Annotated in this window: 117 protein-coding genes and 1 pseudogene (1 of these 118 running past the window's edge); 93 read left to right on the forward strand and 25 right to left on the reverse strand. The window is 52.2% G+C overall.

The features are described 5' to 3' along the window. The coding region (locus BSZ31_RS16845) for a hypothetical protein (protein ID WP_168426855.1) at positions 1-427 on the reverse strand (427 nt) is incomplete at its 3' end. 2 nt (positions 428-429) lie between these two features. Continuing rightward, positions 430-1125, reverse strand: a complete 696-nt coding sequence (locus BSZ31_RS05195) for a heavy metal response regulator transcription factor (RefSeq protein WP_105029761.1) — start codon at positions 1123-1125, stop codon at positions 430-432. Positions 1126-1293: 168 nt separating this feature from the next. On the opposite strand from BSZ31_RS05195, the gene BSZ31_RS05200 reads away from it, so the two are divergent. The 9 genes from BSZ31_RS05200 to BSZ31_RS05240 all read left to right on the forward strand — a co-directional run bounded on the left by BSZ31_RS05200 (position 1294) and on the right by BSZ31_RS05240 (position 10438). Beyond that, positions 1294-1623 carry a hypothetical protein gene (locus BSZ31_RS05200; protein WP_105027843.1) on the forward strand — a complete coding sequence of 110 codons (330 nt, stop codon included), beginning with the start codon at positions 1294-1296 and terminating at the stop codon, positions 1621-1623. 158 nt (positions 1624-1781) lie between these two features. Next, entirely contained in the window at positions 1782-2291 is a 510-nt protein-coding gene (locus BSZ31_RS05205) for a plastocyanin/azurin family copper-binding protein (RefSeq protein ID WP_105027844.1), read from the forward strand. Between the two features lie 36 nt (positions 2292-2327). Further along, complete coding sequence (locus BSZ31_RS05210) at positions 2328-2690, forward strand: copper-binding protein (protein ID WP_240605655.1); 363 nt, start codon at positions 2328-2330, stop codon at positions 2688-2690. A gap of 15 nt (positions 2691-2705) precedes the next feature. Beyond that, positions 2706-2912, forward strand: coding sequence for a hypothetical protein (locus tag BSZ31_RS05215; protein WP_105027846.1), 207 nt, complete (start codon positions 2706-2708; stop codon positions 2910-2912). A 12-nt stretch (positions 2913-2924) separates the two neighbouring features. Beyond that, positions 2925-3698 carry a patatin-like phospholipase family protein gene (locus BSZ31_RS05220; protein WP_168426856.1) on the forward strand — a complete coding sequence of 258 codons (774 nt, stop codon included), beginning with the start codon at positions 2925-2927 and terminating at the stop codon, positions 3696-3698. A 227-nt stretch (positions 3699-3925) separates the two neighbouring features. Further along, positions 3926-4243 (forward strand): hypothetical protein, encoded by a 318-nt coding sequence (locus BSZ31_RS05225; RefSeq protein WP_146106606.1) that lies wholly within the window; start codon positions 3926-3928, stop codon positions 4241-4243. Positions 4244-4335: 92 nt separating this feature from the next. Then, the gene (locus BSZ31_RS05230) at positions 4336-5661 is read left to right on the forward strand and encodes a TolC family protein (protein WP_168426857.1); all 1326 of its coding nucleotides are present in this window, start codon (positions 4336-4338) and stop codon (positions 5659-5661) included. Then, positions 5658-7307, forward strand: a complete 1650-nt coding sequence (locus BSZ31_RS05235) for an efflux RND transporter periplasmic adaptor subunit (RefSeq protein ID WP_105027850.1) — start codon at positions 5658-5660, stop codon at positions 7305-7307. Before BSZ31_RS05230 ends, BSZ31_RS05235 begins: the two co-directional genes overlap by 4 nt. Further along, complete coding sequence (locus tag BSZ31_RS05240; protein WP_105027851.1) at positions 7304-10438, forward strand: efflux RND transporter permease subunit; 3135 nt, start codon at positions 7304-7306, stop codon at positions 10436-10438. The genes BSZ31_RS05235 and BSZ31_RS05240 overlap by 4 nt, the downstream gene beginning before the upstream one ends. Here BSZ31_RS05240 and BSZ31_RS05245 read toward each other — a convergent pair. Then, positions 10435-10710 (reverse strand): cupin domain-containing protein, encoded by a 276-nt coding sequence (locus BSZ31_RS05245; RefSeq protein WP_105027852.1) that lies wholly within the window; start codon positions 10708-10710, stop codon positions 10435-10437. The genes BSZ31_RS05240 and BSZ31_RS05245 overlap by 4 nt on opposite strands. A gap of 84 nt (positions 10711-10794) precedes the next feature. On the opposite strand from BSZ31_RS05245, the gene BSZ31_RS05250 reads away from it, so the two are divergent. The 19 genes from BSZ31_RS05250 to BSZ31_RS05340 all read left to right on the forward strand — a co-directional run bounded on the left by BSZ31_RS05250 (position 10795) and on the right by BSZ31_RS05340 (position 25361). Then, entirely contained in the window at positions 10795-11310 is a 516-nt protein-coding gene (locus tag BSZ31_RS05250; RefSeq protein ID WP_105027853.1) for a hypothetical protein, read from the forward strand. 154 nt (positions 11311-11464) lie between these two features. After that, on the forward strand, positions 11465-12193 hold the full coding sequence (gene phnF, locus BSZ31_RS05255; RefSeq protein ID WP_105027854.1) for a phosphonate metabolism transcriptional regulator PhnF: 729 nt from the start codon (positions 11465-11467) through the stop codon (positions 12191-12193). A 16-nt stretch (positions 12194-12209) separates the two neighbouring features. Continuing rightward, positions 12210-13154: a phosphate/phosphite/phosphonate ABC transporter substrate-binding protein gene (locus tag BSZ31_RS05260; RefSeq protein WP_105027855.1), complete on the forward strand. Its 945-nt coding sequence runs from the start codon at positions 12210-12212 to the stop codon at positions 13152-13154. A gap of 11 nt (positions 13155-13165) precedes the next feature. Next, a complete protein-coding gene (locus tag BSZ31_RS05265; protein WP_105027856.1) occupies positions 13166-13969 on the forward strand; it encodes a phosphonate ABC transporter ATP-binding protein in 804 nt (267 codons plus the stop codon). Between the two features lie 26 nt (positions 13970-13995). After that, positions 13996-15021: a phosphonate ABC transporter, permease protein PhnE gene (gene phnE, locus BSZ31_RS05270; protein ID WP_105027857.1), complete on the forward strand. Its 1026-nt coding sequence runs from the start codon at positions 13996-13998 to the stop codon at positions 15019-15021. 10 nt (positions 15022-15031) lie between these two features. Next, positions 15032-15502 carry a phosphonate C-P lyase system protein PhnG gene (gene phnG / locus BSZ31_RS05275; RefSeq protein ID WP_105027858.1) on the forward strand — a complete coding sequence of 157 codons (471 nt, stop codon included), beginning with the start codon at positions 15032-15034 and terminating at the stop codon, positions 15500-15502. Continuing rightward, positions 15495-16058: a phosphonate C-P lyase system protein PhnH gene (gene phnH, locus BSZ31_RS05280; protein WP_105027859.1), complete on the forward strand. Its 564-nt coding sequence runs from the start codon at positions 15495-15497 to the stop codon at positions 16056-16058. Before phnG ends, phnH begins: the two co-directional genes overlap by 8 nt. Beyond that, entirely contained in the window at positions 16058-17188 is a 1131-nt protein-coding gene (locus BSZ31_RS05285) for a carbon-phosphorus lyase complex subunit PhnI (protein ID WP_105027860.1), read from the forward strand. The genes phnH and BSZ31_RS05285 overlap by 1 nt, the downstream gene beginning before the upstream one ends. Beyond that, complete coding sequence (locus tag BSZ31_RS05290; protein ID WP_168426858.1) at positions 17175-18113, forward strand: alpha-D-ribose 1-methylphosphonate 5-phosphate C-P-lyase PhnJ; 939 nt, start codon at positions 17175-17177, stop codon at positions 18111-18113. The genes BSZ31_RS05285 and BSZ31_RS05290 overlap by 14 nt, the downstream gene beginning before the upstream one ends. Next, positions 18110-18940, forward strand: coding sequence for an ATP-binding cassette domain-containing protein (locus BSZ31_RS05295; protein WP_105027861.1), 831 nt, complete (start codon positions 18110-18112; stop codon positions 18938-18940). The genes BSZ31_RS05290 and BSZ31_RS05295 overlap by 4 nt, the downstream gene beginning before the upstream one ends. Before the next feature lie 15 nt (positions 18941-18955). Next, positions 18956-19666 carry a phosphonate C-P lyase system protein PhnL gene (gene phnL, locus BSZ31_RS05300; protein WP_105027862.1) on the forward strand — a complete coding sequence of 237 codons (711 nt, stop codon included), beginning with the start codon at positions 18956-18958 and terminating at the stop codon, positions 19664-19666. Next, on the forward strand, positions 19663-20862 hold the full coding sequence (locus BSZ31_RS05305; protein ID WP_105027863.1) for an alpha-D-ribose 1-methylphosphonate 5-triphosphate diphosphatase: 1200 nt from the start codon (positions 19663-19665) through the stop codon (positions 20860-20862). The genes phnL and BSZ31_RS05305 overlap by 4 nt, the downstream gene beginning before the upstream one ends. Beyond that, on the forward strand, positions 20855-21421 hold the full coding sequence (gene phnN / locus BSZ31_RS05310; protein WP_105027864.1) for a phosphonate metabolism protein/1,5-bisphosphokinase (PRPP-forming) PhnN: 567 nt from the start codon (positions 20855-20857) through the stop codon (positions 21419-21421). Before BSZ31_RS05305 ends, phnN begins: the two co-directional genes overlap by 8 nt. Beyond that, a complete protein-coding gene (gene phnP, locus BSZ31_RS05315; RefSeq protein ID WP_105027865.1) occupies positions 21412-22179 on the forward strand; it encodes a phosphonate metabolism protein PhnP in 768 nt (255 codons plus the stop codon). The genes phnN and phnP overlap by 10 nt, the downstream gene beginning before the upstream one ends. Then, the gene (locus tag BSZ31_RS05320) at positions 22176-23024 is read left to right on the forward strand and encodes an EamA family transporter (RefSeq protein WP_105027866.1); all 849 of its coding nucleotides are present in this window, start codon (positions 22176-22178) and stop codon (positions 23022-23024) included. Before phnP ends, BSZ31_RS05320 begins: the two co-directional genes overlap by 4 nt. A 45-nt stretch (positions 23025-23069) precedes the next feature. After that, positions 23070-23381 carry a PepSY domain-containing protein gene (locus BSZ31_RS05325; RefSeq protein ID WP_105027867.1) on the forward strand — a complete coding sequence of 104 codons (312 nt, stop codon included), beginning with the start codon at positions 23070-23072 and terminating at the stop codon, positions 23379-23381. Between the two features lie 5 nt (positions 23382-23386). After that, positions 23387-24055, forward strand: coding sequence for a response regulator transcription factor (locus BSZ31_RS05330; RefSeq protein WP_105027868.1), 669 nt, complete (start codon positions 23387-23389; stop codon positions 24053-24055). Then, positions 24052-24783, forward strand: coding sequence for a HAMP domain-containing protein (locus BSZ31_RS05335; RefSeq protein ID WP_105027869.1), 732 nt, complete (start codon positions 24052-24054; stop codon positions 24781-24783). The genes BSZ31_RS05330 and BSZ31_RS05335 overlap by 4 nt, the downstream gene beginning before the upstream one ends. Beyond that, positions 24759-25361, forward strand: coding sequence for an ATP-binding protein (locus BSZ31_RS05340; protein WP_105027870.1), 603 nt, complete (start codon positions 24759-24761; stop codon positions 25359-25361). The genes BSZ31_RS05335 and BSZ31_RS05340 overlap by 25 nt, the downstream gene beginning before the upstream one ends. Here BSZ31_RS05340 and BSZ31_RS05345 read toward each other — a convergent pair. Together BSZ31_RS05345 and BSZ31_RS05350 are read right to left on the reverse strand one after the other, a co-directional pair. Next, entirely contained in the window at positions 25358-25702 is a 345-nt protein-coding gene (locus BSZ31_RS05345) for a PepSY domain-containing protein (RefSeq protein WP_105027871.1), read from the reverse strand. The two genes, BSZ31_RS05340 and BSZ31_RS05345, sit on opposite strands and share 4 nt — an antisense overlap. 84 nt (positions 25703-25786) lie before the next feature. Then, a complete protein-coding gene (locus BSZ31_RS05350) occupies positions 25787-30763 on the reverse strand; it encodes a PAS domain-containing protein (protein ID WP_105027872.1) in 4977 nt (1658 codons plus the stop codon). A gap of 74 nt (positions 30764-30837) precedes the next feature. Here BSZ31_RS05350 and BSZ31_RS05355 point away from each other — a divergent pair, with 74 nt between their 5' ends. Continuing rightward, positions 30838-31713, forward strand: a complete 876-nt coding sequence (locus BSZ31_RS05355) for a DMT family transporter (RefSeq protein WP_105027873.1) — start codon at positions 30838-30840, stop codon at positions 31711-31713. Positions 31714-31816: 103 nt separating this feature from the next. On the opposite strand, the gene BSZ31_RS05360 is transcribed toward BSZ31_RS05355, so the two are convergent. From BSZ31_RS05360 to BSZ31_RS16850, 5 genes are all read right to left on the reverse strand, one after another. After that, a complete protein-coding gene (locus BSZ31_RS05360; RefSeq protein ID WP_105027874.1) occupies positions 31817-32383 on the reverse strand; it encodes a fasciclin domain-containing protein in 567 nt (188 codons plus the stop codon). 146 nt (positions 32384-32529) lie between these two features. Further along, positions 32530-32979, reverse strand: a complete 450-nt coding sequence (locus BSZ31_RS05365) for a histidine phosphatase family protein (RefSeq protein WP_105029763.1) — start codon at positions 32977-32979, stop codon at positions 32530-32532. A 219-nt stretch (positions 32980-33198) separates the two neighbouring features. Further along, positions 33199-33960, reverse strand: coding sequence for a TerC family protein (locus BSZ31_RS05370; protein WP_105027875.1), 762 nt, complete (start codon positions 33958-33960; stop codon positions 33199-33201). 80 nt (positions 33961-34040) lie between these two features. Next, the gene (locus tag BSZ31_RS05375; RefSeq protein WP_146106607.1) at positions 34041-36965 is read right to left on the reverse strand and encodes an ATP-binding protein; all 2925 of its coding nucleotides are present in this window, start codon (positions 36963-36965) and stop codon (positions 34041-34043) included. After that, positions 36920-37111 (reverse strand): hypothetical protein, encoded by a 192-nt coding sequence (locus BSZ31_RS16850; protein ID WP_105027877.1) that lies wholly within the window; start codon positions 37109-37111, stop codon positions 36920-36922. Before BSZ31_RS16850 ends, BSZ31_RS05375 begins: the two co-directional genes overlap by 46 nt. Before the next feature lie 197 nt (positions 37112-37308). Between BSZ31_RS16850 and BSZ31_RS05385 the strand changes: the two genes are divergently transcribed. From BSZ31_RS05385 to BSZ31_RS05520, 28 genes and pseudogenes are all read left to right on the forward strand, one after another. Then, a complete protein-coding gene (locus BSZ31_RS05385) occupies positions 37309-37833 on the forward strand; it encodes a YgjV family protein (RefSeq protein WP_168426860.1) in 525 nt (174 codons plus the stop codon). 305 nt (positions 37834-38138) lie between these two features. Next, positions 38139-41839 (forward strand): annotated as a pseudogene (metH, locus tag BSZ31_RS05390) (methionine synthase). A 131-nt stretch (positions 41840-41970) separates the two neighbouring features. Then, positions 41971-43275 (forward strand): hypothetical protein, encoded by a 1305-nt coding sequence (locus BSZ31_RS05395; protein ID WP_105027879.1) that lies wholly within the window; start codon positions 41971-41973, stop codon positions 43273-43275. 103 nt (positions 43276-43378) lie between these two features. Continuing rightward, positions 43379-45505 (forward strand): flagellar biosynthesis protein FlhA, encoded by a 2127-nt coding sequence (locus tag BSZ31_RS05400; protein ID WP_146106608.1) that lies wholly within the window; start codon positions 43379-43381, stop codon positions 45503-45505. A gap of 2 nt (positions 45506-45507) precedes the next feature. Beyond that, positions 45508-46455 carry a hypothetical protein gene (locus BSZ31_RS05405; protein ID WP_105027880.1) on the forward strand — a complete coding sequence of 316 codons (948 nt, stop codon included), beginning with the start codon at positions 45508-45510 and terminating at the stop codon, positions 46453-46455. Continuing rightward, positions 46452-47855, forward strand: a complete 1404-nt coding sequence (locus tag BSZ31_RS05410; RefSeq protein ID WP_105027881.1) for a FliI/YscN family ATPase — start codon at positions 46452-46454, stop codon at positions 47853-47855. Before BSZ31_RS05405 ends, BSZ31_RS05410 begins: the two co-directional genes overlap by 4 nt. Before the next feature lie 112 nt (positions 47856-47967). Beyond that, entirely contained in the window at positions 47968-48270 is a 303-nt protein-coding gene (locus BSZ31_RS05415; protein WP_146106609.1) for a hypothetical protein, read from the forward strand. Further along, positions 48267-49508 (forward strand): FliM/FliN family flagellar motor C-terminal domain-containing protein, encoded by a 1242-nt coding sequence (locus BSZ31_RS05420; RefSeq protein WP_105027883.1) that lies wholly within the window; start codon positions 48267-48269, stop codon positions 49506-49508. Before BSZ31_RS05415 ends, BSZ31_RS05420 begins: the two co-directional genes overlap by 4 nt. Next, positions 49489-50145, forward strand: a complete 657-nt coding sequence (gene sctR, locus BSZ31_RS05425; protein WP_105027884.1) for a type III secretion system export apparatus subunit SctR — start codon at positions 49489-49491, stop codon at positions 50143-50145. Before BSZ31_RS05420 ends, sctR begins: the two co-directional genes overlap by 20 nt. Before the next feature lie 3 nt (positions 50146-50148). After that, positions 50149-50412 carry a type III secretion system export apparatus subunit SctS gene (sctS, locus tag BSZ31_RS05430; protein WP_105027885.1) on the forward strand — a complete coding sequence of 88 codons (264 nt, stop codon included), beginning with the start codon at positions 50149-50151 and terminating at the stop codon, positions 50410-50412. After that, complete coding sequence (locus tag BSZ31_RS05435; protein WP_105027886.1) at positions 50405-51205, forward strand: EscT/YscT/HrcT family type III secretion system export apparatus protein; 801 nt, start codon at positions 50405-50407, stop codon at positions 51203-51205. Before sctS ends, BSZ31_RS05435 begins: the two co-directional genes overlap by 8 nt. Then, positions 51202-52248, forward strand: coding sequence for a flagellar biosynthesis protein FlhB (locus tag BSZ31_RS05440; protein ID WP_105027887.1), 1047 nt, complete (start codon positions 51202-51204; stop codon positions 52246-52248). Before BSZ31_RS05435 ends, BSZ31_RS05440 begins: the two co-directional genes overlap by 4 nt. A gap of 50 nt (positions 52249-52298) precedes the next feature. Then, positions 52299-52721: a hypothetical protein gene (locus tag BSZ31_RS05445; RefSeq protein WP_146106610.1), complete on the forward strand. Its 423-nt coding sequence runs from the start codon at positions 52299-52301 to the stop codon at positions 52719-52721. Beyond that, on the forward strand, positions 52718-53509 hold the full coding sequence (sctJ, locus tag BSZ31_RS05450; RefSeq protein ID WP_105027889.1) for a type III secretion system inner membrane ring lipoprotein SctJ: 792 nt from the start codon (positions 52718-52720) through the stop codon (positions 53507-53509). The genes BSZ31_RS05445 and sctJ overlap by 4 nt, the downstream gene beginning before the upstream one ends. Further along, entirely contained in the window at positions 53502-54194 is a 693-nt protein-coding gene (locus BSZ31_RS05455; protein ID WP_105027890.1) for a hypothetical protein, read from the forward strand. Before sctJ ends, BSZ31_RS05455 begins: the two co-directional genes overlap by 8 nt. Positions 54195-54199: 5 nt before the next feature. Then, complete coding sequence (locus BSZ31_RS05460; protein ID WP_105027891.1) at positions 54200-54856, forward strand: HrpE/YscL family type III secretion apparatus protein; 657 nt, start codon at positions 54200-54202, stop codon at positions 54854-54856. After that, positions 54853-56586: a type III secretion system outer membrane ring subunit SctC gene (gene sctC, locus BSZ31_RS05465; RefSeq protein ID WP_105027892.1), complete on the forward strand. Its 1734-nt coding sequence runs from the start codon at positions 54853-54855 to the stop codon at positions 56584-56586. Before BSZ31_RS05460 ends, sctC begins: the two co-directional genes overlap by 4 nt. A 31-nt stretch (positions 56587-56617) precedes the next feature. Further along, a complete protein-coding gene (locus BSZ31_RS05470) occupies positions 56618-57787 on the forward strand; it encodes a hypothetical protein (RefSeq protein ID WP_146106611.1) in 1170 nt (389 codons plus the stop codon). Further along, positions 57787-58137 (forward strand): hypothetical protein, encoded by a 351-nt coding sequence (locus BSZ31_RS05475; RefSeq protein WP_105027894.1) that lies wholly within the window; start codon positions 57787-57789, stop codon positions 58135-58137. Before BSZ31_RS05470 ends, BSZ31_RS05475 begins: the two co-directional genes overlap by 1 nt. Further along, the gene (locus BSZ31_RS16690) at positions 58130-58642 is read left to right on the forward strand and encodes a hypothetical protein (protein ID WP_146106612.1); all 513 of its coding nucleotides are present in this window, start codon (positions 58130-58132) and stop codon (positions 58640-58642) included. The genes BSZ31_RS05475 and BSZ31_RS16690 overlap by 8 nt, the downstream gene beginning before the upstream one ends. Further along, on the forward strand, positions 58630-58974 hold the full coding sequence (locus BSZ31_RS05485) for a hypothetical protein (protein ID WP_105027896.1): 345 nt from the start codon (positions 58630-58632) through the stop codon (positions 58972-58974). The genes BSZ31_RS16690 and BSZ31_RS05485 overlap by 13 nt, the downstream gene beginning before the upstream one ends. 5 nt (positions 58975-58979) lie before the next feature. Continuing rightward, positions 58980-59198: a hypothetical protein gene (locus tag BSZ31_RS05490; RefSeq protein WP_105027897.1), complete on the forward strand. Its 219-nt coding sequence runs from the start codon at positions 58980-58982 to the stop codon at positions 59196-59198. A gap of 12 nt (positions 59199-59210) precedes the next feature. Beyond that, positions 59211-59402 (forward strand): hypothetical protein, encoded by a 192-nt coding sequence (locus tag BSZ31_RS05495; RefSeq protein WP_105027898.1) that lies wholly within the window; start codon positions 59211-59213, stop codon positions 59400-59402. A 36-nt stretch (positions 59403-59438) separates the two neighbouring features. Further along, complete coding sequence (locus BSZ31_RS05500; RefSeq protein ID WP_105027899.1) at positions 59439-59657, forward strand: hypothetical protein; 219 nt, start codon at positions 59439-59441, stop codon at positions 59655-59657. Positions 59658-59722: 65 nt separating this feature from the next. Further along, positions 59723-60832 (forward strand): hypothetical protein, encoded by a 1110-nt coding sequence (locus tag BSZ31_RS05505; protein WP_105027900.1) that lies wholly within the window; start codon positions 59723-59725, stop codon positions 60830-60832. A gap of 169 nt (positions 60833-61001) precedes the next feature. Further along, a complete protein-coding gene (sctE, locus tag BSZ31_RS05510) occupies positions 61002-61823 on the forward strand; it encodes a type III secretion system translocon subunit SctE (protein WP_168426861.1) in 822 nt (273 codons plus the stop codon). 49 nt (positions 61824-61872) lie between these two features. Further along, a complete protein-coding gene (locus BSZ31_RS05515; protein WP_146106613.1) occupies positions 61873-62430 on the forward strand; it encodes a hypothetical protein in 558 nt (185 codons plus the stop codon). A 13-nt stretch (positions 62431-62443) separates the two neighbouring features. Next, positions 62444-63136 (forward strand): hypothetical protein, encoded by a 693-nt coding sequence (locus BSZ31_RS05520; RefSeq protein ID WP_146106614.1) that lies wholly within the window; start codon positions 62444-62446, stop codon positions 63134-63136. Positions 63137-63263: 127 nt separating this feature from the next. Here the strand turns inward: BSZ31_RS05520 and BSZ31_RS05525 are convergent, their stop codons facing one another. Continuing rightward, positions 63264-64778 carry a class I SAM-dependent methyltransferase gene (locus BSZ31_RS05525; protein ID WP_105027904.1) on the reverse strand — a complete coding sequence of 505 codons (1515 nt, stop codon included), beginning with the start codon at positions 64776-64778 and terminating at the stop codon, positions 63264-63266. On the opposite strand from BSZ31_RS05525, the gene BSZ31_RS05530 reads away from it, so the two are divergent. From BSZ31_RS05530 to BSZ31_RS05560, 7 genes are all read left to right on the forward strand, one after another. Continuing rightward, a complete protein-coding gene (locus BSZ31_RS05530) occupies positions 64779-65990 on the forward strand; it encodes a hypothetical protein (protein ID WP_206018551.1) in 1212 nt (403 codons plus the stop codon). It abuts the gene before it with no gap. Beyond that, positions 65987-66748 (forward strand): flagellar motor protein MotB, encoded by a 762-nt coding sequence (locus BSZ31_RS05535; protein ID WP_105027906.1) that lies wholly within the window; start codon positions 65987-65989, stop codon positions 66746-66748. The genes BSZ31_RS05530 and BSZ31_RS05535 overlap by 4 nt, the downstream gene beginning before the upstream one ends. Positions 66749-66900: 152 nt before the next feature. Beyond that, positions 66901-67503, forward strand: a complete 603-nt coding sequence (locus BSZ31_RS05540) for a spermidine synthase (protein ID WP_168426862.1) — start codon at positions 66901-66903, stop codon at positions 67501-67503. Between the two features lie 104 nt (positions 67504-67607). Further along, positions 67608-68792, forward strand: coding sequence for an acyl-CoA dehydrogenase family protein (locus tag BSZ31_RS05545; protein ID WP_369907261.1), 1185 nt, complete (start codon positions 67608-67610; stop codon positions 68790-68792). Further along, positions 68785-70776 (forward strand): biotin carboxylase N-terminal domain-containing protein, encoded by a 1992-nt coding sequence (locus BSZ31_RS05550; protein WP_105027908.1) that lies wholly within the window; start codon positions 68785-68787, stop codon positions 70774-70776. Before BSZ31_RS05545 ends, BSZ31_RS05550 begins: the two co-directional genes overlap by 8 nt. Before the next feature lie 34 nt (positions 70777-70810). Then, complete coding sequence (locus tag BSZ31_RS05555) at positions 70811-71941, forward strand: acyl-CoA dehydrogenase family protein (protein ID WP_105029766.1); 1131 nt, start codon at positions 70811-70813, stop codon at positions 71939-71941. A gap of 252 nt (positions 71942-72193) precedes the next feature. Further along, entirely contained in the window at positions 72194-73879 is a 1686-nt protein-coding gene (locus tag BSZ31_RS05560; protein ID WP_105027909.1) for a hypothetical protein, read from the forward strand. A gap of 93 nt (positions 73880-73972) precedes the next feature. Here BSZ31_RS05560 and BSZ31_RS05565 read toward each other — a convergent pair whose 3' ends face one another. The 3 genes from BSZ31_RS05565 to BSZ31_RS05575 all read right to left on the reverse strand — a co-directional run bounded on the left by BSZ31_RS05565 (position 73973) and on the right by BSZ31_RS05575 (position 77341). Then, positions 73973-75601, reverse strand: coding sequence for an acyl-CoA carboxylase subunit beta (locus tag BSZ31_RS05565; protein ID WP_105027910.1), 1629 nt, complete (start codon positions 75599-75601; stop codon positions 73973-73975). Positions 75602-75695: 94 nt separating this feature from the next. Then, positions 75696-76604 carry an SDR family oxidoreductase gene (locus BSZ31_RS05570; protein WP_240605656.1) on the reverse strand — a complete coding sequence of 303 codons (909 nt, stop codon included), beginning with the start codon at positions 76602-76604 and terminating at the stop codon, positions 75696-75698. Between the two features lie 107 nt (positions 76605-76711). Continuing rightward, on the reverse strand, positions 76712-77341 hold the full coding sequence (locus BSZ31_RS05575; protein ID WP_146106616.1) for a hypothetical protein: 630 nt from the start codon (positions 77339-77341) through the stop codon (positions 76712-76714). A 172-nt stretch (positions 77342-77513) separates the two neighbouring features. Here BSZ31_RS05575 and BSZ31_RS05580 point away from each other — a divergent pair, with 172 nt between their 5' ends. Continuing rightward, on the forward strand, positions 77514-78203 hold the full coding sequence (locus BSZ31_RS05580) for an SDR family NAD(P)-dependent oxidoreductase (RefSeq protein WP_105027913.1): 690 nt from the start codon (positions 77514-77516) through the stop codon (positions 78201-78203). Between the two features lie 24 nt (positions 78204-78227). Here the strand turns inward: BSZ31_RS05580 and BSZ31_RS05585 are convergent, their stop codons facing one another. After that, positions 78228-78848 carry a TetR family transcriptional regulator gene (locus BSZ31_RS05585; RefSeq protein ID WP_105027914.1) on the reverse strand — a complete coding sequence of 207 codons (621 nt, stop codon included), beginning with the start codon at positions 78846-78848 and terminating at the stop codon, positions 78228-78230. Between the two features lie 122 nt (positions 78849-78970). On the opposite strand from BSZ31_RS05585, the gene BSZ31_RS05590 reads away from it, so the two are divergent. From BSZ31_RS05590 to BSZ31_RS05605, 4 genes are all read left to right on the forward strand, one after another. After that, on the forward strand, positions 78971-80245 hold the full coding sequence (locus BSZ31_RS05590; RefSeq protein ID WP_168426863.1) for an efflux RND transporter periplasmic adaptor subunit: 1275 nt from the start codon (positions 78971-78973) through the stop codon (positions 80243-80245). Positions 80246-80255: 10 nt separating this feature from the next. Further along, positions 80256-83420, forward strand: coding sequence for an efflux RND transporter permease subunit (locus tag BSZ31_RS05595; RefSeq protein ID WP_105027916.1), 3165 nt, complete (start codon positions 80256-80258; stop codon positions 83418-83420). Continuing rightward, positions 83413-84858 carry an efflux transporter outer membrane subunit gene (locus BSZ31_RS05600; RefSeq protein ID WP_168426864.1) on the forward strand — a complete coding sequence of 482 codons (1446 nt, stop codon included), beginning with the start codon at positions 83413-83415 and terminating at the stop codon, positions 84856-84858. The genes BSZ31_RS05595 and BSZ31_RS05600 overlap by 8 nt, the downstream gene beginning before the upstream one ends. Before the next feature lie 146 nt (positions 84859-85004). Continuing rightward, complete coding sequence (locus tag BSZ31_RS05605) at positions 85005-85340, forward strand: YegP family protein (protein WP_105027918.1); 336 nt, start codon at positions 85005-85007, stop codon at positions 85338-85340. A 50-nt stretch (positions 85341-85390) separates the two neighbouring features. On the opposite strand, the gene BSZ31_RS05610 is transcribed toward BSZ31_RS05605, so the two are convergent. Next, complete coding sequence (locus tag BSZ31_RS05610) at positions 85391-86005, reverse strand: DUF1508 domain-containing protein (protein ID WP_105027919.1); 615 nt, start codon at positions 86003-86005, stop codon at positions 85391-85393. Beyond that, on the reverse strand, positions 86006-86437 hold the full coding sequence (locus BSZ31_RS05615) for a putative toxin-antitoxin system toxin component, PIN family (RefSeq protein ID WP_240605765.1): 432 nt from the start codon (positions 86435-86437) through the stop codon (positions 86006-86008). 128 nt (positions 86438-86565) lie between these two features. Here BSZ31_RS05615 and BSZ31_RS05620 point away from each other — a divergent pair, with 128 nt between their 5' ends. The 7 genes from BSZ31_RS05620 to BSZ31_RS05650 all read left to right on the forward strand — a co-directional run bounded on the left by BSZ31_RS05620 (position 86566) and on the right by BSZ31_RS05650 (position 92125). Continuing rightward, positions 86566-87528: a metal-dependent hydrolase gene (locus BSZ31_RS05620; protein ID WP_206018553.1), complete on the forward strand. Its 963-nt coding sequence runs from the start codon at positions 86566-86568 to the stop codon at positions 87526-87528. 82 nt (positions 87529-87610) lie between these two features. After that, a complete protein-coding gene (locus BSZ31_RS05625; protein ID WP_146106618.1) occupies positions 87611-88015 on the forward strand; it encodes a hypothetical protein in 405 nt (134 codons plus the stop codon). A 63-nt stretch (positions 88016-88078) separates the two neighbouring features. Further along, complete coding sequence (locus tag BSZ31_RS05630) at positions 88079-88363, forward strand: hypothetical protein (protein WP_105027921.1); 285 nt, start codon at positions 88079-88081, stop codon at positions 88361-88363. After that, positions 88360-89784 carry a TolC family protein gene (locus BSZ31_RS05635; protein WP_105027922.1) on the forward strand — a complete coding sequence of 475 codons (1425 nt, stop codon included), beginning with the start codon at positions 88360-88362 and terminating at the stop codon, positions 89782-89784. The genes BSZ31_RS05630 and BSZ31_RS05635 overlap by 4 nt, the downstream gene beginning before the upstream one ends. 17 nt (positions 89785-89801) lie before the next feature. Beyond that, positions 89802-91214, forward strand: coding sequence for a multicopper oxidase family protein (locus BSZ31_RS05640; RefSeq protein WP_105027923.1), 1413 nt, complete (start codon positions 89802-89804; stop codon positions 91212-91214). 24 nt (positions 91215-91238) lie between these two features. Then, positions 91239-91733, forward strand: coding sequence for a plastocyanin/azurin family copper-binding protein (locus BSZ31_RS05645; protein WP_105027924.1), 495 nt, complete (start codon positions 91239-91241; stop codon positions 91731-91733). Between the two features lie 20 nt (positions 91734-91753). Next, positions 91754-92125 carry a copper-binding protein gene (locus BSZ31_RS05650; protein WP_105027925.1) on the forward strand — a complete coding sequence of 124 codons (372 nt, stop codon included), beginning with the start codon at positions 91754-91756 and terminating at the stop codon, positions 92123-92125. 11 nt (positions 92126-92136) lie between these two features. On the opposite strand, the gene BSZ31_RS05655 is transcribed toward BSZ31_RS05650, so the two are convergent. The 3 genes from BSZ31_RS05655 to BSZ31_RS05665 are packed head-to-tail and all read right to left on the reverse strand — an operon-like array spanning position 92137 to position 95213. Then, on the reverse strand, positions 92137-92901 hold the full coding sequence (locus BSZ31_RS05655) for a histidine phosphatase family protein (protein ID WP_105027926.1): 765 nt from the start codon (positions 92899-92901) through the stop codon (positions 92137-92139). Positions 92902-92907: 6 nt separating this feature from the next. After that, the gene (locus BSZ31_RS05660) at positions 92908-93984 is read right to left on the reverse strand and encodes a phosphotransferase family protein (RefSeq protein ID WP_105027927.1); all 1077 of its coding nucleotides are present in this window, start codon (positions 93982-93984) and stop codon (positions 92908-92910) included. Next, on the reverse strand, positions 93984-95213 hold the full coding sequence (locus tag BSZ31_RS05665) for an acyl-CoA dehydrogenase family protein (RefSeq protein ID WP_105027928.1): 1230 nt from the start codon (positions 95211-95213) through the stop codon (positions 93984-93986). The genes BSZ31_RS05660 and BSZ31_RS05665 overlap by 1 nt, the downstream gene beginning before the upstream one ends. An 84-nt stretch (positions 95214-95297) precedes the next feature. Between BSZ31_RS05665 and BSZ31_RS05670 the strand changes: the two genes are divergently transcribed. The 4 genes from BSZ31_RS05670 (at position 95298) to BSZ31_RS05685 (ending at position 98304) form a co-directional block, all read left to right on the forward strand. After that, the gene (locus BSZ31_RS05670) at positions 95298-96431 is read left to right on the forward strand and encodes an SMP-30/gluconolactonase/LRE family protein (RefSeq protein WP_105027929.1); all 1134 of its coding nucleotides are present in this window, start codon (positions 95298-95300) and stop codon (positions 96429-96431) included. Positions 96432-96446: 15 nt separating this feature from the next. Further along, positions 96447-96950: a Dps family protein gene (locus tag BSZ31_RS05675; RefSeq protein ID WP_105027930.1), complete on the forward strand. Its 504-nt coding sequence runs from the start codon at positions 96447-96449 to the stop codon at positions 96948-96950. An 89-nt stretch (positions 96951-97039) separates the two neighbouring features. Next, positions 97040-97588 carry a sigma-70 family RNA polymerase sigma factor gene (locus BSZ31_RS05680; RefSeq protein WP_105027931.1) on the forward strand — a complete coding sequence of 183 codons (549 nt, stop codon included), beginning with the start codon at positions 97040-97042 and terminating at the stop codon, positions 97586-97588. Continuing rightward, positions 97585-98304, forward strand: coding sequence for an anti-sigma factor domain-containing protein (locus tag BSZ31_RS05685; protein ID WP_105027932.1), 720 nt, complete (start codon positions 97585-97587; stop codon positions 98302-98304). The genes BSZ31_RS05680 and BSZ31_RS05685 overlap by 4 nt, the downstream gene beginning before the upstream one ends. Before the next feature lie 63 nt (positions 98305-98367). Here the strand turns inward: BSZ31_RS05685 and BSZ31_RS05690 are convergent, their stop codons facing one another. After that, positions 98368-100062: a DUF4394 domain-containing protein gene (locus BSZ31_RS05690; RefSeq protein WP_105027933.1), complete on the reverse strand. Its 1695-nt coding sequence runs from the start codon at positions 100060-100062 to the stop codon at positions 98368-98370. Positions 100063-100150: 88 nt separating this feature from the next. Next, a complete protein-coding gene (locus BSZ31_RS05695) occupies positions 100151-100861 on the reverse strand; it encodes a Crp/Fnr family transcriptional regulator (protein WP_105027934.1) in 711 nt (236 codons plus the stop codon). A 141-nt stretch (positions 100862-101002) separates the two neighbouring features. Between BSZ31_RS05695 and BSZ31_RS05700 the strand changes: the two genes are divergently transcribed. Next, a complete protein-coding gene (locus BSZ31_RS05700) occupies positions 101003-101524 on the forward strand; it encodes a DUF962 domain-containing protein (protein ID WP_105027935.1) in 522 nt (173 codons plus the stop codon). 28 nt (positions 101525-101552) lie between these two features. Here the strand turns inward: BSZ31_RS05700 and BSZ31_RS05705 are convergent, their stop codons facing one another. Then, complete coding sequence (locus BSZ31_RS05705) at positions 101553-101885, reverse strand: DUF1840 domain-containing protein (protein WP_105027936.1); 333 nt, start codon at positions 101883-101885, stop codon at positions 101553-101555. 90 nt (positions 101886-101975) lie between these two features. Here BSZ31_RS05705 and BSZ31_RS05710 point away from each other — a divergent pair, with 90 nt between their 5' ends. Genes BSZ31_RS05710 through BSZ31_RS05720 form a run of 3 tightly spaced genes read left to right on the forward strand, consistent with a single transcriptional unit; the run spans position 101976 to position 105204 of the window. Then, complete coding sequence (locus BSZ31_RS05710; protein ID WP_105027937.1) at positions 101976-102518, forward strand: hypothetical protein; 543 nt, start codon at positions 101976-101978, stop codon at positions 102516-102518. Continuing rightward, complete coding sequence (locus tag BSZ31_RS05715) at positions 102518-103828, forward strand: nitrate/nitrite transporter (protein ID WP_105027938.1); 1311 nt, start codon at positions 102518-102520, stop codon at positions 103826-103828. Before BSZ31_RS05710 ends, BSZ31_RS05715 begins: the two co-directional genes overlap by 1 nt. Before the next feature lie 2 nt (positions 103829-103830). Further along, the gene (locus BSZ31_RS05720) at positions 103831-105204 is read left to right on the forward strand and encodes a heterodisulfide reductase-related iron-sulfur binding cluster (RefSeq protein ID WP_168426865.1); all 1374 of its coding nucleotides are present in this window, start codon (positions 103831-103833) and stop codon (positions 105202-105204) included. Here the strand turns inward: BSZ31_RS05720 and BSZ31_RS05725 are convergent. Continuing rightward, entirely contained in the window at positions 105192-106769 is a 1578-nt protein-coding gene (locus BSZ31_RS05725) for a YifB family Mg chelatase-like AAA ATPase (protein ID WP_105027940.1), read from the reverse strand. The two genes, BSZ31_RS05720 and BSZ31_RS05725, sit on opposite strands and share 13 nt — an antisense overlap. A gap of 108 nt (positions 106770-106877) precedes the next feature. Further along, positions 106878-107108: an accessory factor UbiK family protein gene (locus tag BSZ31_RS05730; RefSeq protein ID WP_105027941.1), complete on the reverse strand. Its 231-nt coding sequence runs from the start codon at positions 107106-107108 to the stop codon at positions 106878-106880. 211 nt (positions 107109-107319) lie between these two features. On the opposite strand from BSZ31_RS05730, the gene BSZ31_RS05735 reads away from it, so the two are divergent. From BSZ31_RS05735 to BSZ31_RS05775, 9 genes are all read left to right on the forward strand, one after another. Continuing rightward, entirely contained in the window at positions 107320-108081 is a 762-nt protein-coding gene (locus tag BSZ31_RS05735) for a TorF family putative porin (RefSeq protein ID WP_105027942.1), read from the forward strand. Between the two features lie 71 nt (positions 108082-108152). Further along, positions 108153-108491, forward strand: coding sequence for a P-II family nitrogen regulator (locus BSZ31_RS05740; protein ID WP_008248258.1), 339 nt, complete (start codon positions 108153-108155; stop codon positions 108489-108491). 21 nt (positions 108492-108512) lie between these two features. Continuing rightward, a complete protein-coding gene (locus BSZ31_RS05745) occupies positions 108513-109967 on the forward strand; it encodes an ammonium transporter (protein ID WP_105027943.1) in 1455 nt (484 codons plus the stop codon). Positions 109968-110130: 163 nt separating this feature from the next. Then, positions 110131-111420, forward strand: a complete 1290-nt coding sequence (gshA, locus tag BSZ31_RS05750) for a glutamate--cysteine ligase (protein WP_105029769.1) — start codon at positions 110131-110133, stop codon at positions 111418-111420. Beyond that, positions 111417-112379: a glutathione synthase gene (gene gshB / locus BSZ31_RS05755; protein WP_105027944.1), complete on the forward strand. Its 963-nt coding sequence runs from the start codon at positions 111417-111419 to the stop codon at positions 112377-112379. The genes gshA and gshB overlap by 4 nt, the downstream gene beginning before the upstream one ends. After that, positions 112379-112843 (forward strand): PTS sugar transporter subunit IIA, encoded by a 465-nt coding sequence (locus BSZ31_RS05760; protein ID WP_105027945.1) that lies wholly within the window; start codon positions 112379-112381, stop codon positions 112841-112843. The genes gshB and BSZ31_RS05760 overlap by 1 nt, the downstream gene beginning before the upstream one ends. Then, entirely contained in the window at positions 112812-113081 is a 270-nt protein-coding gene (locus tag BSZ31_RS05765) for an HPr family phosphocarrier protein (protein WP_105027946.1), read from the forward strand. Before BSZ31_RS05760 ends, BSZ31_RS05765 begins: the two co-directional genes overlap by 32 nt. A 3-nt stretch (positions 113082-113084) precedes the next feature. After that, entirely contained in the window at positions 113085-114836 is a 1752-nt protein-coding gene (gene ptsP, locus BSZ31_RS05770) for a phosphoenolpyruvate--protein phosphotransferase (RefSeq protein ID WP_105027947.1), read from the forward strand. 90 nt (positions 114837-114926) lie between these two features. Next, positions 114927-115343 carry the 5' end (the start) of a homoserine O-acetyltransferase gene (locus BSZ31_RS05775; protein ID WP_105027948.1) on the forward strand. The gene runs 720 nt beyond the window's last position, so only the first 417 of its 1137 coding nucleotides appear in the window; it begins with the start codon at positions 114927-114929; its stop codon lies beyond the right edge, outside the window.

Here is a 115343-nt window from a genome sequence, read left to right on the forward strand (position 1 = left end):
TTCCTGAAATGAAGTTCAGAAAACGTTCGTCGTCTACGGTGCTTACCGCCAGTTCAACCCGTTTGGCTTGCAGTTGGGGAAGTTCGGTTTCAAACACTTGAGAGAATTCCCGAACAGATCCCTCTCCGTTGAAGAACACCTCTGGCCCGAACATGCGATTGCCCTGGCTGTCAACAACGCGGGCTTGGGTTCGACCTTGCCCTCCCAACACTTCTTCCAGGCCATGTTTCACGTCTTCGGGTGAATATTCGGCAGTAGGTTTTAGTAAAAGGTGTTCAACTGCATGAAGCGCGCGGTTGGCGGTTTCTTCCTGTTGCTTGGCTTGCCAAAAGTGGATGCAGCAATACACAAGCACTGCGAGTAAAACCACGCCCAGTACACTGACGGAGCTGGTCAAACCGATGGTGGCTCTGGAAATTGATTTCACGGTCACTCCTTGCCCTGCGCCCGAATCTCAAGAACATACCCCATGCCCCGAATGGTATGAAGCAGCGGAATTTCGTAAGGGTCGTCCAGCTTGATCCTCAACCTGCGAATGGCCACATCGATCACATTGGTTTCGCTGTCAAAATGCATGTCCCAAATCAGTTCTGCAATTTCGGTGCGGCTAATCACTTCTCCCTTGCGGCGAAGCAGCAGCCACAGCAATGAAAATTCCTTGGCCGTTAGCCGCAAATCCTTGCCGCCGCGTTTGGCCGTGCGGCGCACCGCATCCAACTCCAGGTCCAGCAGGGTCAATACGGTTGTTTGGCTCTCTGCTGCAACTGTTGAAGTTCGGCGCCCCAGGGCGTGAAGCCTGGCCACCAGCTCGGCAAACGCAAAGGGTTTCACCAGGTAGTCATCTGCACCGGCCTTCAGGCCGCTCACCCTGTCTTCAACCATGGCGCGGGCGGTAAGCATCAGTACCGGAATACTTTTGGATTGGCGTAACGCACTTAATACGGCCAAACCATCAATGTCGGGCAACATGCCATCAAGAATGATCACGTCGTAAAGGCCTTGGGTGGCCAAATGCAAACCGTCAATCCCGTTGCGTGCCAAATCGACCACAAAACCTTCTTCGGTCAGTCCCTTCTTCAGGTAATCGGCCAGCCGCAGGTCGTCTTCGATCAAAAGCAGTTTCATTGAATTGTCTTCATTTGGTGCACCGAAGCACAGTATAACCACCCCGAATTTGGTGAAGATTAAATATTTGTAATGTACCGGGAAGGTAGCTGACATGTGCCCCTGACTAGACTGAAGGCATGGGTTTAGAAAAACAACCCTCCAATTCGAGTCAATCAGGAGATCATCATGAAAAATATTAAAATTGCCGCTGTTCTGATTACCACCTTCGCCATTGCTGCACCTGCAGTGGCACTTGCCGATGCTGCCTTCCACCCCGGTCAGGGCGATGCGGTGTATGAACCCCATCTGGGATACAAAGATCCAGCGAAATCTGCGTCACACGCAAGCAAGGGATTTCGCGGCTACAGCGCAAACATCATTGGTTCTGAAGCCAGCGGTGATGGGACCACACACGGTGATTGGGGTAACTCACGCTCTGGAAAATCCCGTCAGGAGGTGCTGCGTGAATTGCAAAGCCAAACTCTAGAAGAGCGTCGTCTTGCTAATTCGAACTAAAGGCAAGTCTGAATTCCACAGTCGAATTGATGTTGGTGAGCAGTCGGGAATTTCAGGTGTTGCTAGCCACGCCATGAAATCCAGCAATCGACCTCAGGAAACAATCGAGTTGAAGGTCAGAAAACCTAAAGCCCATTCGGACCACTAAGGAGTTAAGCATGAAAAAAACATTCGCAAATTATTCTCTATCGCTGTTGCTTGGGGCGGGGCTTTTGTTGCCAGTAGCCGTATTGGCACACGGCACTGAGGAGCACAAAAAGCCAGATACCAATGTACAGACTGTTTTTGAGCAAACCGCTTGGGGCATTGCCGGCACTCCGACCAAGGCAAGCCGAACGGTCAAAGTGGTGATGTCCGACAGCATGCGCTTTGAGCCTTCTTCAATGCAGTTCAAGGAAGGTGAAACAGTGAAATTTGTTGTGAAAAACGAAGGAAAGCTGATGCACGAGTTTGTTCTGGGGACTAAAGACAAGAACCTGGAGCATGCAGGCTTAATGAAAAAGTTTCCGGGCATGGCGCATGACGAACCCTACATGGCGCATGTGGCGCCGGGGAAAACCACGGAAATGGTATGGACCTTTAATCGAAGTGGCGAATTTGAGTTTGCCTGCCTGATTGCTGGCCACTTTGACGCTGGCATGCGTGGGCCGTTGCGCGTAGGCAAATAAGCCAACAATTATTGTTAACACTGAAAAGGAAAAATCATGAAAACTCAATTAATCAAAATCGCTTCTATCTTTGCATTGTCAATTTCGACTTCGGTTTTTGCCGGGGGAGATCACGGCGTCCATTCAAGTAAAGCCGGTGAGCAAAAGTCCATGGAAGGCATGCAAATGAAGCAGTCGGAAACCATGGAAATGACACAGGGCGAAGTGAAGAAAATTGATTCAAAGACCGGTAAGGTCACCTTGAAGCATGGCGAGATCAAGAATCTTCAAATGCCGCCCATGACCATGGTTTTCACGGCCAAAGAGGCCGCACAACTGGAAGGCCTGACCAAGGGCGATAATGTTCTGTTCGCCGTGGATCAAAACATGAATATCACGCACATTGAGAAGAAACAGTAATCAGGAGAAGCGCCATTGCAAAACAAATCTGGATTTCCCGCTGGGTCCGTTATCGCGGGCAAAGTGGGTTTAATGCTGAGTTTGCTTGGTTCAGCAATGGTGCTTTGCGCCTGTCAAACAATCGGAAATTTTATTCAGCCGGAAAGTCACAAACCAACTGTTGCGGTGAAGGGAGAACCTTGGTTTAGCGCCGAGCGTGCCGCCTACACTCAGAAATTCTAGAAGGGTTTCATATTGGTTCTTTCCGGCGGCGGTGTTCGGGGCTTTGCGCACATCGGAGTTCTAAAGGCCCTTGAGGAACAGGGGCTTGAGCCCAAAATGGTGATTGGTACCAGCGCTGGCGCTGTGGTGGCCGCTTACTGGGGGTTGGGTTATACAGCCGATCAAATGATGCAACGTGCTGATTCACTAAGTAGCCGGGATCTGTTTGTACCTGTGTTGCCCAACCTGGGGCAGCCAGTTTTGAAGGGCGAGGCAGGGGTGTTCTCTGGCCAGTTTCTCGAGCGACAATTGCGTCGTGATTTTGGCGTTCAAACATTTGAAGATCTTTCAAAACCAGTTGCCATCGTGGCCACTGATCTGGAAACCGGTCGTCCCGTAGTTTTCAATTCGGGTGATGTTACTCAGGCTGTGCGGGCGTCTTCAACAATTCCGGGTATCTTCACACCACCTTCGATCAATCGACGTCTTTACATCGATGGCCAAGCCAGTTCACCACTACCCATTGGCCCGGCGCAGCGTTTGAGCAAACTACCCATTCTTGCCGTGGATGTGGTGTATCCACCCGAACTTGCAGAGGTTTCTACGCTGACCGATGTGATGTTTCAAACTTTTTTGATATCGAGTTTTCGGATCAAAGAGCTTGAGATGCCAATGGCAACAATGATCATCGCGCCGCAACTAAGCAATGTGGGTCAACTGGGTCTGAATGACCGTCATTGGGTGTTCAACGCCGGTTATCTAGAAGCCAAAGAAAAACTTCGAAATTCTGAAAAACTGCTGAAATGATTGATGTGTCAAATAAGTGCAGGGTTGGCGTGAATTTCACGCCAACCCTCACCCCTTTCATTAGCTTGCATCGCCATTACTGAGGTCGATGCTTTTGATTACGCAGGGACGAATGAGCAGATGCTTTAAGTTGCATTACAAATTTGTAATGGACAATGAACGTAAATTTCTTGCTGTGCTTATCGACTGTGTGCTACCTTCTCAAGGCAATTACCATTGAAAGTCACATGACCCATCGATTGCTGATTCACGCTGCATTGTTGTTTGCGCTGCTTTTTCAAAGCCTGGCGCACGCGTTGCCATGCTGCGCCGAGATGGATGCATTGCAATCAGAGACTACGCCAGCAGCCATAATGGACGAGATGGCGCAACATGTGGAGGAAGGTTGTTTTGCAGGCTCGCCCGTGTGTTGTGTGGTTCCTTCGCTGGCCTATGAGGCAGTAATTCTCGACTCTCAGGGTGTTTCACCCGTGCACGTGCCAACAGTGAAGCCACTGTTGCTCTCCCAGCTTCAAATTCCTCTCGATCGCCCGCCCCGGGCCTGACTTCTGTTGAAACCCCCGAACTGCCGCAATGCTTGACTGCTTGCGGTTTCTATCGTTTTTCTCATGGTTTGAACACCATGCAGGAGGCCCCCATGTTGGGCAAAACAACCTTTATTAAATTGGCGTTGGCTGCAGTGGCTTTGGTGGCAGTATTTTTCATGGGCAATGTCATGGCTCAAGATACAGCCACCACAGAGTACACTTTGGCGCAGGCGTTGACTCAGCAAGAGCGTGGGGTGTTAAGCCTGTCGCAAGCCCTTGCCTTGGCAGAGCAGCGATCAGAGGCACTGCGTGCGCAAGACGCAGCCACGAAAGCGGCACAAAGCCAGGCGATTGCCGCAGGTGAACTGCCCGATCCCATGTTGAATCTGGAAGTGATCAACATTCCTGCCAACGGGCCAGACCAGTTCAGCCTCGCCGCTGATTTCATGACCATGCGTGGGGTCGGTGTTTCCCAAACATTTACCCGAAAGGACAAGCGCAACGCTCAGGCCAATGTGTTCAACAAAAGCGCTGAGTTTGCTCAAGCCGGAAAGTTTCAGGCGTTGAGCAAATTGCGCACCGCCACAGCGCAGGCTTATCTGGACCGCGTGTACCTACAGGAAATGTTGTTGTTGCTGCAATCGCAACGCAATGAACTAGCGTTGCAAATTGAGGCTGCTGATGCCCAGTACCGGTCAGGCAAGACAGCTCAAACCGATGTGTTTGCAGCACGTACAGAACTTGGTTTGATGGACCTGAAAATTCAGGATACACAAACCCTGCTGGATAATGCACAAGCGGAACTGCAGCGCTGGGTGGGTGAGCAAGCCGATGCAACCCTCGCTGGCCCGGTGGACTTGACGCAATCCCGCTTGCAGGCATCAGACCTGTTTGAAAAGCTTCACCGCCACCCGGAGGTGTTGGCCCTTGAAAAAGTCGAGGCCACTGCACTTGCCGAGGTTCAAGTGAAGCAACAGGAAAAGTCCGCAGACTGGACCTTGTCGGTAATGTATGCCGGGCGTGGGCCCGCGTTCTCTGAGATGCTTTCTTTTGGCGCATCACGCCCACTGTTTGTGGACCAAGACAACCGGCAGAATCAGGCACTGGTCTCAGCCAATGCCATGGCCGCAAAGGCCAAGGCTGAGCGCATTGAACTGCACCGCGAACTCTTGGTGCAAACACAACGCTGGCAACAGACCTGGAAAAGTAACTTGAAGCGAATCAGCGATTTTGATCGCAGCCTGATTCCGCTGACCCAACAGCGCACGCAAGCCGCGCTCGCAGCTTACCAAGGGGCCACGGGTACCCTGGCCGAGGTGCTGGCTGCGCGCCGAATGGAAATCGACATGCGCATGGAAAAACTGCGCATTCAAATGGACACTGCCCAACTTTGGGCACAACTGGAATACCTGATTCCTGTAGAGGTACAACAATGAAAAAGACGCATATCGCGATTGGCACCCTCGCATTGGCAGCGCTGGCTGGCGGGGGTTATGGTTTGTGGGCACTGGGCATGAACCAGGGCATGGACATGATGTCAGCCCCTATTAGTGGCAGTGATGTAAAAGTTGACTCCGCCGCACCCAGCGATGGTGGGAAGGTAGATCCCTCCAGCTGGAACATTCCGCAAGGTGAAGCCGCCACGCGCCGCCACATGGAAAGCGGCATCAAGGCCGGCGATATCGATCCTGAAACCGGGTTGGCCGTGCAGTATTACCACGACCCCATGGTGCCTGGCCGCAAATTCGATTCCCCGGGCAAAAGCCCCTTCATGGACATGATGCTGGTACCAGCCTATTCGGGCGCAGATTCAGCCGACAGTAGCAGTGTAAAGGTAAGTCCGCGCATTCAGCAAAACCTGGGCATACGCACAGCGGCGGTGTCCATGGGCATGTTGGCTCCAGAAATCAGCGCCAGTGGTTCTGTGCAGTGGAACGAGCGTGAGCGGGTGGTGATTCAATCCCGGGCTATGGGATATGTGGAAAATCTGAACGTGACTGCCACGCTCGATTCAGTCCGGCAAGGCCAAACCCTGTTAACAGTGTATGTGCCCGACTGGATTGCTGCGCAAGAGGAATTCTTGTCACTGCAAAAAATGAAAGGTGAGAACTTGCAGCCCTTGGTTGATGCTGCGCGCCAGCGCATGTTGCAAGTGGGCATGAGTACCGCTCAAATTCGGCAAGTTGAGCAAAGTGGGCGAACACAACCCCGTGTGGCCATTGTTGCACCCCGCAGCGGCGTGGTGACCGAGCTGATGGTGCGCGAGGGAATGACCGTCCAACCCGGCATGACCCTGATGGAAATCAACGGACTGTCCACCGTGTGGGTGCAAGCCGAGGTGCCCGAGGGGCAGTCTGTTTACGTAAAAGCCGGTGTGAATGTGGTGGCCAAGGCCCAAGCTGTGCCAGGGCGTAGTTTCGAGGGAACGGTGCAGGCTGTGCTGCCACAGTTGAACAGCAACACACGCACCGTGTTGGCCCGCATTGTATTGAAGAACCCAGAGCAGAAACTGCTGCCCGGCATGTTTGTACAAACCCGTTTCATGGATTCAAGCCGACCAGAAACATTGATTGTTCCTTCGGAGGCAGTAATACAAACCGGCCGCCGTGCGGTGGTCATGTTGGCCAATGAGGAAGGCCGCTTCACGCCAGTTGAAATCAAAACTGGCATTGAATTTGATGGAAAAACCGAGGTGCTGGAAGGCCTGCAACCCGGCCAGGAGGTGGTGCTTTCTGGTCAGTTCCTGATTGACTCTGAAGCCAGTTTGCGAGGGCTTGAAGCGCGTTTGAATCCGCCCGGCACTGATTCAGATTCCACAACAAGTACCCACCGCACACCGGGTGTGGTGGAGTCATTGAGCGAAAATGCGGTCACCATAAAGCACCCGCCAGTACCCAGCCTGGGCTGGCCTGAAATGACCATGGAGTTCAGGCTGCCAGAGCCCTCAAAAATGCCGGCTCAAAGTCTGAGGATTGGAGACCAGATCGAGATAGAGTTTCAAATGCAGGAGGGGGACATTCCCCAGGTCATCCAAATTCAGCCAAGCAATTCCGGCATGAAACAAAGCGGGGGTAAACAATGATTGCCTTCATTATTCGCTGGTCAATTGCAAACCGTTTGCTGGTGTTGATCGCAACAGTCATGATCAGCGCCTGGGGTGTGGTGTCGGTGTACAAAACACCGCTTGATGCGCTGCCTGATTTATCCGATGTGCAAGTGATTGTGCGCACCAGCTTTCCTGGGCAGGCCCCTCAAATTGTTGAAAATCAGGTGACCTACCCGCTCACCACCACCATGCTTTCCGTGCCCGGCGCGAGAGACGTGCGCGGCTTCTCGTTTTTTGGCGACAGTTTTGTCTACATTATTTTTGAAGATGGTGTGGACTTGTACTGGGCGCGTTCGCGGGTACTGGAGTATTTAAACCAGGCGCAAAGCAGCCTTCCAGCTGGTGCCAAAAGTGCCTTGGGGCCAGATGCTACAGGCGTGGGTTGGGTGTACCAGTACGCCCTGCAAGACACCACCGGCAATATGGATGTGTCGCAACTGCGGGCTTTGCAAGACTGGTTTTTGCGTTATGAATTGAAAACAGTCGAAAATGTGGCCGAAGTGGCTTCAGTGGGTGGTTTCGTGAAACAGTACCAAGTGGTGCTCGACCCCCAAAAACTTGCGGGCTATGGCATTACGCTGGACGAAGTAGTCAAGGCCATCAACGATGCTAATCAGGAAGCTGGCGGCTCGGTGATTGAACTGGGTGAGGCCGAGTACATGGTGCGCGCTACGGGATACCTGGAAAATCTGGATGATTTTCGTTCTGTTCCTTTGAAAAGCAGTGCCACGGGCATTCCAGTGCAGTTGGGCGATGTGGCCCGCATCCAGATCGGCCCTGAAATGCGCCGTGGCATCGGCGAATTAAATGGCAGTGGCGAGTCAGTGGGCGGCATTGTGGTGATGCGTTCGGGTAAAAATGCCCTGAACACCATTGAAGCGGTGAAGGCCAAGCTGGAAAGCCTGAAGCCTGGTTTGCCCAAGGGTGTTGAAATAGTGCCGGTTTACGACCGCTCAACCCTGATCAACAATGCAATCAATAATCTCAGTTTCAAATTGCTTGAAGAATTTATTGTAGTGGCGCTAGTGTGTGTGGTTTTCCTTTTGCACTTTCGCTCGGCGTTTGTGGCGATTGTTTCCCTGCCCTTGGGTGTGTTGGTGTCGTTTATCGTGATGGAGCAGCAAGGTGTGAATGCCAATGTGATGTCGCTGGGTGGCATTGCGATTGCCGTGGGGGCCATGGTGGACGCCGCGCTGGTCATGATTGAAAACGCGCACAAGCATCTCGAACAGTGGGCGCATGACAACCCCGGCAAGGAATTAACAGGCACAGAGCGCTGGCGCGTGATTGGTGACGCATCCACTGAAGTGGGGCCCGCGCTTTTTTCTTCCTTGTTGATCATCACGCTTAGTTTTATCCCTGTTTTCACGCTAGAGGCACAGGAGGGGCGTTTATTCTCTCCCTTGGCGTTTACAAAAACCTATGCGATGGCGGCCTCGGCGGGTTTAGCCATTACCCTGATCCCGGTGTTGATGGGGTATCTGATTCGGGGAAAAATTCCCAATGAAAATTCGAACCCAATCAATCGAGGTTTGATTGCAGCGTATCGCCCCGCACTCGATGCCGTGTTGAAATTTCCAAAAACCACCGTCGCGGTAGCCTTGGTACTATTGGGAATCAGCTTCTACCCGCTTAGCCAGTTGGGCAGTGAATTCATGCCGCCATTGGACGAAGGGGATTTGTTGTACATGCCCACCGCTTTGCCTGGTTTGTCGGCAGGTAAGGCTGCCGAGTTGTTGCAACAAACAGATCGCTTGATCGCCACGCTACCAGAAGTCGAATCGGTTTACGGCAAAGCAGGACGTGCTGAATCAGCAACAGACCCCGCACCCATGGAGATGTTTGAAACCACCATTCAGTTCAAGCCCAAAAGTGAATGGCGAGAGGGCATGACAGCCGATATGTTGGTAGACGAGCTGGACAAAATTGTACGCGTACCTGGCCTAACCAACATTTGGGTGCCCCCTATTCGCAACCGCATCGACATGTTGGCCACTGGCATTAAAAGCCCGGTGGGTGTGAAGGTGACGGGTGCAGACTTGGGTACCATCAACAAGGTGGCCGTGAACATTGAAAAGGCCGTAAAAAATATAGAGGGAGTGAGTAGCGCATTCGCTGAGCGCCTTACTGGCGGGCGCTATGTGGATGTTGATATTGACCGTGACCTGGCTGCGCGCTACGGCATGAACATATCCGATATTCAATCGATTATTTCAAGCGCAGTGGGTGGCATGAACATTGGTGAAACGGTGGAAGGTTTGCAGCGTTTTCCAATCAATGTACGTTACCCGCGTGAATTGCGCGATTCACTGACCCGCCTGCGTGCCTTGCCAATTTACACCGGTTCAGGCCAGCGCATTGTGTTGGGCGATGTTGCCAAAATCAGCATCACCGATGGGCCACCCATGTTACGCAGTGAAAACTCCCGATTGGCGGGCTATGTGTACATCGACATTCGCGGGCGCGACCTTCAATCGGCTGTGCTTGATATGCAGCGTGTGGTCGCCGAGCAGGTGGAACTGCCTGCGGGCTATTCCATTTCATGGTCAGGGCAGTTTGAATATCTGGAGCGTGCAACGGCCAAGTTGAAGCTGGTGGTGCCATTTACCCTGCTGATTATTTTTGTGTTGTTGTACATGACATTCAAAGTAGTGGATGAAGCTTTGCTGATTATGGCAACGCTGCCATTTGCATTGGTTGGCGGCGCATGGCTGTTGTGGCTTCTTGAGTTCAATTTGTCAGTGGCGGGAGCTGTGGGCTTCATTGCACTGGCGGGGGTGGCTGCAGAATTTGGCGTCATCATGCTGCTGTACCTGAATCAAAGCTGGGCAAGTCGGGTGAAGCGTGGCCTGATAGGCGAGGATGATCTACTGGATGCAATTCGCGAAGGTGCAGTGCTGCGTGTTCGACCCAAAGCAATGACTGTGCTTACCATTCTTGCGGGCCTGATACCTATTATGTGGGGTACAGGTACGGGAAGTGAGGTAATGCAACGGATTGCCGCACCCATGGTAGGTGGTATGGTCAGTGCACCGTTGTTGTCGATGTTCGTGGTGCCTGCGGTGTTTTTGCTGATGCGGCGCAGTCAAACCCAAAAGCCCGATTAACTTTTTCGGCCCACCAGGTACACAACGCCTTGTGGGCCGTAAGATTCACTGTGCAGTTCGTTCAGCGCAAGATGGAACACATCGCCTGCTTCATAGTGGGTGATACGACCAGCACATTCAATTGAAATAGTACCTTCAAGAATCAAAGCTTTTGCCTCGAATGGGTGGCGGTGATCACCCAATCCAGTTTTGCCCTCCCGAGTAACTGTGACCACCTCTGAAAAGCCGGCCAATTCGAGCTCTCTGAGAAATTCTTCTTTTGATTTGTTCATGTGTAAACGCAGATCAAAGTTTGACGTTGAATAAGGTGCAGCTCGACAACCATTATCCTAACCTTACTTCAAAAGGTGTTCGCCATGTTCAACCAACGCAGCAGGTCGCGCTCCCTGTCGTTCGATTCAAATCGACGGCAGGGCTCGTTTCTGGGCAAAGTCAGTAAATTTCTTTTTGTGTTGTTCAGTTTGATGGTCGTCACCGCACTCACTTTGTTTGGTGTGTCTTCCTGTCAGGAAAAAGCGGCGGCCCAGCAGGTACTGTCGTACACATCGAAAAACAATTGCGAATTCCGGTTTGAGGGCGTCGGCCACACCCTGATCGAAAATCACTGCGGTAACAGTGCCGGAGTGTATTTCATGACGCCACAGGGCTTGCACACTGCGCCGTTGATCGATCCCGAAGTCAGCACTCTGGTGAGCCAGCACGGTTGTGAAGCCCCCAACAGCTGTGTATTTAATCTGGAAATGAAGACCCGTGCCATCAGTGGCCAGTTTGATTACACCATCAATGGCAAGCAGGGTTTTTACAGTTTTGAATGGCCTCGGGACGAGCAACCTCGCCTGGTAGAAAGCAGCAGTGCATCCAATAAGTCTTGAGTCACAATAATTTAAATAATCTCCGAAAGGTCCGTTTCATGGGCCTTTCGGCTTAGGTCTACTCCCTTCCTTCGGCTTGTTACAGTCAGCGTCATAAAAGTTTCACAGCCCCTTCGTACACTTTGCGCATTGTCTACATGTCTAGATCACTGCCATGACCCTGTACGCCCTTGCTCGAGATACCGGTGAAGCCCTTTACTTCCAGATTGCCCGTCAACTGGAGCAGGAAGTGCTGCGCAACTACCAACCTGGTGATGGCTTGCCTGCCGAGGGCGAGCTGGCAAAGAACTATGGCGTAAACCGCCATACCCTGCGTCGCGCCATCGATGAATTAGTTGATTCAGGTCTTTTGGAGCGTCGCCACGGCAAAGGTGTGTTTGTGCTCGACACTTACCTTGATTACCAAATTGGCCAGGGCACTCGGTTTACCGAAAACCTGGCTGCACATGGCATGCAAGCCGAAGACATTGTTCACAAACGGCAAGTGATACCGGCTATTCATCGCGTGGCCGAGCGTTTGAACATCGCCGTGGCTGACCCGGTTGTGTGGATTGAATCGGTGCGTACGGGCGAAGGTCGCCCATTGTGTGTGATCTCTCATTTCCTGCCTGCCGCCAAATTCCCGAATCTTGAAAACCTGTACGAAGGCGGATCGCTGCATGCCTTGTTGAAAAAAGAATACGGCTGCACGCCACGCCGCACGGAGAGTTTGGTGACCTCCGTGTTGCCACAAGGTGATGATGCGCGCTTGCTGAGCATGCCTCAAAACCGCCCTGTGCTTCGTGTGAAAAGCCTGAACCTGTGTAGCAAAACTGGTGAGCCCGTGGAGTACGCCATCACGCGATTCCGCGCGGATCGAATTCAATTGCGCATTAATCCTTAATTCTCTGGAGCCATTCATGATTTCCAAACGCAACATCCTGAAAACCCTCACTGCGCTGGCTGTTGCAGCGGCATTCACACCGGGTCTGACCTTCGCTCAGGTCCAAAACGACGGCAGCGCCAACAAACCCCTGCGCGTGGTGTTGATTCCCGCCGATGGCGGCACTGAAGACGGTACCAAGAAAGATTTCCAACCCGTGTTCAGCGCAATTACGCAGGCAACCGGCATCAACTTTGACATCAAGGTCGGACAAAGCTATTCAGCCGCAGTGGAAGCCATGTGCAGTGGCGCAGCTGACATTGCCTTTTATGGCCCAGCCACGTACCTGCAGGCCAAGGCACGCGGTTGCGCCGAATTGTTGGCACTCGCTGTACGTGGTGGTGGTTCGGTGTACTACAGCGGTATTTTTGCGCGCAAAGACGCCAACGTGAACAGCATCAACGACATCAAAGGCAAACGCATTGCGCTCGGTGATGTGAACAGCACGTCCAGCTTCAATGTGCCCGTGGCCATGATGATGGAAGGCGGCGTGAAGCCCTGGGCAGATGCGAAAACCCTGAACATGGCGGGCAGTCACGCCAACGTATTGAATGCGCTGAATGAAGGTTTGGCCGATGTGGGTGGTGCTTCTTTTGATTCATTCGAGAAAGCAGTGAATGCCAAGGCCATCGACCCCAACAAATTCAAGGTGGTCGCGAAAAGCACGCCCATTCCCTACCCGCCACTGGCCATTCACCCGAAGGTGAATGCCGAGGTCAAGGCCAAGCTTCGCACGGCATTCGACACCGTGCACACCATGCCCGGCATTACCAAAGACCAGATCCGCGGTTACGGCGGCACGCGTGTTGATGCCTACACCTCGAAAGTCAGTGAAGAAGACATGGCCAATGCCGGCAAGTTGTTTGACCTGGTTACCGAGAACGTGAAGCAAGACTTGATGGCCAAGGCTAGCAAGCGATAAAGGAGCACACCATGATTGAGTTCAACACCATTTCCAAGCAGTGGGTCGATGGCACGCATGCACTGAGCTATGTCTCTTTGCAGATTCCAAAAGGCCAGTTTTGCGTCATTCTCGGCCCTTCAGGTGCGGGCAAGTCTACCTTGCTGCGCGCAGTCAACGGCTTGGTCAAGCCCACACAGGGTTTCGTGAGAATTGATGGCGAGGTGTTGAACTCAAGTACAGAAAAAATGCTGCGCCAACGTGTGGCAATGATTCACCAGCACTTCAATTTGTCGCCCCGTTTAAGTGTAGCCTCCAATGTGTTGGCGGGCTTGTTGCCCAAAGTCAGTATGGCGCGTGCATTGTCGGGTTGGTTTGAACCTGAACAACGCGACAAGGCTTGCGCACTGGTTGAGCAAGTTGGCCTGAGACCTGAACACTTGACCCGCCGTGCAGGCGATTTGTCGGGTGGTCAGCAGCAGCGCGTGGGCATTGCGCGTGCCTTCATGCTGGATCCTGAAGTTGTACTGGCCGATGAGCCCGTGGCTAGTCTGGATCCGAAAATTTCTGCCGACATTCTTACCCTGATTCGGGACGCTGCACGCGAACGCGGTGCCACAGTGCTGTGCAGTTTGCACCAGGTGGATTTGGCTCGCGAGTTTGGCGACCGCATTGTGGGCATGCGCAACGGCATGGTGGTGTTTGACGGCACTCCCGCCGAGTTTACTGATACCAAAGTGAACGACTTGTACCACGGTGCGCGTTGGGAAGATGCACCAGCCGAGGAAGAAGAGTTTGAATTGGCTGTACCAGGCTTGCGTTTGGCAACTGCCTGATTGATCAAAACCACAGGACGATCACCATGAGTAGCAAACCCATTCCCATGCCACCCCCAGGTACCGAGTTGCGTTGGCGGCTTGAAGCACCCTACAGCGCCAAACACCTTCTGATTTTGATTTGTGTGTTCGCCTTGTTGTTGGTGACCGGCCACCGAACTGAGATGGACAAAATGGTCAGTATGACCAGCCAGGCTTTCGGCAACTTGATGGGATTCAACGACGATTCCCAGGTGGTGCGAGGTTTCTCCCGCGTGGGCGACGTGATGTGGCCACCCGTGGTGGCCACGCAGGAAGAAACCAATCGTCTGCCCGATCTGGATCGCGAGAATCTACCTGGCTTTGCCTACATTGAAACGCAGGAAATTACCACGCAACGAATGAACACCGATACGCTTGAGATGGAAAGCGTAACAGAAACCCGAGAGGTCCTGGTGCGCCCACTGGGTTATGTGTGGGATGTGTTTGTGAAAATGATTCAAACACTTGAAATTGCTTTTTGGGGCACGATTATTTCTGTGGTGCTGTCCATTCCACTGGCTTACTTTGCCGCAGTGAACTACAGCCCCAACAAGTTCACCTACACCGCAACGCGTGGCCTCATCAGCTTGTTGCGTTCAATGCCTGAATTGATTGTGGCGCTTTTCCTGGTGTTGGCCTATGGTTTTGGCCCCATTGCAGGTGTGTTGGCCTTGGGCTTTCATGCTGCAGGTTTTCTGGGCAAGTTTTATGCTGAAGACATTGAAAACGCCGACCGAAAACCTCAGGAAGCGCTTGAAGCCATCGGTTCCGGCAAGTTGAAAACGCTGTGGTACGGCGTCATTCCACAGGTGTTTCCTCAGTACATCGCCTACACCGCCTATATTCTGGATCGCAATTTGCGCATGGCTACTGTGATTGGCCTGGTGGGTGCCGGCGGTATTGGTCAGGAACTGAAAGGTCGATTTGATCTGTTCCAGTATGGCCATGTCATGACCATTCTGATTGCAATTTTTATCTTCGTGTTTGTGCTCGACCAATTGTCGGCACGAATTCGCGCCAAGTTGATTTAAGGGAATCGACATGATGAACAACATTCCCCGGAGCCAGTGGTTGCGCATGTGGCAGGCCAGCGAGCCTGCACGCATCAAGGCTTTGGCCAAAGAAGTGAGTGCCGATTGCACCATCACCGACCTTCACATTCCTAAAGCGGGTTTGGGCTTGCTTCAGCTGTGCGACAGCGCCTTGGGCGATGCTTATTTTCTGGGAGAAATTCCAGTGACCAAAGCGCATGTGCGCATTCACAGCCCGAACGGCAAAGTGGCAGAAGGCGCGGCGATTTGCATGGACGACCGTGTGGGCCTGACCCGCGCCATGGCAATTCTTGACGGCGTACTGGCCGCGCAACTGCCCGGCTGGGAACGGGTCGAACAAAGCCTTCGGGAAGGAGAGGCTCAGGTGCAGGCCGACACGGCGCTTCGCCGTACCAATTTGAGTGCCACCAAGGTGGATTTTTTATTGTTAAGCACCCTGGACGAGGACGAGCATGTTTGAAAATCCGGATGCTTTGAAAACCTACACACCGCAATTGCAACAGCTCAATTTCAAAGCCTTGATGAATGCCTTCGCCTATCCAGGCCGCATTCAGAACCTGCAGGGCAAAGGCCCGGCGCTGGAACAGGTGCTTGCCACATTGATTGACGGCGAAGTCGGTTTGGCCGATCCCGATGTCTTGCTGAACGGGGATGTTCGCATGCGGCTGGAGGCCCGAATGACCGTGGCCGAGAGCGCTAATTTTGTGATTTGCAACGGCGGTAAGTCGCCAGCTTTTCAGCCCATGCTGGGCACGCTGGAAGAACCCGAACATGGGGCCACCCTGATCATACAGGTGCAAGGTTTTGGCAGGTCTGACGCGGCCCTGCCCATGGTGTTGAAAGGCCCCGGCATTGAGCAGGAAAACACACTGCACGTGACTGGCTTGAATGAGGTCTGGCTGCAACGCAGAGCATTCTGGAATGCCGCATTTCCCACCGGTGTGGATTTCATTCTGGTGAGTGAAAACCAGGTGGTGGCCTTGCCACGCACCACACAAGTTCAAGGAGAATTCTGATGGGTTATGTGGCCATTAAAGGCGGCGCAAAAGCCATTGAAGGTGCCGAACTGGCCTTTGAAGCACTGCGCACCGCCGAAGGCGAACAAGGCACACCAATCAGCCTCAATGCCATTGAAAATCAGTTGCGCTTGCTGACCAGCCGCATTGTGTCGGAAGGGGGCTTGTACCACCCGCGTCTGGCTGCATTGGCCATCAAGCAAATGCAGGGCGACACGCTTGAGGCCGCATTTGCATTGCGCGCCTACCGTTCCACAAAACCGCGCGTGCTTGAAACACCCGTGCAAAGCACCGGCAGTATGCGATTGATTCGCCGCATCTCCAGCGCATTCAAAGACATTCCCGGTGGCCAAATGTTAGGTCCTACGACCGATTATGCTTTACGCCTGATGCGGCTTGATCTGGTGGATGAAAGCACCGAAGTGTTCCAGAACATGGCACGCCGGTTTCTGAAAAACCATGCAGCCCAAGCAAGCCTGCCCGATACTTTTCCGAAGGTGCTTGATTCATTGCGTGCTGAAGGGCTGATTCCCGGCTTCAGTGCAACCTTTAAAAATAGGTCTGAACAGGCCTTTGACATCACGCGCGAGCCTTTGGTATTTCCTGTTACTCGTTCTGCTGCGCTGGCCACCATGGCCCGCGCTGAAACAGGTTCATTGCTGGCCATGGCTTATTCCAATATGCGGGGCTATGGCGACATCCACCCCACCATCGCTGAATTGCGTGTTGGTTATCTACCTGTGATGTTGCCCCACCCGGTCACCGGTGAGCCCACTGAAGCCGGCGAAGTGCTGATTACCGAGTGCGAGGTGGTGGCCATGTACGAAGGCGCAGAGCCCGGCGAATTGCCCACGTTCACGCTGGGTTACGGCGCTTGTTTGGGGCACAACGAAACCAAAGCCATTTCCATGGCGATTCTGGACCGTGCCTTGCAAAAGGGCATGCGGGACGGCCCGTCGAATCCGTCAGAAGACCCGGAGTTCGTGCTGCTGCACATTGACGGTGTCGACTCCATGGGCTTTGCCAACCACTACAAAATGCCGCACTACGTCACCTTCCAAAGCGACATGGACCGCCTGCGCGCAACACAGATGAAAGCAAGAGGAGACCTGCACGATGCGCCACTATGAACTGCCCGCGATTGACGAACAAGAGGCAGACAGCGACCTTCATGAGGGCACTGCCTACAACTTTGGTTTTCTGGATGAGTATGCCAAACGTGAAGTACGCCGCACCATTCTGAAGGCGATTGCCATTCCCGGTTACCAAACACCTTACGCCAGCCGTGAAATGCCAATGGGGCGTGGGTTTGGTACTGGCGGCCTGCAACTGACCTTGTCGCTGATCGGGCAACACGACAGTTTGAAAGTGATCGATCAGGGTGCAGACGACTCTGTGAATGCGGTGAACCTGCGGCACTTTGTCGAACTGACCTGTCCTGGTGTTTCGACCACCGAGCGCACAACAGAAGCGACAATTATCCAATCGCGCCACCGCATACCCGAGGTGATGTTGCGCGAAGACCAGGTGCTTGTGCTGCAAGTACCTTACCCTGACCCACTGGTGGTGGTGGAGCCTTCAGAAGAAAAACGCAAGACCATGCATGGCGAGGGCGATTACTCACGCCTGCTGACCAAGTTGTATGAAGACATTGTGCAATTCGATGAGATCACAATTTCGCACCGCTACCCCACCAAAATCAATGGGCATTACGTCATCGACCCCAGCCCCATTCCGCGTTATGACGTGCCGCGTTTGCACCAAAGTCCGAATTTGATTTTGCTGGGGGCTGGTCGCGAAAAAAAAATTTACGCAGTACCGCCTTACACAAGTGCAGTCCCGTTGGCGTTTGAAGATGTGCCGTTCCGCACGGAAAACTTTTTAGATGCGCAGGGCAATCGCCACGCCTGCATGCGTTGTGGCTGCACGCACAGCTTTCTGGATGAAGTGATCAGTGAACAGGGCGAGCGTCAGTACCAGTGTTCTAACAGCGATTACTGCAACGACCAGCTTGCCCTGCTCAAACTGAAGCACACCGAAGGGGCCAACGCATGAAGCCCATTCTCAGTGTTCAAGGACTAAGCAAGATTCATGGCCGTGGCTGCTCCAAATGCATCGAGACCACAGGCCCTGAACAGGAAACCAATATTTGCAGTTGGTGTGGTTCCGTGGTGGCGGCGCACGATGTCAGCTTCGAGCTTCACCCCGGGGAAATTCTCGGCATCATGGGCGAATCGGGTAGTGGCAAATCCACCGTGGTAAAAACCCTGTTTTTCGATGAAGAACCCACCCGGGGTTCGGCGCAGTTTTTTGAACATGACCATGCATGGAACCTGTTCGAGCTGAACGCCGCACAACGCCGTTGGCTGCGCAACCACCGCTTCGGTATGGTGTACCAAAACCCTCACCTCGGCCTGAATTTCAACGTGTCGGCTGGCGGGAATATTGCCGAGCGCCTGTTGATGAGCGACTTGGTGAACTACAAGACCATTCGTGAACGTGCACTCGATTTGCTGGCACGTACGGAAGTACTGGCCGACCGTATCGACGATTCACCGAAAAAATTCTCAGGTGGCATGCAGCAGCGCGTGCAAATCGCGAAGGCCCTGGCTACACAACCGCCCTTGCTGTTTCTCGACGAAGTCACCACTGGTCTGGACCTTTCTGTTCAAGCCCGCATTCTCGACTTGATTCTTGAGATTCAACAGGAACTGAAAACCGCCATGGTGGTGGTGACTCACGATTTGGGAGTAATCCGACTGTTGACCAGCCGGGCCATGGTCATGAAGTACGGCCGCGTCATTGAAACCGGACTGACCGATCAAATCCTTGAAGACCCCCAGCATGCTTATACGCAGCGCTTGGTGGCTTCTGCCCTGTAAAGGTTTGCAACACACATGAATCCTATTCTTGAAATCAACAAGCTGAGCAAGCACTTCACCCTGCATGAACAGGGCACTCAAATACCCTCGTGCAGCCTGGTGAACCTGACCGCAACGCCGGGGCAGTTAACTGCGCTGATTGGCCCTACTGGCGCGGGAAAGTCTTCAGTACTGAAGTGCGTATACCGAACCTACTTGCCCAGCAGTGGCAGCATGCTTTTCACGCAAGAAGACGGCCGCACCATTGATTTGAGCCGTGCCACTGAAAGTGAAATGCTGCAACTTCGCGAACGCGATATTGGTTTTGTCACCCAGTTTCTGCATTGCCTGCCACGCAAGGCTGCGGTCGACATTGTGGCAGCGCCACTTGTGCGGCAAGGCGAAAGTGCTGCTATGGCACGCGACAAGGCACGCGAATTACTCAGCACACTGAATGTGCCAGAAAGGTTGTGGAACTTACCACCCGCCACGTTTTCTGGTGGCGAGAAGCAACGCGTGAATCTGGCCCGTGGCTTGATTGCCAAGCCACGCCTGTTGTTGCTGGATGAGCCCACTGCCAGTCTGGACCCTGACACCACCGATCGAGTGGTTGATTTACTGAACAGCATCAAACAGCAACGTGTGGCCATGTTGGCAATTTTTCACCACCCGACACTGGTTGAACGCCTGGCCGACAATGTGGTTGAACTGGCCATGGCCAAACACACACTGGAGTTACATGCATGAACAAGCAACTTTTAACCAATGCCCGCGTGGTGCTCCCACACGGCGTCTTCAACAACATCGCCGTGCTGATCGAGAACGGCGTGATCACAGCCCTGGATCCAGATACAACAACTGGCGCACAAATTATTGACCTGAAAGGCGCCATGTTGATGCCCGGTCTGGTCGATTTGCATTGTGATGCACTTGAAAAAGAAGTGGAGCCACGCCCGGGCGTGCACTTCCCTGTGAATTTTGCCTGTGCACAAGCCGACAAGCGCAATGCTGCCGCCGGTGTGACAACCATTTACCATTCCCTTTCATTTGCCAATCATGAATTGGGTGTGCGCAACAACACCTTCGCAGCTGAACTGGCGCGAGCCGTGCACGCTTGGCAAAAATACGCCTTGGTCGACAACCGTGTGCATGCCCGCTATGAAGTCACCGACGAAACCGCAGTGCCGGTGCTCACCGATTTGCTGGTGAATGGCGATGCACATTTGATTTCATTCATGGACCACACACCCGGTCAGGGCCAATTCAAAAGTGTGGAGGCCTATCGCAACTACCTGGGCAAAACCTACAAAAAAAGCGATGAAGAGTTCGACGCCATGCTGCAACAAAAACTGAAGGCAGCACAGGGTGCAACTGCCCGCATGGAGGCATTGGCCGATGTGGCTAAAGCGCATGGTGTTTCAATTGCCAGCCACGACGACGACAGCCCCGCAAAAGTGGATATTGTTCAAAGCCTGGGAGCAGTCATTTCCGAATTTCCAATCAATCTTGAAACCGCACAGGCGGCCAAAGACAAAGGCCTGGCCACACTGTTTGGCGCGCCCAACATTCTGCGTGGCAAATCGCAATCGGGTTCCATGCGCGCGCTCGATGCAGTTATCAACAACGTGGCTGATTGCCTGTGTGGCGATTACTCACCCGCTGCCTTGTTGCCTGCAGCCCTGGCCCTGCCAGCATTGGCTGGTATTTCAATCAGTGAAGCTGTGGCATTGGTTACCCTGAACCCCGCTCGCGCAGCGGGTTTGAACGACCGTGGGCAAATTGCTGTGGGCAAGCGAGCCGATTTGATTGCAGTGGCTCTCCCCGACAATCTGCCTCAGGTTGAGAGCGTTTGGGTGGCTGGCAAACAAGTGTTTAGCGCACAGTTTGCTAACGTGCACCCCGCTGCAAACCAGGTAGCCAACGCGGAGCACTCGCTTGTCTAACCGCCTGCTTTATGTGGTGGGCCCCAGTGGCAGCGGGAAAGACTCCATCATGGCATTTGCCCGTGCTCAGTTGGCAGGGCAGCCCATGGTGCAGTTTGCGCACCGCTATATCACGCGGCCTGCCAATTCCGGCGGTGAAAATCACATTGCTTTGTCTCAAGCTGAATTCAATGCACGTGTTCAGGCGGGCTTGTTTGCCATGCATTGGCACAGCCACGGCAATAGCTACGGCATTGGTGCTGAAATCAACCAATGGCTTAGCAAAGGGATCACCGTGGTGGTGAATGGTTCACGTGAATACTTGCCCGAGGCCATGCAGAACTACCCCGAACTGTTGCCAGTCACCATCGAGGTGGCGCATGATGTTTTGAAAGCCCGCTTAATGCAGCGCGCACGCGAATCAGAAGCCGAGATTGATGCACGAATCAGCCGCAACCGGATTCTGCGACTCAGCCACCCGGCCGGTATCACCGTGTCGAACAATGGCTCACTTGAAGAAGCAGGTGCAGCATTGGTCAATTTGATTGAACAACACAGCAAGGTGACAATGTGCGAATAACATTTTTGGGAACTGGCGCTGCTGGTGGTGTGCCCCGTTATGGCTGCAATTGCGCTGCATGCGAACGTGCATTGGCCAACCCGGTCTTTGTTCGCAGGCCCTGTTCTGCTTTGGTTGAAGATGGTGATACCTGTGTGGTGCTGGACGCAGGTTTGATGAACCTGCATGATCGCTTTCCTTTGGGCAGTTACAGCGCCATCGTGCTAACCCACTTTCATCCTGACCATGTGCAAGGGTTGTTTCATTTGCGCTGGGGTGTATTGGGCAATGTACCTGTGTACTGCCCACCCGACTCTGAAGGGTGTGCCGACCTGTTCAAACACCCGGGGATTCTTGACTTCAAACCCCAAACCAAATTTGAGTCGTTCCAGATCGGCTCGCTGACTTTCACGCCCCTGCCGCTGATTCATTCCAAAGTCACTTTCGGCTATCTGATTGAAAATCGCCATGGTGTGCGTTTCGCATACCTCACCGACACGGTGGGCCTGCCACCCAAAACTCTGGCCATGCTTCAACAGAGCAATCCGGATGGCTTGGCGATTGATGCCACCGACCCACCCAGCACGAATGCGAATGCGGTTGGCGGTAATCACAACGATTGGAACCAGGCCTTGGCCTTGATTGAGCAAATCAAACCTGCGCGGGCCTGGCTAACCCACCTGAACCACCGCAGCGACACTTGGCAGATTTCAAATAATCCGGTGTTGCCAGAAGGCGTGCAGGTGGCTTGCGACAACGCCATCATCGAACTTCAATGACTCAGGCCGCATTGTTCATCGGTTTGTCGGTGTGCATGCATGTGGTGTGGAATCTCATGGCACGTCAGCAGCCCAAAGCGCGCTATGTGCTGTGGTGGGTGTTGATTGGGCACCTGGTACTTCTCGCCCCTTGGGGGCTTTACTCACTGTTTCAGCACACCCGTTTCACGCCTGAATTTCTAGCACTGGCGGCCACCTCGGCCACGGCCAATGCCTTGTATTTTTTGGGTTTGAAAAAGGCCTACGACCATGCCCCTGTGGCTTTGGTGTATCCCTTGGTTCGTAGTTCGCCCTTGTTGATTGCAGTGTGGGGTTTGTGGCTGTTTGATCAGCAACTCAGCATGCCCACCTGGGTGGGTATTGCCATCAGTGTCTTGGGTTTGGCTTTGCTTGCCGACACCGGGCGCGGCAGCGCCAACAAATCGGCATTGCCTTGGGCATTTCTCGCCATGCTTTGCACCAGCGTGTATTCACTCAGCGACAAGTTCGCTACGACACACATCGACAGCTTTGCAGGCCTTTTGGGTTTTGTTTCGTTTGGCTATCTTGCTGCGTGGTTGTTGCTCACACTGGAACTGAAGCACAGTACCGGTCGTTGGGTTCCTTCCGAACGTCCGCCCCTGTGGGTGATTGCAGTGGGTGGCCTGTGTGTGGGCCTGGCTTATGTGCTGGTCATCGCGGCCATGCGTAGTTTGCCTGCCGCTGTGGTGGTGGCCTTTACCAATGCTGGTATTGTGCTGGCCACGCTAGCCTCTATTTTCCTGTTCAAGGAAAATGCACACTGGAAAATGCGACTGGCGGCTGCGGCCACCATAGTCAGTGGCTTGGTGGTATTGCGTTTATGAGCACATTTTAAGCTTCAATTCAGGTGAATCGGGTACATTACTTTCATGATGAAAGTCCGTGCCCTCACTTTTCTAGTTGCTCTGCTCTGCTTTGCTTCGGTCTTACCGCCGTTTGCCTATGCAGACGACGACAAACGCATTCGCCAGCTTCAGCTCAGCGGCGAAATTCTCTCGCTTGAGCAAATTTTCGATCGTGCCCGAAAGGTCAAGCCTGGGCGTGTGGTCGATGTCGATCTCGACAAAGACGATGGACGTTACATCTATGAAATAGAATTGCTTGAGAGCAGTGGCAAAGTGTGGGAAATGGAGTTCGATGCCCGCACCGGCGAACTGCTGCAACTTGAACAGGACGATTAAGCGCCATGCGACTGCTTTTGGTAGAGGATGACCCGGTACTGGGTGCGCAGTTGCACAAGCAACTGGGCAAGGCAGGCTATGCGGCGGATTGGGTACAAGATGGCATTGAGGCCGAAGTGCAGGGTTGTATTGAACCGTATGATTTGGTGGTGCTCGACTTGGGCCTGCCCGGCAAACCAGGTTTGGATGTGTTGAGAACTTGGCGTAAGCAAGGTCTGAAATTGCCGGTCATTGTGCTGACTGCGCGGGGAACCTGGCAGGAAAAAGTGGAAGGTTTCAATGCGGGCGCTGACGACTATGTGCCCAAGCCCTTTCAAACTGAAGAATTGCTGGCGCGCATTGGTGCCGTACTCAAGCGTGCTGTGGGTACAGCGCCCGAGTCTTTGAAAGCCAAAGGTTTGCTGCTGGATGAGGCCTTGCAGACGGTTCAGGTAAATGATGAAGAACCCCAACAACTCACTGCCACAGAATTTCGCTTGCTGCGCTATTTCATGTTGCACCCCGGGCAGCCTTTGAGCAAAACAAGGTTGACCGAGCATGTGTATGAATACGATGCCGACAAGGACAGCAATGTGATGGAGGTGTATGTGAACCGCTTGCGCAAGAAAATTGGCGCACAGTGGATACAAACCCGAAAAGGGCAAGGCTATATATTTGGCGAGCCTGCACCATGAATTCACTGCGCAACCGCTTGTCGTTCGGTTTGATTGTCAGTCTCATGGTGCTGCTGCTGGCACAGTGGTGGCTTTCCTCCAGGGCCATTGAAAACCTGCTGGAGAAACAATTGCTAGACCAGCTACAGCTTGACAGTGAAGCCTTGCTGGCCGGTGTCGAATTTGATGCCGCGGGTGCTTTGGCCCTCAGTACCAGCGGTTTGGTTCCCGCGTATCAACAGCCTTATTCCGGCACTTACTTTGCCTTGCAACACCAAGCGGAAGTTCGCTATTCACGTTCGCTTTGGGATGCAGATTTTAATATTACCCGGCCCGAGGGTTCCTCGGTTTTCATTACTCGCCAGCCGGGGCCTGACGGCCAACACCTCCTGGTGCATGCGCGCAATTATGAGAAAGACAATCAACAGTTCACCATCGCGATTGCGCGCGACATCACCCCATTGCGCAATAACCTGAAGCAATATCAGCTGGCCAACGCGGGTTTCTCAGCGCTTTTTTTGCTGGCACTTGTGTTGATTCAGCGCTTGATCGTGATTAACACCTTAAAGCCCCTCAATGCAGTGCAAGCAGCCTTGGCCCGTTTGCAACAAGGCGAAATCAGGCAGCTTGAATTTCAGGGCCCCGATGAAATCAAACCCTTGGTTGATGAGTTGAATCGTTTGCTCACTGCGATTGATCAGCGCTTGAAACGATCCCGCGAGGCATGGGCAATTTGGCCCACGCCTTGAAAACCCGGCTTGCCCGGCTCTCACAACTCAGCGATGAATCAGACCGCCGCCAGTTCATCCAAGAGGTTCACACCTTGACCGCGGAGGTGGCCCGCTTGATTGATCGGGAAACAGCCCGTGTGCGGGTGGTGGGTGATCTGCGCCCAGGCCAGCGCATTGACTTGCTTGAAATACTGAATGCCTTGGTGGGAAGTTGCAAAGCGCTTTACCGCGACAAGGCATTGAACTTTGTGGTTCAGGTACCCCATGGCGCCACCTTGCTGGGTGATCGGGAAGATTTGTTCGAGCTGTTTGGCAATTTAATCGACAATGCATCGAAGTGGGCCAACACGACCGTGCACATTTCACTTCAGGGCAACACAGTCCAGATCAGTGATGACGGCCCGGGTTGTCCTTCCAGCTTGCTGACTGAAATCACACAGCGTGGCTTTCGGGCTGATGAAAACACACCGGGCAGTGGTCTGGGTTTGGCCATTGCGCAAGACATTGCAGGCACCTACGGCGCCGAGCTTGAATTTGCCAACAACGCGCCAGGGCTTGCTGTGCGTGTCACCTTCAAGCCCGGTGCACTGGTTTAGAACCAGTCTTTGTCAACCTTCAACACCTTGCCAGTTTTTGCATCCAGGTCTACTTCAACCTCGCGGCCATCGGCATTCACAACTTCCACTTCCCACTTCCATCCTTTGGCATAGTCGCGGTCATCCAGTTCAAGTTCAGTCACCACGCCAGGGGCTTCTTTTAGCGCAATTTCGCGGGCTTGTTCAGCGCTGATCAAACCAAACGCTTTGACGATCTCTGTGTCTCGTGTTGCATTCGATCGGTCATCATCGGCATGCGATGCCTTGGGCATTGCCATCAGTGTGGCAGTCAGCAAAATCAAGGCAAGGGCAGACAAAGTTGGGGTAGGGCGACGAATCATTTTGTTTCTCCTGTGTGGGTTCAATGTGTACACAGTCTAGAAAAACAAGATGAATTGAAGCTGAAAATTCAGGGCCTCATTCTTTTATTGAATTTGGGTTCGCAGCAATGCCTGAATCTCAGAAATTTTGGGTGGCTTGGCCAACACAGCATCAATGTGAGGTATCACTGTGGTTTGGGCATCCAGTTGTTTGCCCCAGCCAGTCAGTAAGGTCACCGGGCAATCTTTGTTGATGTTTTTCAAAGCCTCGGCCACCTGCCGCCCATCCATGCCAGGCATGCCCAAATCTGTAATCACCGCATCAAATGGCGCACCCTCGGCGATGGCCTTGGTAAACAACTCAATGCCGTGTGGTCCTGAATTGGCAATTTGAACCCTGTGGCCGCTTGCGCTTAAACCATCCTTCAGTGCTCCCAGAACTTTGGTGTCATCGTCAATCAATAAAATGTGGAAGGAAGGTTGGGGTTTTTGATCGCCTGTTTCGCGGGTTTGTAGTTTGTTTTGCCGGCAACCGGTGGGTAGCAAAATTCGAACGGTGCACCCCTTATTCTCCTGACTGTCAATTTCAATCTGGCCACGCATCCGTTTCACAATGCCATACACCATGGCCAGGCCCAAGCCTGTGCCACGTTCACCTTTGGTCGTGTAAAAGGGCTCCAGGCATCGCTTCAGCGTTTCTTCGTTCATACCCAGGCCGGTGTCGCGTATTTCAATCACCACCTGGTCATGGTCGCTTTTTTTCTCCAGTCGGGTCGACAGCGTTATGGTGCCGCCCCTGGGCATGGCATCTACCGCATTGAAAATCAGATTGGTGAGCGCTTCTCGCAACTCGGGTTCCGATGCATCTATCTCGGGTACATCCTGGCCAAGTTCTACATTGAATTCAATTGAAATACCATTGCGCAGGGGAATATCGTGCCAGCGGGCCTTGGTCAATTCCATGGATTGTTCACACACCTTGGCCAGGTTCACGCTGGTCAGTTCTACGCCGTCCTCCTGTCGTCTGGAAAACTGCCCCATGCGGTCCACAGTTCGGGCCACATCGTCAATGGCCAGTTGAATGGTTTGCAACTGCTTGCGGCCACGTTCGCTCAAGTTGCTTTCCGAGCTCAGCAGGGCATCGGTGTACAAAGCCACAGGCGAAATTGCATTGTTGATGTCGTGTGCAATACCCCCTGCCATTTCCGCCAACGCTCGCAGGCGTTCTTGTTGCAACACCAGTTGCTGTGTGCGTTGAAGGTTCTGATAGGCTTCCTGCAATTCCCGAAGCAGTTCGGTTTGTGCAAGGGCCAATCCCACGTGTTCGGCCAACTGACGAAGAAATTCAAGCTCATCGGGCGAGAAGGCATCCAGCCCCTTTCGTGCGGTGGTAATAATGCCCAGTACTTTGCTCTCATGCATCAGGGGAGCAATCACCATGCTGTCCAGTCCCGCCAGTTCGTGCATGCCCTCGCCTGTCAGGCACATGCTGCCCCCGAGGTTGGGTTGATACACAAATTCGCCTTGAAGTGCCCGGTCCAGATGAACACCTTTTGCCGGAATGGACGCATGCAGGTAAAACCCGATGCGGTTTGCAGAAACTTCTGTCGCATTGCCCAATGACCTGAAGGTAATGGTTTTCTCGAGTTCCGAGTAGGAGGCGGTAAGGCAAAAGTCTGCAGGAAGTTCGTGTTCAATGCTGTTGGTCACCACCTGATAAATACTGTCCAGATCATGTCGATTGCCAATGGCGCGCGTAATTTCGTTGAGCAGGTTCATCCGTATCAATTGCGCTTGACTGCGCCGTTCAGACTGCCGGATATGGGTCATGTCGGTCATTCCGCCTATCATGCGAATGCCTTTTCCCTGTTCATCCCGAATCACGTAACCTCGGTCCAGAACATCCAGCCAGCGACCACTGAAATGTGCAAATCGATATTCATTTTGCCAACTTTCCCCACTGGAATTGATGGCTTCAAAAATACTTTTGACCACGCGTTCACGATCATCCGGGTGAATGCGATTAATCCAGGAATCATTACTGGGTTCAATTGTTTTTCGGTCGAACCCAAACAATTTTTCGAACCCTTCATTCCACCAGATTTCATCGGTGATCAAATTCCAGTCCCAGATACAGTCTCTGGATGCGCTAGCCAAAAGCCGGAATCGCTCAGATCCCTCTTTTAATGCGGCTTCAGCCTGTTTTCTCTCGGTGATGTCACGTTCAATCGCCACCCAGTGGGTGTACCATCCTGTCTCATCGGCCACAGGAACGATCTCCAGTTCCAGCCAGAACATTTCGCCACTCTTGGTGTAGTTGATCAGCTCTTCACGAACCGGTTTCCAGTTCTTTAAAGCGCTGCGGATGCGGTCCAAGGCATCGCGCTGCGTCCGCTCACCTTGCAAAATTCGGGGTGTTTTCCCAATGGCTTCTTCGCGAGAGTATCCAGTGCGCCTGACGAAAGCATCATTCACATAGAGTATTTTCGGACCATCGCCATCGATTGGTTCGGCCTCGGTAATCAGCACAATGTCGTTCAGGCGTTCCACGCATGTTTCGAGCAACTTGAGGCGCTCTGCATTGCGGCTTCGCTCCTCGGCAAACAACAGGTTTTCAAATGCAAAAGACAAATTTTTCGCCAAGGTTTTCAACAGCTGGCGCACTTCGTTGGTGAAAAAGTGAATGCCCGCCCCAAACAACACCAGGCTTGCACGCAGTTTGCCTTGCGCATGAATGGGCAGTATGGCAAAAGACTCAAGACCCTCTTCAACGGCTTGTTCATGCCACATTTTGGCTTGCGGTTCCTCTGCCACATTCTGGCAAATGTGCATTTTCCCGGCGCGCAAGCGGTCCACCAGTTCATGATCACGTGGCAAGGTGGTGGTCTTCATGATTTGAGAAACAAACTCTTGCTGAGAACCATCGGCAGCCGTTACTTTCAAATCGCTCAAGTCTTTGCCAAATTGACAAACCCACGCCAAAGGCAGGCCACCCAATGAGCAGAATACGCTGCATACCTCTTGCAACAGTTTTTCGGGCTTGTCCAGGGTGGTGGTAATGTCATTCACGCGTTGCTGGGCTTCAAGCAGGCGATTCATGTGCATCAGCGTAAGCACCGCCAGTTTGGAGTCGGTGATCTCTTGAAAAGCACCTTGCACTCGAACAATCTCGCCTTTCTCGTTGCGCACCGCCTCACCCACCACGCGAGCCCATATTCGCCGGCCATTGTTGGAGCGCATTTCAGGCTCCAGCTCAAATGCGAGCCCCTCGGTTGAACAGCGGGTCAGCGCAGCCTCCACGATCTTTTTCCATTTGCCATGGTAATAACGCAGCGCATCGTCATAACTGGTGGGCAGTTGGCCTTTGGCAATCTCCAGTATGTCGAATACTTCTTCCGACCAGTAAAGGCGGGGCACCGGGCCCAGTTCAATGGCCCAGGCACCCAGTTTGGCAAGGCGCCCCCCAATACGCTGCAGCGCTTCATTGCGTTTGAGTTTGTCCTCCGCCCGGCGGCGCTCGGTTACATCGCGTTGAATGGACGCAAAATAGGGTATCTCCCCGTTCGAGCCCAACACCGGCACGATGTCCATTTCAAGCCAGTGGGGTTTGCCACTTTTGCCGTAATTCACCAGTTCGACATGCACAGATTCCTTGTTTACAAGGGCGGCCCGAACTTTCTGTAGTTCGGTTTTGTCAGTTTCAGGGCCTTGCAGCAGGCGTGGGCTTTTGCCGATTACTTCATCCCGGCTATAACCAGTTACCTTTTCAAATGCCGAGTTCACGTAAATTATGTGCGGGCCAGGCGCGTCGATTGGCGAGGCCTCGGTAATCATCACGATGTCGTTGAGCCGTTCTACACACGCGCTCAATAATTCTGAGTGTTGCGGGTCAATTTTCTCGTCGATTGTGCTGGTCAACTCAAGGCTTGGGGTTTCTGCTACAACGTTTGCCTGTCGTGTGCTGCTGCTGTGTTGGTGTATCGGCAAAATCAGGGTAAACACAGCGCCCTTGTCGGGAGCAGACACGGCGGTGATTTGACCGCCATGCCGTTCAATGATTCTTTTTACATTGGCCAGGCCCATGCCGTGGCCTTCAAAATCATGAGCGTTGTGCAGACGATGAAAAGGCCTGAAAAGACCATCGGCCCGGTCAGGGTCGAAGCCTGCGCCGTTGTCGATAACCTTGATTTCGACGGCATCGTTCAGAACATTGGCTTCAACCACAATCGTCGGCAGTTCCCGGATCTGGCTGAATTTCAAAGCATTCGAAAAAAGGTTGACAAACACCTGCTCCAACAGCGATTCATCACCTTCAATGTCGGGCAGTTTGGCAATACTCCAGTCAGCCTGTCGCAGGCCTTCGGTCGATTCCACCATGGCTCTGGCTTTTTCCACCACTTCATTCAACACCACCTGGTTGAACTTCAATTCGCCTGAGCCAAGCCGCGCAAAAGCCAGCAGATCAGACACCAATTGACCGCCGCGCGCGCTGGCCTCATTGATACGCAGCAGGTAGCGCTGCTCTTGCTCGTCCAGTTTGCTGTGGGCCCGGCGTGTCAGGCTGCCTGCGAATCCCTGAATAATGTGGCAAAGCGAATTCAGATCGTGAGCAACGCGCCCGGCAAAGTGGTCCAGTTCATGGTTCATTTCCAGCAAGCGTGAATTGCTGCTGGAAAGGTCGCGGATCAGCTGCGAGTTTTGCAGCTTTAATTTACGCACCTCGATGGCCCGGTTCACTACCGGCATCAACTCGCTGACCTTGAAGGGTTTCAGGATGTAATCCAGCACCCCAAGCTTCATGGCGTCTACCGCAGTTTTAATGCTGCCATGCCCGGTCATCAGCACAGCGCTTAAATCGGGGTCCAGTTGGCGTGCACGTTGCACCAACTCGATGCCGTCCATGCCGGGAAGTCGCAGGTCGGTGAGCAGCACATCAAAGCTTTGGCGCTTCAAGTGTTCCAGCGCCTGGACTGGTTCAGGAAATCCTTTGACTTCAAATCCCGCATCTTGAAGCAGTGAACACAGTGCTTCAAGTTGGGGTTTTTCATCATCCACGACGATTAATCGGAACTGCTCGAGCATCTAAAACTCCGGTCGTCGGCTAGGTTTAGCAGATTCGCTGATTACAATGTCTCACAATTACTGGATTTCCTTGAATGAATCAATACCCCCTTTTGAGAAACGCTTCATTGGCGTTTCCATTCGTCCTGATCTGGACCAGCGCATTTCCTGCTGCGAAAATTGGTTTGATCGACAGCCCACCCCTGTTGTTTCTAACTTTGCGTTTTCTTGTGGCTGGGGCCTTGATGCTGGCCTGGGCGCATTGGCGCGGAACACTGCGCAAATTAACCCACCAAGAGTTGGGCGTGTTAAGCGCCTTGGGATTGTTGAACCATGCGCTTTATCTGGGTTTAAGCTGGACCGGCATGGGCAGCCTGTCCTCGGGTTTGTCCACCATTCTTATTAGTGCAAACCCTATTGTGGTTGCCGTGTTGTCTTCGTTTTTGTTGCGCGAACCCCTCACACGCCAAAAGGTGCTGGGTTTGGCTTTGGGTTTTCTGGGTGTGGCCTTTATTGTTCGCAACCGAATCGGCTCTACTACAGACTCGCTTGAAGGCTTCCTGCTGGTACTGGCGGCTTTACTAACCCTGGCCTTTGGCACGGTGCTGTACAAAAAATGGCCTGTGCGCACCGATATTGTGACCGGGACTGGTTTTCAGATCATTCTGAGTGGCCTTTTGTTGTTGCCTGTTGCCTTGTTCATGGAAGACTGGTCCGCAATCGTCTGGACTCCCTCGTTTGCTGGCGCATTTGCATGGCTGGTGTTGGTGGTGTCGATTACCGGTTATCAGTTGTGGTTTAACCTGTTGGAGCGTGGCAGTGCCAGCGCAGCCAGTGTGTGGTTTTTCTTAACACCACCCTTGGGCTTGTTGGCAGGCGCATGGCTGCTGAACGAGCCTTTGAACTGGATCGATTTCATTGGCATTGTTCCCGTGGTGTTGGGCATTGTGTTGGTGACCCGGGCGCGTTAGAAAGCTGCATAAAAAAAGGCGAACCGCGTGGGCTCGCCAAAACAGCAATTACAGGTCGGAGATGACGACAGGCTTGCTGAGCGCCCATCAGGGGAAAATGGGATCAGGAGTTAGGCAGTAACACGCTGTCCACCACATGGATCACGCCATTGGATTGGGTGACGTTTGCAATGGTGACCTCAGCCGTACCGCCTTTTTCGTCAACCAACACGACTTTGTCACCTTGCAGCTTGGCGCCCAGCGAGGCACCCGATGCTGTTTTCAGGGTGGCCATTCCACCGGCCTGAACAATTTTGTTGCTCAAATCGGCGGCTGTAATTTTCCCAGGCACCACGTGGTAGGTCAGCACACCTTGCAGGGCCGATTTGTTTTCTGGTTTCAGAAGAGTGTCCACGGTGCCGCTCGGCAGTGCGGCAAATGCATCATTGGTTGGCGCAAATACTGTGAATGGTCCCTTGCCTTTCAAGGTATCCACCAGGCCTGCGGCTTGTACGGCAGTCACCAAAGTGGTGTGATCTTTTGAATTGACGGCATTGTCGACGATGTCTTTGCTTGGCAGCATGGGCGCACCACCCACCATGATTTCGGCTTGGGCAGGCAGGCTAAAAGCGGCTGCTGAAAGTGCAATTGAACCAATCAGGCTTGCTGTCGTGAGTTTTGATTTCAACATGTTTACTACCTCCAGTTGGAATTTCAAACTACAAGATTTTCCACACGTCCCGGCTGTTGAACCGAAATCGTTAACTGTTCGAGGCAGTTGTGCCGGCGAAGTTCAGCGTCCCTGGGTTAAGTTTTGTTAAGGTCTGTAAGTGGATGTCATTGAGTTTGAACCCGCCCAATCACGGTGACTTGGCCGTCCGGATTGAACTTGAATAAAACTACTTCACCCGAATCAGGATAAATACCTGTCAGGGCGGTGGTATTGACCTGATGGGTGACATACAACACCTTGTCGGTGGGTTTAAGCGTGGCAAGGTGTTTCTTCAAAGCGCTGGTTTGCTCAGCACTGTTGCCCCGCCCCTGGAAAAATGAATTCAAGGCAGGCAAAGCCTGCACCTTGCCCAATTTTAATTCCTCTGCGGTGTGCAAACAGCGGCACCATTGGCTTGAATAAATGGCATTTAGCGTGATTCCCTGACTTCGAATGGTTTCGCCCAATTTCCTGGCTTCTTCTCGTCCTGAAGCACTCAGGTTGCGCTGTGTATTGCAGTCGCCCAAGGTGAACCCTTCCGGGTCGCCAAAACCTGGTGCACTGGCGTGGCGCATGATTGCATGAACCCCTGGCTGTTTCCAGAGGTTCCAGACATTGGATTCGGTGTGCCCCGCCGTTGAAATCAGAGTAAGCGAGAAAAGAACAAGAAACTGAGCAATTCGGTGCTGCATGAATTCACCCTCTGGGTTTGACGCTGTGGGGCTGTTTGCTTGGCCCACAAAACAAAAAAGCCAGTTTACACTGGCTTTTCTGCAATTTACTACCGGGTTTTATCAGGCAGCGTTGGTTTTGGCACGTGCCATTTCTTCAAGCCGTTGACGTTTGGCTTTTGATCGCAGGTTCAGCAATTCAACCAGCAGCGAGAAGCCCATTGCGCTGTACAGGTAAGCCTTGGGCACGTGTTGGCCAAAACTTTCCGCGATCAGCAACATACCGACCATCATCAAGAAGGCCAGTGCCAATACTTTCACAGAGGTGTGCGCCTCAACAAACTCGCCAATTGATTTGGCAAACAGCATCATCACACCCACCGCCACCATCACGGCAGCAATCATCACCTCGATGTCGTCAGCCATGCCCACCGCAGTAATCACGGAATCCAAGCTGAACACGATATCCAAAATACCGATCTGAATGATGGAGTACCAAAACAGCTTGGCACCGGTTTTCTGAATAGCGGCACCTGCTTCCAGTTCTTCTTCAACCTGGTGTGGTGCTTCCACTTCGAGGTAAATTTCCTTTGAGGCCTTCCACAACAGGAACAAACCCCCGAAGAACAGTACCAAGTCTCGCCCAGTGATCGCTTTGCCAGCCACTTCAAACAAGGGTTCGGTCAAACCAATAATCCAGGACAGCGAAAACAGCAGGCCCACTCGGGTCGCCATTGCGAACATCAAACCGAACTGGCGCACGCGGTCGCGAATGTCTGCGGGCAGTTTCGACACCAGCACTGTAATGAACACAATGTTGTCGATACCCAGCACGATTTCCAAGGCCGTCAAAATCGCAAAAGCGATCCAAACGTTTGGATCCATTAGTAATTCCATAAAACACCCCGTTTTTTAGTCAAATTCAACAGCCCGCTATTTTGCACCACATTTCGCATGGTGGGTGATCATTTCGTATTCTGACTACTTATTGCCAAGCGATTTAACAACAAATTGAACTGAATCGGTTTTGCGAAATGGTAATTAAAGCCCGCGGCCACAGCCCGCTCAATATCACTGTCGAAAGCGTAGCCTGTCAATGCGGCAATTTCGCATTGCTGGTTCGGACCAGTTGTGGATCGAATTTTCTCGACCACCTCATAACCCGACAGCTTGGGCATGTCGATATCGAGCAAAATAAAGTCATAGGGTTCTGTCATCGCTTTGTTCAGGGCTTCTTTGCCGTCTCTGGCCACGTCGACCAGATGGGCATCTTTCTGCAGGAAAGTCTGGATCAGCCTGATGTTCAGGGGTGTATCGTCGGCCACAAGTACGCGCAGTGGCCTCAGGGGCAGGATTCGCTCCTGGCTTTGGCTGTCTAGCTGATGCTCGCGTTTCAGCGAGACCGAGAACATCACCTGTGTGCCTTGACCCAGCTCCGACTCCAGCTGAATTTCCCCACCCATGGCGTTGACCAAGCTTTTTACGATCGACAAACCAAGCCCAGTACCGCCAAACCGGTTTTCACGGTCAGTGTGTACCTGCGAAAAAGGCTTGAACAACAGTGATTGTTTGTCTTTTGGAATGCCAAGGCCAGTGTCACTGACCTCAAAAGTAATCAGGTCTTCGTTTGGATTTAATTGTGTGTTGCTGACGGTTAAGCTAACTTTGCCGTGAGAAGTGAACTTGATCGCGTTAGATAAAAGGTTTTGGAGTATTTGGCGCAGGCGACCCATGTCACCGGAATAAATCTGATGCTCGCCCAGTTTGTTGTTCAGCTCAAACTTCACACCCTTGGATTCGCAGGTCAGGCGAGGCAATTCTGTGCTGCCTTTGAGCAGTTGCTCCATCAAAAATGGCGAATCTACAAGCTTGACCATGCCCGACTCCAGTTTCGAGAAGTCAAGAATGTCGTTGAGAATTGACGACAGTGTTTCGGAGGACTGCACGAGATAACCTGCTTGTTCCTTTAGCTCACCGGGTGGCAAATCCATCTCCAGCAAACGTGCAAAACCCATGATTCCGTTCAAAGGCGTGCGAATTTCATGGCTCATGGTGGCTAAAAAGCGGCTTTTTTCTGCGTTGGAGTCTTTCTCCGCCTTGGCTGCAATGGCTGTTTCACGAAGCCGGCTTTCCAGTTCTAGCTGGACGGTCCGGTCCAGGTGAGTACCCACCACCCGGGTCGGTTTGCCGTCTTCGTCGCGTACAATCAGGGCCTTGGCCAAAATATGTACCCAATGGCCGTTTTTGTGCGCCATGCAGAATTCGGCCTCGTAAGAATCCTTTTCAGGATCGTCTAAAGCCTCGGCCAGAACCTTTTTTGCCACCTCGAGGTCATCGGGCGCGGTCAAGCGTTCCCAGGTACCGAAATCATTGCTTAACTCATGGTCTTCGTAGCCCAGCAAGCGTTTCCAGCTGGGTGAAAAATAAACCTTGTTCGTTCCCACTTGCCAATCCCACAGTCCATCGTGTGAACCCTCCATGGCCAGCTTGAAACGTTCTTCGCTCTCGGCGAGGCTATCCCGAATTAGCCGCTCTTCGGTCACATCCTTGCACATCAAGATAATGCCGCCGCGGTGACCATCTGGTTTCAGCCAAGGCTCAATGGCCCAATCCAGCCAAATGGTGTGTCCGTCCTGGCTAGTCCAAGGGTCTGAAGTGGCCGACAGGCTTTCACCCGCCAGGCCCGCCTTATGCGCTTGGCGCCAGCGTTCGTGCAGGTTGGGCACCACGTCGTAATGGTTTTTGCCGACCAGGCTGCCCTTGTGGCCATTTGCAAAGGTTTGTACCCAGCGTGAGGAGGCCGCCACGTAGTTCATTTCTGTGTCAAACATGGCGATTGGAATGGGTGCCTGCACAATCAGGGCTTCAACCACCCAGTAACTTTCCTTGGCGGATTTCAGGGCTTTTTCAAGTGACAAGCTTTTTTCAGTCAATCCTCGGGTCAAATCAAGAATGTCTCGGGAAATGGGTTGCAGCTCGGTGGGTAACTCCTTCATGGAGGCTTCAAGCGCTTTGGGGTCATTTTTTCGAACAAGTTCAAGATAAGCGCTGGCCTTGGCAGAAAGGCTTCTGCCCAGTGCAAGCACCAGCAACAGGGTGGCCACTGTGCCAATAATCAAAGCAACAATGGCGCCGATCAGTGCCTTTGAAATTGGAGATGCCACGGCATCCAGCGGGGTCACCGTGGCTGAAATCCAGCCCAAACTGCGGGTCTCCGCGCTGTTGTTGGGCGAAAAAGCCACCAGGTAGTCTCTCCCGTCACTCAAGGTTTCTATCGACCAGTTGTTTTCCCCGGCCACGGCTTTTTGGAAACCGGCCATTGAAGTCCAGGCTGTGCTGTCCTGAAAGTCCGCCAGGTCAAGTCGATTGCCCATTCTCAAGCTGCCGTCTTTGGCCAGAATTACGGTGGGTGCGGATGGGTTAATGGTGTTGAATACGTCTTTCTCGATTTCTGCAATGAAATACTTCCAGTCCAGGTGAATGCCGATCACCCCAATAATTTCGTCTGCCCTGTTTTTCAGCGGGGTGGTGAAATCAATAAACTGGTACTTTTCTTCAGCCCGAGAAGGTAACAAGGCCGCAAGCAAAGCCGCCTCATGCACGTCCATAATCGCCGGTGCTATCAAACCCTGTTTGAACCACGGGCGCGCAGCTACGCTTTTTCCAACCAACAAATCGTCCAGTGCAGCCAGTACGGTGCCGTCCGGTGCTGCCACACCAATCCACAAATAGCCCGGGGTGTGGTCGCGCATGATCTGCAAAAGCTTGGTTTGTTCTTCGGCACTGAAATTTCCAAATGACTGCTCAATGCGACTGGTGTAGACCAGGTCACGCAAGTGCTCTTTCAAATGACGGTCAACCGACTGCGCGATTTGCTCGGTTTGCGCCAAGCATTCACACCCGCTTGGTTGATGGTGTTGTTGCGCAAAATCCAGTGCGCGGTAATGGCCACAGGAATAGACAGTAAAAACAGCGCAATCAGACTGCCTACGATCAAGCGGGTTGTGAAGCTTGAGCGAATATTGAAATTAAGCATGAAGCGGAATTTGGGGAAATTGCGGATGAATCACTGTAACTCAGGCTGAGGCAACCCTCAATCGTTAAAGAGGCATGATTTGTCTGGTTTTTCAGGGTATTGAATCAATCTCAGATGGATTGTGTTTGCTGCCCGGGAGTTAACAATTCAAAGGTAGTATTGCGAACAATGTTTCATCACGACTGGAATCATCAGAATTGGATTCAACTGATTTATTAACCCGGGCTGTCGGCGTCCTGGCGTTTGGTCTGAGTATTGCCGGGTTCTGCGTCATATCAGAGCGCGGTACCAAGCTCTTGTTTGCGTTGTCGTCAATGGCTTGGGGGCTTCAATACTACCTGTTGGGCGTGCACACCGGTTTCTTGATCATGTTGCTGACTGGGGTACGACAAGCCGTCACCATTTATTCCAACGTCATGGGCCAGCGTTTGCGTTTGGCGCTGGTACTAGGTTTTAGCGGTCTGGCGATTGCGATTGCTGTGTTCACCTGGCAGGGCTGGCTGGCCAGTTCTCTGCCGCTGTTTGCTACCTTGTTGGGAACATGGGCCTTGTTCATGATGGGCAACGTTGGCATGCGCAAAGCCACATTGGTCACCAACGCCCTGTGGGCGGTGCATGGTTACCTGTTTGATTCCTGGGAACTGTGCTTGACCATGATCGTGATCACTGTGGCCAACCTGTATGGTTTATATCGCCTGCGAGGGGCTACTGTGGTGCCGTGAAATGGAAAAAGTGGGAGACTCAAAGATACAACGGAGGAGTAAGTGAGCTGCGCTGTGTTGCCGGCTTTGCAAGGCTTCCCGGCGGATTCGCAGCGCGGGGCGGTTCCGCCAGGAACCGATGCGAAGACGCCAAGGCGTTTCGCATGCCCCAAGCCAGAAGCATCAAGCCGGAATTAGAAGCATTGCTTAGGCAATATTGCGCGGTTCACTTGCTTCGCCGTACGTCCGGAGTACAACGCTTTACGCCATTTACCTGCTAAAATGCAGCCTGTTTTCAAACCCTTGCATCATATAGAGGCCCCGCGATGAACACGCGCCCCGCTTCTTCGCCTGCCGAGCACAACAGTCTTGTTGTCAACGGCGCTGCAGTCGAAGCCCAACTCCGTGAACTCCTTCAAAAACGCATCCTGATTCTCGACGGTGCAACCGGCACCATGATTCAGCAGTACAAGCTCACGGAAGCCCAATACCGGGGCGAGCGTTTCGCTGATTTTCACCGCGACATCAAGGGCAACAACGAGTTGTTGGTGCTTACCCAGCCCGCCATCATGACCGAGATTCATGAGCAGTACCTGGCCGCCGGCGCCGATATTCTGGAAACCAACACCTTCGGTGCCACCACCGTGGCCCAGGCCGACTACGAGATGGAACACCTCGTTGACGAGATGAACCGCGAAGCCGCCCGCTTGTGCAAGCAAGCCTGCATCAAGTATTCCACACCGGAAAAGCCCCGCTTTGCCGCAGGTGCCCTGGGGCCCACGCCCAAAACCGCATCCATCAGCCCCGATGTGAATGACCCCGGTGCTCGCAATATTACGTTCGACGAACTGGTGGCCACTTACTACCAGCAAACCAAAGGCTGGTTGAAGGCGGCGTTGACCTGTTGCTGGTCGAAACCATTTTCGACACGCTGAATGCCAAAGCCGCACTATTCGCGATCGATCAGTACTTTGAAGATTCCGGCAATAAATTGCCCATCATGATTTCCGGCACAGTGACCGATGCCTCCGGTCGCGTGTTGTCGGGTCAAACTGTGGAAGCTTTCTGGAATTCCGTGCGCCATGCCAAGCCCATTACCATCGGCTTGAACTGTGCGCTTGGCGCGTCGCTGATGCGCCCCTATGTGGCTGAACTCAGCAAAATTTGCGACGTGCCCATTTGCGTGTATCCCAACGCCGGTTTGCCCAACCCGATGAGCGACACGGGTTTCGACGAAACACCCGAAATCACCTCCAGCCTCGTGAAGGAATTTGCGCAAGCAGGCTTTTTGAATGTGGCGGGTGGATGCTGTGGCACCACGCCTGATCACATCGCGGCCATTGCCAAAGCACTGGAAAACCAAAAGCCCCGAGTCATCCCGACGGTTGAGCCCAAGTGTCGCTTGTCGGGTCTGGAGCCACTGAACATTGATGACAACAGCCTGTTCATCAACGTGGGCGAGCGCACCAACGTCACCGGCTCCAAAGCGTTTGCCCGCATGATTTTGAATGAGCAATACGACGAAGCACTCAGTGTGGCTCGTCAGCAGGTTGAAAACGGCGCGCAAATTGTGGACGTGAACATGGACGAAGCCATGTTGGATTCCAAAGCGGCCATGGTGAAGTTTCTGAACCTCATGGCGTCCGAGCCCGATATTTCACGCGTACCGGTCATGATCGATTCCTCCAAGTGGGATGTCATCGAAGCCGGCTTGAAATGCGTGCAAGGCAAGGCGGTGGTCAACTCCATTTCCATGAAAGAGGGCGTGGACGAATTCAAGCGCCAGGCCAAATTGTGCAAGCGCTATGGTGCAGCCGTTATCGTGATGGCTTTTGATGAGAAAGGCCAGGCCGACACCTACGCCCGAAAAATTGAAATTTGCGAGCGTGCTTACAACATTCTGGTGAATGAAGTGGGCTTCCCGGCCGAAGACATCATCTTCGACCCGAACATCTTCGCCATTGCAACAGGCATCGAAGAGCACGACAACTACGGCAACGACTTTATCGAGGCCACAGGCTGGATCAAGAAAAACCTGCCGCATGCCAAAATTTCAGGCGGTGTGTCCAACGTGTCCTTCAGTTTCCGCGGCAATGAACCTGCCCGCGAGGCCATTCACACCGTGTTCCTGTACCACGCCATCAAAAACGGCATGACCATGGGCATTGTGAACGCCGGCATGATGGGCGTTTACGACGAGCTTGAGCCCGCGCTGAAAGCCCGCGTGGAAGACATTGTGCTGAATCGTCAGCCCGATCTTCCCGCCAACGATCCCGATTTCGGTAAAACCGCCACCGAGCGAATGATCGAATTCGCAGGCACCCTGAAAGCGGGCGGCAAGAAGCTGGAAGAAAACCTGGAGTGGCGCAACCAACCGGTACAAAAGCGCCTGGCCCACGCACTGGTGCATGGCATTACCAACTTCATTGTGGAAGACACCGAAGAATGCCGCGCTGAAATAGCAGCCAATGGCGGCCGCCCAATCAATGTGATTGAAGGCCCGCTGATGGACGGCATGAACGTAGTCGGCGACCTGTTTGGTGCAGGCAAAATGTTCCTGCCGCAGGTTGTTAAAAGTGCTCGTGTCATGAAGCAGGCCGTGGCTCACCTTATTCCCTACATTGAGGAAGAGAAAAAGCAGCTGGTGGCCGCCGGTGGCGACGCCAAAGCCAAAGGCAAAATTTTGATTGCCACCGTGAAAGGCGATGTGCACGACATCGGCAAAAACATCGTGACCGTTGTTCTTCAGTGCAACAACTTTGAAGTCGAGAACATGGGCGTGATGGTGCCCGCCGAGCAAATTCTTGCGAAAGCCAAAGAAATCAATGCCGACATCATTGGGCTGTCGGGCCTTATTACACCGTCGCTTGAAGAAATGGCTTATGTGGCTAGCGAGATGCAACGCGACCCCTATTTCCGCGACCGTGGCATTCCCTTGCTCATCGGTGGCGCCACCACCAGCCGCGTGCACACTGCTGTGAAAATTGCACCGCATTACGATGGCCCCACTGTCTACGTTTCAGACGCCAGCCGTTCTGTGGGTGTGGCCTCGAATTTGTTGTCGGATGAATCGGCCGACACGTTCAAAGCCGAATTGAAAACTGAATACGAACGTGTACGCGAACAGCATGCCAACAAAAAGGCAGCGCCGGTACTCAGTATCGAGGAGGCGCGTGCCAACAAGCCAAAACTGGATTGGATCGATTACACACCACCAAAGCCCAAGTTCATCGGCAAACGCTACTTCAAGAATTACGATTTGGCTGATATCGCCCAGTACATTGACTGGACGCCGTTTTTCCAAACCTGGGATTTACATGGCGGCTATCCCCGCGTGCTGGAAGACGAACTGGTGGGCGAAGCCGCCCGCAAAGTGTTTGAAGACGGCCAAGCCATGTTGAAAAAATGCATTGAAGGTCGCTGGTTGCAAGCCAACGCGGCAGTGGCGTTTTACCCGGCCAATACCATTGATGATGACACCATCGAGGTGTACACCGACGACACCCGAGCCCAAGTTTTATTCACGTACAATCCCGGACGCCAGCTGGGTGTGAAGCGAGAAGGCGTGTTCAACAAATCACTGGCCGATTACATCGCCCCCAAGGGTGTGAAACAAGACTATATCGGTCTCTTTGCGGTTACCGCAGGCATCGGGGTTGAAAAAAAGGAATCGCAATTCCAGGCAGCCCATGACGACTACAGCTCCATTATGTTCAAGGCCATCGCAGACCGAATGGCTGAAGCCTTTGCGGAGTGCATGCACCAGCGTGTGCGAAAAGACCTTTGGGGTTATGTAGCCGATGAAACTTTGAGCAATGAAGAACTCATTGCAGAGAAGTATCAGGGTATTCGTCCTGCCCCTGGTTACCCCGCCTGCCCAGAACACACCATCAAGAAAGCCATGTTCGAGGTCATGAACTGTGGCGAAATCGGGATGTCACTGACCGAGAACTTTGCGATGATGCCTGCGGCCAGTGTCAGCGGATTTTATTTTAGTCATCCCCAGAGCCAGTACTTCAACGTGTAACACCTCCAGACAATGGATTGCCTGCCGGTAATCCGCTGTCTGGAACTTGCCGCCGGTTTTTGCCACACAAGATATCAGTAGATTAGCGAACTGTCTTCTCAGGTCCGCATTTTTCTTGACTGGGTCCGCACATGCTGGCAAATCAAGTGCTTACCGATTGGTTGGCGATACATCAAGCAGTCGGTCTGAACTCTGCCATGCAGGGGTGGTTGTATGCCCTGTCAGTCGGCCGCAACTATCTGTTAAGTGCCGAAGAATGGGCCGTGCTGGGGTCAAATTCCCCGCAAACACCGGTAGTACCTGCCTGCTTTCAAAACACGGCTATTTCCACCAACACGCGCCTTGAACTGAGGCAACAGTTACCCCGCAACAGCGAGCGCTTTGTGATCGTTGGTGGGGGGCCAGTGGGACTTATGCTGGCTGTGGCCTTGAAAAAATTATTTGGCCCCCGCATCGTGCTTCATGTTCTGGAACACAGAGTCAACAGCGAAGGTCAGGGCACTGCTTTCACAAGAAGTTGGCCTATCAACATTCCTGTCAGCGAATTCATGTTTTTTAATCACCCTTCAGGAATCAATTCTGTGGCTCCTCTGGGCGAGTATCTGCCATGGACACTTCGCGAACTGGAAAGTCACCTGTTGTCACTCGCGCAAATTCTTGATTGTCAGTTTGTCTACTCAAATGAAAAAACTGAAAACCTGTTGTTGCAGCTTCAGCCAGATCTCGTATTCGATGCAACAGGTGGGCGATGGCGGGCAAAAGGTCAAATGAAAAAAGAGTGCGAGGTGGTCTTGTGCAGTTCAGATCTGGAAACTGTTCAAGGTTATTGCGCCTTTGGCGTAAATCCCGTCGCAATAGCACCCAGGGATGCGCGCAACCTGGCGGTTTCGGTTTACGACAACGGGGACTGTCGACCAACTTTGAACGGTGTACCTCTCTCCAGCTGGATGTTGAAAATTCGAGGCATTCCCCGGCACCTGGGTCCTGTTTTGATCGAAAAGATTCGTACGATTAATCACGACAATTGGATTTATGTATGGCCCACGCATTTGAGCTCAGGAGAATGGATCGCCTTTTTTGGTTTAAGGCAGGATGACGCGTGGCTGCTTCAAAACGAAATCAAGGACCCGCTTTCTCTTGATCAGGTATGGGATAACTTGTCAAAGCTGTCCGATCCAAGGTGGAAAATCATAGTGGATGTGCTGGCTTCGGGTGCCGTTGGGCATCACTCCGAATGCAGGGTAGACCCACCGTTTCTCTGGGCTCCACATTTGTACATTGGCGATGACTCCGGTTGGTCGCATCAGCAGGGTGTTCCAGTGATACCTGTTGGCGACAGTTTGTTTCACGGACATCCCCAAGTGGGCAATGGTTTGGGCTCGCACCTCAATATGATTAACCTTTTGATTCAGCAACTGCAACGAAGCAACGGTTAATGTCGTAAAGCCTCAATTTTCAATCGCATTGAGCGAAAACTCGGAACCATCTTCTTGGGAGCAACACATACAGTAGTCAGCAGTAATCTAATCGGTGACAGGCGTGCAAACAAAAAAGTTACTTTCTTCAATTAATGAGTTTGCCCGCCTGGCGTCAAACCGATCTGAGTTGGTGGGTGCATGCTTTGTTCTGGTAATCATCGTCATGATGGTTATTCCCCTTAGCCCGGTACTTCTGGACATTCTGATCGCCGTCAATATCAGCGCCACCATCGTGCTCGTAGTCAGTGCGATGTTGCTTGAAACTCCTCTCAAGTTTTCATCTTTTCCCGCCATTCTCCTGATGACCACGCTTTTCAGGTTGGCTCTTACCATTTCCACAACAAGACAAATTCTGTTGGAGGCGGACGCCGGTCACATCATCCAGACGTTTGGAGAATTTGTGATTGGGGGCAATGTCACCGTCGGTCTGATCATGTTTTTGATTCTGGCTATCGTGAACTTTCTCGTAGTGACGAAAGGATCTGAGCGAGTGGCCGAGGTGGCCGCCCGATTCTCGCTCGATGGTATGCCGGGTAAACAAATGTCGATTGACAGCGACCTTCGCGCGGGCAACATCACGCAAGCTGAAGGCAAGCAAAAGAGAGCCATGCTCGAGAAAGAGTCGCAATTATTCGGGGCCATGGATGGCGCAATCAAATTTGTAAAAAATGACGCGATCGCGGGCTTGATCATTACAGCGATCAACCTGATCGGGGGGATCGCAATAGGCATGTTGCAAAAAGACATGACCCTGTCCCAGGCTGGTTCGATCTATTCAGTGTTGACAGTGGGTGATGGACTCATTGGAATCATCCCATCGTTGCTAACTTCTGTTGCAGCGGGTTTGATTGTGACCAGGGTTACAAAAGGCGAAGCCGATGGATCAAGTACCGCCCAAGACATGATCCTCGATCTCACATCCAATGCCCGTGCGTTACAAATCAGCGGCCTTTTTTGTGCATGCTTCGCCTTGGTTCCAGGCATGCCTGCTGTGGTGTTTCTTGTGGCATCTGCACTTTTGCTCGGCAAGTCGTTTTTTGTAGACAAGGGCAATAAGAAGAACGACATCGAGCCTCAGGCGCAGCACATTGACGATGCGTTAAATGCGGCAGCAATCGGCAAGGATATGGAAGACATCACGCTGACAAAAACATTCTTGCCGATGGAGGTCAAGATTCCTGGAAGCCTTGAGCCGAATCTGAAACAAATGTTTCGGTCGATCTGCAAGGCATCACGTAACCAGTTAATTGAAGAATCTGGCGCGCTTTATCCCACCATTGATTTTAGCGAGCATGCCGCCCCGCAGATTGAATTCCATGTCTTCGGTGTACCCATGCTTGAGATTGATCCGTCTGATCGAAGAATTGCAGTATTTTGCGAGCCCTCTCGACTGGAGAGTTTGGGAATCGATGTTGTCCGAGAACGAGATCCCATCTTGGGCAGAGATTTCTACCTGACCGAGCCCGTCAACAAAAATAGCCTGGATAAAAACAATATTTCTTACTGTTGCTTTGAGAAGAGATGGAGCAACTTGATCATTGGTCTTTTTGTTTCAAGATCGGTCGATTATTTCAATCTGAATGACTTTCAAAGACATGTCGCAAGACTGTCCGACAAGAATGGTGAGCAACTCAAGGAATTGGAGCGGGTACTACCGCTGTCCAAGGTCACAGAAGTTTTCCAGAAACTGCTGATTGAGCGGGTTTCAGTCAAAAACATTCGAACGGTTCTAAATTGTCTTATTGACTGGGCCCAAAGAGAGCGAGATGTCCTTGTGATTGCAGAGCAGGTGCGCAAGGGGCTGTTTGAACAAATAAGTTTTCAGCATTGTGTGGACAAAACCTTCAGCATTTGTACCTTGTCGCCAGACTTCGAGCAGTCAATCCGCGAAAGCATACGAAGTGATGGCAGTCGAACATTCATTGATGCCGATGCATCGTCCCTGAACTTGATGGTCGACATGATCGAAGTGCAATACAGCGAGTTCTATCATTTCGAAAAGTTGCCTCTGCTAATCACATCAATGGATTGCAGGGCACATGTCAGGATGCTGATCCAGGACAGGCTAAGCGCAGTGCCTGTTCTTTCGTATCAGGAAATTTCGAATCGCTATGGAATTAAGTTGCTGAAGTCTATTGAGTACGACGATTCACTAATAAGCATCAATCACGACACTAGAGAGGCCTAAAGATGCTTGCATTGAATATTGAAGTAACCTCTGGCTTGCATGCAGGTGCCAAGTGGAAATTCAATCATGGCATTGTGACACTTGGAGGAAATGCGAACTCCGAGGTTTTTCTTTGTGATGACGGAATTCCTGATCAGTGCCTAAAGCTTCGTGTACATGGCAACAGGATTACCTTCGAGGAAATCTCAAGTGATGTTCGCTTCTTGGGCCAAGCCGGCAAAACGCCAAGCCGGGTAATTTACGCAGGTCAGTCGATGACGATAACCTGCCGCCAGGTTCAGTTTACGATCACTGCGAACAGCGAATCAGGTCTTTTGTGGTCGAAGTTTACGAACAATGGAGCCCGTTTCTTCGGAGGTGCACTGGAGTTGGTTCGTTCAATCGGGCCAGGGACTGTGATGGCAATCTCTTGCCTGTTTGGCCTGATGGCGACCACCGTCATTCTCTTCTTTGGTTCAGCGAACTTCTCGGAATCTCAAGCATTCCCCGCTGCCAACTTGATAGAAAATCCAAAGGCGATACCACCTCCTCCTGCACCACCTGTGGCCGACCAGTTGCTCAGGGTTGTTCAACTTCAGCTCTTGCAATTCAAAGGGGAGCAGAAATTAAGCGACTTCGACGTGAATATTGAATACGAGAAGGTTCGGGTGAGTGCAAGGGGCTCCATGAGCAGAATGCAGTTGCAAATTTTTGAGTCGCTCATCAAACGGATATCGTCCGACCATGGCCGGCAGATAGAAATCATTGCCACTTTAAGCCTGACCGATGAGCAGAAAGCTGTCGATGACATTGAAGTCGCCGGCGTGTTGTTGGGAGCTCAACCTGCTTTGATGTTGCGCGATGGAACAAGGCTTTTTGTAGGAGCCAGCTATCAAGGCGTTGTATTGGATCAGGTGTCTGAAAGTGGTCTTGTGTTTGTCGGAAGCACCCGTTATGAGTTGCCCCTATGACAGCGATGAATGAGTTGATTGATTTGTCGAGTTGCTTACCCGGCACACCAGATCCTCTGGCGCGCTTTAAGGCAAGAATTCAAACGCTGGACCCGGTAACACGTGTTGGTCACGTACATGAAATCGTGATGAATACGCTGCGCGCAACACTGCCAGATATCACTCGGGGAGAAATGTGTGAGATCTCCTGCGAAAACGGAAAAACTGTGCTGGGCGAAGTTGTCGCTTTCAGCGGCAACGAGGCCACAATCGCTTGCCTAGATTCTGTTGATGGCGTGCGCCTAGGATCCAAGGTGACACCGTTTGGGCGTCGACATTGCATAGAAAGCCATGCCGGAATAGTTGGCCAGGTTCTTGATGGCATGGGCAGGAACATGCTCAATCCGGCGGATCGCTCAACTTGGGCACTTTCTTTCTCTTCAGACTCGGTTCCAGTAATGCGACAAGCGCCGCTGGCAGCAGAGCGCCCACCTGTTTGCCGTCACCTGGAGACTGGTGTGCGAGTCATCGATGGGCTCAATAGTATTGGTGTCGGGCAAAGGGTGGGCGTATTTGCACCGCCCGGCTGCGGAAAAACCACGCTTCTGTCACAGATCGCTCGTGGCGTAGACGCGGATATTGTTGTGTTTGCGCTGGTGGGGGAACGGGGCCGAGAACTGCGTGAATTCATGGACCGTGAAATAAGCACCGAGATCCGATCCAAAAGTGTTTTTGTTTGCGCAACGTCAGATCGATCGCCAACAGAGCGAGTCAGATCAGCATTTACCGCCATGACCATTGCTGAACACTTTCGCGATCAGGGAAAATCGGTGTTACTTCTGGTCGACTCAATCACCCGTCTTGCAAGGGCTCAGCGTGAAATTGGATTAATGGTAGGAGAACCCGCAACTTCAGCTGGGTTTACTCCATCTGTGTACAGTTTGCTTCCCCAACTTGTAGAACGGGCTGGGAGGACAAACCAAGGTTCCATTACAGCGATATTCACGGTCCTGATGGAATCTGAAAAGTTTGAAGACGATCCGCTGGCCAGCGAGGCCAAAAGCCTGCTTGACGCGCATATTCTGCTTAGCCAGAAATATGTGGAGTCAGCTCATTTTCCAGCGGTTGATCCCCTGCGTAGCCTTTCACGGGTGATGGATCATATTGTTTCCCCCGAGCATGTCAAGTTATCCCAAGCCGTTCGGCGCATCCTGTCGATTCATCAGGAAATGGAGTTACTGGTTCGGCTCAATGAATATCAGGCCGGAACAGATCCGATCGTGGATGAGGCACTTCGGGTTGTGCCAAATCTCAAGGACTGGATGCGACAGGGTCGAAACGAGAACTCGCCAACGCAGGAGACCTTCAAGGGCCTTGCGAGAATCGTATCGTCTTTTCAAAGCTTGACTGAGAGGGCTTGATTTGATGAAGCAAACTCACTTTCAGCTACAAACCGTATTGAGAATTCGCAGTATTCGGGTCCGGAGGCAAGCGGCGATGGTGGCTGAGTCGGAGAACAAGCTCAAGCAACAATTGACCGCCCAGCAGCAACTACAGCGAGACCTGATCGCCATTCAAGAAAACCATGTTCAAACACGTCGTGCAAAGCTTGAAAAACTCAAGGGTGGGCAGACAAACATTCGGGAATTTCTTGAATTGAAAGACAGTGAGAACACCTTTGACTGGAAAAGAAACCAGATGACCCGTGAGGGTGATGTGCTTGGTGATCAAATCCAACAAAGTAGAGTGGATTGGATTGCTGAAAAAACAAAATACAAAGAACTGGAAAAAGCAAGCATTAAGGTTGAGGAATATCTCAAGCTGGATTGGACATGATGAATGAACTTGGTGATATTTCTGAAGCTGGCGAGTTCCTGAACGATCAATTTGATGACGCCGAGGTACTGGAGTTCTGGTCAACATCTGAATTAATGTCTTTGTCGTCACTGCCCAGGAACAAAGTGATTTCCTGCCCGGCATTCAAAATCCGGCAGCAGTTGTACCAACTGGATCATCCCAAGCTCAGATCAAATGAAATCCGTCGCGCCGAGGGCATGAGTTTGTCTTTGTCCCTGAGGGATTACCTGTTGCTTGAGATTGAAGATGCTCAGCGACAGTCATTTATTCTTGCCGTACATCCAGACTGGGTCTGGAAATCGAGTGCCCATTTGATTACGCCTGAGCTATCAAGATGGGCTGTCGACCATGCTCCTGAAATTATTGGTTTCATTGAATACTCGTTGATCGAGCTGTTTGACTTTTTTGACTGGATTCCCCGGGGCATCAGCCGTTCCCCTTGCCCGGAAATTGAAAATCCAATCGAGGACGCGCTGTATATCAATGACGAGAAGTCTACGCAATTGATCGCTTTCGGAAGCAGTTCAGCCTTAAACCGGGCGGAACTGGTTCTTCGTGCCTACAGCACAGACTACAGAAAAAACTGCCTGTGGCTAGGGCAATCAATCTTCTATGAATTAAGACTCAATTTACTGCTCAGCAAGACCGCCTGGAAGTTGTCGGAAATCTCCTCTGTCTCTGCTGGCGACCTGTTGTACTTGCAGCAGCGTAGAAGAGGAGAAGGGCTGGTTGAGCTGAGAGCGAAAATGATCAGCAGCTCTACAAGCACGGTTCAATGGACAAGAGAGGTAAATTTCACAATGACAGACAAAGACGCCAAAATTCACATTGGAAATACTTCCTGGGAAAGGGTTGAACAATCATTTGATGACGATGGGGATAACTTGCTTTCAGGTAGTGTGCACAGCGACTCTGATCTTGAGTATGAATCGAATGCGGCTTCCCCCTCTTTGTTGTCCAGCCAGCGAATCGTCGAAGGCGTGAGCGGCCCCGAAGACGTGGTTCTTGAGGTAATCGCGGGCGTAACACAAGTTGACTTCAACGAGCTTTGCAATATTCAGGATGGAAGTTTGATTGAACTTCAATCCCACACTTTGCCCATGGTCAAGTTGGCAGTGCGTGGCGTGCCAATTCTGGAAGGTGAGTTGGTGCGCTTCAAGGAAGTCTTAATGGTTCAAGTCACACGAAGGATAAGCAATGGGTCCAGAGACGATTAATCCAATATCGTTAATTGTTACGGTTGCTTCGCTTTCTTTGGTGCCTTTGGTGGCAGTTACCGCAACCTCTTTTCTGAAGATATCCGCCGTACTGCTGATACTACGCAATGCAATTGGTGTTCAACAGGTGCCCTCGAACATGGTGCTCTATGGCATCTCGATGGTGATCACACTGCTGGTGATGGGACCCGTTCTACAGGATGCCAGTCAGAAGTTTGCTCCAGAAGGCAATTTGCCAGGGAATGGTACGGAAATGATTTCAGCGATCGGGTCAGCCATTCCACCCTTTAAAGTGTTCATGTTGAAGCACACAAATCCGGATTATCACGACAGTTTCTACCAAACCTCGTTGCGAATTTCCGAGAAGTATCAGGCGCCTGAGTTGGATCGAAATGACCTTACCGTGGTGTTGCCGGCGTTTGTCGCTTCCGAATTGTCGGAAGCTTTCAGGCTTGGACTTTACCTCTACCTCCCGTTTGTGATTATTGATCTTGCAGTTTCCAGTGCATTAATGGCGCTCGGAATGATGATGGTGTCGCCCATGTCACTGACAGTTCCGGCAAAAATTCTGCTTTTTGTAGCCGTGGAAGGCTGGGCAAAAGTATTTTCGGGTTTGATTTCATCCTACGGAGTCTGACAATTGATTACCAATTTTGTGAGTCAGGCGCTCTGGATTTCTTTGCTGGTTTCCCTTCCTGTAGTAGGTATAACTGTCGTACTCGGTTTCATCTTGGGGTTCTTGCAGGCAATTTTTCAGTTGCAGGATCAGGCACTGCCATTTGGTATCAAGTTGGTCGCATGTGTGGCGTGTTTAATCATGTTGGGTCCCTGGATCGCGGGGATGATGATGCAATACACCAATCAGATCTTTGAAATCATTTCGATGTCTGCCGCCTATGGTTGATTTGCTTGCAACAAACACCGACTCCGTTCGTGCTTTCCTTGCCCTGTTGGCCTACTACTTGCCAAGAACATTGCTGTTTGTTGCCTTCATGCCCTTGCTTGGAAAGGGTAGCAATAGTGGCTTGATTAAAAGTGCAATTGGAATAGCGATTGTTTTGCTCCCGGTTCAAATTGCCTTTGCATCCAGTTTTCCTCATCCCGCAACCCAAGACTTCGTGGTGTTTACGTTGGTGACCGAAGTGATGCTGGGCACTTTGTTGGGACTGACGATCGCACTTCCTTATTACATTTTTATGGCTTTTGGGGCCTTGATCGATGTGTATCGCGGTGCGACCTTTGCAGCTCAGGCAAACGGGCAGGATTCCGGGGAACAACTTCCCCTTGAGAATCTCTTTGGTTTGCTTTTCACCGCACTCATTTTTGCGGGTCCAGGTCTTCATGCCATTACACAACACCTTTTGTACAGCTATGCCACTTTTCCTCCAGGGCTCATTCAAGTTGGGAATTTTGATGCCTGGGTAGTTGCATTGGTGCAGTTGGTTGTTGATTATCTGGCCTTTGCCGTTCTTCTATCGGGACCGATTCTGATTATTATCATGCTCGTAGAATTTGCCATGGAAATTCTTTCAAGTTTCACGCCGCAGATGCAGGTTTACAGCTTGCAGTTTGGGCTTAGGTCTGTCTTTGGAATTGCTGGATTGATCTTGGTGCTTGAGTTTGCAGAAGAGGAGATATTTAGAATCTTTGGTGATTACTCAACAACGCTGTCCACATTGTTGGGGCTGGTGCCATGAGTGGAGAAAAAACCGAGTTACCCACAGAGAAAAAGAAAGAAGACAGTAAAAAGAAAGGTCAGGTAGCGGTTAGTAAAGATGTCTTGACACTTTTTCGGCTGACTTTCATTTACATGTTGTTGTTTTCAGTCATGGTTCATTACTTCAATGGGTTTCTTGAATTAATTGACTCTACAATCGCTGCCGGATTCTCCCGAAAATTCACGCTCAATTCAGAAATCTCCAATCTCGCGATCAATCTTTTTCTTGAAATCGTAATGCCAATCGTTGCAGTAGCAGTTCTTGTCGGGATTGTTGGTACCTGGGCTCAAACCGGTTTGGTAATTGCTCCTGAAGCGGCCATGCCGTCATTTAAAAAGCTGAATCCAATTCCAACGATCAAGAATATGTTTTCAAAAAAATCGTTGGTTCAACTGGTGATTTCAGTTGTTAAAAGCATATTGCTTGCAGTCGTCATTTACTACGTTGCCATATTCAATCTCCAGGACATCGTCTACAGCTATAGGGCTGGTTTGGATGTCATGCTCACTCTCATGTGGGATCTGTTGCAGCAGGCGGTCACAATCATTCTGGGTTTGTTTATCAGTCTTTCTGCAATTGATTGGATTGCAACCTACTTTGATCATCTCAAGCAAATGCGCATGAGTAAAAACGAAGTCAAGGACGAGAACAAGGAAATTCACGGTAATCCAGAGGTTAAGCGCTATATCAAACAGGGGCATCGGCGATTATTGAATGCCTCGCTACAGCGGGTTCCAAATGCCAAAGTGGTGGTGACAAACCCCACCCACCTTGCTGTTGCACTCGACTACGAGCCAGGCGTGCACGATTTACCTTATGTTCTCGCCATTGGCGCTGATGAAGACGCAAAACTCATTCGGGAGCTTGCTGCCAAGCACAAAATTCCTGTCGTTGAGAATGTACGGTTGGCCCGAATGATCTATTCCGACTGCGATGAAGATGAATACATTCAGCGCCCACACCTGGAACTGGCAGCAGCGGTTTTCAAACTGGTTTTCTCTTTGTCAAAGCCACGGAACTAACAGACTCTTTTTTCTCACTTAGAACACGAGTACTTCTATTTGAGAACAAGATGAATGATCTTCACATACCCTCGCAACTGCCGTTTGTTCTTTCATCCTCAAGGGCGTCGATCGCAAGTACCGCAGATCAATCCCACTTTGCTCGATTGCTGGAAGGCATGCGCGTTGCTTCAAGCCCAACTCAACCTGGAATGAATACAACAAAAACGCCTGGACCTGAACGAGGGGAAATTGGTGCAGCACTTCTGAATGATGTTCACGGACTGGATCAAATCATTGAAGGCATGGCTGTTGCAGCCAAGCTAAACAGCCAGGAAATTCAGTCCAACGGTGACCATCTGTTCAATCTCACCGAGTCCATATTGAGACTCGAAGTTGATGGGGACACCTATTTCATGCAAACCAATTACGCATCTCAGCGAGCAACGGAATTTGGCGAAGAGTTGGGATCGTTGACCAGGGGGCGCCCATGAGGCTCAATCTGATTAAACTCCTCGTGATGATTATGGCGGCTGTTACCTTGCAGGCATGCGGGTCTCGAATTGCCCTGTTCCAGGATCTCAACGAGGCAGATGCAAACGAAATCTACGCGGTCCTTCTTGACTCGGGTATTCCTGCCCAGAAAGAACAAGGCAAGAACGGTATCTCAATCAGTGTTCCCCAGCGTATGTCCGGTGACGCGCTTCTGGTCCTGAAAGCTCGAGGTTTGCCAAAAAGCAAACGAGGCACCATTGGTGAGATATTCAAGAAGGACAGCATGATTAGTTCCCCACTCGAGGAGAAGGCACGCTACCTGTTTGCCCTTTCGCAAGAGTTAGAGCAAACGCTTCTCACCATTGATGGCGTGATTTCCGCCAGGGTCCACTTGGTCCTGCCAGAGCGCCCGGCACCCGGTGAGCAGTTGATCCCATCGTCGGTGGCTGTTTTTGTAAAGCACAAAACAGACTCGCCGTTTCAGGCATACATTTCCAAAATCCGTGAGCTGGTCAGCAGCAGTATTCCGGGTGTTGGTGGTGGAAATGCCGAACGAATTTCAATTGTCGCAATTCCCTCCAATGAGTACCTTGAAAAGGGATTGCCCCTGATCTGGTATGGCCCGATGGCCTTGATGCCAGAGGACCGCATGGCTTTTCTCATGGTGATCTACACACTCATCGGCTTGTGGCTTTTGTCGATGGGCGCCGTTTACCTCTCTGTGGCAGATCAGAAAAACTGGCCAAAGTTTTTGCATGTCTTCAAGCGAGGTTCTGTCGATGATTGATGACGAAAACATCGCTGCACAGTGGTGGCGTTGGTGGACCAACCCATGTGAAGGCATGCATCCAGACAAAATCAAATGGCTGAAGGCCCAAGGTATCGTGTGGGCAGACAGGCATGAGCCTTCGGTAATCATCAAGATTCGACGATTAATGAATCTCTCTTGCTTGCCAGATAGCCAAATGACTGCTGCACCCAGTCGTTTGATCCTGGGTTTGGTTGATCACGCTGAGATGGAAAGTGAGCTTTCACAGTTCGCCTGCCTGGTTCTGGATGACTCTATCTTGACAGCAAGACCCAGTGACTGGGAGCAGTTGCATGGTGTGCACAATACCGAAGTTATTCGTGACTTGATTTCTACTTTCCGAACGCTGTCTCCTGGACTGGAAACCATTCGAATCAATATTGTGACTTCGTTGCAGCGAGTACAAAGTGAGGCTGTGAAAATCAATCAGGCCATATTGATTGTTCTCGGTTTGTATCTTCGAAAATTTTCTCCGGTTTTCTATCAACGCTGGTTGCTTGGTGTTTCAGATCAGGTCGCTGCCTATATTCATGAAGTTCCGTTGTTGTCCAGAGATGATCTTCTTCAGGAATTTGAATCCTGGATTGATCCCGTGATTGAGAAAATTATCGGAAATTTTGTTCAGCAGTTTGAGATTCCCTTGCTTGATTTGAATGAGGCATAGACACCATGCTTGGCTTACTTCGCGAGATCGATGTTCCTGTTGATTTTCAGTTCACTGGAAACTGGATTAAGGGTTCGCTGATGGATCAGGTTTCTGATTATCAAACGCTAGTCGCAACAGCACATCGTCATATCCAGGAGATGAGGGATCGCGCGAAATTGGAGATTGAAACCCAGAGAACCGAGGTCATAGAAGACGTCGCAAAACGTGGCCAGAATGACCTACAACAGTTCTTAAACCTATTCGAGAAAAGACGCATGGAGCTTGAGACCAACTCAGCCATGGCATGTATGGAGGTGAGTCGAATGGCCATTGCGCAATTCATCAAAGAGGCTCCCGAGAAAACCAGGCTCAACGCCTTGATTGAATTACTTCTCGGGAAAATCCAGTCACGATCCAGTTTTACCCTTCGAGTCCATCCCGGGCAAGTTGAGCTGGTAGAGACCTTGATTGCAGAGAAGTTTTCTTCTTTACTGAAATTGAGCAAGTGGCAGGTTATTCCAGACTCCACCGTTGCACCAGATCGGCTGGTTGTTGACTCTGCCGGTGAGTCGTATATCGATGTTTCAGTCGAGAACTGGCTTGCAATTTTGGGGCAAGAACTTCTATCGCTTAAAGGCTATTTCGATGCCCAAGCAACTTTAAAGCAAGGTCAGTCATGATTCAACTTAGAGCAATATTGATCGCTTTCTTGATGGCGGTGTTCACATTGCCAGCGTATGCGAACACAGCCCAAAAAACAGAACCTGTTATTTACATCGCCAAGGATGAGCGGCCGTCACGCGTCATATCGTATTTGTTGGGGCTCTTTGGGAGAGAACTGATTACTTCGGATCTTCCTTCCACGCCGGTTAGCGGTCGATTCAAAGTGAGTTCTGTGGAAGATGTGATGGGTTATTTCACAGCAGCCTATCAGATGAACTGGTTTCAAAATGGTTCCTCGGTGTATCTGTATCGGGCCAGGGACTGGAAAACCAGAAAAATCTATGTCGGTGATTTTCCCCCTTTGACAGATTGGGAAGATCTTCTCAAAAACTCAGGCCTTCATTACCCACAATTCAGTGTGGTGTACAACGAGAAACACGATGAACTGATCGCATCAGGCCCACTGGCTTATCTGAAACTACTTGAATCCGCCTTTGGCCGAGAGCGACCAGAGCCCGGGCAGGATGAGCCTGATCTGATGGTTTTTACGCTAAAGCATGCTTCAGTTGAGGACAGAGAGATCAACTTGAGGGATCGAACTTTTGTATCAAAAGGCGCGCTTACAGTGTTGCTGGAACTGCTGGGCTTAAAGAATCACTCTTCGGTTGGAACCACAGTACCTACACCAGTCAATCGAACAACCCACCTGGATCCATTAAAGCCAGCGGGGTCTATCGGTCAACAGGATTTTGTTGAGAATCAGACATCCACCAGGCGTACTGATATTCCCTCCAAAGCGCAAAAAGAGGATTCAAAAATAAGCCCGTTTTCCGTGACGGCAGATCCAAGAACAAACTCAATTGTCATACGTGATACCAGGTCTCGATATGAGTACTATCGAAAACTAATCGAGCAACTCGATGCGCCTATCGCCATGGTGGAAGTAGAAGCCATGCTGGTCGAGGTTGATAAAGCGACGCTGGATGAACTCGGTATGGAGTTTGGACTTCGCGCTGGTGGCGTTCAGTATGATTTTCCGGGCGAGAACATTGAGCTTGGAACCGTATCGCTCTACAGCGGTGCGAGTTCGGTGGTAGACCCTGGGCGTTTTCTCGCAAGAATTCGCGCTTTGATCGCAGATCAAAATGCCAAGGTGTTGGCAAGGCCAAACATCGTCACTCAAGACAACATCCCTGCATTTATTGATCTGTCGGAAACTCAGTATTTGAGAGTGACTGGCGAGCGTGTTGCGCAAATTGTGCCGGTCACGGCAGGCAGCCTTCTGCAAGTCACCCCGAGGCTTGTCAGGAAAGACAGCGGAGAGGAAATATTCCTGCGGGTAGACATTCAAGACGGAAGTTTGACTCAGGCAGGCGAGGGTTCACCTACTGTCAGAAACACAGTGTTGAGTACCCAGGCCGTGGTCAATGTTGAGAAAGCCTTGTTAATCGGTGGCTACAACCGGGATAGTGAAAATTCCAACAACTACAAGGTGCCTTTGCTTGGTGACCTGCCCTTCATTGGAAAGGCATTTTCTTACACCGAAAAGCAAAAGCAAACCATGGTGAGGTTATTCCTGATCACGCCTCGCGTCATCGAGCTACCACCCGATGGGAGAAGTTCAACAAAACGCGCCATCGACACGATTAAGGATAATTTCCGACTCGAGAATGATGAGAATCTCAAAATGACGCCATCGTTGAACCTAGGCCGCTTGCCACAACAGTCCATTTCCTTGAGGCAGTAAAATGAGCGTAGACATTGGTCACATCAGGCCTTTGCCTCAGGGGCAATCCAATCCACTGGTCGATGCCGCCGAGGCGCAGCGAAGCGGGGCTCTACGGCATCTGTTAAAGCAGGCAATCCAGTCCAAGTCGGTTAAACACCAGGCAAAGCTGAATGAATCGATGCCATCTGGAGCAGCCTTGCATGCCAGTGCAATTCGTCCGGTTGCTGAATTGCAGATATCGAGTGCAGAACAGGCCGCGTCTTTCTCCTTGAAAGGACGTGAACTTGATGATGAAAAATTAACCAGAAAGTTCAGGGATCAATTCAAGTCGTTGACCACGGGTGACGAAAAGTTTCTTGAGCTTTGTATCCATTCCTTGATTGCTGCTACTGAGCAGCACACCACCAGTATTATTGATGAACTGGGTACGGTATCGCCCGATCAAAAAACAGCCCTTAAATTTCTGCTGCTGCAAATCACTTTGCTTGATGCGGAGCGCTACGCGATTGGCCCTGAAACCCTTTCGCAGATCAAGACAAAAAGAGATCAGATTCTTGCCGCACACAATCAATCGTTAGATGATTTTCTCATCACGATGGCAGTAACCACCATGGCATCGGGGCCATTGAAAATTGGCCATCGGCAGTTGATGGCTGCAAACAGAATGCTGACTAAAAATGAAGACCTGGGCTCTCTGGAGATCTACGGGTTTCTCTCGCGCCTCATTGCCAGCGATCCAAATCGTCTTTTGGTGAAACTGAAGGTTCTCAGGGAGCAGTGGTTGCTGTTGTCAGATCGGGAGCGCACGCAGTATCCGCTGGAGCTAACTGCCCAACGTCAGCACTTCATTCAGTCACGAATTCGACAGATTGATCTGATTAGCACCAGCGTTGCTGACCTGGATCGGATCAAAACCGTTTGCCTCAAAGCCGGTGTTGAAAAAGTACCCGAATCGGCAAAGGTACTGCTGGAACTGGTTGGTTTGTCCGGATCTACCGGTGTGGGATCGGCCAACAAGCTGAGCAGGCTGTTTGAGTCGATGAGTCCGGTGGTAAAAGGAACCCAAATTTATTGCATGAATCTTCGAGGATTTATTCAGCGAGGAATGATTTTTTTGGGTAGACAGAACGAGAAAACATTTTCCCAATTGGTGCTGCAAATTAATTCTGCACTTAAAAGCAGCTATCACACTAAGGCAGCTGATGCAGAGGTGAAGTGATGCTTCAAAAAAATGATCCGGAGATTGGTACTGATGACATTGTCGAACTTGCCCAGATCGACTCCTGGATGTTGGGTACTGAAAAAGTGAATGGAATCGTAAGCGGTCAACAACTGTTCATGGTCTCGGAATCTTTGCCATTGGATCGCACCAGTTTCGTTCGAGGCATCGAGAGAATTAATCGCCAGAAGTCGCTAGGCCGCGGTTATCAACTGGAGGCGTTTCTAGAGCCATGCTGTGGATGCCGGGTGACTGTTGACTCGGGTTGGGAGTTGGTCAATACGTCAATGCACACCGAGTTTCTGAGCCGGTTTTTACAAGAACTTAAATTGGGGAATCTGGATGATTAAAGTGTTTAGTGAAACCTCACCTGCTTCAGCATCACCAGATCCCAATCGAAACAGACAAACACGAAGAGAACAGGGAATCGAGTGGAGTGAGCGGATGCTTAAGCCTGAGTTCTCGAAAAATGGAATCTCAAAAGCAGGCACAGGACAGAAATCGATGGTTGAGAAACATGATCTTGAGAATACATTTTTCTCAATGTTGTTGGATGAACAGGCAGTTTCTCAAAGTACTGATTTTGAGGGAACTTTGAACTCCAATTCTTCACTTAATAAACAGGAAGGCAATAAAAAAAATGTGGAGTTGGAAGAGCAGTTTTACATCAAGTCCGATGATTTTGGATCTGCCAAAGTCGAAGTAAAACTGAATTCAAATGTTGTGTTGTTGCATGTGGTTGTAGAGCAACCGCTGCCAGTTCAGCATATCTCGATTCTCCAGAAGCTCGTGGCAAGTAGATTGGGTCAGCAGTTCGGCAAAAATTTTGAGGTGCAAATCACATGCAAGAATTGAGCGCAATGACAGGACTGGTATCTGGAACTGGAGGCAAGGGCCCCAATAGTTTCAGCCTTGAGAATGGAAAGATTTTTCAGAAGTTGGTGGAGTCGGAAAGTACATCACAAAGTAATGTACTGACAACCCTGGTTCAAAAGGCAGAAGACGCTCACCAACAAAGCCGAGTGGACGTTACAAAAGAAATGCGTAAGTTTGATCGGAGTGATGAACTGGTTAAGTTGATTGAAGCGTCTCACGTGAGTGCCATGCATTCTGTTGAACTTCAGTTGAGTGGGAAGGTGGGTGGAAAACTCTCCGAGTCTTTTGAACAAATTTACAAGCAGCAATAACAATTATGTCGACTATCTACGGACCCTCGCAAGCAGTGGCCAAACTGGCTGATGGAAGAATGCAGCGGATCATCGAGCGTATCGAGGATCCTAACTTTGGTGGAAATATGCAAGACGTTTTCATGTTGCAGGCGGAGACCACGGTCATGTCTGTGTTGTGGAACCAGGCAGCCAATTTGGTGAAGGATGTTTCTGAGCCTTTGAAGAGTATTGTCAACAAGTGAAGGGAGGTGAAAATGCCAGCTGAAGGCGTGGGAGCAACCCCTGCAGCAGTTACTGCCGATGGGGGGGAAGGTGGAAGAATTGAGAGTTGGGATGACCTGCCCGACTGGGCGAAAGATCGATTGTTTCAGGCTCAGTTTATCGGCATGAAGGTGCTGACCGACGAGCAAGTGAATCAGGCGTTTCAATCCACTCAAGGTAGTTGATCCAAGGTCATTTTTAATTATTTTCTGGAGAAAGTTATGGCTTACATCATTGCATCAAGTGCAGGCTTTGGTAAAACAGCAGACGCGGTTTTGGCTGGCGGGGCCAAGGCGGCCGTGAAATCTGCAAAGAAAGGTACGCTGGCCGGCGCATTCAAGGCTCAAGGCATTATGACGGAGACTGTGATCACCGTGGGTTCCGTTGCAGCAACCAACTCAAGCTTTAATCAAGGCGCGCAGCAGGCTGGCAACAAGTAATTACACTCGCAGCGCCCCGAATCACTGCGGGGCGTTTTTTTATTCGATTTTTGTGAGAATAAATCATGGCAATACCGAATACACCCCCGGATTCTCAGCCCAGTCCTTTGGGTGCTGATTCGGACAATCCCTTGGCAGAAGATATCGACACTTCTTTCGATAACGCCACTCAAACCCCACCTGCCCGAGGTTGGTCGGATTCACAGCAAGCAACGCTTGATGAAATTGAACACCTGGAGTCACTTCAAAATTCCGGAAATATTTCCCCGGGCCAACAGCTTCGCTTGCTCGAGTTGAAGGTTCAGTTTCTGGGACAGGTTGGCGCAATCACGCCGGCACAACTGAAAGAAGTAAGTGCCCAAATCAAGGATTTGCAAGTACGTTTGGATGAGTGCATGAGTGCCTCACAGACAGATGTAAATGTTTTGGGTAAGTTGCTGAGTGATCTCAAGGACATTGGTGTTACTACGGAAGGCTCCCCACTGGCGCAGAAGCATGCAGCTTTAACCGCAGACCCCAACCTGAGTTTGGAAAGCCGACTGAGGTTTACTGCAGCCCATGAACAGCAAATGGCAGATTCGTATGCTGACGGTAGTAGCGAGCGAACCATGCATTTGAATAGGGTTGACTATTTGACGGATGTTGCTGACAAGCTGAAGTATTCCGAGGGCAGCCTTGGCGCGACGGAAATGAAAGACCTGGAGAAAATCAACTTTGCTGATTTGAAGGCGCTGGACCCAACCACGTTGAGAGCTGAAGCAGATTTGTTTAAAGAATTCGCCACACGACGCGAGGCGGAACTTCGCGGCCTTTATGCTGGAAAAGGGTTAAGTGCCGAAGAAATTGACAAGAAAATTGCTGAAGATCCGCTGCTTGGTTACTTTAACGCCCGTTCGGAAATTGCAACTAATACAGCCGCTGAGTTGGATGGTGATGTTAGTCCGATGGACAGGGTAAGAATTGGAACCGATTACTTTGCCGATGTGGCCAAGGCCGACGACGTGTTTTACACCGACATGGCCACGTTGGCTGCGGCGAACAAAGACGATTCCAACAAGGCACGTTTTGAATCAATGGCCTCTGAGGCACGTGACCGACTCGGTGTAATCAACCGCATCGCTCAAACATTGATTTCAATGCTTGCTCAGGTGAGTACAGACGCCGCGCGCGGCTAAGGAGATTCGTATGACAGCAGCTGCTGGGGTTGGTTCTTCAGGTTTGGAGTTTGATGGTTCAATTGATTCCACTGATGAAGTGGGAGCAACAGGCGAGGCTGGTTCAGAGGAGTATGCAGCCAAAATTCTTCGCATCATGCTGTGGATGATGGAGAACAACCGTGATGCCATGAAAAACTTTTTTGAAGTTCTTGCAGACGGCGATAAGAACAAAGCCGCCCACATGATGGAGGTTCTGGAGAAGAATCTGGAGCAGCTGAAAAAGCAAGAGCGGATGAAGGGCCTGAAAATATTTCTGAAGATTCTGGGTGTTTTTGCCCTCATCCTGTCTGCCATCATGGTGTTGATCAATCCAACTCCCTTTGCTGTGGCCATGTTGGTTATTGCGGTTACGATGTTTCTGGAGCCCATGATTGCCAATGCAACAGGCAACGAGTCCCTGGTTGGTCAGGCATTCAAAGAGATCTTTAATGTTCTGAAAGATATGGGCCTTCCTGTGTGGGCAGCGGCAATCATCATGGCGGTGGTTGTGGTTGCAATCATGGTGCTCACTGCCATGGGTGCGGCAGCATTGGGTCGAGTAATGGCAGATGTCGGTAGCAAATTTGTACAGATGCTCCGCGGAACCAGCGCTGCAAATGTGGCAGCGGGTCAAGGGGCAGGCGTGTCGGGTGCAGTTGTTAAAGCCGTGGATGTTTCTGCAAAGGCCATTGATGATTTCTTGTTAGCTCTCAAAAACTTTGTCACCGAGAACATGCGCAAGATTGTTTTTGCCGCGGACATGACTTCATTGGCTGGTATGAATGCAGGTGAGTTGACCAACGGGGTGCTCAAGTACCAAGTGTCAACATCGCAAGTTTCGATTGACAAATTGATGGCATTTATTGATTTGATTACTCAAGGCCTGGATCTCTCCAGAGAAGATGCGATCTCATTCAAGAAATTGATCAGCGATTACGTGAAGCAAATTGAAAAAATGAACTTGGTTTAAAGGAGGAATTATTATGGTTTCCAGTGTTGGTGAAAGTTCAGGTTCTGGCTTGATTACGCTTGATGAAGAGGACGACATACCTGATGGGCCAGTGCCACCTACGGTGCAAAAGTATATTGATGCTGGAGTTATTTCTTATCGGGATGCAAAGGCGATTGGTTTTCTTTCCAGTCCTGAAAATGCAATGTTCATTGCTCTTTTTGAAAGTGCAAGAGAAAAGGGCTTGAAACTTGAGTTGCACCGTATTGACACTCAAACGGGTACTTTCGAATTCAAGATCAAGTCTGCCAATGAGAAACTAAATGGTGCCATTGTGGCGCTCACCATGACAGCTGCTGGTGCGGGCCTTGGGTTCACTGCTGGTCTATCCATGGCTGGTCGAGGGAAGGCCGAGCCTGTCATGGAGAATATGTCAGGTGTGGTTGGTGGCGGCATATTGCAGGTGTTCAAATCCGCAGGTGAGGTTGGGGAGGCGGCTTTGGGTGTTGATGCTGCTGAGTTTCAGGCTTTTGCCGATCTCTTCGAACAGAACTACCAGGCACTCAGCACTGAAATCAGTCATACAAATGATTCGGCCAGCGCCACACTTTCTGGTGCCCGTACTTAATCGGAGGACGATTATGTTTGCCCTACGTCGTCGATATGTGTACTTAACAAGTGTAACCAGTTCAGGTGGTGATGGGGGTGGTTCTACGACCCCGGCTCGCCCTGCTGGAGCCTCGTTTGATCCCAAGTATATTAAGGAACAAGGCCCTGAGGGTTTGCCAGTTTTCAAATCTCAACCAGGTCTTATTGATTCGGCCTATGCGGCAATCATCGCTGGCGACTCAGCCAGATATGCACATTTGATGGCTGAGATCGGCGGCATACTGTTTGATTATGATGTAGATTACGCCGATGCAGTGATGAAGTGGTTTAGTGATTTCGAGCGTGGAGTCAATTCAATACGGGCTGCCATGCAGGGCTTCAGCTCAGAGAAAGGTGACTACAAACTCGGCCCTATTGAGGCGAAAGTGTTAGAGAAAGCGAAAGCATTGCTTGAAAAGGCAACCTTCGCTTTAAGTGATGTGCCTGGTGGCGAGATTGTTCAGCGCATGCTTGATGCATACAACGATGGACAAAAATCAATCTCGATTTCCAAGCAGGACGCAAACAAAGTGTTGCAGTTTATGACGCAACTTGAAAATAAACTGGTACCCAGCGAGTTTAAACAAGATGTGCTTTCTGCTCAGCTTGAATCAAGCAACAAAAAGCGTTCCAACTTTTTTGAAGCCACCATGCCTGCACTGCTGAAAAATTTGTACGACCGGTAAGATTTAAATGGTCAGGGCATATTTTTAGAAAACCCCGCGTTAAACCTAACGCGGGGTTTTTTTTGTACAGATCTTTAACCTCACCAACCTTGCATTTACCAATCGCTGTTGGTGGGTGCGGAATCTTTCAGATTACTTCTTGGGAAACAAGTGCGGGAAGCACAACATCCAGAAAGTGGTTGGCATGCAACTTGGCTTGTTCCAGCGACTCTTGCGGGTTTGTAATTTCACGACCCTCTATACAAAATCGCTTGTTTAGAATCGTCATTGTTTCTTGCAATTTTTTGTCCAGATCTTGATTCTGCACACCTTGTAAGTGATGTGAAAGCAACATCATGTCTGCATTTCTCAGGCGAATTACCCGATTGGTTCTCGCAAATGCCAAGTAGTTGTAGGGACCTCCATCGAGATGAGCGTGCGCCAGTTCATGATTTATTTTCTTTAACTTGTCCACGCAGTGCCCGGTCTTGATACCGAGCTTGCCATCATGAATCAAATAGGTTGCGATTTCTGCAACTTCCTGAACGCTGAATTGGGGCAACACTTTTTGTACGTCATTCACAGTTGCACCTTTTTCACCAAAGGCATCAATCACTCCCTGCAGCGTTGCTTTATCGAATGTGACGGTCAGGTTTTCATAAACCATTTCAACTGCGTTTTCATTGTCAATCAGTTCGGTTTGGGTGCTGATCAAGGCTTGCTCCCCCAATCGATTGATTTGCAAAGCCTTGCCCAAGGCCAATGAGCCTTTTGCATAAAGGTCGCGCCTGAATGACTGGCCGATGGCGAAGTCCCGAATGGTCTCCCGCATGTGCAAACTGGATTCCTGGTTGATCACCTCAAGTAGAGAGGGAGGGTAAGAGGCGTCGAACAGTTGAACCACGTTGGCGGTACCAAAGTAATCCAGTTTATATTCGCTGATTTCCTGGAGTATTTCCGCAACATACAGCGGTTGCCATGCAGTGTTGTTGTACTCCTGAACAAGATAGGCGGGATCCGAGCGCGACATGCCATCTATTCTCATGTCAAGGGAAGGCAGCATTTCAAACAACACGGCATTGGCGTCTTTTAATGCGCTCATTTTTTTGATTGCGAGGTCGATGGCTGCTTTGCCTCGCATGTGGTTGTTCAGTTGAATGACCAGGTGTTGAAACGGCGAGGCAGAATGCCAGCCCGGGTAGGTGTTGTAGCTGTTGTAGACGATGCCGCCAGGTTTTAGAACTTTTGAAACCAGGCTCCACATTCCTTTCCGAACTTCTTTTGAAACCCAGGTGCTGATTCCATGTGCCACTGCATAATCAACTTCGCCAATCTTGTCGGGCCATTTTGCGAGATCGAGGAAGTCGGCTTCGATGAAGGTGATGTTGCGCAGGGCCAAACGTTTGGCGAGGGATCTGGCATGTGCAATATGCCTTGGCATGAAGTCAACGCCGATAAACTGACTGTCAGGATGAAGTGCCGCATGAAAGATCAAACTTAATCCCTGTCCACAACCCAGATCCAGATAGGTGAAGTTGTCTTTGGGCGCATCTATTCCCTGAAGGGTGCACATCCATTGGAGATAAGACGGGGATGTTTCGGTGTGATATCCATATTCGTAGCCTTCATCTGCATAGTATCCGTGACTCCAAGAGTTGCTCATTTGACTAGTCCTGTTTTGGTTAAGAATGATTCACTAACAGGAGGTATGTGTAGTCCGGATTTACTTTGGTTCCTCCAAGTTTTTCTGCTGTACCCACAAGATTCTGGAACTATGAGACTCTCGGGCTGTACTCAAGCACTGGAAGTGATCAAATTTTTCTTCAATAGGATTAGGGGTACACCAGTGGAAACAACTTACACCAACTTTCTTCAACTGGTTCCGCCAGCATTGGTTGTCATTTTCCTGCTCTACTTTTCTTACACTTTTTACATTGACTACTTCAAACCGTCTCAAGGCCTGGATAGAACATTGAGACGAATATCAGGCACGCTGGCGTCCATGAAGGAGGGTGACGCAGATCTTCGCAAGATTGGAGCAAGTCGTGTGTTTCGGGAGTCGGGATTGGACAGGTTGTGGGCGGAGTTCTCCAAAACACTGCACGTCCAGCATCTCGATTCGGGTGGGAAAATTGAAAAGCGGGCGCGTTTGACGGTGCCGGCCCGAGCTTACTTCAGTGTTTCAGCAGTGATTGAGGGGCCGTTGAGGGCTCATTACTTCAAACACCTTCCCGGTATCTTGACTGGGGTGGGGATTATTGGAACCTTCTCTGGTTTGTTGTTTGGTTTGAGCAACTTTGATTCCAGTTCGCCAGACACAATGGCGCAAAGCGTAAATTTGCTTTTATCCGGGGTGCGGGACGCATTTTATGCATCTGCACTTGCGATCACAGTGGCCATGGTCATTACGCACATGGAAAAGCTCCAGTATCGCAAATGCGTAAGTGCGCTGGACGAACTTAACTCAGTGGTTGATTCATTGTTTGACAGTGGAGTTGAGCAAGAGTACCTGGCAGCAATCGCCCACCAGACAAGAGGTTTTGAGAATCAAGCTGACGGATTCAGGAACGCGATTACGGAGTCTCTTGCTTTGGTTGCCAATGAGTCCAAGCTGTCGCAAGAAAGATTTGCAGAGTTGATTCGTACAGCGATGTTTGAGGCCATGACTGACGTTACCAGAAAGTCCAATGCGCATCTTGAGCAAACCTTGATCCGACACCTCAGGGAGCCAGTGGAGGAAATGACCCGGAAAATTGAAAGCAGGATTAATTCTACAAAGGTAAGTAATGCAGACATTGCGAGCAAAATTGTGCGAGCGAGCAATGGATCTGGGTCTGCGAATCATGTTGCGGTCAGTCGTCAGGAGCAGTCATGAGATTAAGCGGAACCGACACTGACAGTTTGCGTGAGGAGGGTGAGAGGCCTTTCTGGATTTCTTACGCCGATTTGATGACTGCTTTAATGATTCTTTTCCTGGTTGTGATGGTTGTTGCTTTAAGCGCGATTGTCAAAAAGACCGAGGATATTCTTGAAAAGAGCTCTGAAGTTGATGAAAGGGTTGAACTTGAAGATCAGCGGGTTGCCGCGACTGAAGATGTGTGTGAATACCTTGCGCAACGCTCAAAGGAGTCTGGGCGTTCCGAACTGAATGTTGATTGCAGACTGAACCGCATCAATTTTGGTGAGGCTGGGAGATACGATACCGACCAGTATCGCCCAAGCGAGTTTACCTCTGAAATGCTGGCTGATTTGGTTCCCCTGATTCTGGATACTGCCGAAACGCCCATGGGAAAGCGTTGGTTAAAGCAAGTCATCATTGAGGGATTTACTGATACCGACGGTTCTTATTTGTACAACTTGAATCTGAGTCTTCGACGATCAGAATATCTGATGTGCCTTTTGTTGGGAGGCGTACCAGAGTTCAATGTGGCGTTGACACCTTTTCAACGGGTGCAGGTAAAGCGATTGTTCCTCGCTGGCGGTGTTGCTTTCAATGATATGAAAGGCACGAAAGATGAAAGCCGACGTGTCGAGTTGAAGTTGGTGTTTTACGGCGTTGATGAGCGCCCCGAAGATGCTGCAAGCTATATGGGAAAATTTCAGGACGATCCCGCAGACCGATGCAGAATTTAGTGCGGTTTGACTCGGGAGTTTAAATGGGGGCTTTCGAAGTTGTAGATTACGAGGGACTTAGATACTTGTGCTCCCGTTCCACAGGGGTGGTGCAAGGGCATATTTGTCTCGAAGCGCCACATGTTCCGGCAGTTCCTTATTTGAGGGCCGCCTTGAGCACCTTGCTTCTGGATGATTGCTTCTCTGGCGCTCGCAATATATTGCTTATTGGCCTTGGTGCCGGCGTGGTTCCGCGGTTTATTCTTCGAAACTTTCCAAGCTGGCATGTCACTGTGGTTGAAATTTGCCCAGAGGTGATTGACACGGCGGTGTCCCATTTTTATTTTCCGAAGACTCATCCGAGGCTGACCGTTGTGTGTGGCTGTGGAGATGAGTATATAAAAACCTGTAACCGCACTTTTGATTGGATTTTTGTTGATGGGTTCGATCAAGAAGGACTGGTTGGACCACTCTTGAGTTCTGACTTTATTCAGAATTGCCAGCGCACACTCAACCCTTCATCTAGTCTTGTAGTCAATTCAATTGCCTTGCATGAGAATTCAGCAACTGTGTCGATGCGATTGCAGGGTGGGTTGGGTCGCCAAGTGCATGTCATTGAATTAACAGAGACGCCCAATTTCCTATCGCTTGCGTTGCCCTCCGGGTTCTCTGCCTCTCCGAAAGAGACTCTTTTTTCACGGGCAGGACGATTAAAGTTAATTTCCGGGCTTGATTTATCCTCCGAGCTTGACCGCTTGCCCTGTAGTGCCCTTTAGTTTTGCAACTTGATAGCACAGCAATCCGCTTTTTATCCTGATTGTTCCATGTTGATTTGACAGGTTTCGGTAAACGGTCAATAATTCAAACAAACGTTTGATTTATGAATTCGGGGGAGACCGGAGTGAGACTAAGCCAGGAACACAAAGAACTACAACGCACCATCGAACGCTTTGTGGAGAATGAAATTAATCCACACGTGGCCACTTGGGAAAAGAAGCAAATGTTTCCCGCCCATGAGCTGTTCAAAAAGATGGGTAATCTTGGCTTGCTGGGACTGACCAAACCAGAAGAGTTTGGCGGCATGGGTTTGGACTACAGCTATTCCGTGGTGGCGGCGCAAGCTTTGGGAAAAATCCATTGTGGCGGTGTGCCCATGGCAATCGGCGTTCAGACCGACATGGCCACACCCGCTTTGGCGCGGTTTGGCAGCGACGAGCTGCGTCGTGAATTTTTGGCCCCCGCCATTGCTGGCGACATGGTGGCTTGTATTGGTGTTTCAGAGCCCGGCGCAGGGTCGGATGTCGCAGGTGTCAAAACTACTGCAAAAAAAGATGGCAGCGACTACATCATCAACGGCAGCAAAATGTGGATTACCAACAGTTTGCAAGCCGACTGGATCTGCCTGTTGGCCAACACCAGCGAAGGCAAACCCCACCAGAACAAATCACTGATCATCGTGCCCATGAAAACTCCGGGCATTACGATTGAGAAGAAGATTCACAAAATTGGCATGTGGGCATCCGACACGGGTCTTATTCACTTTGACAATGTGCGTGTGCCACAGCGCAACTTGATTGGTATGGAAGGCGCAGGCTTCATGTACCAAATGATCCAGTTTCAGGAAGAGCGCCTGTGGGGTGCCGCCAACAGCATCGAAGGCATGATGCATGTGCTGAACGAAACCATTAACTACACCCGCCAACGCAACTTGTTCGGCAGCACCGTGCTCGATCAACAGGTGGTGCATTTCACATTGGCTGAATTGAAAACTGAAATTGAGGCCTTGCGTGCATTGGTGTGGCAGGCTACAGAAGAATATGTGGCTGGTGGCGAAGTCACCGAGCTGGCCAGCATGTGCAAACTGAAAAGTGGTCGCTTGGTGCGCGAAGTCGCCGACAAGTGTTTGCAATTCTGGGGCGGCATGGGTTTTACCTGGGAAAACCCGGCTTCGCAGCTGTATCGCGATGGCCGACTGATTTCGATTGGTGGCGGTGCAGACGAGGTGATGCTGGGCATCATCTGCAAATTCATGGGTATTTTGCCGGGCAAGAAAAAGAATGCCTAGGATCAAAAAACTGCTCATTGCCAACCGCAATGAAATCGCGCGCAGAATATTGCGCGCAGCCAAGCCCATGGGTATTGCAACAGTCGCTGTCTATTCCGAGGCCGACAAAAAAGCCATGCATGTGCAAGAGGCTGACGAAGCCTACTGCATTGGCCCGGCACCCTCGCTTGAATCGTATTTGCGCATTGACAAACTGATAGAAACAGCGCTGAAAGCCGGTGCAGATGCCATTCACCCTGGCTATGGTTTTGTATCGGAAAGCCCTGCTTTTGCACAAGCCTGCGTGGACGCGGGAATTACCCTGGTGGGCCCCACGCCACAGGCGATCGCTGATATGGCCGACAAGGCCCGTGCCAAAGAAATTGCCCAACAGGCTGGTTTGCCTTGTATTCCCGGCTTCAGCGAGCCCAACGCAAGCGTAAGCGACCTGATGGCTGGGGCGCAGCGGATTGGCTACCCAGTGATGATCAAAGCGTTGGCAGGCGGTGGCGGACGTGGCATGCGTTTGGTGATGACTGAATCCGAATTCGCATCGCAACTTCACTCGGCCCAACTTGAGGCGAAGAATGCATTCAACGACGACCGGGTCATGCTTGAAAAAGCCATCATCAACCCGCGCCACATTGAAATTCAGGTGCTGGCCGATACCCACGGTCACGCGGTGCATTTGGGCGAGCGCGATTGCTCCGTTCAACGCCGCCACCAAAAAATTGTGGAAGAAGCACCCAGCCCAGCCGTGGACGCGGAGCTGCGTGCACGCATGGGTGAAGCCGCATTAAAACTGGTGCATGCCACCCACTATGTGGGTGCGGGCACGGTTGAATTTTTGCTGGATTCAAACGGCGATTTTTACTTCATTGAAATGAACACCCGCTTGCAGGTTGAGCATGGGGTGACAGAGGCCATCACTGGAATTGATCTTGTGCAATGGCAATTGCGAATTGCGTCAGGCGAACACCTCACCTTGCAACAAGAACAAATTGTGTTCAACGGCCATGCCATTCAAGGCCGCCTGTGTGCCGAAGACCCTGCGCGCGACTTCATGCCGCAAACCGGGCCAGTGCTGACCTGGAGTTCTGATGCGAACAGCCGCTGCGACCACGCCCTGCAAGCGGGTGGAGAGGTCAGCCCCTGGTACGACAGCCTTTTGGCGAAGGTCATTGTGCACGGCGATAACCGCCTTGCTGCCTGTGAAAAGCTGGCTGACTCGCTGAAGCGAACGGTACTCATTGGCTTTGAGCACAACGCGCACTACTTGCAACGAATTGCCAGTCACCCCGTGTTCCAGGGTGGAGATTTTGGTACGGGCTTTTTGGCCCAGCATGCTGATGAGTTGCTCAAGCTCCAACATTTCCAGGCAGAGTGCGCTGTAGCCGCAGTATTCCTTGCCTATGCACCACGCCATGAGCGCTGCGCATGGCCTGCACCCTTGGCCGGCTTTTCAAGCACACGTGCGCTGCCGCAGCCGCTGAAACTCAAGGCACAAGGCAACACCCTGAATTTGAAAGTGGGTGGTAACAACGCCAACTGTTACGCAATCGATGGGCTTGCTGATGAAGCAGTGATGCTTGAACAGTGGCACTGCGCCGTGGCGCAGCTAGGCAGTTACACCATCAAGGCGATGGTGCAAGGGCAATCCGCGCAATACACAGTCACCCGATCCAACACCGGCGTGTGGGTTCAACAGTGGCTAAACCCACAGGCATTGCATGTGGATGAAGAAACTTTGCTGAGCGCTTCAGCCCTTGCGGAGGGTGTATTTCAAGCCCTTGTCAGCAGCCCGATGAACGGCAAAGTGACACAGGTGCTGGTTCAACCCGGTCAGCAGGTTGAGGCTGGCACCGTGTTGGTGTGTTTGGAAGCCATGAAAATGGAACACCGCATTACCGCCAAATCCGCTGCAATTGTGGAGCAGGTGCACATCAAGGTGGGTGACCAAATGAAGCAGAAACAAGCCATGGTCCAGCTTGGTCAGATCCAATAAACAACACACAGCCCGGCTGGAGGAGACACAAACCGTGGAAGACTTTTTCCGCTCGGTGGAGCGATTTGTCAATGAGCAGATCAAGCCCCACATCAATGACTGGGACGAGGCTGGGGAATTCCCGCGCGAGCTTTACCGTCAGGCGGGTGAGCTCGGCTTGCTTGGCCTGGGTTACCCGGAAGAAGTGGGAGGATTCGAATGCACCTTGGCCGATCGTTTGAAGCTGTCCAACCTGGTGTGCTCCGCAGGCAGCGGAGGTCTGTTGGCAGGCTTGTTCAGCCACAATATCGGTTTACCTCCGTTATTGAATCATGGCAGTGAAGCGCTGGTCCAACTAATCGCCCCTGCGGTATTGAAAGGTGAAGCCATCAGCGCGCTGGCCATTACCGAACCCTCGGGTGGGTCCGACGTGGCCAACCTCAAAACCAAAGCCGACCTGTTTCAAAAAGATGGCGTGCCTCATTACCGTATCAATGGTGAAAAGGTATTCATCACCAGCGGCGTGCGTGCTGATTGGCTCACCGTAGCAGTTCGTACTGGCGAACCCGGTGCGCGCGGTATTTCCGTGCTCATGGTGCCTGGCAACGCCAAAGGCCTGACACGCAGCCCGCTTAAAAAAACTGGTTGGTGGATGAGCGACACCGCCAGCATTTACTTCGACAATGTGGAAGTACCTGCCACCTACCTCGTCGGTAAAGAAGGCAAAGGTTTTCGCATCATCATGGAAAACTTCAACACCGAACGCCTGATGCTGGCGGGCGCCTGCGTCGGTTTCTCGCGCGTGTGTTTGAACGAGGCACTGGACTGGGCCCAGAACCGCCACACCTTTGGCAAGCGTTTGATGGATCACCAGGTGATTGCCCACAAACTGGCCGACATGCGCATGAAAATCCGTGCAACGGAGGCCTGGTTCGATGAAACGATTGCGCGCATCGACAAAGGCGATATCAACGAAGAACTGGTGGCTGATATTTGTTTGCTGAAAAACCAGGCCACTCAAACTTTGCAGCACTGCGCCAATGAGGCGGTGCAAATTTTGGGGGGTATGGGTTTTATGCGCGGAAGCTCGACCGAGCGCATCTATCGCGAAGTAAAAGTGATGTGCATTGGCGGTGGCGCGGAGGAAATCATGAAAGAACTGGCCATTCGCCAACTGGCTTGGTGAGCAAATTACCCCCCGAAAGAGTTACACTAAACGCCTGAATTACAAACAATTAGATTCGATCGGCGTTCCTCTGAGAGTGCTTTACATGCGGCAAATCAGGATTTGTAAGTATAAAACTTACAAATAATGTTAAAGATTGTTAATTATTAGGAAATATTCACATCCATTTCCTGATTACGGCCGGTAAAACTCTCACAAGGCGAAACTTTTGCCGAATTTTCAAATGAACACACCATTGTCGGAGAATGCACTGTGGCTAATATCACTGGAATTATCAAAAGCGTGTTGGGAGAGGTTTCTGTAACCCGTCCCGACGGTGAACAAGTCCTTCTGAAAGAAGGCGACATTATTTCTGCGGGTGACACCGTCACCACCAGTGCCGAGGGCTCTGCCTACATTGAATTCCCGGGTGCAGATGGCCAGCAAGCCACTGAGGGTATTCTGCAGTCCAACGCAGTAGCTACGCTGAAAGAAGGCGAAAACGGCGCTGAATTTGAGGTGGCCGAAGGCGAATTCGAATTGCTGACTGAAGGCGAAACTGTAGCTGTAACTGGCGCAGGCGGTATGTTTGGTTTGTTTGGTGCAGGTTTGGCCGCAGGCGGTTTGGCTGGCCCATTGGCAGCAGCAGCTGGTGCTGCATTCGTGTTGGGAAGCGATGACAGCGACGGCGGATCCGGCGGTGGTTCTTCCGGTGGTGGCTCTGGCGAAGCAGCCGCAGGCGCACTCGAGCCCGTTACCGATGCAGCCGGCCCTGCCTCCCCCGCACTCGAAGAGACTCTGGATGCCCTGTCCCCTGTAACAACAGTGGTTGATGCGCCAGTAGGTGCTTTGGCACCCGTGACTGAAGCGCTCGATCCAGTGCTGGAAGAAACAGCACCCATCACGGATGCACTTGAGCCAGCACTCACACCCGTGAACGACACCTTGAGTGATGCACTGACAGGCTTGGCCCCAGTGACCGACTCTCTGGATCAAAACGTAACACCTATCACCGAAGCTGTTGAAGAAGCGCTTTCACCTGTGGTCGATGTGTTGGCGGGCAATGAAGATGGTTTGGTGACAGCCGCTGCTGACACTTTGCCAGTTAATCTGCGCGTGGTCGCAGAACAACTGGGTGGCGGCTTGAGCATGGTGACACCCCAGCTGGCCGATGGCCTGTCTCAGGCAGTTGGAGCGCTTGCACCAGCCCTGGGCCCACTGAACGATGGTCTGACCCAAGGTTTTGACGCAGCCGCGCCCTTGTTTGATGGCTTGGCCACTGCAACTGATGCACTGCCCATGGTTTCCCAGCCTTTGGCCGATGGCCTGAACCAGGCTTTCGACGCACTGACACCAGTGACCGATCCACTGATTGCTGCGCTGTCCGGTGGCTTGCCGCTGCCCGGCGGTGATGGCGGCGGCGGATCAGATGGTCCCACAGGCACACCGTTGGACGCAGTGCTTGGCCCTGTAACTGACGCCTTGGGTGGCGCAGGCGGCGGCGGTTTGCCAAGCTTCCCTGAAACAGGTACACCCCTGGACCAGGTTACAGCCTTGCTCGACCCCAGCATTCTGACTGATGCATTGGCTGGTGGCGGTGGCGGCGGTTTGCCTGGTTTGCCAAGCACTGGTACGCCGCTGGATATGGTCACTGAATTGCTCGACCCAGCCATTCTGACAGACGCCTTGGCAGGTGCAGGTGGTGGCGGCGGTTTGCCCGGCATCCCAGAAACGGGCACGCCGTTGGACATGGTAACTTCACTGCTGGACCCTAGCGTACTGACCGACCTGGCAGCGGGCGGTGGTGCAGGTGGTGGCTTGCCAAGCTTCCCATCCACAGGCACGCCCTTGGATTCATTGACAAGCTTGCTGGATCCCTCCAGCCTGCCAATCTCCTCAGGCGCAAGCCCACTGGATGCATTGACCAGCGCGCTGCCCACAGACAGCCTGCCCATCTAAGCTTTGTAGTATTGCCTGGGGCTCCGACCCCCAGGCAAAGTGAAAAGGCACCCTTCGGGGTGCCTTTTTGCATTTCCGGGTTGGGTCTATTCTTTACGGGCGCGCCACGCCAAATTGCATGGGTTGCACGCTGCGCTCTTGTTGCAGGCAGGCAATGAGCGCTAGCGCCAACACCTGTCGTGTGTCTCTTGGGTCTATCACGCCGTCGTCGAGCAACAATCCGCTGGTGTGGAATGCGCTGGTTTGTGATTCAAACGTGTCGATGATTTGTTTTTTCATGTTTTCCAGCATGAACTCCGGTACCTCCATGCCTTTTCGTGCGGCGCTGGCCTGCATCACGGTGGCCATGGTGCCCGCTGCTTGTTCTGCACCCATGACCGCAGTTTTGCTGTTGGGCCATGCAAACACGAAACGTGGACCAAACGCCCTGCCGCACATGCCATAGTTACCTGCACCAAAACTGGCACCGCACAGCAAAGTGATTTGTGGCACGGTGGCGTTGCTCACGGCCTGAATCATTTTTGAGCCATGCTTGATGATGCCTCCTTGCTCGGCTTCTTTGCCCACCATGTAACCGGTTGTGTTTTGCAGGTAAATGATTGGGGTTTTGGTTTGGCAGCAACTTTGAATAAAGTGCGTGGCTTTGGTGGCACCAGCCGTGTCGATCGGCCCCAGGTTACTGATGATGCCGATGGAAACACCCATCAGCTTGGCGTATCCGCACAGTGTGGCTGGGCCGTAGTTGGCTTTGAATTCGAGGAAGTCGGAGTCGTCGACGATTCGGGCGATGACTTCGCGCATGTCCACCGGCGTTTTGATATCGGCGGGCATGATGCCCAGCAGTTCTTCGGCCGGGTAGCGAGGTGCTGGCGCCTGGGCATTCAACATCGGTATCACATTCCGGTTGCTTCTGTTCCAGTCGATTTTTTCCATCACCTCGCGGGCCAGTGCAATGGCGTGGCGGTCGTCGTCGGCGATGTAGTCACCCAGGCCTGAAACCGAGCAGTGCATGTCGGCACCACCCAGTTCTTCATCGGTGGCAATCTCGCCCGTGGCTGCTTTCAGCAGGGGTGGGCCAGCCAGAAATGCGCGTGCACGTTCGCGCACCATAATGACGACATCGCTTAAGCCCGGAATGTAGGCACCACCCGCTGTGGATGAACCGTGCAGCACATTGACCACCGGCAAGCCAGCAGCGCTGAGTTTGGCCAAGCGATAGAAGTTACCGCCGCCCAATATGAAGTGCTCGACTTTGTACTTCAACAAATTGGCCCCGGCGGATTCGCCGAGGTTGATGAAGGGCAGTTTGTTTTCCAGGGCGATGTCTTGGGCCCTTTGCATTTTTTCAATGCCCATGGCCTGAAGCGCACCGGCCTCGATGCCTGAATCGCTGGCCACCACCATGCACAAGGTATTGGCCACATAGCCCAGCCCGGCAATGATGCCGCCGCCGGGAATGCTTTTGTCGGCCTTTTGGCCATCTTGCATGTAACCAGCGAGGGTGCTCAGTTCCAGAAATGGGGAGCCCGAGTCGAGCAGTAGCGCAACCCGGTCGCGAGGCAGCAACTGCCCGCGCTTTGCAAACGATGGCGCGGCTTTGGCTGAGGCATCACGGGTGCGTTTTTCAAGTGCCCTTAGCTCATTCAGGGCCGCTTCCATATTGGCTTTGTTCAGTTCAAATTCACTGGAAGTGGCGGCTACAGCGCTTTCTAGAATAGGCATTGTGTGGGCTTTAAATGTCAGTTAAAAAATCAAACGTTTGTTTGATTTTGAACGCGGGGCTTGATCAAGTCAAGCCGCGTGCCTGGTTGTGTTTTTATTTGCTTTTTGCAGCCGCCCGCGCGGCGTCGCGGCGCTGAATTACTTCAGGCACGCCACCCAAATGAAAGCTGTTGAAAGCGGGGTTGGGTTTGCCGGTGCCCACTTGCCAAATGCGGCGCGCGTTGGGGGCTGCGCCGTCGATTCGAATGCAGGAACCCGAGATGAATGAGGCCGCGGGGCTGCACAAAAACACCAATGTACCTGACACCTCTGCCTCCAGGCCCAAGCGTTGTAACGGAATCGTTTTGTCCAGCTGCATGATGGTTTGTTTCATGGGCTCAGGGTAAGTGTCCATGCCGCTTGATGCGATGAAGCCGGGGGCAACCGCATTCACGCGCACGGGTGCCCATTCATTGGATGCAGTTTCCGAAAAGTTCAGCATGCCAGCGCGCGCTGCACCGGAGTGGCCCATGCCGGGCATGCCGTTCCACATGTCCGCAATGATGTTGGTGATGGACATGTCAGATTCACCCAGGTGTAACATCATGTACTGGTTGAATACCTCACGGGCCATGAGAAAGCCACCGGTAAGGTTGTTACGCACCACAGTTTCGAACCCCTTGCCACTGATCATGTTTAGCGGTGAGGGAAATTGCCCGCCTGCGTTGTTGATCAGGTGATTGATTTTGCCGTGGGTTGCCAATACATTGGCTACAGTCTCTTTTACCCGTTCCTCTTCACGAATATCGCAGCTGTGTAACGAAATTTTGACTGTGCAGGTTTGCTCGATTTCCGCTTTCACGGTTTCAAGCTTTTCCATTTTTCGACCGACCAAGGCCAGGTCCGCACCCAGGCTGGCCAATTCATGCGCGGTGCAGCGGCCAATGCCCGAGCCCCCACCAGTGACCAGTACGGTTTGTCCTGCAAACAGATTGGGGCGAAACACGGATTGGAAGCTGTTCAAAAGGGTCACCTGTGAATTGTGCAATTTGATTATTCAAACGATCGTTTGAATTTAACCATGCTTTTGCAGATCGTGCTTTCATACGATCCGATTCACGGGTGATTTTTTTACCGGCTACCAGCGTCTGCCAAACGGAGGGTGTCTGTTTTGCTGAACATTTGGTCTGCGAATGCAATGGTGTGGGTGTTCAGTGCGCGCGAGCTGTCGTGCTCGGGGTCGCGGCTTGAGAAATCGGTTCGAATTGATTTCACGCGCTTGTACACCACGTCGAAGTGCTCTGGCATTACTTTCTGTACATAGGCCAGCCCCACCAGGTCGGCCAGGGTTTCTTCAAAATGCACATTGTTTTTGAATTGAATGCCGAGATGTTCTTGCAGTGCCTGCTTGGCGGCTACACGTTTTCCTTTTTCCGACATCAGGCAGTGCGTCAATTCATGGGCCGAGGTGAATGCCAGGAATGCAGGTTCGGCACCCGCATGACCTGAATCCAGAAAATGAGACCAAACGCGCTTGGCGTCTGCATGCTGGTTAACATGCAGCACGCAGGCCTTGATGCCACTGTTGGTCAAGAATGGCGAGGGGTTGTTCATGGTGCTTTCCCGAACATGGATGCGATCGGTGTCGATGGCATAAACCTGCGCGAACTGGGCGATTTCCTCTTTCATGGCAGCAGTGTCGGGCAGGCTGGCCTGGGGCGTGAACAGACTGACCAAACCAAAAAATAGACCGTTCCACATGACATGCTCCAAGAATTCCGGTGATGTCTTGTGAACGGCAGGTTTTGTTGAATTCAGCATTGCACCAATGCGTTGCCCTTAAAGGGGGTATTCAAACGGGGTGGGGGCGTGAAAGGGCGGCGTCCATGTCAAAATGCAGGCAATCAATCATTCAATGCGGGAGTCGATTTTCATGAGCAATACCAATCCAGTGGCGATTATTACGGGCGCAGCAGGCAATTTGGGGCAGGCAGTGGCCACCCATTTGGGCAGTTTGGGTTATCGACTGCTGTTGATTGATTTGCATCAGCCTGAGTGGGAAGGCGAGAGCGATGCTGTGTCAATCGGTAACGTGGACCTGACCTTGCCCGAGCATGCCCAAGAGGTGGTGAATCAAGCCTGGGAATATTTCGGTCAAATTGATGCAGTGGTGAATATTGCAGGTGGTTTTGTGTGGGAGCGTCAGGCTGAGAGCAGCCTGGATACCTGGAATACGCAGTACGCCATGAATGTGCAAACCACCGTGAACATGTGCCAAGCCATATTGCCGCAGTTTCAGGATCAGCAAAGCGGTGTGATCGTAAACATTGGTGCGGCTGCAGCTGGCAAAGCAGCTGAGGGTATGGGTGCTTATGCAGCGGCCAAATCGGCCGTACTGCGCTTGACTGAGGCCCTGGCCGCGGAAAACAAACATTTGGGCATTCGTGCCAATGCCGTGTTGCCCAGTATTTTGGACACACCCGCCAATCGAGAGGCCATGCCTGACGCTGACCCGGCAGACTGGGTTGCTCCCGAATCACTGGCCGGTGTTATCACATTCTTGTTGTCAGATGTTGCCCGCGACATCAACGGAGCGGGCATTCCAGTCACAGGCCGGGTTTAACAAGCCACGCTGTGCCTAAGGCGGCTACTTTCTGTTGGCCAGGCCGTTCAGGTAGTTGTCGATTGTAAATTCAGCCTGTTCCATCAGGTTGAACAGATTGGGGCTGAGCACAAAGTTGGCAAAAAGCCCGTCAATCAAGGCATGCAAACCAATGGCTGCCTGGCGGGCATTGGTGTTTGCGGGCAATTCGCCTTTGGCAATCGCGGCTTGAAAATCGGCTTCAATGGTTTGAATGCAGCCTTGAATGGCCTCCAGGTGTCTGTCTCGGATGGGCAACATGTCATCAACCATTTCTGCCTTGTGCATCACGATGTCAAAAACCCGCTGTGTGCGAGTGTCTTCGGCCAAGGTACGCACCACATGCATGGAGCGCGTGCGTAGATAGGCCAGCGGTCGTTGCTCGGGGTGTAAATCGGGCGTGGCGATGAATTCATCCATCGGTAATATGACGCGTTGTAACATCGCATCAAAGAGGTCGGCTTTGTTCTTGAAGTGCCAATAAATGGCCCCCCGCGTCAAATCCGCGGCCTTGGCAATGTCGTTCAGCGTGGTCCTTGATACCCCTTTCTCAGAGAACACTGCTTCGGCTGTGTCCAGAATCAGGTTTCTAGTCTCCTGCGCTTCTTCCTTCGTTTTTCTTACCACAATCGTCTACGCCAAAATTGAAAAATTTATTTACATACACTCATGTATGTATGTATTATCTGACTTCTCGGTCATTAAATCAACCCGAAAAATTCCCACAAGGATATAACAGGGCAAATATCATGCACAGCAACTCATTGAAATCAAAGCAAACCCAAGCTTCCCCCTACAGCCGCGCTTTTGCAGGAGCCACCCTTCTGCCCGCGCTGCTGGTGACTGTTTTGTCCAGCGCTTTGTTGCTGGGCTGTGGCCAGGGCGCCGATGCCCAAGCCCCCGGTGGCCCCGGTGCCGGTCAGGCAGCACCCGTACCCGTGGTTGAAGTAAAAACCCAACCGCTCGAATTGACTTATGAATACCCAGCTCAAATTGCTGGCTTGCGCGAGGTTGAAATTCGCGCCCGTGTGGCCGGTATTATCGAGCGCCGCCAGTTTGAAGAGGGCGGCCGAGTGAAGAAAGGCCAATCTTTGTACAGCCTGGACAATGCTCCCTACCAAACTGCTTTGGCCCGTGCCCTGGCCGATGAAAATGCAGCCAAGGTTCGCGCTGCTCAAGCCGAACGCGATTACAAACGGGTCATGCCTCTGGCCGACAGCAAAGCGGTGTCGCAATCTGAATTGGACAATGCGCAATCTGCCTTCGAAGTGGCCAAGGCAGATTTGCAGGTTGCCAGTGCTGCGGTTCGCACGGCTCGCCTGAACCTGGAGTATGCGCGGGTTGAATCGCCAGTGAATGGCTTTGCAAGCCGTTCGTTGTACTCCGAGGGCAGTTTTGTGTCTGGCCCTTCCGAGTTGTTGACCACAGTAACGCAGATCGACCAGGTCTATGTGAACTTTGGTATTCCTGAAAAAGACCACGAACAACTGCGCAAAGGCATTGCAAGTGGTGCGGTTGCCTTGAGTAATGGCGATTTGGTGGTTGAGGTGCTGGGTGCCGATGGCAAACCCATGGGATTGAAAGCCAAGCTGGGCTTTCAGGATGTGCGTGTGAACCCAGCCACCGGTACGGTCGATGCGCGTGCCGTGTTGGCCAATGACAAGGAAGTGTTAAGCCCGGGACAATTTGTACGTGTGCGTGTGAGTGGCGCAGTGCAAAAAAACGCCGTGTTGTTGCCACAACGGGCTGTGCTTGAAAACCCGGAGGGTGGCAAGGTTGTGATGACAGTCAGCCCTGAAAATACTGTGGCCCCACGCCCTGTGCAGGTTGCGCAGTGGAAAGGTGACCAATGGGTAGTAACCGATGGACTGGTTGCTGGCGACAAAGTGATGACCGACGGGTTCATGAAGGCCCCACCCGGAACACCCGTACAACCCGTGATTGCAGGCGCCGATGCGCAGCCCGCAGTTGTTGACAGCGCCGCACAGGTCAACGCACCTGTAGCCACAGAGCAGAAGCAATAAGGGGTCATTCATGTTTTCGAAATTTTTTATCGACCGGCCTGTGTTTGCGGCCGTGTTGTCGATTTTCATCATGCTGGCGGGTTTGGCTGCCATGCGTGGTTTACCGATTGCGCAGTACCCTGAAATTGCACCCCCAGTGGTGCAGGTTCGTGCAGTGTATCCAGGTGCCTCCGCAGAGGTAATTGCCAGCACCGTGGCAGCACCGATTGAAAACGCCATCAATGGTGTCGAGAACATGATGTACATGAGCTCGACTTCGGCCAGCAGTGGCGTGGTTGAAATCATGGTGACGTTTGAGATTGGCACCGATCCTGACCAAGCCGCTTTGAACGTGAACAACCGCGTGAAGCAAGTAGAAAACATTTTGCCGCAGGAAGTGCGCAGGCAAGGTGTGACGGTGAACAAGGGTTCGTCGTCATTCTTGCAGGTGTTGGCGTTTTATTCGGAAGACGGCCGGTTTGATGACTTTTACACCTCGAACTATGTGACCTTGAACGTGCTGGACCGCATCAAGCGAATTCCAGGTACGACCAATGTGCAAATTTTTGGTGCCAAAGATTATGCAATGCGTATCTGGATCAAACCGGATCGCATGGCGCAATTGAAGTTGACAGCTGGCGACATTGCCGCGGCCTTGAACGAGCAGAACGCACAGTTTGCTGCGGGCAAGGTGGGCCAGGCGCCCAACAACAACGGTCAGGAACTGGTTTACACCATTACAGCACAGGGTCGATTGCAAGATGTTGAGCAGTTTGAAAATGTGTTGATCCGGGTGAATCCGGATGGTTCGTCCTTGCGCTTGAAAGATGTTGCCCGCGTGGAATTGGGTTCCAAGGATTACGACTTTACCGGTCGCATCAATGGCAAGCCAGCGACACTGGTGGGTGTGTTTTTACAGCCGGGTGCCAATGCGCTTGAAGTGGCTCAAACCGTGAAAGGCACGGTGGATGAAATTGCGGCAGATTTCCCGGAAGGTCTTAACTATGCGGTGCCTTATGACACCACACGTTTTGTGGAAGTCTCGATTCGCGAAGTGGTAAAAACACTGATTGAAGCGATGATTCTGGTGTTCATCGTGGTGTATGTGTTTTTGCAAAACTGGCGCGCCACGCTCATTCCGATTCTGGCTGTACCCGTGTCCCTGTTGGGTGCGTTCGCTGGTTTGTACCTGTTGGGCTATTCCATTAACACACTGACCTTGTTCGGCATGGTGTTGGCCATCGGTATTGTGGTGGACGACGCCATTGTGGTGCTAGAAAACGTTGAGCGAATCATGCATGAGGAGGGCTTAAGTGCCCGAAAGGCTGCGATCAAGGCCATGCAGGAAGTGACGGGCCCGGTGATTGCAATTGTGCTGGTGTTGTCGGCTGTGTTTATTCCAATTGGTTTCCTCGGTGGTTTGACTGGTGAGCTGTATCGCCAGTTTGCGATCACCATCGCGATTGCGGTGATCGTGTCGGGCATCGTTGCGCTGACCTTGACGCCAGCATTGTGTGTGATGTTGTTGAAACATGAACACAAAAAACCCGGTAAATTTTTCACCTGGTTCAATGACTGGTTTGGCCGTGTCACGACCAAATACGTCGGTGGCGTGAAGTTCATCAGCATGCGTCCGGCCATTGGTATTGGCCTGTTTTTGGTCATGCTGGTGGTGACCGCCGGTTTGTTCAGGGCTACACCCGGTTCATTGGTACCCGATGAAGACCAGGGCTACTTCATTGCTGCGGTGTTTTTGCCTGACGGCGCTACTTTGCAGCGCACAGACAAGGTGGTGGCAGAAGTGGTGGATGCAGTGGCAGCCAACCCGGCCAATGAGTATTCCGTGGCATTCACCGGGTTCGACTTTTTGGGTGGCAGTTTCAAGAACAACGCGGCCACCATGTTTGTGACCCAGCGCCACTGGGATGAGCGCGAAGCTGTAACCGGGGAGCTGGTGGGTGAATTGTTTGGCCGCACGGCTGGCATTCAGGAAGGTTTGGTGCTGGCCTTTGCCCCACCTCCAATCTTCGGTTTGGGCAATGCAGGTGGCTTTGAGTTTTACATTCAAAATCGTGGCGAGGGTGGCCCGGCTGAACTGGCCAAGGTGATGAACAACTTTATCGCCAAAGCCAACGCCGATCCGCGCCTTGCCGGTGTACAAACGCTGTGGCGCCCAGGCACACCACAGTTGTATGTGGATGTAGACCGCGAACGTGCACGTGCCATGGGAGTGAATGTGAATGAGGTGTTCGATACCTTGTCGGCAAGCCTGGGTACGTACTATGTGAATGACTTCAACAAGTTTGGCCGCACCTGGCAGGTGTTGATGTCGGCGGATGCGCAGTATCGCAAAAGCCCGACTGACATCGGCAATATGTACGTGCGTTCCAACAAGGGCGAGATGATTCCAATTTCTGCCTTTGCAAAAGTGGAGTTTTCGCAAGGTCCGGAAACTTTGGAGCGTTTCAACAATCTACCGGCGGTGAAATTGCTCGGTAGTGGCGCACCTGGGGTGAGTTCCGGCGAAGCCATCAAGGCGATTGAAGACATTGCTGCCGAGGTCTTGCCTGATGATTTCAGCTATGACTTCTCGGGTGCCTCCTTCCAGGAAAAGCGTTCTGCGGGTTCGTCCAGTTTTGCCCTGATTTTGGGTGCACTGATGGTGTTCCTGATTTTGGCGGCACAGTATGAAAAGTGGACCCTGCCATTCTCCGTATTGCTGGCCATGCCGTTTGGTTTGTTCGGTGCCTTGCTGGCAGTGTGGATGCGTGACATGACCAACGACGTGTACTTCCAGATTGGCTTGGTCACTTTGCTGGGCCTGGCTGCCAAGAACGCGATTTTGATCGTGGAATTCGCGGTGCTAAAACGAGAGGAAGGCATGAGTGCATTGGAGGCTTCTCTGGAAGCAGCCCGTTTGCGGTTCCGCCCCATCCTCATGACCTCGTTTGCGTTTATTCTAGGGGTCGTTCCGTTGGCGTTCTCCAGCGGTGCGGGTGCCGGCGCGAGAACCGCGGTGGGTACCGGTGTAATGGGCGGCATGACTGCTGCCACATTGCTGGCCATTTTCTTTGTGCCCCTGTTTTACCGTCTGATTGACAGAAGTGAAAAAGGTGGACGACACCATGGTGATGAAGAGGAAGCAAATGATTCATCCAATCAATCTACAACGAACAAAGGGGGCGACCATGCTTAAAGCCCTTCCAAAAACAGCGATTGCCTTGGGCTTAACCCTGGCGTTGACGGGTTGTGCTTCCAGCATTCCTCTGCTGGACAGGTTCACCGCAAAGCCAGAAAAGTCGACCGAAGTCGTGGTGCCTGAAAACGCCAAAGGCGTTGGCATGAGCCAGGTTCAAAACGAAGCCTGGTGGCTATTGTTGGGTGATCCCGCTTTGACTCAAGTTGTTGAACAGGCCCTGAAAAACAACACCGATGTGCGTTTGGCCAATGAGCGCTTGAATGAAGCCGGTGCAGTACTGGGCATTGCGAAGTCCCAGCAGTGGCCTTCCATTTTTGGTCAGTTCACAACGGGTCGAAATCGTCCCTCACAGGCTGGCAACGTGCCTGTATTCGGTGGGCAGAATGTGTATGAAAGCCAGCAGTTTGGCATTGGCGCTACTTGGGAGCTTGACCTGTGGGGTCGCATTGGTGCCTTGGAGGATGCAGCCCGTGCCGCTTTCATGCAGCAAGGCTACAACGTACGTGGTGTGCGTTTGAGCGTGACCGCAACGGCGGCCTCCCTGTACACACAAGTGCGAGTGCTGGGCCTGCAAGTCAAGGTGCTTGAACAAACTCTTGAAAGTCGCGATGCCGCATACAAGCTGGCCAAGCAGCGTTACGACGTGGGTTTGAGCAATGAACTTCAATTGCGCCAAACGGAAGCTGAATTGCTGGCAGTGCGTGCTCAGCTGCCCGACACTCGCGAACAACTGGCGCGTGCCCAAAACGCACTCGCAGTGATTGTGGGTGGCAATGCGCCCGAACTTCCGGCGTTGGCAGTGGAAAACCTGGAATTGACCAAGCTGTTCATATTGCCTGAGAACACTCCCTCGGAGCTGCTGCTGCGCCGCCCCGATTTGGCTGCAGCCGAGCAACAATTGCTGGCTGGCGAAGCCAATCTGGAAGCGGCCCGCAAAGCCTTTTTCCCCACAATTGGTTTGAGTGCATTTGGTGGACGTGAAAGCGCAGATTTAAGCGATTTGTTCAGCGGCCCAGCCCGAGTGTGGAGTTTTCAGACTCAAATTACACAGCCAATTTTCCAGGCGGGTCGTTTGTTTGATGAACGAGACGCAGCCGTGGCGCGCCGCAATCAAGCGGTGTTGCAGTATGAAGCCAGTATACGTACTGCATTCCAGGAAATTTACGACGCCATCGTGGCACAGCGTGAAGCACGTGAGCGCTTGCAGGCGCGACAAGAGCAGGTTCAAACCCTGACCCAAGTGGTTCGCCTGGCACAATTGCGTGTGGACAATGGCGTGGCCAACCAGCTTGAGTTGCTGGATGCCCAACGCAATTTGTTGAACGCACAACTCAGTTGGGCATCGGCCTGGCAGAGCCAGCAAGGCGCAAGCCTGGCGATGATTCGAGCTTTGGGTGGTGGTTTCAATGCCGAGCAGGTGGCTTTGAAAGAATAAGCGCCTGAACGATGCAGTACCTCAAACGGCGACAGGGTAACTGGTCGCCGTTTTTGCTTGATGCATTGAACTTTCACCGGGCTGTGATATAACCGAAATGGGTTAACCCATAGCATTCAACAAACATTCAAGCAAAGGAGTTGGAGATGGCAGGTTATTTCGAATTAAGCAAAAGCAGCGATGGTCAGTTCAAATTTGCCCTGAAGGCGGGAAACCATGAAACCATTTTGACCAGTGAACTCTACAAAACTAAAGCCGCTGCTGAAAACGGAATTGAGTCAGTTCAGAAAAACTGCGGTGAAGCATCACGTTATGAGAAGAAGGTCGCTGCCAACGGCAAGCACCATTTCAACTTGAAGGCTGCCAACCATCAAATTATTGGTTCCAGCCAGATGTACGCCAGCGAGGCTGCATGCGACAACGGCATTGAGTCGGTAAAAACCAATGGCAAGTCGACCACGGTCAAAGATTCCACCATTTGAGTTATTTTAAACCCACGCAATTGGCTTGGCTTTTTGTGTGGGTAACCGTTTCAATAGATAGAACTGGTTTTCGAGAGTTCGACTAGACGGCGGACAAATGCCTTGGCAGCGTTCTTGGTGATTACTTGATTGTCAGGCAACTCAAATGTAAGCCTTCCTAGTTTCAGATCAGCCATTAATCCAGAATCAAAATTAATCTGAAACGCATCCTTTGATGCTTTCTGCAAGATCTCAATCGCATTTTCCGCCTCTTTTCTTGTGTCGAAAATTTGACTGATCAAAATTTGCTGGTGTGTCCCGCTGTTTAAGCTGAATTGATACCGCTTGTCCGCCGTTTTGCTTAGAGTGAAGTACCCGGCATCTTTAGAGTTACCCGCAGAAGGTCGAACATATGGTTTGGATCTCTCGTGTAAAACCTCTTGCGAAGACCCTCCTGTGGAAGTAAGTTCACCACGTGCCTTGGTCAGCAACGCAAGTCCCTCTTCAACCGGTATTTGTCTGCCGCGCATGGCTCTGACTTGAAATCGGGTTTCAGCGTCAAATTCAGCCAGTATTTGAGTTGTCATTTCATCAATTAGCGCATTGAGCGGAATGCCACGCGCCTTGGCCAGCGCTTTCAGGCGAGCATGTTTTTCATCGGAAAGACGCACAGTTAAAGCTGCCATTCAAACCTCCTTTAAAAGCTGGTTTGGGCTCAGAATTCTTAAGCCATCAAAGATTAACTCAGTGCCTTTGAAGTCTTTGATATTTTGGGTCACGATCACTTCTGCATTACCCGCAATCGCCAGTTCGATTAAATGATTGTCTGCTTCATCGCGAAGATTGGGGCGCCAATTGAAATAAATTTTTTGAAGATTACATTTTGAAAAAAACAAATCCAGAAGCTTGTTTCTTTCGCTGTCATTCAGGCGGCTTGATTTGAATAGAACCGGTCTGGCCAACACGGCCTCATATTCATTAATCAAAGCGGTGCCGATTAAAGGGTGAATCTTTTCAAGAAGTACAGCCTCGATCACGCGAGTGCTGTCCCCGTTGCCAAGGCAAGCTGAAATAAACACGTTGGTATCAATTACAACAATCATGATTAATGGTAGCATTTTTGCCACCACGGTACATCTTTCATTTCCCTAGAGCAAATCCACTATCGGTTCTGTCACTTCCCGGTTATGATCAAACGATGACATCGAAGAATGTCATCTTAAGCAAAAACCGTCGGAGACCCACCATGACCGCCACCACTGCTGCGCGAAAAAAAGCCGCGCGTCCCGCGTCCAACACTGACGTGCCTTTGAAGCAACGCAACGTGAAATTTGATTGGTCGGAAACACCGATTGACTGGATTCCCGATGAGCCCTACGCAAGCTACTTCATCAACGAAATCAACCTGATTTTGCCTGCTGGCGAGTTCTGGTTTTGTCGGCTGTACAACAAGGCTCTGCCCTTGGTGACCGATGAAAAGTTGAAAGAAGATGTGCGCGGATTCATCAAGCAGGAAGCGATGCATGCACGTGGGCACAGTTCAGCCACTGAGGAATATCTCGCCGCGCGCGGCATAAAGACCGAGCGCAATCAGCGATTGATGAAATGGTTGTTTGATGTGGTGCTGGATGACACGCCTTTCGGCAAGAAAGTCCCAACCTGGCTGGAACGTCGCTGGCTATTGGCGAGATTGGGCCTGGTGGCCACCATTGAACACATGACCTGTGTATTGGGCATGTATGTGCTTGAAAACAAAAAATGGGACGAGCTGAATTCAGATCAGGTCTTGCTGGACCTGATTCGCTGGCACGGTGCGGAAGAGGTGGAACACCGTAGCGTGGCCTTTGATTTGTACAAGCATCTGGGGGGCGATTATTTGTCCCGCTATTACTTGGCGGCCATTGTGGTCCCAATGATTATTGGCTTGTGGGTGGATGGTGCTGCCAACATTGCCGGACAAGATCCTCGTTTTGCCAAGAAAAAACCTGCGGTTTACAAACCATGGATGTGGGTTGAATGGTTCAAGGCCTCACGCAAGCAGTTGTTGCCCAATCCACTTTGGCTGGTGATGCAGCAGTTACCCTACTTCAGCCCCTGGTACGACCCTTCCAAGGAGGGGTCAACCCAACTTGCACAGGATTACTTGAATCAGTCCCCAGCTGCCATGGCTGCTGGGGCGATTGCTGCGAACATGAAAGTTCCGGCCTAGGCTTCCCACAGGGGGAAGCTTCCGAACTTTCTACAGCTTGCCCTGTCCTAGCTCAGGTGGTATGTTCCGGTTTATGACAAAAATGGTTCGAATTCTTTTCATGTGGCTCATGTTGCTTGCGTTGCCTGTTCAGGGCATGGCGCAGGTCGGCATGTTTGCGTGCCATTTGAATGGAAGTTCAAGCAGCGCCGGTCAGGCAATCGACCACAGCACCATGCACCACAGCGAAATGAACCATGAGGGCATGGATCACAGCATGCACGATATGGTGGATCATGCCGATCCTGACTCATCCAGAAAATTGATGAAGTCGCTGCACGGATGTTGCAACTGCGCGCCCACCTGTGCTGTGGTGCTGTTGCCGGTAGCACAGGCCAGCTTCAATGCCATTCAGCAGGACATGCTGCACCCCGTTTCTTCGCCGCAACTTCCGCATTCCGCCGACACGCGTCGGATTGATCGATCGCCCAAAACCCTCGCCATTTGATTCTTGGGCATGCCGGGCCACATTCGCCTGCATGCCTTGTGTATTAAATGATTGCGAGGATCTATGAAGTCCCATTTCTTATTCGCGCCCCTGTTACTCGCCTTCGCATCGTCTGCGAATGCCGAACAGACTGTGCAAGAACTTGACTACCAATCGGCATTTGAAGGCTACCAAGCCTATTCCGATTCTGAAATACAGAACTGGCCCAAAGCCAATCAACTGGTTGATGAAATTGGTGGCTGGCGTGTCTATGCACGCGAGCCTTATGAAGACCAAGAAAAAGACAAACCGGCCAGTGCTCAAGACCCATCCAAAACCCAGTCACACAATCACGGAGGTGCGCAATGAACGCCCACCGTATTTTGAGGAGAACGACGGTTGCGCTTGCGGTGCTTGTGTTGACGGGCTGCGCCACGGTCAATATCAACGAGTCTCTAGACCAAACCAATCAAGAGCTGAGTGGCTTCACTCAGGGCAAGATGAGCCTTGTTCTAACCGATGAACAACGCCAGGCCATGACTGCCAAAGCCAATCAGATTTTGAAGGAGCCTCTAAGCCAGCCGGCTACGGTTGAACTGATGTTGACCCACAGCCCCCAGTTTCAAACCGTATTGGCCGAGAACTGGGCACAAGCGGCGCAAGCAGCGCAAAGTGGCCGCATTCACAACCCGGTGTTTGCATTCGAACGTGTGCGCATTAAAGATGAACTTGAACTGGGTCGACTGCTGAGTTTCGGTTTGCTGGATTTGCTCAGCTTTCCGGCGCGCCAAGGCATTGCCCGCACGCAAATCGACCGCGCGCAGTTGCAATTAACCAGCAGCGTGGTAGACCAGGTGACCCAGGTTCGTCAGGCTTGGGTGGATGCAGTTGCCGCCCAGCAGGCTCACACTTATGCCCAGCAGGTGTTTGAAAGTGCTCAAACCAGCGCCGAATTGGCGCGTCGCATGCAAGAAGTAGGCAACTTTACACGCTTGCAGCGCGCACGCCAGCAAAGTTTTTATGCCGACGCTGCGCTTAATCTTGCAGCCACACGGCACAAAGCCACAGCCACCCGCGAAGCACTGGTGCGCATGTTGGGTTTGAACACCGAGCAAGCGGCGCAGTTGAAGTTACCCGATCGCTTGCCCGATTTGCCTGAGGCGCCCAAACCCGCGGCTGATGTGGCCAAGCGGGCCGAGAATCGACTCGATGTGAGGATGGCCAAGCTGGGCTTTGATGCCAGTGCAAAAGCGCAAGGATTGGGCAACGTGGCCAGTTTTCTGGACATTGAAGCCGGTATCCGTTACGACACGATTTTTGAGAACGACACCGGCGAGCGCAACAACAAAAAAGGGTGGGAATTGGAACTGGCGCTGCCAATTTTTGATTGGGGCGGAATGAAGCGCGATGCCTTCAATGCCAGCACGCTGGCTGCTGCCAACCGGCTTGAGGCAACCCTGCGCGGCGCGCAATCCACGTTGCGTGAAAGCTATTCCGCTTACCGCACCACCTACGATATTGCACGCCACTACCGCGACGAAATCATTCCGCTGCGGCAAACCATCGCCGATGAAAACGTGTTGCGTTACAACGGCATGTTCATTGGGGTATTTGAACTATTGGCGGACAGCCGCGACCAGGTGAGCGTAGTGGTGCAGGCCATTAACGCCCAAGCAGATTTTTGGCGTGCTGACGCTGCGTTGCAAGCCACCATGGTGGGCAAACCCATGATGGTGTCGGTCAGTGGCGCGGCCGCAAGCGCTGGCGGCGACGCTGGCGGTGGTCACTAAACGAAAGGACATTCAACATGACTTCGAGACGAGAATTTTTCAAGGCCGCTGCACTAACTGGCGGCGCGGTGGCTGCGGCCAGCGTCAGCAAAGTGGCCATGAGCGCTTTGCCTGAACCCATTTTGCAAACATCGCCTGACACCATGCCCCCCCTGGTGCCCAACACTGGGCGCCCTTACAACCCGGTGGTTACCTTGAATGGTTGGACCTTACCATGGCGCATGAACAATGGTGTGAAGGAATTCCACCTGGTGGCCGAGCCTGTGTTGCGGGAAATGGCACCGGGTATGACGGCTCACTTGTGGGGCTACAACGGGCAAAGCCCTGGCCCCACCATAGAGGTGGTGGAGGGCGACCGGGTGCGTATATTTGTCACCAACAAACTGCCTGAGCACACCAGCATTCACTGGCATGGCCAGCGCTTGCCCAACGGCATGGATGGTGTGACCGGTTTGAACCAGCCAGGTATTCCAGCCGGTAAAACCTTTGTGTATGAATTTGAGGCGCGCAGACCTGGCACCTTCATGTACCACCCGCATGCCGATGAAATGGTGCAAATGGCCATGGGTATGATGGGTTTTTGGGTCACCCACCCAAAGAACAAGAACCCGCTGATTAATGAAGTGGACCGGGATTACTGTTTCTTGTTGAATGCCTATGACATTGACCCTGGCGCGTACACGCCGAAAATCATGACCATGCTGGATTTCAATTTGTGGACCTGGAACAGTCGGCTGTTCCCGGGTATTTCACCACTCGTCGCTCGCAAGAATGATCGAGTCCGGATTCGTGTTGGTAATCTGACGATGACCAATCACCCCATTCACATTCATGGCCATGAATTTGAGGTGACTGGTACCGATGGTGGTCCGACACCGAAAAATTCACGCTGGCCTGAAGTCACCGTGGATATTGCGGTGGGCCAAATGCGTCAAATGGAATTCGTCGCCAACGAAGAAGGCGACTGGGCATTTCATTGTCACAAAAGCCATCACACCATGAATGCGATGGGCCACGATGTGCCCACCATGATCGGCGTGGACCACCGGGGCATGACCAAGAAAATCACCAACCTGATTCCGGACTACATGGCCATGGGTGAGCGGGGTATGGCCGACATGGCTGAAATGCAAATGCCGCTGCCCGACAACACCATTCCCATGATGACGGGCGAAGGCCCCTTTGGTTCGGTGGAAATGGGCGGTATGTTCAGTATGCTGAAAGTACGAAGGGACCAGAAGCCAGGTGACTATTCAGACCCTGGTTGGTATCAGCATCCAGAAGGTACTGTGGCCTATGAATTTACGGGTGAACTGGCCAAACCCAAACGCAGCAGCAATGCCGGGCAGCCCGGCATGAAGTTGGCACATAAGAACCAGCCGCACATTGAGTTACAGGTGCGTAAACCCACCGGGCATTCAGGTCACTGATCGTTTTTACGTAAAGGAATGTAAATGTTGAAATTATCTGGAGTCCTGATTGCCTGTGCTGCGTTATTGGGAGGAGTGAACAATATTGCACTTGCTCATGGCGAAAAGAAAACAGGCAATACGCCGGTGGTGAAAGAGCAAACTGATTGGGGTATTGCAGGTGATACGGCTGCGGTGGCTCGAACCATTGAGGTCAGCATGGGCGACGACATGCGTTTCAAGCCGGGTCAGCTGACAGTCAAAGAAGGGGAAACCATTCGTTTCGTAGTTCACAACAAGGGCGCGCTACTGCATGAGTTTGTGATTGGAACCAAAGCAGAAAACGCAAAGCACGCAGAGTTGATGTTGAAATTTCCCGGCATGGAACATGACGAACCTTACATGGCCCATGTGGACCCCGGTAAAACGGGCGAAATTGTTTGGACCTTTAACAAAGCAGGCAAATTTGAATTCGCCTGTTTGATCGCGGGTCATTTTCAGGCGGGCATGGTGGGCACAATCACCGTGGCGGCCAAATAACTTTTTGTAGGAGTAACACCATGAAAAATACATTGAAACTGAGTGCAATTACCTTGGCTTTGTTGGGCGCCAGTGCCGCTTACGCGGCCGACCACACGGTACATGTCATTGAAAACGAGAATCGCATGAAAGCTGAGGCCGAGGCCAAGGCGAAAGCTGCTTCCCAAGCTGAAATGGCCGATGGCGAAATTCGCAAGATCAACAAGAACACTGGCAAGATCACTGTGAAGCACGGTGAAATCAAAAGCGTTGAAATGCCACCCATGACCATGGTGTTCGGTGTGGCTGACAAAGCCATGTTGGAAGGCCTGAAAGAAGGTGACAAAGTGAAGTTCAACGTGAAGCAGGAAGGTTCGAACTACACCGTGACCGAGATCAAGAAAGCACAGTGAGTGCTTGATTCTTATCGGTAAGAAATCAGGCCATTGGGTTTGGCAGCAAATGCTTCCAGCCCGGTGGCCTGGTCTGCCAGTACACCTGCTATTTCACCTTCAAAATGGGCTTGCTCGTTGAAGCTGGCCAGGCTTACACCACGTTGCCCAAACAACAGTTTGCTCACACTGCAATTGGTAATCATCCAGTTCAGCTTGAATGCATTGGCGTCAGGCAATTGCAACAGGTTTTGCGCAACGGCTGTAATTGGTCCACCTGAAGTGAATACCGCCACATTGGCTGAGCCCGACCCTTGCTTCAGTTGCATCGCTTGCGCCGTAACAGCACCCAAACCACTCATCACCCTGGCTTTGAAGCCACGCCAACTTTCCGGGTAGTCGTTGTCGTGTTCACCGCTCACCCAACGCGCAATCGCTTTATCGAAAATTTGTTGAAAGGCCTTGCGAGGGTCGGCGTTTTGCATCACCTGCTGTTCGAATGCATCGGGGTCGTCGTACTGCCCGATCAGCGCCTGCAAAATGGCTTCATGGTCGTACTCATTCAAACCCGCATGCTGCACCGGTTCTTGAAACACACCGTAGGTGCCTGCAAAAGCCTGCGCAGTTTGCAAATGTCGATTCATGCTGCCACTGAAAAAACCGTGAAGGCGGATTTTTCTTGCCTTGAACCAGGCACCCAATTGGGCTGCCTGAAGTTGCCCAAGATCAGACAATTGGTCGTAATCGGCACTGTCGAAACTGGCTTGACCGTGTCGGATCAAATAGATGGTTCCCATGCGTATTCAACCTGCTTTCTTGATGAGCGATTTACATCGCCAATCAAAATAATTCACCATAATCCAGAAGTTTTTAAATGCCGGATTGCGTGTTTGCTTGTGGTGGTAGCGGTAATAAATTTGTTGTGCAATCACGGCGATTCGGAACAAGCCAAACACCTCGTAGAAGGTCCAGTTGTTGGTGTGTATTCCAGTTTTCTGCATGTAGTAGTCCACCATTTCACGGCGCGTCATCATGCCGGGCAGGTTGGAAGGTTGTCGTTGCAGCATCTTCATCAAGAAGTTGTCGTCACTCTGCACCCAGTAGGTAATCACACTGCCCAAATCCATCAGCGGGTCGCCTACGGTGGCCAGCTCCCAATCCAGAGCACCAATGATTTCGGTGGGCTTACTGGGGTTCAGCACCACATTGTCCAGCCGCCAGTCGTTGTGAATCATGCACAGTTTCACATCGTCGGGGCAATTCAAATCAAGCCAGCGCCGTACCTTGTTGAATGAACTTACATTCCAGGTGCGTGCCTTGTCGTAGCGCTGGTTCCAGCCGTCAAGCTGGCGTCGCGTGTAACCACTGCCTTTGCTCAACGCATTCAGTCCGCTGGCGTGAATGTCGATCTGGTGAAGCTCAATCAACCGATCCAGAAAGTTGATGCTGAGTTGTCGGGCTTCATCGCGGTCAAGCCGCACGCCGCGCGGCATGTGCTTGCGCGGAATAATTCCCTCGATTCGGTGCATCACGTAAAATTCACTGCCAATCAGCGACTCGTCGGCGCAATGCCCCACCATATTGGGTACATAGGGGTACACGGGTTTTAACAGGCTTTGAATGCGAAACTCACGGCCCATGTCGTGCGCACCTTTGGCTTTGGTGCCTTTGGGTGGACGGCGCAGAATCAAATCGGCTTCGGGGTACTTCAAACGGTAGGTCCAGTTGGAAGCTCCCCCAGAATATTGTGTTAACTCGGGCTTGTCGCTCAGCGTTAAACCTTGCGTGCGAAGCCATCCTGTTACCACATCGGTATTTAACTCTTCGCCCTGGCGAACCGCACCACCTGTGTCGATGACCGATTTTGTGGACTCGGTCATTATTTGAAACCCCGCTTCATCATTTCAATGCGGGCTATCACGCCTTTGTGAACTTCGTCGGGGCCATCGGCCAGGCGCAGGCTGCGTGCCTGAATGTAAAAACCGGAAAGCGGTGTGTCGCGGCTAACACCTGCGCCGCCGTGCATTTGAATGGCCATGTCGACCACCTGTTCCAGCACGTTGGGGGCCACTACCTTGATCGCAGCAATTTCAGTCATGGCTTGCAGTGCACCCACCTGGTCCAGTTTCCAGGCTGCATACAGGGTTAACAGTCGAGCCTGGTCGATGGCCAATCGAGCCTCGGCCACCCGTTCACGGTTACCACCCAAATTAATCAGGGGCTTTCCAAAAGCGATGCGACTCATGCCACGTTGAATCATCAGGTCCAGCGATTCCTCAGCCGCGCCAATGCAGCGCATGCAGTGGTGGATACGGCCCGGGCCCAAGCGTCCCTGCGCGATCTCAAAGCCCTTGCCCAGACCAGCAATGACATTGCCCAAAGGGACGCGCACATTCTTGAACTCCACCTCGCCGTGGCCGTGCGGCTCATCGTAAGTGCCGAACACTGGCAACATGCGTTTGACAGAAACACCAGGGGTATTCAACGGCACCAGCACCATGGTGTGTTGGTGATGACGATCCAAATCCGGATTTTCTGTTCGGGCCATGACAATGGCAATTTTGGCACGCGGGTCACCAATGCCGCTGCTCCACCACTTGGTGCCGTTGATGACTACTTCATTGCCCTCCAGGGTGGCTGTGGCTTGCATATTGGTCGCGTCGCTGCTGGCCACATCAGGCTCTGTCATGCAAAACACAGACCGAATTTCACCTGCAAGCAGGGGCTCCAGCCATTCCTTTTTTTGCTCGGCATTGCCGTATTTCCACAGCACTTCCATGTTGCCGGTGTCGGGGGCGTTGCAATTGAACACCTCGGGTGCCATCAGGCTGCGGCCGGTTTCTTCGGCAATCAAGGCGTATTCCATGGTGCTCAGGCCTGCGCCAAGTTTGTCATCGGGCAGGAACATATTCCACAGGCCTGCCTCGCGCGCCTTGCTTTTCAGGGCTTCCATTTCTGGGGGAATGCGCCAGTTGTTCCACTCGCGGCCATTGCACTGGGCCTCTATTTTGTCCCAGTAAGCAGCCTCTAGCGGTGCGATTTCGTTTTTCATGAAGGCGCGAACGCGCTTTACAAAGTCTTGCGCTTTGGCGCTGGGTTCAAAATTCACAACCGGTCTCCTGATTATTTTGACGGTTCGGCTTGTTTCCTCCGATATCATCCATGCTAACGGAAATTACAAGGTGTCAACAATATGCGTGCTTTGGGCAAAGTTTTGATTGCAGTGGTCCTGCTGCCAGTGGCGGTTATTGGTGGTGTGGTGTTGTTTGGTTCAACGCTTGTGGAACCTGTGGCCTGGAAGCCGGCACCCATGCCCAGCCTCACTTCGGGGCCCTATGCCAGCAACAATTTGCTGGACCAAGCCGAGGTATTTGGCACGTACAACCTGCTTCAGCCCGAGTCAATCGAACCTGGCCCTGATGGCTTGTTGTACACCGGCATGAACACCGGTGAAATTGTTCGGTTTGACCCAGAGAATCTGCAAGTCAAAGAAAGCCCCCAAACCACGCCCTTTGATCTGATTGCCAACACCAAAGGCCGCCCCTTGGGTTTGGTGTTCCATCCAGAGGGTTTTCTGGTGGTGGCTGATGCGATCAAGGGCTTGTTGAAAGTGACCCTGCAAGGCGAAGTCACAGTGCTCTCGACTGAGTCGGAAGGTGTGCCATTCAAGTTTGTAGACGATGTGGCGGTGAGTGCCGATGGCCGCTATGCCTATTTTTCGGATGCTTCCAGCAAGTTTGATTTCAACAATTATGTGCTCGATGTGCTTGAACACGGCCCGAACGGACGATTGCTTCAATATGATTTCCAAACCGGTGAAACAAAAACATTACTTCGTGGGTTGCAATTTGCCAACGGTGTAACAATTTCAAAGGCTGGCGACTATGTGTTGGTGAACGAAACTGGCGAATACCGAATTGTGCGGTATTGGTTGCAAGGTGAGAGGGCCGGAACTCGCGATGTGTTTGTCGATGGCTTGCCCGGTTTCCCAGACAATATTCGCATGGATGTGGACGGAAACTACTGGGTTGCCGTACCCAGTTTACGTGACCCCCTGCTGGATTCGCTCGCCGATCAACCTGCTGTTCGAAAAGTAATGGCAAAATTATTGAACTACGTTCAATTCCCGATCAAGCCCAAGGCCATGGCGCTGGCGATCAACCCGCAAGGCACCGTGATTGCCAATCTGCAGGCGGAGAAGGCGGGTGCTTACTATTATTACGTCACGCAGGTGACGCCCTTTAATGGCAAACTGTACCTCGGGTCAGTGCATATCAACGGAATTGCAACTATTTCCAATCCACTGGGTCAGTCACCAAGCGAATAAAACAGGAGAGAAGAAATGGCCAAAGCAGCAAAGAAACCCGACATGCCCTCAATCAATATTGGCATTCCAGATGCCAAGCGTGCCGCGATTGCTCAGGCGCTTAGCCGTTTGCTGGCCGAGACCTACACCTTGTACCTGACCACGCACAATTTCCACTGGAACGTGACCGGAAAAATGTTCAACACCTTGCACACCATGTTCATGGGTCAGTACACCGAAATGTGGAATGCTGTCGATCCAATCGCAGAGCGTATTCGGGCGCTTGGTTTTCATGCGCCAGGTTCGTATGCCGAATTTGCGAAGTTAAGTACTTTGAAAGACGCGCCCGCCAAGCCGCCCAAGGCCATGGAAATGGTGGAAATTCTTGCCAAGGGTCACGAAGCGATTGCACGCACCGCCCGCGAAATTTTTCCAATCATCGAAGACGGCGATGATCAGCCGTCTGCTGATTTATTGACTCAACGCATGGACATTCACGAAAAAACCGCCTGGATGTTGCGTGCCTTGCTGGAGGATTAATTCAGGTAATTGGTTTTAACCCAAGCGGTGGGCCGACTTGTTTTGCCCCCCATTTGCATCTGTTTTATCTTGCAGCGAGTAGTGTTAACGTGACTGAAAAAATTTCTCCAGACCCCAGCGACTTTGACTACGAGGCTGCGCTACTGGCCTGCGCGCGCGGTGAAAAATTTGCGTTACAGGCAATTTATGCACGAGACAGCCGCTGGTTGTTCGCGGTGGCTTATCGGATTGTGAAGCGGCGTGAGCTGGCTGAAGAGGTTTTACACGATGCCATGGTCAAGGTCTGGAATCGATCTCGGTTATACTCTCCCGCCTTGGGGTCTGCGCGCGGTTGGGTGTACACGGTGGTTCGCAACCAAGCGTTAAATACGGTGCGTAAACGGTTAATGGAAGTGTCTTCCGAAGAGCACGACGTTCCCGAGCTGTCGACCAACGACAACCAGGAGCTGGCTCAGGAAGCCGAAAAGCTCAGTGCTTGTCTGGGCAAACTGGATGAAACCAAACGCAACGCCATTGTGCTGGCTTTTGTCGATGGTTATACCCACGAACAAATTGCACAACGATTGAATTCGCCCCTCGGTAGCGTCAAAAGCTGGATACGCCGGGGATTGTTGAAATTGAAGGAGTGTTTGTCATGACAGAGACGACGCAGACAGAAGCCAAGATTGTTGAGGCTGGCGAGTACGTGCTCGGCGTAATGACAGACGCTGAGCGACAGGATTTCGAGCGACGCTTGAACCAGGACCCCGAGCTGGCCAAAGAAGTGAGCAGTTGGACAGAACACTTCGCCGCCATGTCCAGAAAGTTTGAGCAAGAACCCGTGAATGCCAAAGTGTGGGCCAAAGTAGACCGTTCAATCGCCATGGCAGGAGAAAAAGCCTCAGCATCGACGGCCTCGCCTTTCGCGTGGTTGTGGAAGGGATGGGCGGTGGCAGCCAGTGCTGCAGCGGTGGTACTGGGCGTGCAGCTGTTGGGTGCCAGCCAGGAACTTAATGATGGGCCTCGATACGTGGCTGTGATGAAGAGCCCTGACAAAACCACTGAATGGCTGGTTGAGGCTCGCCCCAACGACACCATTCGCGTGTATCAAATTGGTGGTTTGCCCATTGAAGGCAACCCGGCCAACATGGGCAAAAGCTTGCAGCTTTGGACCAAGGCTCCGACCGATTCTGGGCCTACCTCATTGGGGTTGATGGAATTGGGCAAGCCGCTTGAACTGCCTGCTGACATGTTACCCAAGCTGGTTGAACAGCAGCTGTTTGAGGTCACCTTGGAACCCGCTGGTGGATCTCCTTTGGGCAACCGACCTTCCGGAGAAATCATGTTTATCGGAACTGCGGTGGCGTTGAACTAAATTCAACGTTGGCGATAAAAAAACCCCGGTCTTTTGAACCGGGGTTTTTTCAATGCGACTCGCTCAGAAGCGAATGCTCAGTGCGCGAATATCTGTGCTCGCTGTTGCGCCTGAACCGATTTCATTGGTTCCACTGGCCACGCCTGCCGCGGTTGCTGCGCCAGTGCCGAGGTTGACCGTGAACAGGCTGAATGTGCCTGTGGCCAGCGCGCGATTGCTCATCAGCACCATGCCGTTGTCACCGCCGGAAATGTCAAAACCACCGTAGTCGTTGAATGTACCAATGGGTCCAATCGCAGCCAAGGTTCCTGCATTGGCGTTGGTTTGTTGCAAAAGCCGATTGTTGTCTGCGTCCACATCAAACAAACGAGTGCCGGCGGGTGCAGGATTCGCAAAGCTGTTGGTGTAGGCAACCTGGGCAATGCCAAAGCCTGTTGTTGCACCATTGAGGGTCAGGTCTGTGTCGGTGTTGGTGGCTCCCGTGCTTTCCAGGTTGGCTCCGAGTACGCGGTAGTTTTTGGACGCACCATCACCGTCTGGGGAACTGACAATGCGTAGTGCATCTGCCGCTGGGTTGATGTCAATGGCGTAATTCTTGCCGGCGGCCAGACCGTTCACAATGTCCGTCGCCACGCTGAGCGTGGAACCCAGGGTTGCTGCACCTGTGTCTGGGTTGATTGTGAAAATTTTGCCCGCGCTGCTCAAACCATACAAGCGTCCATTGCTGGGGCGGAAGTCAATCGACAGCAAGCGTTCTCCAGAAGGCAGCCCGGTGATTGCAGTGGCCGTTGCCGTGTTAGGTGTGCGTATGCCAAACTTCAACAAGCGTTGCGAACCCGCCGTGTTGCCATCCAAAGCAACCGCGGTTGGGGCTGTTGGCTGCACCAAAGCCATGCCCACAATGCCTGAGATGTTCAGTGTACCCACAGCCACGGCGGCGGGGCCGCTCACAGGCAATGTGACCGTTGAATCGGGAATGGCAATGGTATGAAACACCACGCTGCCGCCGACGTTCAGCAAGGCGTAGCCCCGGTTGTTTCGCGCGTCAATATCAAAACCAACCATGCCGCTTGCATTGACACCCAACGGAGCAGCAACCACTTGTGTGCCATCGTTGGGGGGGTTCTGAAATGTCAGGTTGTCAGCCACGGTGTCAATATTGAGTAGGCGGGTGTTCGTGGTGCCGTCAAACGAGTTGGTATAAGCCGCGCCTGAAATATCTGCCGCCGCATCGGATACCGTGCCGTCAACAAATGTTTCACCCGCTGTTCGTCCGGTTGCGTTGGCCACGAAAATGCGCAGGTTTTGGCCTGTGTCGCTGATCAGGCGCAGTGCATCAGCCGCTGGGTTGAAGTCAACACTGAATGAGGTGGCTGCTGCGTCCAGTGTGGTGAACGCGCCGTTTGCTGTTGGCGTTGCAGCTGGTATCAAGGTGGCACCCGCAGTGGCTGCACCGGTGGTGGTGTTGATGGTGTACAGGCGCCCTCCATTACCAGGAGAAGTACGTGCAATCGCATACAGTTGTCCGTCGCGTGGGCGGAAATCAATACCCAGAAGTGTATCCCCTGCCATTAAGCTGCTGACTGCAACAGAGGTGCGAATTACGCTCGGTTGGTCACGATTGAATGTGGCCAGTTGCCCATTTGATGTCAATACAAAAACATCACCCGCACTGAGCACGGTGTTGTCGTCCGAAAAACAACCACCCAATACCAAACTGGACAAAGCCAGCGCCACAAATTTTTTCTTGAATTTCATTTGAATCCCTCTGTCGTTGATGCTTAAAACAGGTGTCAAACTACATGTCGACACAGAGGGAACACTGGGTGGGGTGTTTTGGATGCAGCTAGTTGATTTGTCCTTTCTGCTTCAGGCCTTCAAGATTCAGAATTTCAATATTGCCGCGCCCCAGCAACAGCAAGCCTTCATGTTCCAGTTCTTTGAGCATCTGGTTCACTGTTTGCCGTGAAATCGACAGCATGGCCGAGAGCTTCTCTTGTGACACATGCAGCGTGCGAGCGCTTACAGTGCTGCTGTCCGATCGTATGCCATAGCCTTCGGCCATTTGGAGCAGGCGGCGTGCAAGGCGCGTGGGGGTGGGCAGAAGCGCTGCGTCTTCGATGGCGCCGAATATCAGTCGAACCTTCTGAGTCAACAGCAGGCCAAATTCGCGCCAGTAATTTGGATTGTCTGAAATCAGCTGATCGAGCAGGGCTTGACGCACATGAAACACAGTGGCGGGTCCATCTGCCAGCGCATCGTGGGTACGGGGTTGGCGATCAAACAGGCAAATTTCTCCAAACCAGTCTGGTGGGTCAATCAGGGTCAGGATCACGTGCTTGTCCTCGGCGCCGTGTTTGCTCGCGCCCACAATTTGAACCGACCCACTGAGCACCGCGTACAAGCCGTCAGCACAGTCGCCTCTTGAAAACAGCCGTTGCCCGTTTTGAAACTGTCGCAAGACGCCGTGTTTTAGCAGGGCCTGTTGCAGGTTAGCGGGCAAATTGGCAAACCATTTTCCACGGTTCAATATTTGTTGAATGTTGTGTGTTTGCATTGTTTTTTGGTATGTCTCCACCTGTCCCATTAAATTAGCATCAAATGTCAGGCAATTGACAGACCTTTCAGGCTTGATTTGTAACCATATAAGCTCAAAATCAAACATTTAGAGTATTTCCCGCTTCAAGGAGAACAAGCCATGAGAACGTTGGTCGACCAACTGGCAACTTATGCCACGTATCATCGTGACCCGCGCAATATTGCCACGCACTTCGTGGGCGTTCCTATTATTGTGTTGTCGGTGTTAATTCTGTTGTCGCGTGTGTCGGTGGATGTGGCCGGTATTGCGGTCACGCCCGCCTTGGTGGTGTTTTTGCTATCCAGCCTGTTTTATCTCAAGTTGAGCCTTGGCTATGGTTTGGCCATGTTTGTGATTCATGGGGCCTTGCTGCTCGCCGCCGGGCATTTCGCAACCCTGAGTACTGCGGCTTGGTTAGGTGCTGGCGTGGGAATTTTTGTGGTGGGTTGGATTATCCAGTTTGTGGGCCACTATTACGAGGGCCGCAAGCCCGCCTTTGTTGATGACTTGATTGGACTGGCCATCGGCCCACTGTTTGTAGTAGCCGAACTGGGTTTTCTAATTGGCTTGGGCAAGAAAACCCAAGCGCAAGTTGAGGCCATTGCCGGCCCGGTGCGCCGACGCGAAACGGCCAGCGCTTAAGTCAAAACCAAGTGTCGCAGGGGGTTCATTAGAACCCCCAATGCACATCTACCTCTTTTTTCGCGGCTTCTTCCAGCATTTTCAACAAAGGGTAAGCCCTTTGTTCAAGGCCCACATGATTTTTCAGGGCGATTTTTTCTTCCGCGCTCAGCTCATCTTCATTAATCGGGTTTTCAGCTCGAGCCATGCGCTCAGCATTCACTGCCGCCACCAGCTGTGCATGGGCATGGTTTAGGTCTCGTGGTTCAATCACGCCCCTCTCACTGGGTTCAATACCCATAATCCGGAACAGTTGGTCTGCATTGGATTTGAACATCACAATGTCGCCGGCTGCTTTCGATTTGAATTTCACAATACCCATTCTGTCCACACTCTGGTTATCACTGCTATTGATCTGTATCAAGAGCCCCTACAATGGAGCACCTGCCTAATTTTCGCCTCAAAGCGCCTCATGAAAACAGCCTTCGCTCAAAGCCGCGCCATTTTTGTCTATCTGCTTGCATTATGCGCCCTGGTTGCATGCTCGCCCCAGTTCAATTGGCGCGTGGTGCCCAATACCGACATCGGCTATATGGCTACTTTTCCCGACAAGCCGGCGCAGGCCACCCGAACCATGGATTTGATCGGTTTGCAGGTGCCTTTGACTTTGCAAGCCGCGCAAATTGACGGTCTGTATTTTGCTGTGGGCACGGTGCCCCTGCAGGGCGAACTGGCAGCGCAAGGCCCAGCCCTGCGCGATGCGTTGGCCCAGGCGGTTGCCAACAACATTGCAGCGGGCCAGGCCGAGGTAAAGCCCATTCAATGGTTGGGCAAAACTGTTTATGAAATGTCGATCCAAGGCAAGTTGCCAAGCGGTGAAGAAGCTTTTGCGCAAGCCCGGTTCTTTGAGCACCAAGGTACATTGTATGAGGTGTTGATGATGGGCCCTGGCGAGGCTGCCAATCCCGATTCAGCCACTTCCTGGTTCGGCGGCTTTTCCCTTCTGGGGCAGTAATGCAGTACAACCCGGAAAACGTCTCACGCGAGATTGGGCCAGATGGTGTAGAGCACATGTATGTGAATGGCAGCCTTGCCATGCGCATGTTCATTATTTTCGCGGCCGCCTATGTGATGTCCTATGCGTTCAGGGCCATCAATGCGGTCATCGCCCAACCTTTGGTTCAGGAACTGGGACTCACTGCCGGGCAGTTGGGTTTTCTGGCCTCGGCGTACTTTCTGTCGTTTGCCATCATGCAGTTGCCCGTCGGAGTCATGCTCGATCGCTACGGCCCAAGGCGGGTTGAGGCTGTGCTGATTGGTTTTGCGGCCTTGGGCGCGCTGTTGTTCGCGGTCGCCGATTCTTACCTGGTGTTGTGGTTGGGCCGAGCCTTGATAGGTGTGGGCGTTTCGGCCTGTTTAATGGCAGCTGTAAAGGCCTACTCCCTTTATTTTAGGCCACACATGCAGGCCAGTCTGTCATCCTGGATGTTGGTAGCCGGGTCGCTTGGGGCACTCACCGTCACCACGCCCGTAGAGGCCGCCCTGCCTGCTTTGGGTTGGCGCGGCGTATTTGGTGTGGCAGCAGTGTTGTGTGTATTGGCGGGTCTGGCACTGTGGTTTGCTTTGCCCGCTTTGTTCAAACCCCAGAAAACCCAGTCGGTTGCCGACATGGCCCAGGGTTATCGGGCCATTTATGCACACCCTCATTTTTGGCGTGTTGCGCCTTTGGCCATGATCACGCAAGGTGGTTTCATGGCTTTTCATGGGTTGTGGGTGGGACCTTGGTTCACCAATGTGATCGGGGTCAGCAATGCACAGGCCGCGCAAAACATGTTCTGGATTTCCGCAGTACTGATGCTGGGTTATCTCGCTTTGGGCTTTCTGACCAAACGGGTGTCCAAGGCAGGGGGCGACGAAGATCAAATCATGTTGATCGGCATGGGATTGTCTTTGCTGGTGTTTGCCGTTCAAATTGTGCAGGGTGAGCAGTCAAGCCTGTGGGGCTGGTTGGTCCATGCTTTCCTGATCTCGTCCGGCATCATGACTTACGCCACTTGCAACAAACCATTCCCCAAAAAACTCACGGGCCGGTCCAGCACTGCCTTGAATCTGCTGATCTTTATTGGTGCTTTCAGCATTCAATGGGGAATCGGCATAGGCATTGATACCTTTGTGGCATTGGGGTTGAACAGCACCGATGCCATGCGGTTATCGCTGACCATTTTATGGATTCTGCAATTGCTCAGCTGGATTTGGTATGCTCGACCTGGACGCAAGGCAAGTCATCTAATTCCGTTCGGGACAGGACAACAACATCGGGGGTGAGCATGGCTCAGGCTCTAGTGGAGGACAGTGGTCACGACACCTTGGGGCAGAGTGTCGGCTGGACCAGCCCTGACTACTTCAATGAGCAGGAATGCCTGAGCAGCATGGAGCGTGTGTTCGACGTGTGCGCCACCTGCCGGCTCTGTTTATCCCAGTGCAATACTTTCCCCTCCCTGTTCGATCTAATTGATGAATCTGAAGATTCAGAGCTTGGCAGTGTGCCTAAATCGCGCTACCTGGACTTGGCTGATCAATGTCACCTGTGTGATCAATGCCATCTCGGGCACTGCCCATACAGCGCACCCCACCCTCAGCAAATTGATTTTCCGGCGACCATGCTGCGGGCCAAGGCCATCAAGTTTGCCAAGGGCAGCATCGGTCACGCCAGCGCTGCAGGGCGGCACCATCCTTTCTCTCATCTGGCTGGTGTTCCGGTTGTCGCTGCGTTGGCAAATACAGTGGTGGGCAGCAGTGCCGCGCGCAAGCTGATTGAACGCAGCACGGGTATTGACGCACAAGCCTGGTTGCCCAAGTTGGCCAAGCAAACATTTCTTGCCCAGGAGCGCGCGCTGATTCTGGCACACCCCACGCAGGCGCCTGTGGTGGCAGATCACAGCCTGGTGCCCCGGCAAGTCGCAATTTACGCGGGCTGCTATATCAATTTGCACGAACCTGAAATTGGTCAGGACTTGATTCAGGTGCTGCAGCACAACGACATTGAGTGCGTGATCGCCAATCTTGAGGGCTGTTGTGGGCAAGCCAAACTGACCATGGGTGACATTTCCGGTTTTGCGACAGTGGCGCGGGCCAACATTCCGAGCTTGCTGGCCTTGGCTGAAAGTGGTTATGCGATTGTGTCCCCTAGCCCAAGCTGTGCGCGAATTTTTACTCACAAGTTGCCCGCTCTTTTTCCGGCAGATACAGACATTCAGCGGGTGAAGGACGCATTCTGGGCACCCACGGAGTATCTGGTCGCCTTGCACGGCGAAGGCGCTTTAAGAATTGATTTCGTCAATACTTTGGGCAAGGTGAATTATCACGAGCCATTCCTGGGCGGCGCCCATTTGGGCATTGCACGGCACACCGAGACGTTGTTGGGCCTGGTGCCCGACACCAAGGTGAATGTGGTCAAGGGCAGCCCCGGCTTTGGTAGTCATTGGGGCAATCAGCGCGAAGATTATCCTGTGGCGATAAAACTGGGACAGCGCGTGTTCAGGCAAATGGCTGAGCCGGCTGACTATTTGACAACAGACTGCCAGTTGACCGGGAGGCAAATTGCCTGGGGTATAGAAATCCTGGACCTTGTCCAAACCTCTGACAAAAAACCGGAGCTGGCCCACCCGCTGACCTTGCTGCGAATGGCTTACGGATTGTAAGTCGGCTGCTGAGCCACAGGCGATTGGCTGCCCGCCTCGCCTCCCAGCGTTTTTCTGTACTGAATGGCGGTGGCAATGTGTTTTTTCTCGATTTGACTGGCTTGGTCCAGGTCGGCCAAAGTGCGTGCCACCCGGCAAATCCGATGCAGTGCCCGTGCTGAAAGATGATTTTTTTGTGCATAGGCCAATAGTAGTTTTTCAGCGCCGCTGGCGGGTTTGCAATGCTTGTTGATTTGGCCCGCACTCATTTCGCCGTTCAGGCAGCCTTGGCGTTCAAGTTGAACAGTGCGGGCTTCCTCAACCCGCTTGCGTAGCCCTGCGCTGCCGCCCAATTCGGTCGGTTCTGTTTCCCCTTGCAGCAGCGCGCCATGGTCAATCGCCTGCACTTCCACTGAAATGTCCAGCCGATCGGCCAACGGACCAGACAATTTGTTTTGATATTTCCTCACTTGCTCGGGAGTGCACCGACATTCTTTTGCCGGGTGTCCCAGCCAGCCGCAGGGGCAAGGGTTGTGGGCGCACACCCACAAAAACTTTGCCGGAAAACTGGCTTGATGACCCGATCTGGAAATATTCACGCGGCCAGTTTCAAGTGGCTCCCGCAGCGACTCCAGACAACGTCGATCGAATTCCAACACTTCATCGGTGAATAAAATGCCCTGATGAGCCAGGGTAATTTCTCCCGGGGAGGGTGGGTTTCCGCCGCCGATCAATGCAGCCATGGTGCTGCTAGGGTGTGGGTTTCTAAAAGGGCGCTGCGGGCTCAGCATGTCGCTTTCGCCTTTCAGGCTTCGAATGGCCGAGATCTCCAGCGAGTCTTCAAAAGGCAAAGGTGGCATCAGGCTGCCAACGCGCTGCGCCAGCATCGACTTTCCACTGCCCGGTGGGCCCACCAGGCGAATGTGGTGTTGACCCGCCGTGGCGGTCAGTAAGGCATGTTTGGCGGTTTGGTGACCAATCACTTCGGCCATGTCCAGTGGGTTGGTCGTGCTCGAATGGTTTGATGCCAGGTGTGATTGTTGTTCCAGTGGCTGGCCATGCCCCACCAGATGCGCAGCCGCTTCAAACAAATTGCCGGCGCCGAATACTGCAAGGTCGGGCACAGTGGCTGCAAGCCTGGCTGGCGCTTTGGGCATCATCAGCTTGATCGTGCGCTGGCGTATGCAGGCCTCCTTTCGAGCAGCAACTGCCAGGGCAAAAGGACTGCGTACGCCAGTCAGTGCACCTGACAATGACAGTTCTCCAGCGAACAACCAGTCAGAAAGATCGGCTTTGGCCAATTGGCCCGAAGCACTGGCGATGCCCAATGCGACTGCAAGATCAAATGCCGCACTGCCCTTGGGAAGGTCAGCCGGCGCGAGGTTGACTGTAATTCGCTGAGAGGGAAACTCGAATCCGCTGTTGAGCAAGGCCGATCGTACTCGTTCTTTGGATTCACGGATTTCGGTATCGGGCAGACCGACCAGCGCGAAGGAAGGCAAGCCGGCTGACAAATGAACCTCAATTTGAACCGCGACAGGGCGAACGCCCACAAAGGTAAGACTGTGAAGGGTGGCTAGAGGCATGGTGCGGACAACAGTCAAACCCCGAGGATTATCCCCACGCCGCTTCTTTTTGCAAATGAGTGCTTCGGTTGGCGTCACCCGGTGGACGACGCGTGACAGAGGGCTCGATCAGGTTCGTTTCTCGAGCTCAGCCACGCGCAATTCGAGTGCATGCACCTTTTCGCGCAGCCGGTTAAGCACTTCCTTTTGGATTTCAAAATCTTCAAGGCTCACAAACTCCATGTCTTGCAAACCTTGGCGAATCAGCTGTGTGACTGGATTTTCCATGTTTTGAAGGCCTTTTGCGTTGAGCAATTCGCCTACTCTGGCCGTGATGGCATCGAAAGGATTGTTCGCCAATGTTTACCCCGAAAGAGTTATATCGCGTCGCACCAAAACAGTGCACCAAATTGGTGCTGCGGCGAAAAATTCAAAAAATTGAATCCCTATTGTGCCCGAAAAAGGGGGATTTATCGTGAAATTACCGACGAGTTCATGGTTGGCACACTTCTCGCTATTAGACCCTTGCCAAAAAAACTTTACGGCATTCATCTATTTTTAGGAGAGTGAGATGAAAAAATTAGTACTGGTCGCTGCAATCGCCGCAACTACTTTCGGGGCTGTTTCAACTGCACAAGCTGAAGTCACTACTACAGCAAACGCCAACTTGGCTACCGATTACAAATTCCGCGGTATTTCCCAAACCAACGGTGGCCCGGCTTTCCAGGGTGGCTTTGACGCCGCTTTCAGCAACGGTTTCTACGTGGGTAACTGGAACTCAAACATCAGCAACTTGGCTGGTCCAAGCTCTGGCCTGGAAATGGACTTTTACGGTGGTTACGCTGGTTCCTTGGCCAATGGCATCGGCTATGACGTAGGTGCTTTGTATTATTTCTACGAAGGCGTGCCGGTTGCTGCTGGTGCCCCAGAGGCAGACACCTTGGAAATTTATGGCAAGGTATCTTACGCCAACGCATACGCCAAGTTGTCCTACGCTGTGTCTGATGATTACTTCGCCACAACTACCCTGGATGGTTCCAACAAGCTCTCAGGCTCTACTTATTTGGACCTCGGCTACACATTGCCTTTGTCGGATTCTTTGTCTCTGACCGCTCATTACGGCTTGACAACCTATGACAAAGACATTGTACAAGTTGGTGCAGAGCGTTTTGATTCCTACTCTGACTACAGCTTGGCAGCCACTTATGCAATCAGCCCAAAGTACTCGGTAACTGCTGCGTACATTGCTGTTGACGATGACGGCGAAAAGATTTTCAACAACGAACAAATCACTGATGGTTCTTTGGTAGTGACTTTCAGCGCCAAGTTCTAAATTGAATCCAGACAGCGCTCTGAAGAGGGGCGCTGTTTTTACCCTCTTCAAACTTAATTCAGGAGTGCGTAATGAAGCTAATTTCAGCAGTCATTAAGCCTTTCAAACTCGATGAAGTCCGTGAAGCGCTGTCTGCCATCGGCGTGCAAGGCATTACGGTTACCGAAGTGAAAGGTTTTGGTCGCCAGAAAGGTCACACAGAGCTGTATCGTGGCGCCGAGTATGTAGTCGACTTTTTGCCCAAAGTGAAAATTGAAGCAGCCGTGGACGACAGCCTGGTAGACCAGGCATGCGAAGCCATTGAAGCAGCGGCCAAGACCGGCAAGATCGGTGACGGCAAAATTTTCGTGTTTGATTTGTTGAGTGTTACCCGTATTCGCACAGGCGAAACCGGTAAAGACGCCCTTTAACCAGAGAGAAGTGAGGAAATCATGAGAAAACTTCTGACTGTCTGGCTTGCGGCCGCAGCACTGGGTTTCAGTGTTGCCAGTCCCGGTGTATTTGCTCAGGAAACCCCTGTAGCGCCTGCCACCGAAGCCACCGAAACAATGGCTGCTCCCGTCGAGGCAGCTCCTGCCGAAGCGCCTGCCGCTGAAGCTCCCATGGTCGCAGAAGCTGCTCCCGCAGAAGAAGCTGCCCCAGCTGTTGAACAAACAGTGAACAAAGGCGATATCACCTGGATGATGGTCGCGACTATTTTGGTTATCTTCATGACCATTCCTGGCTTGGCATTGTTCTACGGCGGCTTGGTCCGCGCAAAGAACATGTTGTCTGTGCTGATGCAGGTAATGTCCGTGTTCTGTCTGATCGTGGTGTTGTGGGCTGTATACGGCTACAGCTTGACTTTCGGCGGTGGTGACAACCCGTTCGTGGGCAACTTCAGCAAACTGTTCTTGAGCGGCGTGACACCTGACTCCCTGTCAGCCACGTTCACTGAAGGCGTGATGATCCCTGAATTCATTTTCATCGCATTCCAGTCCACATTCGCGGCCATTACCTGTGCCCTGATCGTGGGTGCATTCGCCGAGCGCATCAAGTTTTCTGCAGTGTTGCTGTTTTGTGCAATCTGGTTCACTTTCAGCTACGTGCCAATCGCTCACATGGTGTGGGACGCTGCTGGTTTCATCTTCGCAGATGGCGCAATCGACTTCGCTGGCGGTACAGTGGTTCACATCAACGCTGCAGTTGCAGGTTTGGTGGGTGCTTACATGATCGGCAAGCGTGTTGGTTACGGCAAGGAAGCCATGACTCCACACAGCCTGACATTGACCATGGTTGGTGCATCCATGCTGTGGGTGGGTTGGTTCGGTTTCAACGCTGGTTCCAACCTGGAAGCCAACGGTGGTGCAACATTGGCCTTCATCAACACATTGTTGGCAACTGCTGCCGCAACACTGAGCTGGGCCGCTGCTGAAGCACTGCTGAAAGGCAAGGCGTCCATGCTGGGTGCCGCTTCCGGTGCAGTGGGTGGTTTGGTTGCGATCACACCAGCCTGCGGCACAATCGGCCCAATGGGAGCTCTGATCCTTGGCTTGATGGCTGGCCCAATCTGTCTGTGGGGTGTGACTGGTCTTAAGAGGATGTTGGGTGCAGACGATGCACTGGACGTGTTCGGTGTACACGGCGTAGGCGGTATCTTGGGCGCCTTGATGGTAGGTGTGTTGTCTGCACCTAGCCTGGGCGGCACCATGGGTGACGACTTCGTAATCGCTTCCCAGTTGGCAGTGCAGGCCAAGGGCGTGGTGATCACTATCGTTTGGTCTGGTATCGTGGCTGCAATCTCCTTCAAGCTGGTAGACCTCATCGTTGGCCTGCGTGTGTCTGAAGATGCAGAGCGCGAAGGTCTGGACATCACCTCTCACGGTGAAACAGCCTACAGCAAGTAAATACACTCTCCACTTAGGTGGAATCCTTCAGCCCGGGGTAAAGGGCTGATTCAAAGGCACCTTCGGGTGCCTTTTTTGCTTCACCCCCCGATTTTCCCTCCTCAATGTGGCGGTGCAGCGTTTTGGATTACACTTGGCGAAGTGTCTTACCCAGAGAATGTTGATGGTTCCACATCTTGTAACTGCTTTAACCGGTCCACTGTTGGATCTTGAAAAACGAATGCTCGACAAGACCACTGAAATTGAGCGGTGGTTTCGCATGGCTTGGAATGAGAACACGCCGCCTTTTTACAGTTCAGTGGATGTGCGCAATGCAGGTTTCAAGCTTGCGCCTGTTGACACCAACCTGTTTCCTGGCGGTTTCAACAATCTCGCCCCCGACATGATGCCGCTGGCCATTCAGGCCGCCGTGAGTGCCATTGACAAAATTTGTCCGGAAGCGCGCAGCATGGTGCTGGTACCGGAGAACCACACCCGCAACACCTTTTACCTCACCAATGTGGCCCGCTTGGCTGCCATTTTGAAGCAAACCGGTCTGGATATTCGTCTGGGTTCCGTGTCGCCCGACATCACCGAACCGACCCGTTTTGATTTGCCGGATGGTCAGCACATTGTGCTGGAACCGCTCAAGCGCTACGGTAGCCGGGTTGGTGTTGATGGGTTGGAGCCATGTGCGGTGTTGTTGAACAACGATCTTTCCGCAGGTGTTCCTCCAATTCTGCAAGGCATTAAAGACCAAATCCTGTTGCCCCCTTTGCATGCTGGTTGGGCCACCCGCCGCAAGAGTACGCACTTCAAAGCCTATGATTCAGTCGTTGAGGCTTTTTCTGAAATGCTGGAAATTGATCCCTGGTTGATCAACCCGTATTTCACGCACCGCAATCAGTTGAATTTTCAGGAGCGCGTGGGCGAAGAGGCCCTGGCGCAGGCTGTCGATGAGGTGCTTGCCAAAACACGCATCAAATACGCTGAATACGGCATAGACGAGCAGCCTTATGTGGTGGTCAAGGCTGATGCAGGCACCTACGGCATGGGCATCATGACTGTAAAGGACGCCTCGGAAGTGGTTGGCCTGAATCGCAAGCAGCGCAACAAAATGTCGGTGATCAAAGAGGGCCTGCAGGTGTCCGACGTGATTATTCAAGAAGGTGTGCACACCTTCGAGAGCATTGAAGACGCCGTGGCCGAGCCTGTGGTTTACATGATCGACCGCTATGTGGTGGGCGGTTTTTACCGAGTGCACACTGGCCGTGGCCGCGATGAAAACCTGAATGCACCTGGCATGCACTTTGTGCCTTTGGCATTTGAAACGCCATGTAATACACCCGACTGCAGTGATCGCCCCGACGCCGCGATGAACCGTTTCTATGCTTATGGCGTAATCGGCCGTTTGGCCGCGTTGGCTGCTTCGCAAGAGCTGGAGGCTACAGCAGGTATGGAGTTGGCCGCATGAGCAGTCGGAGTTTTGTGTGCGTCATTGATCCGCTCACCAGCCTGAACCCGAAGAAAGATTCCTCCATCGCCATGATGGAATCGGCGCAATCGCGTGGCTGGAAAGTGGGCGTGATCGAGGATGGAGGCATGCATTGGGCGACTGGTGTTGGTGTTCGCGCCCAGGTGGTGTGGATTGCAATTGACCGGGCCAGCAAGCCTTGGTATTCCGAGGTGGGTCGTGAAGAGGTTGCATTGAAAGACCTTGATGCCGTCATCATGCGCAAAGACCCACCGTTCGATGCCGAGTTTGTAACCGCTACTTGGTTGCTTGAGCAGGGCGAGCGCGAGGGTGCGCGCGTATTCAATAGCCCGCGGGCCATTCGCGATCACAACGAAAAATTCACCATTGCCCAGTTTGAACAGTTTGTGGTGCCAACCCTGGTTTCGCGCAATGCTGCCCAGCTTCGCGCTTTTCTGGAACAACACCCCGACGCCATCGCCAAACCCCTGGATGGCATGGGCGGCACCTCAATTTTTCGCATGAAAAAAGGCGATCAAAACGTGGGTGTGATATTGGAAACGCTGACCGACTATGGCCGCAAAACCGCCATGATTCAGCGCTATATTCCTGAAATTGTGGATGGCGACAAACGGGTGTTGCTTATCAATGGCGAGCCGGTGCCCTATTGCCTCGCACGTTTGCCCAAAGAGGGTGAGCACCGAGGCAACCTGGCGGCAGGCGGCACGGGCAGGGCGCAGCCCTTGTCTGAGTCCGACTGGCACATTGCCCGCACACTGGCCCCGGAATTGAAAAAGCGTGGGCTGTTACTGGTGGGCCTGGACATTATTGGGCAGAACCTGACCGAGGTGAACGTGACAAGCCCCACCTGCTTCCGTGAGATCATGGATCAAACCGGTTTTCCTGTTGCGGATACTTTTGTGCAAGCCGTTGAAAACGCCTTGCAGGAGGGCAACTGATGCTTGGGCTGGTTCTGGTTACGCATGCCCCTTTGGGCGACGCCATTGCTCAATGTGTGAAACACGTCATGGGTTCTCTGCCAGATGGTCTGGCTGTCGTGGATGTACCCGGCGATGAAGACATTGAACAGTCGGTGCAACGCATTCAGACCGCTGCGCGGCAGGTGCATGCGGGCGAAGGCGTGGTGTTCCTGACCGATCTGTTTGGCGCAACTCCCTCCAATGCAGCTGTGCGTGCCGGTGTGGAATCGTTGAACCTGCCCACAGTGTTGGTCTCGGGCTGCAATTTGCCCATGGTGTTGCGCGCACTTGGTTTTCGGGATTTGCCCATCAATGAAGTAGCCGAACGTTTGGTCATGGGTGGCCGAAACGGTATCGTAAGCACTGGTGCCACAGCGCCACAACGTCAAACCTTTAATCCGGCGAAAAACGATGATTCAGCAAGAAATCACCATCAGCAATAAATTGGGCCTGCACGCGCGTGCCTCGGTCAAGTTGACCCAAACAGCCAGCCGCTTTCAGTCCGAAGTGTGGATTGGCAAGGCAGGCCGCCGCGTGAATGCGAAAAGCATCATGGGTGTCATGATGCTGGCCGCGGGCAAAGGGCACAACGTGGTGCTGGAGGCAGAAGGCAGTGACGAGGCTGAGGCCATTGCCGCACTGGTGGCCCTGATTGATGACAAATTTGGCGAAGGCGAGTAAACCATGACCCTGGCCTTGCATGGCATCGCAGTTTCACGAGGTATTGCAGTTAGCCGCGCCCTGGTGTGGGACACGGCCATGCGGGATATTCCCCGCAATCGCATCGATAAAAAATCGGTTCGTTTCGAGAAAAAAAGATTCGACAATGCCATCAAGCGCGTGGCCGATGAACTGGTTGAAATTCGCAGTCAAATTGCCGCTGACTCCCCCGCCGAGTTCGATGCTTTCCTGAATCTGCACAGCCTGATCCTTGCCGACCCCATTTTGTCGGAAGAACCCAAAAACCTCATTCAAAGCAAGCTGATCAATGCAGAATGGGCCCTGATTGAGCAAATGGAAGTTTTGCTCGAGCAGTTCTCCGCGATTGAAGACGACTACTTCCGCGAGCGCAACAGCGACGTGCGCCAGGTGGTTGAGCGGGTTTTGAAATCGCTGCGCGGGCATGCAACGGCTTTGCCCCTGCCGCCAGAAGGCGAGAATGAAGACCCCTGGCTGATTGTTGCGCACGATATTTCGCCCGCCGACATGGTGCAACTGAAAGGTCGCCGCGTGGGCGCTTTCGTGACTGAAATGGGTGGTGCAACCTCCCACACTGCCATTGTGGCGCGTAGCCTGGGCATACCTGCCGTGGTGGGCGTGCCGCGTGCGCTCGAGTTTGTACACAATGGCGATCTGGTGGTGGTCGATGGCAAGGTGGGTGCTGTATTCCTCGACCCTGCCGTCATGGTGGTCGAAGAATACCAGCGCAAGCAGGCCATTCTGGCTTTGTCGCGCCAGCGCCTGAAACGACTGATTACCACGGAGGCACGCACGCAGTGTGGTCGCCGGGTTGAACTGCTGGCCAACATTGAATTGCCTGAAGACGTGAAAGGCGTAGTCGATGCCGGAGCCGATGGTGTGGGCCTGTTCCGTTCCGAATTCCTGTTCATGAACCGCAAGGAATGGCCTTCAGAAGATGAACAGTACGAAGCCTACCGCAAGGTGATCAAGGCCATGAAAGGCAAGCCGGTCACGGTTCGCACGCTTGATCTGGGTGCCGATAAGACCCTGCAATTCGATGGTGCCAACAGCAGTGCCCCCCCGGTGTCCAGCACCTCGGCGCTGGGTTTGCGTTCCATTCGCTTCAGCCTGTCCGAGCCTGCGATATTCCTCACCCAAATTCGCGCCTTGTTGCGGGCTGCCAAGCATGGACCTGTGAAAATTCTGTTGCCCATGCTCACCAACATTCGTGAAACCAGACAGGCCTTGGCTTACATCGACATGGCCCGTGAGCAATTGCTCGAACGGCGTTTTCAGGCCAATCAGGCCGTGCCCATTGGCGGCATGATCGAAGTGCCTGCGGCCGCGCTCAGCCTGCCGCATTTTTTGAGTTACCTCGATTATGTGTCGATCGGCACCAACGACTTGATCCAGTACACCCTGGCTGTTGACCGGGTGGATCACCAAGTGGCTCACCTGTACGATCCCCTCCACCCGGCGGTGCTAAGGCTGGTGTACGAGGTCATCTCCAGTGCCGAAAAAGCAGGCGTGCCCGTGAGCGTGTGTGGTGAAATGGCAGGTGATATTCGCTTGACCCGCTTGTTGCTGGGTATGGGTCTTACCCAGTATTCAATGCATCCGTCACAACTACTCGATGTCAAAGAGTTGCTCTTGAAAACCGACTTTGAGGCCACGCAAAAACTGGTCAAAAAGGTGACTCGAACATTTGACATCGATAAAATTGACGCCCTGATGCGCCAATTGCACGAAGACTGATCCCGCAACCGGGCCGCCTTCAATGCCGGTTTGCGATTTATACTCAAAGGCTTGCGAAAACCAACAATCCAACCTAAGAAACACCGTATTGTGTCTGCCAACCAGTCCGTGGGCTTCGTAAAGCCCGAGCTTATTGAATTCACTGCACCGCTTTTACTCGAGTGCGGAAAGTCCCTGCCCAGCTATTCTCTGATGGTTGAAACCTATGGCACCTTGAATGCCGAGAAAAGCAATGCTGTGCTGGTGTGCCATGCTTTAAATGCCTCTCACCATGTGGCTGGCCTGTACGAAGGACAAGAAAAAAGCGAAGGCTGGTGGGACAACATGGTGGGTCCCGGCAAGCCGCTGGACACCAATCGTTTTTTTGTAATCGGCGTGAATAACTTGGGTTCGTGCTTTGGCTCCACTGGCCCGAGCAGTACCAACCCTGAAACTGGCAAACCCTACGGCGCCGACTTCCCGTTTGTAACGGTTCAAGACTGGGTGAATGCGCAGGTACGCCTGGCT

The sequence above is a fragment of the Limnobacter sp. SAORIC-690 genome (assembly GCF_002954425.1).
Classification (GTDB): Bacteria; Pseudomonadota; Gammaproteobacteria; order Burkholderiales; family Burkholderiaceae_B; genus Limnobacter; species Limnobacter profundi.

Bases quoted from the DNA above. Each gene is read 5' to 3' on its own strand.
- BSZ31_RS05455 (WP_105027890.1), top strand. From the start codon at position 53,502: ATGATTGATGACGAAAACATCGCTGCACAGTGGTGGCGTTGGTGGACC.
- BSZ31_RS05685 (WP_105027932.1), top strand. From the start codon at position 97,585: ATGACAGAGACGACGCAGACAGAAGCCAAGATTGTTGAGGCTGGCGAG.
- BSZ31_RS05720 (WP_168426865.1), top strand. From the start codon at position 103,831: ATGGCTCAGGCTCTAGTGGAGGACAGTGGTCACGACACCTTGGGGCAG.
- BSZ31_RS05475 (WP_105027894.1), top strand. From the start codon at position 57,787: ATGCTTCAAAAAAATGATCCGGAGATTGGTACTGATGACATTGTCGAA.
- BSZ31_RS05735 (WP_105027942.1), top strand. From the start codon at position 107,320: ATGAAAAAATTAGTACTGGTCGCTGCAATCGCCGCAACTACTTTCGGG.
- BSZ31_RS05365 (WP_105029763.1), bottom strand. From the start codon at position 32,979: ATGCGCCACGCCAGTGCACCAGGTTTTGGCGACCCGGAAGGGTTCACC.
- BSZ31_RS05600 (WP_168426864.1), top strand. From the start codon at position 83,413: ATGCTTAAAGCCCTTCCAAAAACAGCGATTGCCTTGGGCTTAACCCTG.
- BSZ31_RS05760 (WP_105027945.1), top strand. From the start codon at position 112,379: ATGCTTGGGCTGGTTCTGGTTACGCATGCCCCTTTGGGCGACGCCATT.
- BSZ31_RS05670 (WP_105027929.1), top strand. From the start codon at position 95,298: ATGCGTGCTTTGGGCAAAGTTTTGATTGCAGTGGTCCTGCTGCCAGTG.
- BSZ31_RS05640 (WP_105027923.1), top strand. From the start codon at position 89,802: ATGACTTCGAGACGAGAATTTTTCAAGGCCGCTGCACTAACTGGCGGC.
- BSZ31_RS05340 (WP_105027870.1), top strand. From the start codon at position 24,759: ATGGGCAATTTGGCCCACGCCTTGAAAACCCGGCTTGCCCGGCTCTCA.
- BSZ31_RS05445 (WP_146106610.1), top strand. From the start codon at position 52,299: ATGAATGATCTTCACATACCCTCGCAACTGCCGTTTGTTCTTTCATCC.
- BSZ31_RS05610 (WP_105027919.1), bottom strand. From the start codon at position 86,005: ATGGCAGCTTTAACTGTGCGTCTTTCCGATGAAAAACATGCTCGCCTG.
- BSZ31_RS05350 (WP_105027872.1), bottom strand. From the start codon at position 30,763: ATGCTCGAGCAGTTCCGATTAATCGTCGTGGATGATGAAAAACCCCAA.
- BSZ31_RS05605 (WP_105027918.1), top strand. From the start codon at position 85,005: ATGGCAGGTTATTTCGAATTAAGCAAAAGCAGCGATGGTCAGTTCAAA.
- BSZ31_RS05550 (WP_105027908.1), top strand. From the start codon at position 68,785: ATGCCTAGGATCAAAAAACTGCTCATTGCCAACCGCAATGAAATCGCG.
- BSZ31_RS05725 (WP_105027940.1), bottom strand. From the start codon at position 106,769: ATGCCTCTAGCCACCCTTCACAGTCTTACCTTTGTGGGCGTTCGCCCT.
- gshB (WP_105027944.1), top strand. From the start codon at position 111,417: ATGAGCAGTCGGAGTTTTGTGTGCGTCATTGATCCGCTCACCAGCCTG.
- phnL (WP_105027862.1), top strand. From the start codon at position 18,956: ATGAATCCTATTCTTGAAATCAACAAGCTGAGCAAGCACTTCACCCTG.
- BSZ31_RS05675 (WP_105027930.1), top strand. From the start codon at position 96,447: ATGGCCAAAGCAGCAAAGAAACCCGACATGCCCTCAATCAATATTGGC.
- BSZ31_RS05230 (WP_168426857.1), top strand. From the start codon at position 4,336: ATGTTGGGCAAAACAACCTTTATTAAATTGGCGTTGGCTGCAGTGGCT.
- BSZ31_RS05205 (WP_105027844.1), top strand. From the start codon at position 1,782: ATGAAAAAAACATTCGCAAATTATTCTCTATCGCTGTTGCTTGGGGCG.
- BSZ31_RS05240 (WP_105027851.1), top strand. From the start codon at position 7,304: ATGATTGCCTTCATTATTCGCTGGTCAATTGCAAACCGTTTGCTGGTG.
- BSZ31_RS05690 (WP_105027933.1), bottom strand. From the start codon at position 100,062: ATGAAATTCAAGAAAAAATTTGTGGCGCTGGCTTTGTCCAGTTTGGTA.
- BSZ31_RS05715 (WP_105027938.1), top strand. From the start codon at position 102,518: ATGCAGTACAACCCGGAAAACGTCTCACGCGAGATTGGGCCAGATGGT.
- BSZ31_RS05595 (WP_105027916.1), top strand. From the start codon at position 80,256: ATGTTTTCGAAATTTTTTATCGACCGGCCTGTGTTTGCGGCCGTGTTG.
- BSZ31_RS05625 (WP_146106618.1), top strand. From the start codon at position 87,611: ATGGTTCGAATTCTTTTCATGTGGCTCATGTTGCTTGCGTTGCCTGTT.
- BSZ31_RS05700 (WP_105027935.1), top strand. From the start codon at position 101,003: ATGAGAACGTTGGTCGACCAACTGGCAACTTATGCCACGTATCATCGT.
- BSZ31_RS05660 (WP_105027927.1), bottom strand. From the start codon at position 93,984: ATGACCGAGTCCACAAAATCGGTCATCGACACAGGTGGTGCGGTTCGC.
- BSZ31_RS05345 (WP_105027871.1), bottom strand. From the start codon at position 25,702: ATGATTCGTCGCCCTACCCCAACTTTGTCTGCCCTTGCCTTGATTTTG.
- BSZ31_RS05695 (WP_105027934.1), bottom strand. From the start codon at position 100,861: ATGCAAACACACAACATTCAACAAATATTGAACCGTGGAAAATGGTTT.
- sctC (WP_105027892.1), top strand. From the start codon at position 54,853: ATGATTCAACTTAGAGCAATATTGATCGCTTTCTTGATGGCGGTGTTC.
- BSZ31_RS05335 (WP_105027869.1), top strand. From the start codon at position 24,052: ATGAATTCACTGCGCAACCGCTTGTCGTTCGGTTTGATTGTCAGTCTC.
- BSZ31_RS05535 (WP_105027906.1), top strand. From the start codon at position 65,987: ATGAGATTAAGCGGAACCGACACTGACAGTTTGCGTGAGGAGGGTGAG.
- BSZ31_RS05295 (WP_105027861.1), top strand. From the start codon at position 18,110: ATGAAGCCCATTCTCAGTGTTCAAGGACTAAGCAAGATTCATGGCCGT.
- BSZ31_RS05590 (WP_168426863.1), top strand. From the start codon at position 78,971: ATGCACAGCAACTCATTGAAATCAAAGCAAACCCAAGCTTCCCCCTAC.
- BSZ31_RS05525 (WP_105027904.1), bottom strand. From the start codon at position 64,778: ATGAGCAACTCTTGGAGTCACGGATACTATGCAGATGAAGGCTACGAA.
- BSZ31_RS05615 (WP_240605765.1), bottom strand. From the start codon at position 86,437: ATGCTACCATTAATCATGATTGTTGTAATTGATACCAACGTGTTTATT.
- BSZ31_RS05500 (WP_105027899.1), top strand. From the start codon at position 59,439: ATGGCTTACATCATTGCATCAAGTGCAGGCTTTGGTAAAACAGCAGAC.
- BSZ31_RS05545 (WP_369907261.1), top strand. From the start codon at position 67,608: ATGAATTCGGGGGAGACCGGAGTGAGACTAAGCCAGGAACACAAAGAA.
- BSZ31_RS05405 (WP_105027880.1), top strand. From the start codon at position 45,508: ATGCTTGCATTGAATATTGAAGTAACCTCTGGCTTGCATGCAGGTGCC.
- BSZ31_RS05320 (WP_105027866.1), top strand. From the start codon at position 22,176: ATGACTCAGGCCGCATTGTTCATCGGTTTGTCGGTGTGCATGCATGTG.
- sctJ (WP_105027889.1), top strand. From the start codon at position 52,718: ATGAGGCTCAATCTGATTAAACTCCTCGTGATGATTATGGCGGCTGTT.
- phnG (WP_105027858.1), top strand. From the start codon at position 15,032: ATGATGAACAACATTCCCCGGAGCCAGTGGTTGCGCATGTGGCAGGCC.
- BSZ31_RS05635 (WP_105027922.1), top strand. From the start codon at position 88,360: ATGAACGCCCACCGTATTTTGAGGAGAACGACGGTTGCGCTTGCGGTG.
- phnH (WP_105027859.1), top strand. From the start codon at position 15,495: ATGTTTGAAAATCCGGATGCTTTGAAAACCTACACACCGCAATTGCAA.
- BSZ31_RS05225 (WP_146106606.1), top strand. From the start codon at position 3,926: ATGACCCATCGATTGCTGATTCACGCTGCATTGTTGTTTGCGCTGCTT.
- BSZ31_RS16850 (WP_105027877.1), bottom strand. From the start codon at position 37,111: ATGCTTAATTTCAATATTCGCTCAAGCTTCACAACCCGCTTGATCGTA.
- BSZ31_RS05575 (WP_146106616.1), bottom strand. From the start codon at position 77,341: ATGTGGAACGGTCTATTTTTTGGTTTGGTCAGTCTGTTCACGCCCCAG.
- BSZ31_RS05210 (WP_240605655.1), top strand. From the start codon at position 2,328: ATGAAAACTCAATTAATCAAAATCGCTTCTATCTTTGCATTGTCAATT.
- BSZ31_RS05520 (WP_146106614.1), top strand. From the start codon at position 62,444: ATGTTTGCCCTACGTCGTCGATATGTGTACTTAACAAGTGTAACCAGT.
- ptsP (WP_105027947.1), top strand. From the start codon at position 113,085: ATGACCCTGGCCTTGCATGGCATCGCAGTTTCACGAGGTATTGCAGTT.
- BSZ31_RS05305 (WP_105027863.1), top strand. From the start codon at position 19,663: ATGAACAAGCAACTTTTAACCAATGCCCGCGTGGTGCTCCCACACGGC.
- BSZ31_RS05325 (WP_105027867.1), top strand. From the start codon at position 23,070: ATGATGAAAGTCCGTGCCCTCACTTTTCTAGTTGCTCTGCTCTGCTTT.
- BSZ31_RS05360 (WP_105027874.1), bottom strand. From the start codon at position 32,383: ATGTTGAAATCAAAACTCACGACAGCAAGCCTGATTGGTTCAATTGCA.
- BSZ31_RS05705 (WP_105027936.1), bottom strand. From the start codon at position 101,885: ATGGGTATTGTGAAATTCAAATCGAAAGCAGCCGGCGACATTGTGATG.
- gshA (WP_105029769.1), top strand. From the start codon at position 110,131: ATGGTTCCACATCTTGTAACTGCTTTAACCGGTCCACTGTTGGATCTT.
- BSZ31_RS05435 (WP_105027886.1), top strand. From the start codon at position 50,405: ATGGTTGATTTGCTTGCAACAAACACCGACTCCGTTCGTGCTTTCCTT.
- BSZ31_RS05505 (WP_105027900.1), top strand. From the start codon at position 59,723: ATGGCAATACCGAATACACCCCCGGATTCTCAGCCCAGTCCTTTGGGT.
- BSZ31_RS05355 (WP_105027873.1), top strand. From the start codon at position 30,838: ATGAATCAATACCCCCTTTTGAGAAACGCTTCATTGGCGTTTCCATTC.
- BSZ31_RS05645 (WP_105027924.1), top strand. From the start codon at position 91,239: ATGTTGAAATTATCTGGAGTCCTGATTGCCTGTGCTGCGTTATTGGGA.
- BSZ31_RS05245 (WP_105027852.1), bottom strand. From the start codon at position 10,710: ATGAACAAATCAAAAGAAGAATTTCTCAGAGAGCTCGAATTGGCCGGC.
- BSZ31_RS05440 (WP_105027887.1), top strand. From the start codon at position 51,202: ATGAGTGGAGAAAAAACCGAGTTACCCACAGAGAAAAAGAAAGAAGAC.
- BSZ31_RS05740 (WP_008248258.1), top strand. From the start codon at position 108,153: ATGAAGCTAATTTCAGCAGTCATTAAGCCTTTCAAACTCGATGAAGTC.
- BSZ31_RS05485 (WP_105027896.1), top strand. From the start codon at position 58,630: ATGCAAGAATTGAGCGCAATGACAGGACTGGTATCTGGAACTGGAGGC.
- BSZ31_RS05655 (WP_105027926.1), bottom strand. From the start codon at position 92,901: ATGGGAACCATCTATTTGATCCGACACGGTCAAGCCAGTTTCGACAGT.
- BSZ31_RS05490 (WP_105027897.1), top strand. From the start codon at position 58,980: ATGTCGACTATCTACGGACCCTCGCAAGCAGTGGCCAAACTGGCTGAT.
- sctE (WP_168426861.1), top strand. From the start codon at position 61,002: ATGAAAAACTTTTTTGAAGTTCTTGCAGACGGCGATAAGAACAAAGCC.
- phnE (WP_105027857.1), top strand. From the start codon at position 13,996: ATGAGTAGCAAACCCATTCCCATGCCACCCCCAGGTACCGAGTTGCGT.
- BSZ31_RS05580 (WP_105027913.1), top strand. From the start codon at position 77,514: ATGAGCAATACCAATCCAGTGGCGATTATTACGGGCGCAGCAGGCAAT.
- BSZ31_RS05285 (WP_105027860.1), top strand. From the start codon at position 16,058: ATGGGTTATGTGGCCATTAAAGGCGGCGCAAAAGCCATTGAAGGTGCC.
- BSZ31_RS05410 (WP_105027881.1), top strand. From the start codon at position 46,452: ATGACAGCGATGAATGAGTTGATTGATTTGTCGAGTTGCTTACCCGGC.
- BSZ31_RS05195 (WP_105029761.1), bottom strand. From the start codon at position 1,125: ATGAAACTGCTTTTGATCGAAGACGACCTGCGGCTGGCCGATTACCTG.
- BSZ31_RS05290 (WP_168426858.1), top strand. From the start codon at position 17,175: ATGCGCCACTATGAACTGCCCGCGATTGACGAACAAGAGGCAGACAGC.
- BSZ31_RS05250 (WP_105027853.1), top strand. From the start codon at position 10,795: ATGTTCAACCAACGCAGCAGGTCGCGCTCCCTGTCGTTCGATTCAAAT.
- BSZ31_RS05200 (WP_105027843.1), top strand. From the start codon at position 1,294: ATGAAAAATATTAAAATTGCCGCTGTTCTGATTACCACCTTCGCCATT.
- BSZ31_RS05460 (WP_105027891.1), top strand. From the start codon at position 54,200: ATGCTTGGCTTACTTCGCGAGATCGATGTTCCTGTTGATTTTCAGTTC.
- BSZ31_RS05495 (WP_105027898.1), top strand. From the start codon at position 59,211: ATGCCAGCTGAAGGCGTGGGAGCAACCCCTGCAGCAGTTACTGCCGAT.
- BSZ31_RS05265 (WP_105027856.1), top strand. From the start codon at position 13,166: ATGATTGAGTTCAACACCATTTCCAAGCAGTGGGTCGATGGCACGCAT.
- BSZ31_RS05370 (WP_105027875.1), bottom strand. From the start codon at position 33,960: ATGGATCCAAACGTTTGGATCGCTTTTGCGATTTTGACGGCCTTGGAA.
- BSZ31_RS05630 (WP_105027921.1), top strand. From the start codon at position 88,079: ATGAAGTCCCATTTCTTATTCGCGCCCCTGTTACTCGCCTTCGCATCG.
- BSZ31_RS16690 (WP_146106612.1), top strand. From the start codon at position 58,130: ATGATTAAAGTGTTTAGTGAAACCTCACCTGCTTCAGCATCACCAGAT.
- BSZ31_RS05235 (WP_105027850.1), top strand. From the start codon at position 5,658: ATGAAAAAGACGCATATCGCGATTGGCACCCTCGCATTGGCAGCGCTG.
- BSZ31_RS05650 (WP_105027925.1), top strand. From the start codon at position 91,754: ATGAAAAATACATTGAAACTGAGTGCAATTACCTTGGCTTTGTTGGGC.
- BSZ31_RS05620 (WP_206018553.1), top strand. From the start codon at position 86,566: ATGACCGCCACCACTGCTGCGCGAAAAAAAGCCGCGCGTCCCGCGTCC.
- BSZ31_RS05420 (WP_105027883.1), top strand. From the start codon at position 48,267: ATGATGAATGAACTTGGTGATATTTCTGAAGCTGGCGAGTTCCTGAAC.
- sctR (WP_105027884.1), top strand. From the start codon at position 49,489: ATGGGTCCAGAGACGATTAATCCAATATCGTTAATTGTTACGGTTGCT.
- BSZ31_RS05745 (WP_105027943.1), top strand. From the start codon at position 108,513: ATGAGAAAACTTCTGACTGTCTGGCTTGCGGCCGCAGCACTGGGTTTC.
- BSZ31_RS05395 (WP_105027879.1), top strand. From the start codon at position 41,971: ATGCTGGCAAATCAAGTGCTTACCGATTGGTTGGCGATACATCAAGCA.
- BSZ31_RS05330 (WP_105027868.1), top strand. From the start codon at position 23,387: ATGCGACTGCTTTTGGTAGAGGATGACCCGGTACTGGGTGCGCAGTTG.
- BSZ31_RS05260 (WP_105027855.1), top strand. From the start codon at position 12,210: ATGATTTCCAAACGCAACATCCTGAAAACCCTCACTGCGCTGGCTGTT.
- BSZ31_RS05710 (WP_105027937.1), top strand. From the start codon at position 101,976: ATGAAAACAGCCTTCGCTCAAAGCCGCGCCATTTTTGTCTATCTGCTT.
- phnF (WP_105027854.1), top strand. From the start codon at position 11,465: ATGACCCTGTACGCCCTTGCTCGAGATACCGGTGAAGCCCTTTACTTC.
- BSZ31_RS05565 (WP_105027910.1), bottom strand. From the start codon at position 75,601: ATGCCTATTCTAGAAAGCGCTGTAGCCGCCACTTCCAGTGAATTTGAA.
- BSZ31_RS05765 (WP_105027946.1), top strand. From the start codon at position 112,812: ATGATTCAGCAAGAAATCACCATCAGCAATAAATTGGGCCTGCACGCG.